Annotated in this window: 104 protein-coding genes and 3 pseudogenes (1 of these 107 cut by a window edge); 46 read left to right on the top strand and 61 right to left on the bottom strand. The window is 71.3% G+C overall.

What is annotated here, in order from left to right; translation table 11 throughout:
• Positions 1-29 precede the first annotated feature (29 nt).
• Positions 30-584, bottom strand: a complete 555-nt coding sequence (locus ACFWVV_RS10305; protein WP_384345266.1) for a YciI family protein — start codon at positions 582-584, stop codon at positions 30-32.
• A 138-nt stretch (positions 585-722) separates the two neighbouring features.
• Between ACFWVV_RS10305 and ACFWVV_RS10310 the strand changes: the two genes are divergently transcribed.
• The 4 genes from ACFWVV_RS10310 to ACFWVV_RS10325 all read left to right on the top strand — a co-directional run bounded on the left by ACFWVV_RS10310 (position 723) and on the right by ACFWVV_RS10325 (position 4,610).
• Positions 723-1,829 (top strand): dihydrodipicolinate reductase, encoded by a 1,107-nt coding sequence (locus tag ACFWVV_RS10310; protein ID WP_384345268.1) that lies wholly within the window; start codon positions 723-725, stop codon positions 1,827-1,829.
• The gene (locus ACFWVV_RS10315) at positions 1,829-2,308 is read left to right on the top strand and encodes a carboxymuconolactone decarboxylase family protein (RefSeq protein ID WP_384345271.1); all 480 of its coding nucleotides are present in this window, start codon (positions 1,829-1,831) and stop codon (positions 2,306-2,308) included. Before ACFWVV_RS10310 ends, ACFWVV_RS10315 begins: the two co-directional genes overlap by 1 nt.
• 88 nt (positions 2,309-2,396) lie before the next feature.
• The gene (locus tag ACFWVV_RS10320) at positions 2,397-3,605 is read left to right on the top strand and encodes an RNA ligase (RefSeq protein WP_384345274.1); all 1,209 of its coding nucleotides are present in this window, start codon (positions 2,397-2,399) and stop codon (positions 3,603-3,605) included.
• 3 nt (positions 3,606-3,608) lie between these two features.
• Entirely contained in the window at positions 3,609-4,610 is a 1,002-nt protein-coding gene (locus ACFWVV_RS10325; RefSeq protein WP_384345277.1) for an AAA family ATPase, read from the top strand.
• 85 nt (positions 4,611-4,695) lie between these two features.
• Here ACFWVV_RS10325 and ACFWVV_RS10330 read toward each other — a convergent pair whose 3' ends face one another.
• Both ACFWVV_RS10330 and ACFWVV_RS10335 read right to left on the bottom strand, forming a co-directional pair.
• On the bottom strand, positions 4,696-5,238 hold the full coding sequence (locus tag ACFWVV_RS10330; RefSeq protein WP_384345280.1) for a cysteine hydrolase family protein: 543 nt from the start codon (positions 5,236-5,238) through the stop codon (positions 4,696-4,698).
• Positions 5,239-5,266: 28 nt separating this feature from the next.
• Positions 5,267-5,833 (bottom strand): PadR family transcriptional regulator, encoded by a 567-nt coding sequence (locus tag ACFWVV_RS10335; RefSeq protein ID WP_384345282.1) that lies wholly within the window; start codon positions 5,831-5,833, stop codon positions 5,267-5,269.
• 173 nt (positions 5,834-6,006) lie between these two features.
• On the opposite strand from ACFWVV_RS10335, the gene ACFWVV_RS10340 reads away from it, so the two are divergent.
• The gene (locus ACFWVV_RS10340) at positions 6,007-6,417 is read left to right on the top strand and encodes a nuclear transport factor 2 family protein (protein WP_384345285.1); all 411 of its coding nucleotides are present in this window, start codon (positions 6,007-6,009) and stop codon (positions 6,415-6,417) included.
• A 134-nt stretch (positions 6,418-6,551) separates the two neighbouring features.
• Here the strand turns inward: ACFWVV_RS10340 and ACFWVV_RS10345 are convergent, their stop codons facing one another.
• The 5 genes from ACFWVV_RS10345 to ACFWVV_RS10365 form a co-directional block, all read right to left on the bottom strand.
• Positions 6,552-8,273 carry an acyl-CoA dehydrogenase family protein gene (locus ACFWVV_RS10345; RefSeq protein WP_384345288.1) on the bottom strand — a complete coding sequence of 574 codons (1,722 nt, stop codon included), beginning with the start codon at positions 8,271-8,273 and terminating at the stop codon, positions 6,552-6,554.
• Positions 8,274-8,430: 157 nt separating this feature from the next.
• A complete protein-coding gene (locus ACFWVV_RS10350) occupies positions 8,431-8,994 on the bottom strand; it encodes a PadR family transcriptional regulator (RefSeq protein WP_384345291.1) in 564 nt (187 codons plus the stop codon).
• Positions 8,995-9,414: 420 nt separating this feature from the next.
• Positions 9,415-10,377 carry a threonine/serine dehydratase gene (locus tag ACFWVV_RS10355; protein ID WP_384345294.1) on the bottom strand — a complete coding sequence of 321 codons (963 nt, stop codon included), beginning with the start codon at positions 10,375-10,377 and terminating at the stop codon, positions 9,415-9,417.
• 215 nt (positions 10,378-10,592) lie between these two features.
• A complete protein-coding gene (locus tag ACFWVV_RS10360; protein WP_384345296.1) occupies positions 10,593-11,132 on the bottom strand; it encodes a DUF1203 domain-containing protein in 540 nt (179 codons plus the stop codon).
• A gap of 90 nt (positions 11,133-11,222) precedes the next feature.
• A complete protein-coding gene (locus tag ACFWVV_RS10365; protein ID WP_384345299.1) occupies positions 11,223-12,284 on the bottom strand; it encodes a helix-turn-helix domain-containing protein in 1,062 nt (353 codons plus the stop codon).
• Positions 12,285-12,534: 250 nt separating this feature from the next.
• On the opposite strand from ACFWVV_RS10365, the gene ACFWVV_RS10370 reads away from it, so the two are divergent.
• Together ACFWVV_RS10370 and ACFWVV_RS10375 are read left to right on the top strand one after the other, a co-directional pair.
• Positions 12,535-13,713: an alpha/beta fold hydrolase gene (locus ACFWVV_RS10370; RefSeq protein WP_384345300.1), complete on the top strand. Its 1,179-nt coding sequence runs from the start codon at positions 12,535-12,537 to the stop codon at positions 13,711-13,713.
• A 178-nt stretch (positions 13,714-13,891) separates the two neighbouring features.
• Positions 13,892-15,100 (top strand): cytochrome P450, encoded by a 1,209-nt coding sequence (locus ACFWVV_RS10375; RefSeq protein ID WP_384345303.1) that lies wholly within the window; start codon positions 13,892-13,894, stop codon positions 15,098-15,100.
• An 88-nt stretch (positions 15,101-15,188) separates the two neighbouring features.
• On the opposite strand, the gene ACFWVV_RS10380 is transcribed toward ACFWVV_RS10375, so the two are convergent.
• Positions 15,189-17,291, bottom strand: coding sequence for a prolyl oligopeptidase family protein (locus tag ACFWVV_RS10380; RefSeq protein ID WP_384345306.1), 2,103 nt, complete (start codon positions 17,289-17,291; stop codon positions 15,189-15,191).
• Positions 17,292-17,370: 79 nt separating this feature from the next.
• On the opposite strand from ACFWVV_RS10380, the gene ACFWVV_RS10385 reads away from it, so the two are divergent.
• The 3 genes from ACFWVV_RS10385 (at position 17,371) to ACFWVV_RS10395 (ending at position 21,187) form a co-directional block, all read left to right on the top strand.
• The gene (locus ACFWVV_RS10385) at positions 17,371-17,835 is read left to right on the top strand and encodes a GNAT family N-acetyltransferase (RefSeq protein ID WP_384345309.1); all 465 of its coding nucleotides are present in this window, start codon (positions 17,371-17,373) and stop codon (positions 17,833-17,835) included.
• A 148-nt stretch (positions 17,836-17,983) separates the two neighbouring features.
• Positions 17,984-20,407, top strand: a complete 2,424-nt coding sequence (locus ACFWVV_RS10390; protein ID WP_384345312.1) for an ATP-binding cassette domain-containing protein — start codon at positions 17,984-17,986, stop codon at positions 20,405-20,407.
• Between the two features lie 126 nt (positions 20,408-20,533).
• Entirely contained in the window at positions 20,534-21,187 is a 654-nt protein-coding gene (locus ACFWVV_RS10395) for a DinB family protein (protein WP_384345314.1), read from the top strand.
• Positions 21,188-21,249: 62 nt separating this feature from the next.
• On the opposite strand, the gene ACFWVV_RS10400 is transcribed toward ACFWVV_RS10395, so the two are convergent.
• Together ACFWVV_RS10400 and ACFWVV_RS10405 are read right to left on the bottom strand one after the other, a co-directional pair.
• Entirely contained in the window at positions 21,250-22,104 is an 855-nt protein-coding gene (locus ACFWVV_RS10400) for a MerR family transcriptional regulator (RefSeq protein ID WP_384345317.1), read from the bottom strand.
• 249 nt (positions 22,105-22,353) lie between these two features.
• Positions 22,354-23,250: a DUF2268 domain-containing protein gene (locus ACFWVV_RS10405; protein WP_384345319.1), complete on the bottom strand. Its 897-nt coding sequence runs from the start codon at positions 23,248-23,250 to the stop codon at positions 22,354-22,356.
• 166 nt (positions 23,251-23,416) lie between these two features.
• Here ACFWVV_RS10405 and ACFWVV_RS10410 point away from each other — a divergent pair, with 166 nt between their 5' ends.
• Positions 23,417-24,745, top strand: a complete 1,329-nt coding sequence (locus tag ACFWVV_RS10410; protein WP_384345322.1) for a phytase — start codon at positions 23,417-23,419, stop codon at positions 24,743-24,745.
• Between the two features lie 108 nt (positions 24,746-24,853).
• Here ACFWVV_RS10410 and ACFWVV_RS10415 read toward each other — a convergent pair whose 3' ends face one another.
• Entirely contained in the window at positions 24,854-25,732 is an 879-nt protein-coding gene (locus ACFWVV_RS10415) for a hypothetical protein (protein ID WP_384345325.1), read from the bottom strand.
• A 150-nt stretch (positions 25,733-25,882) separates the two neighbouring features.
• Here ACFWVV_RS10415 and ACFWVV_RS10420 point away from each other — a divergent pair, with 150 nt between their 5' ends.
• From ACFWVV_RS10420 to ACFWVV_RS10435, 4 genes are all read left to right on the top strand, one after another.
• Entirely contained in the window at positions 25,883-26,497 is a 615-nt protein-coding gene (locus ACFWVV_RS10420; RefSeq protein ID WP_384345328.1) for a TetR/AcrR family transcriptional regulator, read from the top strand.
• A gap of 145 nt (positions 26,498-26,642) precedes the next feature.
• Positions 26,643-27,287 carry a dihydrofolate reductase family protein gene (locus ACFWVV_RS10425; RefSeq protein WP_384345330.1) on the top strand — a complete coding sequence of 215 codons (645 nt, stop codon included), beginning with the start codon at positions 26,643-26,645 and terminating at the stop codon, positions 27,285-27,287.
• Positions 27,288-27,465: 178 nt separating this feature from the next.
• Positions 27,466-28,227, top strand: a complete 762-nt coding sequence (locus ACFWVV_RS10430; RefSeq protein WP_384345332.1) for an SDR family NAD(P)-dependent oxidoreductase — start codon at positions 27,466-27,468, stop codon at positions 28,225-28,227.
• Between the two features lie 179 nt (positions 28,228-28,406).
• Complete coding sequence (locus ACFWVV_RS10435; protein ID WP_384345335.1) at positions 28,407-29,246, top strand: helix-turn-helix transcriptional regulator; 840 nt, start codon at positions 28,407-28,409, stop codon at positions 29,244-29,246.
• Positions 29,247-29,326: 80 nt separating this feature from the next.
• Here the strand turns inward: ACFWVV_RS10435 and ACFWVV_RS10440 are convergent, their stop codons facing one another.
• Positions 29,327-29,806 (bottom strand): VOC family protein, encoded by a 480-nt coding sequence (locus tag ACFWVV_RS10440; protein WP_384345555.1) that lies wholly within the window; start codon positions 29,804-29,806, stop codon positions 29,327-29,329.
• A gap of 212 nt (positions 29,807-30,018) precedes the next feature.
• Here ACFWVV_RS10440 and ACFWVV_RS10445 point away from each other — a divergent pair, with 212 nt between their 5' ends.
• Positions 30,019-30,615: a TetR/AcrR family transcriptional regulator gene (locus ACFWVV_RS10445; protein WP_384345338.1), complete on the top strand. Its 597-nt coding sequence runs from the start codon at positions 30,019-30,021 to the stop codon at positions 30,613-30,615.
• A gap of 336 nt (positions 30,616-30,951) precedes the next feature.
• Here ACFWVV_RS10445 and ACFWVV_RS10450 read toward each other — a convergent pair whose 3' ends face one another.
• From ACFWVV_RS10450 to ACFWVV_RS10500, 11 genes are all read right to left on the bottom strand, one after another.
• Positions 30,952-31,962, bottom strand: coding sequence for an LCP family protein (locus tag ACFWVV_RS10450; RefSeq protein WP_384345341.1), 1,011 nt, complete (start codon positions 31,960-31,962; stop codon positions 30,952-30,954).
• A 406-nt stretch (positions 31,963-32,368) separates the two neighbouring features.
• On the bottom strand, positions 32,369-33,586 hold the full coding sequence (locus ACFWVV_RS10455) for a VWA-like domain-containing protein (protein WP_384345344.1): 1,218 nt from the start codon (positions 33,584-33,586) through the stop codon (positions 32,369-32,371).
• Between the two features lie 179 nt (positions 33,587-33,765).
• Entirely contained in the window at positions 33,766-35,061 is a 1,296-nt protein-coding gene (locus ACFWVV_RS10460; RefSeq protein ID WP_384345347.1) for an AAA family ATPase, read from the bottom strand.
• Positions 35,062-35,208: 147 nt separating this feature from the next.
• Positions 35,209-36,723, bottom strand: coding sequence for a hypothetical protein (locus ACFWVV_RS10465; RefSeq protein WP_384345350.1), 1,515 nt, complete (start codon positions 36,721-36,723; stop codon positions 35,209-35,211).
• Between the two features lie 231 nt (positions 36,724-36,954).
• Positions 36,955-37,533, bottom strand: coding sequence for a Type-2Aa cytolytic delta-endotoxin (locus ACFWVV_RS10470; protein WP_384345352.1), 579 nt, complete (start codon positions 37,531-37,533; stop codon positions 36,955-36,957).
• A 127-nt stretch (positions 37,534-37,660) separates the two neighbouring features.
• Positions 37,661-38,884 carry an APC family permease gene (locus ACFWVV_RS10475; RefSeq protein ID WP_384345558.1) on the bottom strand — a complete coding sequence of 408 codons (1,224 nt, stop codon included), beginning with the start codon at positions 38,882-38,884 and terminating at the stop codon, positions 37,661-37,663.
• 283 nt (positions 38,885-39,167) lie between these two features.
• Positions 39,168-39,875, bottom strand: coding sequence for a hypothetical protein (locus ACFWVV_RS10480; RefSeq protein ID WP_384345355.1), 708 nt, complete (start codon positions 39,873-39,875; stop codon positions 39,168-39,170).
• 237 nt (positions 39,876-40,112) lie between these two features.
• The gene (locus ACFWVV_RS10485; RefSeq protein ID WP_384345357.1) at positions 40,113-41,687 is read right to left on the bottom strand and encodes a patatin-like phospholipase family protein; all 1,575 of its coding nucleotides are present in this window, start codon (positions 41,685-41,687) and stop codon (positions 40,113-40,115) included.
• A gap of 33 nt (positions 41,688-41,720) precedes the next feature.
• Positions 41,721-42,758 carry a hypothetical protein gene (locus ACFWVV_RS10490; protein ID WP_384345360.1) on the bottom strand — a complete coding sequence of 346 codons (1,038 nt, stop codon included), beginning with the start codon at positions 42,756-42,758 and terminating at the stop codon, positions 41,721-41,723.
• Entirely contained in the window at positions 42,755-44,068 is a 1,314-nt protein-coding gene (locus tag ACFWVV_RS10495) for a beta-ketoacyl-[acyl-carrier-protein] synthase family protein (protein ID WP_384345363.1), read from the bottom strand. Before ACFWVV_RS10495 ends, ACFWVV_RS10490 begins: the two co-directional genes overlap by 4 nt.
• Before the next feature lie 122 nt (positions 44,069-44,190).
• Positions 44,191-44,418: an acyl carrier protein gene (locus ACFWVV_RS10500; protein WP_384345365.1), complete on the bottom strand. Its 228-nt coding sequence runs from the start codon at positions 44,416-44,418 to the stop codon at positions 44,191-44,193.
• Between the two features lie 189 nt (positions 44,419-44,607).
• Between ACFWVV_RS10500 and ACFWVV_RS10505 the strand changes: the two genes are divergently transcribed.
• Positions 44,608-45,189 (top strand): 2'-5' RNA ligase family protein, encoded by a 582-nt coding sequence (locus ACFWVV_RS10505; RefSeq protein ID WP_384345368.1) that lies wholly within the window; start codon positions 44,608-44,610, stop codon positions 45,187-45,189.
• Here the strand turns inward: ACFWVV_RS10505 and ACFWVV_RS10510 are convergent.
• Together ACFWVV_RS10510 and ACFWVV_RS10515 are read right to left on the bottom strand one after the other, a co-directional pair.
• Positions 45,173-46,993 carry a choice-of-anchor A family protein gene (locus ACFWVV_RS10510; protein WP_384345371.1) on the bottom strand — a complete coding sequence of 607 codons (1,821 nt, stop codon included), beginning with the start codon at positions 46,991-46,993 and terminating at the stop codon, positions 45,173-45,175. The genes ACFWVV_RS10505 and ACFWVV_RS10510 overlap by 17 nt on opposite strands.
• A gap of 202 nt (positions 46,994-47,195) precedes the next feature.
• Positions 47,196-48,944: a tetratricopeptide repeat protein gene (locus ACFWVV_RS10515; RefSeq protein ID WP_384345374.1), complete on the bottom strand. Its 1,749-nt coding sequence runs from the start codon at positions 48,942-48,944 to the stop codon at positions 47,196-47,198.
• Positions 48,945-49,092: 148 nt separating this feature from the next.
• Here ACFWVV_RS10515 and ACFWVV_RS10520 point away from each other — a divergent pair, with 148 nt between their 5' ends.
• Positions 49,093-50,535 (top strand): erythromycin esterase family protein, encoded by a 1,443-nt coding sequence (locus ACFWVV_RS10520; protein ID WP_384345377.1) that lies wholly within the window; start codon positions 49,093-49,095, stop codon positions 50,533-50,535.
• Positions 50,536-50,595: 60 nt separating this feature from the next.
• Here ACFWVV_RS10520 and ACFWVV_RS10525 read toward each other — a convergent pair whose 3' ends face one another.
• Entirely contained in the window at positions 50,596-52,233 is a 1,638-nt protein-coding gene (locus tag ACFWVV_RS10525; RefSeq protein ID WP_384345380.1) for a peptide chain release factor 3, read from the bottom strand.
• 145 nt (positions 52,234-52,378) lie between these two features.
• Between ACFWVV_RS10525 and ACFWVV_RS10530 the strand changes: the two genes are divergently transcribed.
• Complete coding sequence (locus ACFWVV_RS10530) at positions 52,379-54,064, top strand: ribonuclease J (RefSeq protein ID WP_384345383.1); 1,686 nt, start codon at positions 52,379-52,381, stop codon at positions 54,062-54,064.
• Positions 54,065-54,639: 575 nt separating this feature from the next.
• On the opposite strand, the gene rlmB is transcribed toward ACFWVV_RS10530, so the two are convergent.
• The 10 genes from rlmB to ACFWVV_RS10580 form a co-directional block, all read right to left on the bottom strand.
• Positions 54,640-55,596, bottom strand: a complete 957-nt coding sequence (rlmB, locus tag ACFWVV_RS10535) for a 23S rRNA (guanosine(2251)-2'-O)-methyltransferase RlmB (RefSeq protein WP_384345712.1) — start codon at positions 55,594-55,596, stop codon at positions 54,640-54,642.
• 131 nt (positions 55,597-55,727) lie between these two features.
• Positions 55,728-57,125 (bottom strand): cysteine--tRNA ligase, encoded by a 1,398-nt coding sequence (cysS, locus tag ACFWVV_RS10540; RefSeq protein ID WP_384345715.1) that lies wholly within the window; start codon positions 57,123-57,125, stop codon positions 55,728-55,730.
• Between the two features lie 203 nt (positions 57,126-57,328).
• The gene (locus ACFWVV_RS10545; RefSeq protein WP_384345718.1) at positions 57,329-57,754 is read right to left on the bottom strand and encodes a PPOX class F420-dependent oxidoreductase; all 426 of its coding nucleotides are present in this window, start codon (positions 57,752-57,754) and stop codon (positions 57,329-57,331) included.
• 43 nt (positions 57,755-57,797) lie between these two features.
• Entirely contained in the window at positions 57,798-58,991 is a 1,194-nt protein-coding gene (locus tag ACFWVV_RS10550; RefSeq protein ID WP_384346037.1) for an MDR family MFS transporter, read from the bottom strand.
• A gap of 173 nt (positions 58,992-59,164) precedes the next feature.
• Positions 59,165-60,940 carry an ABC transporter permease subunit gene (locus ACFWVV_RS10555; protein WP_384345720.1) on the bottom strand — a complete coding sequence of 592 codons (1,776 nt, stop codon included), beginning with the start codon at positions 60,938-60,940 and terminating at the stop codon, positions 59,165-59,167.
• Positions 60,937-62,448 carry an ABC transporter substrate-binding protein gene (locus ACFWVV_RS10560; RefSeq protein ID WP_384345723.1) on the bottom strand — a complete coding sequence of 504 codons (1,512 nt, stop codon included), beginning with the start codon at positions 62,446-62,448 and terminating at the stop codon, positions 60,937-60,939. Before ACFWVV_RS10560 ends, ACFWVV_RS10555 begins: the two co-directional genes overlap by 4 nt.
• A gap of 55 nt (positions 62,449-62,503) precedes the next feature.
• Positions 62,504-63,088 carry a GNAT family N-acetyltransferase gene (locus ACFWVV_RS10565; RefSeq protein WP_384345726.1) on the bottom strand — a complete coding sequence of 195 codons (585 nt, stop codon included), beginning with the start codon at positions 63,086-63,088 and terminating at the stop codon, positions 62,504-62,506.
• 188 nt (positions 63,089-63,276) lie between these two features.
• A complete protein-coding gene (gene ispF, locus ACFWVV_RS10570) occupies positions 63,277-63,783 on the bottom strand; it encodes a 2-C-methyl-D-erythritol 2,4-cyclodiphosphate synthase (protein WP_384346040.1) in 507 nt (168 codons plus the stop codon).
• A gap of 37 nt (positions 63,784-63,820) precedes the next feature.
• Complete coding sequence (gene ispD / locus ACFWVV_RS10575; RefSeq protein ID WP_384346043.1) at positions 63,821-64,537, bottom strand: 2-C-methyl-D-erythritol 4-phosphate cytidylyltransferase; 717 nt, start codon at positions 64,535-64,537, stop codon at positions 63,821-63,823.
• A 445-nt stretch (positions 64,538-64,982) separates the two neighbouring features.
• A complete protein-coding gene (locus ACFWVV_RS10580; protein ID WP_003953493.1) occupies positions 64,983-65,465 on the bottom strand; it encodes a CarD family transcriptional regulator in 483 nt (160 codons plus the stop codon).
• A gap of 618 nt (positions 65,466-66,083) precedes the next feature.
• On the opposite strand from ACFWVV_RS10580, the gene ACFWVV_RS10585 reads away from it, so the two are divergent.
• A complete protein-coding gene (locus ACFWVV_RS10585; protein WP_384345727.1) occupies positions 66,084-66,779 on the top strand; it encodes a DUF461 domain-containing protein in 696 nt (231 codons plus the stop codon).
• 220 nt (positions 66,780-66,999) lie between these two features.
• On the opposite strand, the gene ACFWVV_RS10590 is transcribed toward ACFWVV_RS10585, so the two are convergent.
• Both ACFWVV_RS10590 and ACFWVV_RS10595 read right to left on the bottom strand, forming a co-directional pair.
• A complete protein-coding gene (locus ACFWVV_RS10590) occupies positions 67,000-67,680 on the bottom strand; it encodes a response regulator (RefSeq protein ID WP_384345729.1) in 681 nt (226 codons plus the stop codon).
• A complete protein-coding gene (locus ACFWVV_RS10595) occupies positions 67,677-68,996 on the bottom strand; it encodes a sensor histidine kinase (protein WP_384345732.1) in 1,320 nt (439 codons plus the stop codon). Before ACFWVV_RS10595 ends, ACFWVV_RS10590 begins: the two co-directional genes overlap by 4 nt.
• Positions 68,997-69,209: 213 nt before the next feature.
• Here ACFWVV_RS10595 and phoU point away from each other — a divergent pair, with 213 nt between their 5' ends.
• On the top strand, positions 69,210-69,890 hold the full coding sequence (gene phoU, locus ACFWVV_RS10600; protein WP_384345735.1) for a phosphate signaling complex protein PhoU: 681 nt from the start codon (positions 69,210-69,212) through the stop codon (positions 69,888-69,890).
• Between the two features lie 219 nt (positions 69,891-70,109).
• Positions 70,110-70,244 (top strand): hypothetical protein, encoded by a 135-nt coding sequence (locus ACFWVV_RS10605; RefSeq protein ID WP_384345738.1) that lies wholly within the window; start codon positions 70,110-70,112, stop codon positions 70,242-70,244.
• Positions 70,245-70,568: 324 nt separating this feature from the next.
• On the opposite strand, the gene ACFWVV_RS10610 is transcribed toward ACFWVV_RS10605, so the two are convergent.
• Both ACFWVV_RS10610 and ACFWVV_RS10615 read right to left on the bottom strand, forming a co-directional pair.
• On the bottom strand, positions 70,569-72,170 hold the full coding sequence (locus tag ACFWVV_RS10610; RefSeq protein ID WP_384345741.1) for a restriction endonuclease: 1,602 nt from the start codon (positions 72,168-72,170) through the stop codon (positions 70,569-70,571).
• 161 nt (positions 72,171-72,331) lie between these two features.
• Positions 72,332-73,090 carry a GntR family transcriptional regulator gene (locus ACFWVV_RS10615; RefSeq protein ID WP_384345744.1) on the bottom strand — a complete coding sequence of 253 codons (759 nt, stop codon included), beginning with the start codon at positions 73,088-73,090 and terminating at the stop codon, positions 72,332-72,334.
• A gap of 79 nt (positions 73,091-73,169) precedes the next feature.
• On the opposite strand from ACFWVV_RS10615, the gene ACFWVV_RS10620 reads away from it, so the two are divergent.
• From ACFWVV_RS10620 to ACFWVV_RS10635, 4 genes are all read left to right on the top strand, one after another.
• A complete protein-coding gene (locus ACFWVV_RS10620) occupies positions 73,170-73,448 on the top strand; it encodes a hypothetical protein (protein ID WP_384345747.1) in 279 nt (92 codons plus the stop codon).
• 555 nt (positions 73,449-74,003) lie between these two features.
• The gene (locus ACFWVV_RS10625; RefSeq protein WP_384346046.1) at positions 74,004-74,735 is read left to right on the top strand and encodes a GntR family transcriptional regulator; all 732 of its coding nucleotides are present in this window, start codon (positions 74,004-74,006) and stop codon (positions 74,733-74,735) included.
• Positions 74,732-75,073 carry a hypothetical protein gene (locus tag ACFWVV_RS10630; RefSeq protein WP_384345749.1) on the top strand — a complete coding sequence of 114 codons (342 nt, stop codon included), beginning with the start codon at positions 74,732-74,734 and terminating at the stop codon, positions 75,071-75,073. Before ACFWVV_RS10625 ends, ACFWVV_RS10630 begins: the two co-directional genes overlap by 4 nt.
• A 694-nt stretch (positions 75,074-75,767) precedes the next feature.
• A complete protein-coding gene (locus tag ACFWVV_RS10635; protein ID WP_384345750.1) occupies positions 75,768-76,754 on the top strand; it encodes a hypothetical protein in 987 nt (328 codons plus the stop codon).
• A 321-nt stretch (positions 76,755-77,075) separates the two neighbouring features.
• Here ACFWVV_RS10635 and ACFWVV_RS10640 read toward each other — a convergent pair whose 3' ends face one another.
• Positions 77,076-77,543 carry an NUDIX hydrolase gene (locus ACFWVV_RS10640; RefSeq protein ID WP_384345753.1) on the bottom strand — a complete coding sequence of 156 codons (468 nt, stop codon included), beginning with the start codon at positions 77,541-77,543 and terminating at the stop codon, positions 77,076-77,078.
• An 18-nt stretch (positions 77,544-77,561) separates the two neighbouring features.
• Here ACFWVV_RS10640 and ACFWVV_RS10645 point away from each other — a divergent pair, with 18 nt between their 5' ends.
• The 10 genes from ACFWVV_RS10645 (at position 77,562) to ACFWVV_RS10690 (ending at position 84,607) form a co-directional block, all read left to right on the top strand.
• Complete coding sequence (locus ACFWVV_RS10645; RefSeq protein ID WP_384345756.1) at positions 77,562-78,341, top strand: GntR family transcriptional regulator; 780 nt, start codon at positions 77,562-77,564, stop codon at positions 78,339-78,341.
• A gap of 139 nt (positions 78,342-78,480) precedes the next feature.
• Entirely contained in the window at positions 78,481-78,837 is a 357-nt protein-coding gene (locus ACFWVV_RS10650) for a hypothetical protein (protein ID WP_384345759.1), read from the top strand.
• A 2-nt stretch (positions 78,838-78,839) separates the two neighbouring features.
• Complete coding sequence (locus ACFWVV_RS10655; RefSeq protein WP_384345762.1) at positions 78,840-80,195, top strand: FtsK/SpoIIIE domain-containing protein; 1,356 nt, start codon at positions 78,840-78,842, stop codon at positions 80,193-80,195.
• 86 nt (positions 80,196-80,281) lie between these two features.
• Positions 80,282-80,947, top strand: a complete 666-nt coding sequence (locus tag ACFWVV_RS10660) for a DUF2637 domain-containing protein (RefSeq protein WP_384345765.1) — start codon at positions 80,282-80,284, stop codon at positions 80,945-80,947.
• 18 nt (positions 80,948-80,965) lie between these two features.
• Positions 80,966-81,157 carry a mobile element transfer protein gene (locus tag ACFWVV_RS10665; RefSeq protein WP_384345768.1) on the top strand — a complete coding sequence of 64 codons (192 nt, stop codon included), beginning with the start codon at positions 80,966-80,968 and terminating at the stop codon, positions 81,155-81,157.
• Positions 81,158-81,173: 16 nt separating this feature from the next.
• On the top strand, positions 81,174-81,329 hold the full coding sequence (locus ACFWVV_RS10670) for a hypothetical protein (RefSeq protein ID WP_344497880.1): 156 nt from the start codon (positions 81,174-81,176) through the stop codon (positions 81,327-81,329).
• Positions 81,330-81,361: 32 nt separating this feature from the next.
• Positions 81,362-81,670 (top strand): SpdD-like protein, encoded by a 309-nt coding sequence (locus ACFWVV_RS10675; protein WP_384345772.1) that lies wholly within the window; start codon positions 81,362-81,364, stop codon positions 81,668-81,670.
• A gap of 128 nt (positions 81,671-81,798) precedes the next feature.
• The gene (repSA, locus tag ACFWVV_RS10680; protein WP_384345775.1) at positions 81,799-83,172 is read left to right on the top strand and encodes a replication initiator protein RepSA; all 1,374 of its coding nucleotides are present in this window, start codon (positions 81,799-81,801) and stop codon (positions 83,170-83,172) included.
• Positions 83,173-83,174: 2 nt separating this feature from the next.
• On the top strand, positions 83,175-83,375 hold the full coding sequence (locus ACFWVV_RS10685) for a helix-turn-helix transcriptional regulator (RefSeq protein ID WP_384345778.1): 201 nt from the start codon (positions 83,175-83,177) through the stop codon (positions 83,373-83,375).
• Positions 83,375-84,607 (top strand): tyrosine-type recombinase/integrase, encoded by a 1,233-nt coding sequence (locus ACFWVV_RS10690; protein ID WP_384345781.1) that lies wholly within the window; start codon positions 83,375-83,377, stop codon positions 84,605-84,607. The genes ACFWVV_RS10685 and ACFWVV_RS10690 overlap by 1 nt, the downstream gene beginning before the upstream one ends.
• 737 nt (positions 84,608-85,344) lie before the next feature.
• Here ACFWVV_RS10690 and ACFWVV_RS10695 read toward each other — a convergent pair.
• Complete coding sequence (locus ACFWVV_RS10695) at positions 85,345-86,106, bottom strand: phosphoglyceromutase (protein ID WP_384345783.1); 762 nt, start codon at positions 86,104-86,106, stop codon at positions 85,345-85,347.
• 165 nt (positions 86,107-86,271) lie between these two features.
• Here ACFWVV_RS10695 and ACFWVV_RS10700 point away from each other — a divergent pair, with 165 nt between their 5' ends.
• On the top strand, positions 86,272-87,600 hold the full coding sequence (locus ACFWVV_RS10700) for an MDR family MFS transporter (RefSeq protein ID WP_384345786.1): 1,329 nt from the start codon (positions 86,272-86,274) through the stop codon (positions 87,598-87,600).
• 304 nt (positions 87,601-87,904) lie between these two features.
• Here ACFWVV_RS10700 and ACFWVV_RS10705 read toward each other — a convergent pair.
• The 6 genes and pseudogenes from ACFWVV_RS10705 to ACFWVV_RS10730 form a co-directional block, all read right to left on the bottom strand.
• Positions 87,905-88,144, bottom strand: a pseudogene (locus tag ACFWVV_RS10705) (AraC family transcriptional regulator); the annotation flags it as partial.
• A 58-nt stretch (positions 88,145-88,202) separates the two neighbouring features.
• Entirely contained in the window at positions 88,203-88,613 is a 411-nt protein-coding gene (locus tag ACFWVV_RS10710) for a VOC family protein (RefSeq protein ID WP_384345789.1), read from the bottom strand.
• 60 nt (positions 88,614-88,673) lie between these two features.
• Positions 88,674-89,309, bottom strand: a complete 636-nt coding sequence (locus ACFWVV_RS10715; RefSeq protein ID WP_384345792.1) for a hypothetical protein — start codon at positions 89,307-89,309, stop codon at positions 88,674-88,676.
• Positions 89,310-89,575: 266 nt separating this feature from the next.
• Positions 89,576-90,290 (bottom strand): annotated as a pseudogene (locus ACFWVV_RS10720) (hypothetical protein); the annotation flags it as partial.
• A gap of 55 nt (positions 90,291-90,345) precedes the next feature.
• The gene (locus tag ACFWVV_RS10725; protein WP_384345795.1) at positions 90,346-90,960 is read right to left on the bottom strand and encodes an SMI1/KNR4 family protein; all 615 of its coding nucleotides are present in this window, start codon (positions 90,958-90,960) and stop codon (positions 90,346-90,348) included.
• A 490-nt stretch (positions 90,961-91,450) separates the two neighbouring features.
• Positions 91,451-91,942: a hypothetical protein gene (locus ACFWVV_RS10730; protein WP_384345797.1), complete on the bottom strand. Its 492-nt coding sequence runs from the start codon at positions 91,940-91,942 to the stop codon at positions 91,451-91,453.
• Positions 91,943-92,163: 221 nt separating this feature from the next.
• Here ACFWVV_RS10730 and ACFWVV_RS10735 point away from each other — a divergent pair, with 221 nt between their 5' ends.
• The 3 genes from ACFWVV_RS10735 to ACFWVV_RS10745 all read left to right on the top strand — a co-directional run bounded on the left by ACFWVV_RS10735 (position 92,164) and on the right by ACFWVV_RS10745 (position 93,829).
• A complete protein-coding gene (locus ACFWVV_RS10735) occupies positions 92,164-92,646 on the top strand; it encodes a helix-turn-helix domain-containing protein (protein ID WP_384345800.1) in 483 nt (160 codons plus the stop codon).
• Between the two features lie 23 nt (positions 92,647-92,669).
• Entirely contained in the window at positions 92,670-93,236 is a 567-nt protein-coding gene (locus ACFWVV_RS10740; protein ID WP_384345802.1) for a hypothetical protein, read from the top strand.
• 254 nt (positions 93,237-93,490) lie between these two features.
• Positions 93,491-93,829, top strand: a complete 339-nt coding sequence (locus ACFWVV_RS10745; RefSeq protein WP_384345805.1) for a DUF2516 family protein — start codon at positions 93,491-93,493, stop codon at positions 93,827-93,829.
• A gap of 263 nt (positions 93,830-94,092) precedes the next feature.
• Here ACFWVV_RS10745 and ACFWVV_RS10750 read toward each other — a convergent pair whose 3' ends face one another.
• From ACFWVV_RS10750 to ACFWVV_RS10760, 3 genes are all read right to left on the bottom strand, one after another.
• Positions 94,093-95,493, bottom strand: coding sequence for a PP2C family protein-serine/threonine phosphatase (locus ACFWVV_RS10750; RefSeq protein ID WP_384345808.1), 1,401 nt, complete (start codon positions 95,491-95,493; stop codon positions 94,093-94,095).
• 309 nt (positions 95,494-95,802) lie between these two features.
• On the bottom strand, positions 95,803-96,855 hold the full coding sequence (locus ACFWVV_RS10755; RefSeq protein WP_384345811.1) for an NlpC/P60 family protein: 1,053 nt from the start codon (positions 96,853-96,855) through the stop codon (positions 95,803-95,805).
• 443 nt (positions 96,856-97,298) lie between these two features.
• A complete protein-coding gene (locus ACFWVV_RS10760; protein ID WP_384345814.1) occupies positions 97,299-98,147 on the bottom strand; it encodes a class I SAM-dependent methyltransferase in 849 nt (282 codons plus the stop codon).
• Between the two features lie 245 nt (positions 98,148-98,392).
• Between ACFWVV_RS10760 and mshA the strand changes: the two genes are divergently transcribed.
• The 3 genes from mshA to ACFWVV_RS10775 all read left to right on the top strand — a co-directional run bounded on the left by mshA (position 98,393) and on the right by ACFWVV_RS10775 (position 100,731).
• Positions 98,393-99,742 carry a D-inositol-3-phosphate glycosyltransferase gene (mshA, locus tag ACFWVV_RS10765; RefSeq protein WP_384345817.1) on the top strand — a complete coding sequence of 450 codons (1,350 nt, stop codon included), beginning with the start codon at positions 98,393-98,395 and terminating at the stop codon, positions 99,740-99,742.
• On the top strand, positions 99,735-100,268 hold the full coding sequence (locus tag ACFWVV_RS10770) for a YbjN domain-containing protein (protein WP_384345820.1): 534 nt from the start codon (positions 99,735-99,737) through the stop codon (positions 100,266-100,268). Before mshA ends, ACFWVV_RS10770 begins: the two co-directional genes overlap by 8 nt.
• Before the next feature lie 115 nt (positions 100,269-100,383).
• A complete protein-coding gene (locus tag ACFWVV_RS10775) occupies positions 100,384-100,731 on the top strand; it encodes a helix-turn-helix transcriptional regulator (RefSeq protein WP_384346049.1) in 348 nt (115 codons plus the stop codon).
• A 115-nt stretch (positions 100,732-100,846) separates the two neighbouring features.
• Here the strand turns inward: ACFWVV_RS10775 and ACFWVV_RS10780 are convergent.
• Positions 100,847-101,320: pseudogene (locus ACFWVV_RS10780) on the bottom strand (cupin domain-containing protein); the annotation flags it as partial.
• Between the two features lie 279 nt (positions 101,321-101,599).
• Positions 101,600-101,977 (bottom strand): MerR family transcriptional regulator, encoded by a 378-nt coding sequence (locus tag ACFWVV_RS10785; protein ID WP_384345823.1) that lies wholly within the window; start codon positions 101,975-101,977, stop codon positions 101,600-101,602.
• Between the two features lie 64 nt (positions 101,978-102,041).
• Here ACFWVV_RS10785 and ACFWVV_RS10790 point away from each other — a divergent pair, with 64 nt between their 5' ends.
• Positions 102,042-103,361: an MFS transporter gene (locus ACFWVV_RS10790; protein WP_384345826.1), complete on the top strand. Its 1,320-nt coding sequence runs from the start codon at positions 102,042-102,044 to the stop codon at positions 103,359-103,361.
• 25 nt (positions 103,362-103,386) lie between these two features.
• Here the strand turns inward: ACFWVV_RS10790 and ACFWVV_RS10795 are convergent, their stop codons facing one another.
• The 5 genes from ACFWVV_RS10795 to ACFWVV_RS10815 all read right to left on the bottom strand — a co-directional run bounded on the left by ACFWVV_RS10795 (position 103,387) and on the right by ACFWVV_RS10815 (position 108,434).
• Positions 103,387-104,019, bottom strand: a complete 633-nt coding sequence (locus tag ACFWVV_RS10795; protein ID WP_384345828.1) for a TetR family transcriptional regulator — start codon at positions 104,017-104,019, stop codon at positions 103,387-103,389.
• A gap of 68 nt (positions 104,020-104,087) precedes the next feature.
• Positions 104,088-106,259 (bottom strand): phosphotransferase family protein, encoded by a 2,172-nt coding sequence (locus tag ACFWVV_RS10800; protein WP_384345831.1) that lies wholly within the window; start codon positions 106,257-106,259, stop codon positions 104,088-104,090.
• A 281-nt stretch (positions 106,260-106,540) separates the two neighbouring features.
• Positions 106,541-106,741 carry a hypothetical protein gene (locus ACFWVV_RS10805; protein WP_384345834.1) on the bottom strand — a complete coding sequence of 67 codons (201 nt, stop codon included), beginning with the start codon at positions 106,739-106,741 and terminating at the stop codon, positions 106,541-106,543.
• 65 nt (positions 106,742-106,806) lie between these two features.
• Complete coding sequence (locus ACFWVV_RS10810; RefSeq protein WP_384345837.1) at positions 106,807-107,562, bottom strand: HAD family hydrolase; 756 nt, start codon at positions 107,560-107,562, stop codon at positions 106,807-106,809.
• Positions 107,562-108,434, bottom strand: a complete 873-nt coding sequence (locus tag ACFWVV_RS10815; RefSeq protein WP_384346052.1) for a winged helix-turn-helix domain-containing protein — start codon at positions 108,432-108,434, stop codon at positions 107,562-107,564. The genes ACFWVV_RS10810 and ACFWVV_RS10815 overlap by 1 nt, the downstream gene beginning before the upstream one ends.
• Before the next feature lie 253 nt (positions 108,435-108,687).
• On the opposite strand from ACFWVV_RS10815, the gene ACFWVV_RS10820 reads away from it, so the two are divergent.
• The gene (locus ACFWVV_RS10820; protein ID WP_384345840.1) at positions 108,688-108,885 is read left to right on the top strand and encodes a hypothetical protein; all 198 of its coding nucleotides are present in this window, start codon (positions 108,688-108,690) and stop codon (positions 108,883-108,885) included.
• A gap of 62 nt (positions 108,886-108,947) precedes the next feature.
• Here the strand turns inward: ACFWVV_RS10820 and ACFWVV_RS10825 are convergent, their stop codons facing one another.
• Positions 108,948-109,844 carry a winged helix-turn-helix domain-containing protein gene (locus ACFWVV_RS10825; RefSeq protein WP_384345843.1) on the bottom strand — a complete coding sequence of 299 codons (897 nt, stop codon included), beginning with the start codon at positions 109,842-109,844 and terminating at the stop codon, positions 108,948-108,950.
• Positions 109,845-110,028: 184 nt separating this feature from the next.
• Between ACFWVV_RS10825 and ACFWVV_RS10830 the strand changes: the two genes are divergently transcribed.
• Positions 110,029-110,214 carry a hypothetical protein gene (locus ACFWVV_RS10830; RefSeq protein ID WP_384345846.1) on the top strand — a complete coding sequence of 62 codons (186 nt, stop codon included), beginning with the start codon at positions 110,029-110,031 and terminating at the stop codon, positions 110,212-110,214.
• Positions 110,215-110,235: 21 nt separating this feature from the next.
• Here the strand turns inward: ACFWVV_RS10830 and ACFWVV_RS10835 are convergent, their stop codons facing one another.
• A protein-coding gene (locus ACFWVV_RS10835) for a GNAT family N-acetyltransferase (RefSeq protein ID WP_384345849.1) crosses the window boundary here: on the bottom strand, positions 110,236-110,967 show its 3' portion. Its footprint extends 711 nt past the window's final position; only the last 732 of its 1,443 coding nucleotides appear in the window; its start codon lies off the right edge, out of view — the gene reads right to left on this strand; its stop codon occupies positions 110,236-110,238.

Here is a 110,967-nt window from a genome sequence, read left to right on the forward strand (position 1 = left end):
GCACGGGGGCGCCGCCGTCGGCTCCACCGTCAACTCCTGCGTCCGCCGAACTCCCAGTCGTGCACCTCGATGGCGTCGTACCCGTGCGGGGTGAGGACGGCGCGCGCGGCTGCCGGATCCGTGGCCCGGACCAGCGCCGCCGTGCCGAGCCAGGTGGCACCGTCGTCGGAGAGCAGCGGCCCGTACGCGATCAGGTCGTCCCGTACGCCGTCGGGTATGCCGTCATCGGTGACCTCGCCCGGGCCGAGGCCGAGCACCAGATAGCGGTTGCCGCCGGACGCGCCGCCGGGGAACTCCCACATGGTGCGCCCCAGCAGGTTGCGCCAGCGGCGCACCAGGACGTCCCGGTACACGCCCGCCTGGTGGTTGGGCTCGTCGAAGGCGAACGCACGGGCGGCCGCGGGGTCCGGGAGGTCGACGATGTGCACGCTTCCGGAGGGCGTCTCGCCGTCGGCCGCGAAGGTGGGGCCGCGCGCGATCAGCTCCTTCGCGTAGCGGTCCATGTAGGACCAGTGCGCTTCCAGCAGGTCGCCGCGCAGCGGGAGGGAGCCGGGACGGTCGCGGTGATGGACGAAGAATTCCATGCACCGGAGCCTGCCTCGGGCGCACCACGGGAACAACCCTCACCATGTACCTCAGGCTTACACCCCGCCCGTGAACGGGCTCCGCACATGACGTCACCGCTCTGGGAAACGCACACCCTGCGCGCTACCCTCCGCCGCATGATTTCCACGGTTGTCTGGGGAACAGGCAATGTGGGACGCGCGGCGATCCGTGCCGTCGACTCCCATCCGGAGCTCGATCTGACGTCCGTACTGGTGCACAGTCCCGCCAAGGTGGGCCGTGACGCCGCCGCACTCGCCGGGCTCGAAGGCGAACTGGGGGTGAGCGCCACCGACGACATCGACGCGGTGCTCGGCGCCGGGCCGCGCGCGGTGGTGTACGCCGCTTCCGGGGACACCCGGCCCGACGAGGCACTCGCCGATGTCGCGCGGGCACTGCGGGCGGGGGCGGTGGTGGTCACCCCCGCGCTGTACGCCCTCTACGACCGGCGCGGCGCCCCGCCCGAGCTGCGCGAACCACTGGTGGCGGCGGCCACCGAGGGCGGCGGTGCGCTCTTCGTGTCCGGCATCGACCCCGGCTGGGGCAACGACGCGCTGCCCCTGCTGCTCAGCGGGCTCGGCAGCGTGGTCGACGCGATCCGCTGCCAGGAGGTCTTCGACTACTCGACGTACGACCAGCAGGACTCGGTGCGCCATCTCATCGGCATGGGGCACCCCTTGGAGTACCAGCCCCTGATGCTCGCCGAGTCCGTCCCGACGATGGTGTGGGGCGGTCAGCTGCGGCTGATGGCGCGGGCGCTGGGGGTGGAGCTGGACGAGATCCGCGAGACGCTTCAGCGCCGCCCGCTGGAGAGCACGGTGCGCACCCGCACCATGGGCGAGTTCGAGGCGGGCACGCAGGGCGCGGTCCGCTTCGAGGTGCAGGGGATCGTCGGGGGCGTGCCGCGCCTGGTGATCGAGCACGTCACCCGCATCCATCCGTCCTGCGCACCGGACTGGCCGCAGCCGCCGGACGGCGCGGGGGCGCACCGGGTGATCGTCGAGGGGCGGCCGCGGATCGAGCTCACGCTCACCGCCGACGACGAGGACGAGAACCGTTCGGCGGGCGGCAACGCGGTCGCCGTCGGCCGGCTGGTCAACGCGATCGACTGGCTGGTGGAGGCGAAGCCCGGGTTGTACGACGCACTGGACGTGCCCGTGCGGCCGGCTTTCGGCAGGCTGGGCGCGGGCCGCGGGGTCCGCTCAGGAGAAGGCGGAGGCGCGTGATGCACATCGACATTCCCGAGGGCAAGGAGCCGCTGGGCTACGTGTGGGGCGAGTTGGTGCCCGGCATCGGCCCCGCCGCCGCCGATCTCTCGCTCGCCGTGTACGCACACACCACCCTGGGACTGCGCGAGTTCGAGGCGGCCAGGCTGCGGATCGCGCAGATCAACGGGTGCCAGTTCTGCCTGGACTGGCGCACCGACAGGGACGGCGAGAAGGTCGAGGACGGCTTCGCCGACGCGGTGGCCCAGTGGCGCACGACGGAGGCCTTCGACGTACGCACCCGGCTGGCGGCGGAGTACGCGGAGCGGTTCGCGCTCGACCACCACCACATCGACGAGGAGTTCTGGACGCGGATGCACCACGCCTACAAGCAGGCGGAAGTGGTCGAACTGACCATGTGTCTGGGGTCGTGGCTGGCGTTCGGCAGGCTCAACCGGGTGCTCGGGCTGGACACCGTCTGCGTACTGCCCGGGCATTGAAGGCACCAGGCCGCCCCTGCGCACAAATTCGCTGTCCCGAACTCCCGTTCCCGACAAGAATGGAGGTACTGAAACCAGGAGTAAACCCATGAACCCGCCCCGCATTGCCCTCGACACCCTCTTCTCTCCCGCCGACCTCACGAAGGCGGTCGAAACCGGTCACCTCACGCGCAGGACGCATCCCACGCTGCCGCTGTCGCTCTACGCGTACTCCCGCTCCTGCCAGTTCGAGCAGGCGTGGTCGGAAGTGACCCTGCGGTGCCGGGGGCTGGTGGTCGACGACGAGCGCGGGGACGTGGTGGCGCTGCCGCTGCCGAAGTTCTTCAACGTGGCCGAGCACGCCACGGGCCGCCCCTACGCGCCCGCGCTGCCCAACGAGCCGTTCGAGGTGTACGACAAGGTCGACGGCAGCCTCGGCATCGTCTTCCACTACGCGGGCCGCTGGCACGCGGCGTCGAAGGGCTCCTTCACCAGCGAGCAGGCGACCTGGGCGCAGCGGCACCTGGACGCCCGCGACACCACCGCGCTGGTTCCGGGGACGACGTACCTGGCGGAGATCCTCTACCCGGAGAACCGGATCGTCGTGGACTACGGCGACCGGCGCGACCTGGTGCTGCTCGCCGCGTTCGGGGCCGACGGGGCGGAAGTGCCGCTGGAGACGGCGGCGCAGGCGTGGGCTCCGATCGGGTCCGTGGTGCGGCTGTGGCCCGCCATGCCGCTGGACGAACTGCTCGCGCTGACCGGCTCGAACACCTTGATCGGGGGTGCGCCCGCGACGGGCACGGACGCCGAGGGCTTCGTGCTGCGGTTCGCCTCCGGGGTGCGGGCGAAGGCGAAGATCGCCGAGTACGTACGGCTGCACAAGGTGCTGACCGGCGTCACCGAGCGGGACATCTGGACCCGGTACGGCATCCAGCGGTTCGCCGACGCCGGCCTGCCCGCCAAGCAGATCGCCCAGGCGGTCGGCTGCTCCCCCACCGAAGCCGCCACCGGCCGTCCGCTGGACGACCTGCTGGAACAGGTGCCGGACGAGTTCGACGCGTGGGTACGGGGCGTGGTGACGGCCCTGGAGGAGGCCGCGGCGGACCGGGAGCGGGCGATCGACGCGGCGTATGCGACGATCGCCCCACTCGCGGGCGACCGGGCCGCGTTCGCCAGGGCCGTGCAGGGATGGCAGGACCGGGAGCTGCGGTCCGCGATGTTCCTGCGGCTCGAAGGGCGGCCGACCGACCTTCTGGTGTGGCGGTCGCTGAAGCCGGTGGCCGCCGACCCGTTCAAGACCAATGAGGACAGCTGAACCATGTCTGTATCCGACACCACCACAGATGCCCGTACTGACACCGACAGCGGCACTGACGCCGGGGGCGGCCCCGCTCCCCTGCCCACCGTGCACGTGATGACCGGTCTGCCCGCGTCCGGCAAGACCACCGCGGCCCGCCGGCTCCAGGCCGGGTCCGGCGGGCGGATGCGCCGGGTGAACCTCGACGACCTGCGGGCGATGCTCGACATCCCGGCGGCAGAGGGCGAGGAGCGCACCCGTTCGTACGCCCACGAGCAGACCGTGCTGGCCGTGCAGGACGCGGCAGTCCGGGCCGCCGTGGACGGCGGGTTCGACGTGGTCGTCGACAACACCCACCTCACCTCGCACATCCCCAAGCGCCTCAAGGCGGCGGTCGCGGGACAGGCGGTGTTCGAGGTGCACGACTTCACCGACGTGGACGTGGAGGAGTGTCTGCGCCGGGACGCGGCGCGGGAACGGCCGGTCGGTGAGGAGATCATCCGTATCCTCGCCGACAAGCACGCGAAGGCCCGGCGGGGCGGCTGGCGGCTGACCGCCGAGTGGCTCAACGACGAGCCGCAGGTGACGCCCTACGTCGCCGACCCGGCGCTGCCCTCGGCGGTGATGTGCGACATCGACGGCACGCTGGCGCTGACCGGTGACCGGGGCCCGTACGACTTCTCGCGCTGCGGCACCGACGTGCTCAACCCGTCGGTGCGCGACGCCCTGCACGCGTTCCGGGGCACGCACGGCGACGTGCTGGTCCTGCTCTCGGGCCGCAGCGAGGACTTCCGGGAGCAGACGGAGGAGTGGCTCACCCGCCACGAGGTGCCGTACGACGAGCTCTGGATGCGCCCCTCGCGCGACCAGAGGCGCGACGACCTCGTCAAGGCCGAGCTGTTCGACAGCTACGTCCGCGACCGCTTCGCCGTCCGTGTCTCGCTGGACGACCGGGACCGGGTGGTGCAGCTGTGGCGCCGGATGGGGCTGCCGACGTGGCAGGTGAACTACGGGGCGTTCTGAGGGGTTCGTACGTCACCGGGGGCGGAGTGCGGCTCCCGGTGGCGTACGGCCGTCGCGGCTTCCGGTGACCCGCGGCCCGGTGCGCTCACAGGGGCAGCGTGCCGGATTCGCCGATCTCGGCGGACATGTTGCGCTCCATCATGGTCAGCGCCGCATCGGCGAGATCCTGGTGGATGTGCGCGACGGCGTCCTCGGGCACCGCGACCCGGAAATGCCGGATGTGCGCGTCCAGGGCTGAGTAGAGCACGCACTGCTCGGTGACCTGACCGCTCAGCACTACCCGGTCGACGTCGAGCTGACGGAGCAGATAGGTCAGCGGGGTCTCATAGAAGATCGAGTGCCTGGCCTTGACCACGAAGAGGGACTCGTCGTCCGGGCGCAGCGGTTCGACGAGTGCGGCGTGCGGTCCGGCGAGCGCGGTCTCGAGGATCTCTCCGTGGTGCGAGCGCCACTGCCCGAAGTTGTCGTTCACATAGATGACGGGGACGTCCCCGCCGGTGGCTCTGGCCCGCTCCAGCAGCCGTGCGATGGCGGGAACGGCCTTGCCCGCCGACGGAAGCAGCAGATCCGCGTCCTCGTGCTCGTAGGTGTTGATCATGTCGATGACCACCAGCGCGCTCTTTGCCATGCGCTCCATCGTGGCCGATGTGCCCCTGTCAGCGGCGCAGCGCCGCGCGCCGGTCGAGGACGCGCAGGGCGGTTCTGCCCCAGCGGATGTTCTCCCGCTCGAATGCCATGCCGCGCTGAAGAGTGAGGTAGGGCCCGATGCGGTCGGACTCGTCGAGGTACTGGTCCTCGTCGCGGCCGTCCAGCAGGGTGGCCCGCAGCCGTTCGTAGCGGGCGAGTTTGGCCTTGGCCCAGTCGATCCGTTCGGCGATCGCCGCGCGCACCGCGGGGGCGTCGCCCGCGTCCACGGACTGGACCTTGACCAGGAGTTCGTCGCGGATGGTGCTCGGCCTGCCGGGCGGCTCGGCGGTGTACGCGTGCACGGCCGCGAGACCCGCGTCGGTCAGCGAGAACAGCCGCTTGTCCGGGCGCCGCTCCTGCCGCACCACCCGGGCGGCGAGCAGCCCGTCGGCCTCCATGCGCTCCAGCTCGCGGTAGAGCTGCTGCGGGGTGGCCGTCCAGAAGTTGGCAACCGAGGCGTCGAAGCTCTTGGCGAGGTCGTACCCCGATGCCTCGCCCTCGAGGAGGGCCGCCATCACGGCGTTGCGCAGTGCCATGGGGGCACGCTAGCACTCGACCCCCTAGTCAAAAAGGTGACTACCGGGGGAGGCCGGGCCCGGCGGCGGCCCCGGCCCTGCCCACCGCGCGCACAGCCCCTGGACAACCCTCCCCCGACCCTCGATACTCACCGGCACACCTACTCAACTAATTGACTATCCGGGAGTGCGCAGTGAATCCCTTCCGCAAGGCTGTCGAGGACCGCGACGAGGCGGCGATCGCCGCACTGCTCGCCGACGATGTCGTCTTCACCAGCCCCGTCGCATTCAAGCCGTACCCGGGCAAGGCGATCACTGCCGCGGTCCTGCGCGGAGTGATGCGGGTCTTCGAGGACTTCGTGTACGTCCGTGAGATCGCCGACGCAAAGGGCCGGGACCACGCCCTGGTCTTCACCGCGAAGGTCGCGGGCAAGCAGATCGAGGGCTGCGACTTCCTGCACTTCGACGAGAACGGCAAGATCGACAGCCTGACGGTCATGGTCCGCCCGCTGACCGCCGCCCAGGCGCTGTCGGAGGCGATGGGTGCCCAGTTCGACCGGATCGCCGCGGAGGCGGCTGCCGAGGGGACGCCGGAGGCGGGCTGAAAAGTCCCGGTCGCGAGGCGGAGGCCCGCCTGCCGGAGCCAGGCTGAAAACCCCGGTCGCGAGGCGGAGGTCCGCCCCGCGACCGGGGTGCCGTGGGCCGGGCCCGTGGGGAGCCCGGGTCGCCCGAATCGCGGTTACGGGGCCATCTCGTACGACCCGGAGAGCGCTTCGACCCGCTCCCAGACGCGGGCCGAGCGGGCCTCGTCCACCGCCGGGCGGCGGATGGCGCCCAGCGCCCAGCTCTGCTGCTGCTCGGTGGCGGAGTCCTTGCCGTGCAGTTCCACCGCGTGCGCGGAGAAGTCCCGTACGAGCACGGCGAACAGCTCGTCCAGGACGTCCGCGTCGAGACCGGTCAGGCGGGCCTGCTCCAGGATGAGCTGGCCGTGCACGACGAGCGCGAAGAGCTGCCCGACGGCGAGGAGCAGGTCGAGGTCCTTGCTCTGCTCCTCGTCGGGGGCGGCGGTGGTGACGAACTCGCAGAGCGCGTCGGCCTGTTCGCGCAGGAGGGCCACGTTGGGGAGGGTGGCGTACGCGTCGTAGGCGGGCCGCCAGTCGTGGAAGCGGACCGAGCCGAGACCGCGCGCCGGGCCCTGGCGGAAGAGGAAGTCGTCGTCGGCCGCGTCCAGCCGGGTCGGGACGGGCTCGTACGGGGCGGGGGCGAGCAGGTGGTTGCCCATGAACTTGAGGATCAGCGCGAGGTTGACGTGGACGGTGCCCTCCAGCTTGGGCAGTCCCCGGATCTCGATGGCCGCCTGGGCGAAGTAGTTGTCCTTCTCGAAGCCCTTGGCGGCGATGACGTCCCACATCAGGTCGATGACCTTCTCGCCCTCGGTGGTCACCTTCATCTTCGTCATCGGGTTGAAGAGGAGGTAGCGGCGGTCGTCCGGGCCCGCGGTGCGGAAGTAGTCGACGGCGCGGTCGCTGAAGAGCTTCATGCCGACGAGACGTACGTACGCGTCGGTCAGCTCACGGCGCACGTGCGGGAAGGCGGTGACGGGGCGCCCGTAGAGGATGCGGTGGGTGGCGTGCGTGACGGCCTCGTACATCGCGTGCTCGCAGATGCCGATGGAGGCGGTGCAGAGGTTGAACTTGCCGACGTTGACGGTGTTGAGCGCGGCGTCGAAGGCGGCTCGGCCGGTGTGCAGGACGTCGGCGGCGGTGACCGGATAGTCCTCCAGGCGGAACTCGCTGACGTACTTGGAGGAGTCGACGACGTTCTTGACGAGGTGGTATGCGGGGTGGCGGCTGTCGGCGGCGAAGAAGACGTAGCCGTCGGGGCCCTCGATGTCGGTGCGGCGGCCGAAGACGGAGACCAGACCGGCCGCGTTGCCGTTGCCGATGTAGTACTTGGAGCCGGTGGCGCGGAAGCCGCCGTCGGCCTCGGGGGTGAGGAGCATGTCGGTGGAGTAGATGTCGGCGCCGTGCGCCTTCTCGGAGAGGCCGAACGCGAACACCTCACCCTGGTCGAGGAGTTCGGCGGCACGGGCGCGCGCGGCGGCGTTGTCGCTCTGCCAGACCGGGCCGAGCCCGAGGATGGTGACCTGCCAGGCGTACCAGTAGTCGAGCCCGTAGAAGCCGAAGATCTCGTTGAGGGCGGCGATGCGGGCGGTGTCCCAGCGCTTGTCGGTGCTGTCGCCTGCGGCGGCGGCCGGCGTCAGGAACGTCGCGAACAGGCCCTCCTTGGCGGAGAAGGCGAGGAAGTCCCCCAGCCAGGCACGGGTGCGGTAGTCCTCGATGAGCCGTCGCTTGCCACGTGCCTCGAACCAGTCGACGGTGGCGCGCAGCAGCCGGTGGGTCTCCGCGTCGAAGCCCTGCGGGTCGTAGGTGCGCGGGTTGAAGAGGAGCGAGTCGGCCATGGAGGTCCGCCTTCCGGGGGTGAGGGATTTCCGGGGTGAGGGTGTTGCGGGGTGAGGGTGTTACGGAGTGAGGGTGTTGCGGGGTGAGCGTGCTGCGGGGTGAAAGTTCAGCGGCGTGAGAGTGCAGCGGGGAGCGGGCTCGGTGCGGGGCGCGGGTTCAGCGGGGGCCGGCCGCGGCCAGGCGCCGTACCGTGGCCAGCACGTCGTCGAGCCAGGCGATCGTCATCCGTTCGTACGCGATCCCGCCGCGCAGGACCACGTGCTGGAGCTCCTGCCCGGCGTCGTGCGGCACCGGGGCGTCGGGTCCTGTGAAGTCGCGCTCCTGCCCGGCGAGGTAGTGGGCCAGCCGGTCCTGGTGCGCCCGGTGGTGGCGCTCGACCTCGCGGAGCAGGGCGGCGGGGTCGTCGAAGGCTGCACCGCGGATCTTCACGGCGAGGTCGTGCCGCAGGCTCTCTGGCTCGCTCGGCCGGTGCAGCCACTCGGACAGCACGGCCCGCCCCGGCACGGCGACGGAGTACTCCCGTTTGTCGGGCCGCCCCTGCTGCACCACGTCCCGCACGTCGAGCAGGCCCTCGCTCTCCATCCGTTTGAGCACGCGGTATATCTGCTGGTGGGTGGCGGTCCAGAAATAGCCGATGGACCGCTCGAAGCGCCGGGCCAGCTCATAACCGGAGCCCGGCTGCTCCAGCAGGGAGACGAGAATCGCGTGTTCGAGTGCCACACCGCGATCCTGCTATGCAACTTGTTGCATAGACAAGGTGCGCCGCGCGGGTGAGACACGGCTCACCCCGTCGGGCCCCCGGAAGAGGCCTGAAGGCCGGTGCACCTCGGCCCTGCTCGCTCTGACCCTCGTGGGCCCGTGGGACCTGCGGTGAAGGCGTCGGCGAGCGCGCGGCGGAGCACGGTGAGGACCATCTGACCGCGTTGCCGGGGCCGGGGCCGGGGGGGGCTGGCGCCGCGGGGCACGAAGCCAGAGGCCAGGGGGCGGGGGGCGGCGCCGTGGGGCACGAAGCCAGGGGCCGGGGGCGGGGGCGGCGCCGCGGGGCACGAAGCCAGGGGCCGGGGGCGGCGGCCCGGCAACGGGGCCGGGCCAAGGGCCGTGACGCGTCGCGCGGTCGTCGGCCCGGCACCCGTACGGCGGTCAGCGCAGTCCGAAGCGCTCGGCCCAGCCGGCCACGTCGGCGGTCGTCGCGTTGCCGCCGCAGACCACCAGTCCGAGCCTGGCCCCCTCCCCGACGCGTTCCAGCACCCGGCGTGCCGCGGGCAGCAGACATCCGGCGGCGGGCTCGGCCCACACCTTGGCATGTTCCGCCAGGTCGAGGGTGCCCTGCACGGCCTCGGCGTCGGTCACCGTGACGACATCCGTGACCAGCGCCGAGACGTGCTCGTAGGTGAGCGGTGAGGCACTGGGGGCGCTCAGCGTCGAGACGATCGACGACAGCTCGACGGGGACCGGCCCGCCGGAGGCCAGGGCCTGCGACATGGCGCGCGCGCCTTCGGTCTCCACGCCCCAGACCCGTACTCCGGGACGGCGCGCGTGCAGCGCGGCGGCGACCCCGGAGATCAGCCCCCCGCCTCCGATGCTGACGAGTACGTCGGTGAGCTCGCCGGCGTCCTCCGCCAGCTCCAGGCCGACCGTGCCCTGGGCAGCGATGACCACGGGGTCGTCGAAGGGGTGGACGAGGGCAAGCCCCTTCGTCCGGAGTTCGTCCACGACGGCGAACGCGCCGTCCATGGTGTCGGCGAGGACGACGCTCGCCCCGGCGGCCTCCGCGATGTCGACGGCGCGGCCGGGGGCGGCCCGTGGCATGACGACGGTCGCCCTGATGTCCAGCGCCCCGGCCATGACGGCGACCGCGATGGCGTGATTGCCGCCGCTCACCGCCACCACCCCTGCGGCGCGTTCGGCCTCACTGAGGGCGAGCAGCTTCGCCGTCGCTCCGCGCGCCTTGAAAGAGCCGGTGCGCTGCAGCAGTTCGAGTTTCGCGGTGACCTGCGCGCCCAGGAGGTCGGACAGTCCGGGGCTCGGCACGGTCGGGGTCCGCAGGACGTGTCCGGCGATCCGCTCGGCTGCGGCTTCCACGTCCTCGACAGTGATCAGCATGCTCGTACCTGACCCTCGCCGGGTCCCGGTGCGGGCACGGGTCCTTCGACCTGTTCCCGCGCCCGGGAGGTGCCAACGGCTCTCTGCGCACGTGCTCTGGACATCGTCATACGACTCATTCTGAATGATCTTGACCGGCAAGCACACCCCCTCCTCGCCGGCGCCGACGCACGACGGAGCCGGGTGTGCGTCCGGCAGTGACCGGGCCGATCACCTCACAGCAGACCCTGGCCCCGGCGTACTTCGAACTGGAAGCAGCCGTACTCCACCGCCCGTACGTGCACCAGCACCACCTCCGGTTCGGCGAAGGCCTCGGCGAGGGCGCCGTCGAAGCCGGCCGCGGCGTTCTGCGGGATCTCGAAGAGGCGGCCGCCGGCGATGCGGCCCGCGGCGTCGTAGCGCCGGAGGGTGCGCAGGGCTCCGGGCCGTGCGAAGGGGTAGGCCCCGTCCGTCGGGTCCGGCCCGCCGCACGCGTCCGCGTGGACGAACACCGGGCCGACCTCGTCGTACGCACCCGGCACGGCGCCGGATGCGCGGGCCCAGCGGCGCAGTGGTGCATAGGAGACGAGCGCCACCCGCTCACCCTCCTCGACGGCGCGCAGACAGCAGCGCAGCGGACTGCCCACGCAGTCGACGGGCGCACCGTCCCGGCGTGCGGTGAAGGGAGACGGCCTGTGGCCCGCGTCGTCGGCACTGCGGAGTTCGTCGAGCGCTTCCGGGGAAATGGGCAGCGGGGTGTACGTGGTGTTCGGCATGGCCCCAGTCTCGGGCGCGGGTGGCCGGCGCACCGGCGGAATTCGGACGTCGCGGTGCGGGTGGGAGGCGGGCGGCTCCTGCACGGGCTCTCAGGACCGCTCGCTCTCGCGTCGTCCAGGACCGTCGCCGTCTCCGCCGGTCAGCAGGAGGTCCGCCAGCGGCGTGCGGTGGTGCTGGACCGAGCGCCCCGCGCGGACAGTGGTGACGAATCCGGCGGCGCGCAGAGCGGCGGCGTGGGCCGAGGCGGTGGCGTTGCTGACGCCGATGCGGCGGGCCAGGCCGGTGGTCGTGGCAGCTTGGTCGAGCGAGCGCAGCAGGGCGAGCCGGGTGCGGCCGAGAATCCCTGCGAGCGGCTCGCCCGACACCCCCGCGGCTCCGTCCGGGGTCAGGGGCAGCCCATGTCCCGCCGGATACGCGAGGGAAACGGGGCGGCCCCGGGAGCAGGAGCGGCCCTGGGAGCCCGGCCGGCCCTGGTGGCCGCTTCGGCTCTGCGGGTCCTGGACGAGGGGGCCGCGTCGCCAGTGGAAGGTCGGCAGCAGGAGCAGGCCCCGCCCGTCGAGCAGTACGTCCCGCCGGCGGGGCGACCCGGGGCAGGGGAGCTCCCAAACACCGTCTGACAGGCGGGAGTTGGGGACCAAGGCAGTCAGGGCGGCGCCGAGACCCTGTTCGGCGAGCAGCAGGGCGTGGCGGGTGAACTCCGCCCGGTGCAGGTCCTGAACGAGGTTCCACACCGGGGCGAGCACCGTCTCGTACGCCGCCCGGTGCGCCCGTCCGAAGGTCCGCCAGGCGTCGGCGTCCCCGTCGTGCAGGGCGCGGATCCACGGCGGCGCGGCGCGTCCGGCGTAGGTCCGCGCGAGTTCCGCCCGTACGAACTCCGGGCTGTGCTCCCCGATCAGAGCGAACCCTTCGGCCGGGGTGTCCCCGAGTACGTCGAGGAAGGCGGGCGGATTCCCGTCCGGCACGAGAGCCGCGAGCGGCTCGACGGCACGCGGCAGGGTCCGCAGCAGCCCGTGCCGCCAACGCCCGAACAACACGCCTTCGTCGGGTACGCCCCACATCAGGAGTGCCGCGTGCAGTTCGGGCACGGGCGAGGGCCGCGGAGCGAAATGGACGCGGGCGAAGTCGTCCGCGCTGAAGTGGATCCGGATCACGCACAACCTCGCCGTCGTTCCTGCCCGGGTTCCCGGGACGCCTGCCCGCCGTGCCCTCCCCCACTGTCCCGCACCCCCACCCGCACGAGTCACCCGCGCTGCCAGCCACCCGGCACCAGTCACCCTGCCCACCTCCCCGGCTGCGCCCGCCCGCCCACTCCCGGCACCCGCGCCCTCCGGCACCCACGCGGCCTGCAACCCGCAACCCGCAACCATGTGCCCCGGGCCCGTCTCGCGCCAGCCTTTCGGCGTGAGCCTCAACCTTCGTGCGGGTGCGTGGGCCGCGGCCAGGATGCCGGGCATGACCTTCTTCTCGGATCCCAGCCGCCGTACTCTGCTCCACGGCGCCCTCGTAGGGGCCGGCGCGTTGCTGCCCGGGGCCTCTCCCGCCCTCGCCGCCGGGCACACCACCGGAGCACCGCCGCTCCGCCTTCCGGCGCCCCACGGGCCGCACCCCGTGGCTGCCTCGGTGCGTCACCTCGTCGACGCCTCCCGCAACGACCCGTGGGCCCCCGCCATCGGCGTCCGTGAACTCATGGTCACGGTCCTGCGTCCGGCCGCCCCCGGCCACCGCCGCTTTCCTCGTGCACCGCACATGACCCCGGCGGCCGCCACGCACTTCGGCGAGGTGGCGCCCTGGATCCACCCGCTCCCTGCGGCCGGGGTCGACTGGGCCGCCACCCTCACCCATGCCAGAGCCGGCGCCCCTGCCCTGCCCGGCCGCCGGCCCGTGCTGATCCACTCCCCGGGCGGCGGCGACCCGCGTGCCCTGGGCAGCTCCCTCGCCGTCGATCTCGCCTCGTACGGCTGGACGGTCGTCACTGTCGACCACCCCGGGGAGGCCGTCGTGGTCGAGTTCCCCGACGCCCGTCCGGGCCGCGCACGGGTCCGGCCCACCGTGCTGCTCGGCCCGCCCGACCCGGCCACCTTCCGCACCATGATCGACACTCGGGTCGCCGACCTCCGCTTCGTCATCGACGCCCTCGGTCTCGACCGGGTCGGCGTGTACGGGCACTCGGCAGGCGGCACCGCGGCCGCACAGGCTCTCCACGAGGACCCGCGGATCGCTGCCGCGGTCAACCTGGAGGGATACCTCGACTGGATGGACGGCGAACTCCTGCCGGTCGCACGGCGCACGACGGACCGCCCCCTGCTGCTGGCCGGCACCGACGGTTTTCGCGATGCCCGGCTGGACCGCGGCTGGGGCGCCCTGCTGGCCCACGGCGGCCCTGTCGCCCGCCGGCAGCTCGCCCGCACCCACCACTGGGCCTTCACCGACTACGCAGCCCTCGTCCCCCAGCTCGAGCAGGCCGGTCTGGTGTCCGCCGAGGCGCGCGCCGCCATGGTCGGCCCGGGGGAGCCGCGGGTCACCGTGCCCGCCGTACGGCATCTCGTACGGTCGTTCTTCGCGCGGCATCTACCCGTGTGAGCCCTGGCTGCGGTCCCGGTCGGGCACCCGGTACGCCGGCCCCCTCGGGCGGCGGGGCCGAACAACGCACCACCGCCCGCCCCCGGCGGATCCGCACAACCCGTCCCCGCCCCAGGGCACCTCACCACCCACTCCCACGGCCCTGGCCCAACCGCCCCCCACCCGCTAGCGTCCCCCCATGAACGCCCCCTTCTCCCCCTGGTCACCCGACTTCCTCACCGACCCCCTCCCCGCATACACCGAACTCCGCTCCCGCGGCCGGGCCCACTGGTTCGAGCCCACGAACCAGTGGCTCGTGCCGCACCACGCCGACGTGTCCGCGCTGCTGCGCGACCGCCGGCTGGGCCGCTCGTACCAGCACCGGTTCCCGCACGAGGAGTTCGGCCGCACCGCCCCGCCACCCGAGCACGAGCCCTTCCACACCCTGAACGACCACGGCATGCTCGACCTGGAACCGCCGGACCACACCCGCATCCGCCGCCTGGTCGCCAAGGCGTTCACCCCGCGTACGGTCACGCAACTACAGCCGTACGTCGATAAGTTGGCGGCAGAGCTCGTGGCGGAGCTGGTGGCGGAGGGGGGCGGCGACCTGCTGCGGGCGGTCGCCGAACCGCTGCCGGTGGCCGTGATCGCGGAGATGCTCGGCATCCCCGGCCCCGACCGGGCACCGCTGCGCCCCTGGTCGGCGGACATCTGCGGCATGTACGAGCTGAACCCGTCACAGGAGACCGCGGAACGCGCCGTCCGTGCCTCGCTCGAATTCTCCGCGTACCTGCGGGACTTGATCGCCCACCGCCGCGAGCACCCCGGCAGCGACCTGATCTCCGGACTCATCGCCGCGCACGAGGACGGCGAGCGTCTCACCGAGCAGGAAATGATCTCCACCTGCGTCCTGCTGCTGAACGCAGGACACGAGGCGACGGTGAACGCCACCACGAACGGCTGGTACGCCCTGTTCCGCAATCCGGACCAGTTGGCGGCCCTGCGCGCCGATCCGGACGGGCTGCTCCCCACGGCGGTGGAGGAGCTGATGCGTTACGACACCCCGCTCCAGCTCTTCGAACGCTGGGTGCTCGACGACATCGAGATCGGCGACGTCAGGATCGAGCGGGGAGCCGAAGTGGCCCTGCTCTTCGGGTCCGCCAATCACGACCCCGCGGTGTTCGCCCATCCGGACCGGCTGGACCTCGCCAGGGCGCACAACCCGCACATCTCCTTCAGCGCGGGAATCCACTACTGCATCGGCGCACCCCTGGCCCGGATGGAACTCGCGGCTTCCCTGCGGGCGCTCCTCACCCAGGCGCCAGAACTCCGCCTGGCCGCGGAGCCGGAGCGCACGCCGAACTTCGTGATGCGCGGATTCAAGGAACTGGCCGTCCTGGTCTGAGCCCCCCCCAGCGGCCCCGCCGAGCCACCTCGGAGCGACGCCACGCAGATCACGGCCGCCACCACCCGGCCGCGGCCTCGACCACCCCTCAGTCGCGCCGGATCCCGGCCCCCAGGGTGCGGTGCAGGAAGGTGTACTTCAGCGCCTCCAGCTTCGCGGCCTGCGCGTTGTCCGCCGCGCTGCTGTGGCCGCCGCTGGTGGTTTCGTGGAAGAGGACCTCGTGGCCCTGGGCGCGCAGGAGGGCGGCGGTCTTCCTGGCGTGGCCGGGGTGGACCCGGTCGTCGCTGGTGGCGGTGTAGAGGAGCGTCGGCGGGTAGCTGCGGTCGGCGCGGAAGTGGTGGTACGGGGAGATCGCGTCGAGGTGCGGGCGGTCGGCGGGGTCGTCCGGGTCGCCGTACTCGGCGGTCCAGGAGGCACCGGCCAGCAGCAGGTGGAAGCGGCGGAGGTCGAGGATCGGCGCCCCGATGATCGCGGCGCCGAAGAGTTCGGGGCAGCGGGTGAGCATGGCCCCGACGAGCAGGCCTCCGTTGCTGCGGCCCTCGATGCCGAGCCGTTCGGGAGTGGTGAGGCCCCTGGCGACCAGGTCGCGGGCGACGGCGGCGAAGTCCTCGAAGGCGCGGGGGCGGTCGGCCTTGAGTGCGGCGCGGTGCCAGGCAGGTCCGTACTCCCCGCCGCCGCGGATGCCCGCGACCACGTACGTACCGCCGAGGGCCAGCCAGCCACGGCCCTCCAGTGCGCTGTAGCCGGGGGTGAGGGAGTGCTCGAAGCCGCCGTATCCGTAGAGGAGCGCCGGGCCGGGGGCGGTGGGATGGGCGGGGCCGACGACGAAGTACGGGACACGGGTGCCGTCGTCGGAGGTGGCGAAGTGCTGGGCGACGTCGAGGCCCGTGGTGTCGAAGAGGGCGGGCGACTCCTTGAGCTGTTCCCTCGCGCTGCCGGGACGGCCCGTGGCCTCGCCCCGGTAGAGGGTCGGGGGCTGGAGGAAGCCGTCGACGGCCAGGAAGTACTCGTCGGAGTCCGGGTCGACGCCGGTGATCGCGGCGGAGGCCAGCGGAGGAACGTCGGCCAGCAGGTGGCGGGTCCACGGCGCGGCGGCGGCGCCCTCTCCTGACCCCGTACCGCCCGCCCCTCCCGGGGTGAGGATCTCGATGCTGGTGGCGACGTCCGTCAGGATGTCCAGGATCAGGTGGTGCCGGGTCCAGCAGTGCCCTTCGAGTGCGGTGCGGGCACTCGGGGTGAACAGCACCGTCGCCTCGCGCGCGCCCGCCAGGAACGCCTCGAAGCCGAACGCGAGCAGGGAGCCCGCCGGGTGCCCCAGCCACTCGCTCTTCGGGCTGACGATCAGCCATTCGCGGTGCGCGTACGCGCTCGCGTCGGCCGGCACGTCGATCCGGATCCGGCGGCCGTCCTCGGCCAGGAGGTAGAGGTCGCCGTGCCAGAAGTCCCTGTGTACGGAGAGGAAGTCGCGTGCGTACCCCGGGGTGGGGTCGTGCCACGCCGTGACGGACAGGTCCTCCCGGTCGGCCTCGAAGACGGTCTCGGCCTCGGTGCGCGGGGTACCGCGCCGCCAGCGGCGCACGGTGCGCGGATAGCCGGACGTGGTGAGTGATCCGGGGCCGAAGTCCGCGCCGAGATAGACGGTGTCCTCGTCGATCCAGCCGATCACGGTCTTGCCCTCGGGGACGCAAAAACCGACCCCCTCGCCTGCGCCGGCCCCCTCGCCCTCGCCGCTCCCCGGTACGAACTCCCCCGACTCCAGATCGAATTCGCGCACCACGACGGCATCCGTACCGGACGGGGACAGGCTCACCAGGGCCCGCCGGCGGTCGGGGTAGCGCACCTGGGCACCGCCCCAGACCCAGTCGACCCCCTCGGCGGCGGCCAGCGCGTCGATGTCCAGCACCGTCTCCCACTCCGGGGCCTCCTTGCGGTACTCCGCCAGGGTCGTGCGCCGCCAGACGCCCCGGACATGGATGGCGTCCCGCCGGAAGTCGTAGAGCAGGTCGCCGCGGCGGCGGACGTACGGGATGCGCCGGGCGTCGTCCAGCACCTCCCGGAGGTCGGCCGCCAGCTTCCTGAACTCGGGACCGTCCAGGGCCCGTTCGCACTCCTCGGTGCGCTCCCGCACCCAGGCGAGCGCCTCCGGTCCTTCGATGTCCTCGAGCCACAGGTACGGGTCGTCAGCGATCATGGCTCCGAGTATGGCCCGCCGGGCGGGCGGGCGGTAGCGGCCTGTCACCCGCGGGCGCACACCCCGTAGCATGTAAGGCATGAATGTCACGAGTGACTCTTACGAGCTGCGTGCAGGCGTTCCCTCGGTCGAGGTCTTCCGGCGGCTGCGCACGGAGTCCGGGCTCTCCGACAAGGCGCCCGAGGCCGTCGCCCTCGCCCTGCCGAACACCTGGTTCGGCGTGGTCCTGGAGCACCAGGGGGAGGCGATCGGGATGGGGCGGGTCATCGGCGACGGCGGGACCGCGTTCCAGGTCGTGGACATCTGTGTGCTGCCGGCCCACCAGGGGCTCGGCCTCGGCAGGCGCATCATGGCCGCGCTCACCGCGGAGCTGGAGCGGCGGGCGCCGGCCACGGCGAACGTGACGCTGATCGCGGACGGGCCCGCGCGCTTCCTCTACGAGAAGTTCGGCTTCGCCGATTCCGCCGAGCAGGGGTCGATCGGCATGTGCCGCATGATGGGTCCGGTCAGGAATGGAGAAGCGCTGGTCACGGGCCGGTCCTAGTCTGATCCCCAGGAGCCCCGCCCCGCCCGCCGGCCGTGGGCGGGGCGGGCAGGTCCACCGGCCCGGGATCCGTGCGCGCCATGCGCACGGATCCGGGCGGATCGCCGGCACCGGGCGCACACCGGTCCGCACACCCACGGGAGACACGATGAGCAGGGCCAGGAAGACACCGGACGCGCAGCCGACCGCGCAGCGCGCCGCCGACCGCCACGACCTGATCCGGGTGCACGGCGCGCGTGTGAACAACCTCAGGGACGTCAGCATCGAGATCCCCAAGCGCCATCTGACGGTGTTCACCGGTGTCTCCGGCTCCGGCAAGAGCTCGTTGGTCTTCGATACGATCGCCGCCGAGTCGCAGCGGCTGATCAACGAGACGTACAGCTCCTTCGTGCAGGGCTTCATGCCGTCGCAGGCGCGGCCCGAGGTCGACGTCATGGACGGGCTGACGACGGCGATCGTCGTCGACCAGCAGCGGATGGGGTCGGACCCGCGCTCCACGGTCGGCACCGCCACCGACGCCAACGCGATGCTGCGCATCCTCTTCAGCCGGCTCGGCAAGCCGCACATCGGCCCGCCCGGCGCGTACGCCTTCAACGTGCCCTCGGTCCGGGCGAGCGGGGCGATCACCGTCGAGCGCGGCAACAAGAAGACGGTGAAGGCGGCCTTCCAGCGCACCGGCGGCATGTGCACGCGCTGCGAGGGCCGCGGCTCGGTCTCCGACATCGATCTGACCCAGCTGTACGACGCCTCGAAGTCGCTCGCCGAGGGCGCGTTCACCATCCCGGGCTGGAAGTCGGACAGCTTCTTCACGGTGCGGGTCTACGCGGAGTCGGGTCTGCTCGACCCGCACAAGCCGATCGAGAAGTTCACCAAGCGGGAGCTGCAGGACTTCCTCTACCGGGAGCCGACCAAGGTGAAGGTCGAGGGGGTGAACCTGACCTTCGAGGGACTGATCCCCAAGATCCACAAGTCGTTCCTCTCAAAGGACCGCGAGTCGATGCAACCGCACATCCGTGAATTCGTGGACCGTGCGGTCACCTTCACCACCTGCCCCGAGTGCGAAGGCACCCGGCTCACCGCGGAGGCCCGCTCCTCGAAGATCGAGAAGGTGAGCATCGCCGATGCCTGCGCGATGCAGATCAGCGATCTGGCCCAGTGGGTGGGCACCCTGTGCGAGCCGTCCCCGCGCTCGTCCGGCAAGGGGTACGAGGCGGTCGCCCCGCTGCTCGCCGCGCTGCGGCAGACCCTCGACTCCTTCGTGGAGATCGGCCTCGGCTACCTCTCGCTCGACCGCGCGTCCGGCACGCTGTCCGGCGGCGAGGCGCAGCGGGTGAAGATGGTCCGCCACCTCGGCTCCGCGCTCACCGACGTCACCTACGTCTTCGACGAGCCCACCACGGGCCTGCACCCGCACGACATCCAGCGGATGAACAACCTCCTGCTGCGCCTGCGGGACAAGGGCAACACGGTGCTCGTCGTGGAGCACAAACCAGAGACGATCGCCATCGCCGAGCATGTCGTCGACCTCGGCCCCGGGGCCGGAGCGGCGGGCGGCACCGTCTGTTTCGAGGGCACCGTCGAGGAGCTGCGGGCCGCAGACACCGTCACGGGACGCCACTTCGACGACCGGGCCAAGCTGAAGGACGAGGTGCGCGAGCCCACCGGAGCGCTGAAGGTCCGCGGCGCGTCGACGCACAACCTCCAGAACGTCGACGTCGACATCCCGCTCGGCGTGCTCACGGTCGTCACCGGGGTCGCGGGGTCGGGCAAGAGCTCGCTGATCCAGGGTTCGGTGGCGCACCTGGAGGGGGTCGTCCCGGTCGACCAGGGCGCGATCCGCGGCTCGCGGCGCAGCAATCCTGCGACGTACACCGGACTCCTCGACCCGATCCGCAAGGCGTTCGCGAAGGCGAACGATGTCAAGCCGGCGCTCTTCAGTGCCAACTCGGAGGGCGCCTGCCCGAACTGCAACGGCGCGGGCGTCGTCTTCACCGACCTGGGCATGATGGCGGGGGTGTCGACCACCTGCGAGGAGTGCGAGGGCAAGCGGTTCCAGGCGGCGGTACTGGAGTACCGCCTCGGCGGCCTCGACATCAGCGAGGTGCTCGCGATGCCGGTGTCCGAGGCGGCGGAGTTCTTCGGCGAGGGTCCGGCGCGCACTCCGGCCGCGCACCGGATCCTGGAGCGGCTCGCCGACGTCGGACTCGGCTACCTCACCCTCGGACAGCCCCTCACCACGTTGTCCGGCGGCGAACGGCAGCGGCTCAAGCTGGCGACACGCATGGCGGAGAAGGGCGGCGTGTACGTACTCGACGAGCCGACCGCCGGTCTGCACCTCGCCGATGTGGAGCAACTCCTCGGCCTGCTGGACCGGTTGGTCGACTCCGGCAAGTCGGTCGTCGTCATCGAGCACCACCAGGCGGTGATGGCGCACGCGGACTGGATCATCGACCTCGGTCCCGGCGCGGGCCGCGACGGCGGCCTGGTCGTCTTCGAGGGCACGCCCACCGCACTGGTGGCCGACCGCTCGACCCTGACGGGTCAGCACCTGGCGGAGTACGTGGGCGGCTGAAAAACGGGCAACGGGCGGGGGCCCGTACGAGCCGCGGCGGCCGGGTCGGGTCCGCGGCGTGTGCCCCCGCTCGGAGACCTCTCCGCGGTCTGTGCCCCCGCCTCCCGGGGACATAGGCTGCGCTGCATGCCACAGTCAGGAGAAGCCCGCACACCCGTCGGCGGCCGGCACGTCCGTGAGGCCGTCACCCACTGCCTCACCACCCTCGCCGGCGTTCCCGCACCCCAATGGCAGGTGCAGGCGGACGACTTGGAGTGGTCGTGCTGGGAGACCCTGGAACATCTCGCGGACTCCCTTCTCACCTACGCCCTGCGCTTCGGCCTCGCCGGCCCGATGAGCGCGCCGCGAGTTCCCCTGCGGCTCACCCGTGACCGGCCCGCCGGTCCGGCGAACGTCGTCTTCACCGACCCGGAGGCCGGCCCTGAGGGGCTGCTGACGACTGTGGAGGCGTGCGGCGGACTGCTCGCCACGGTCGTCGACACCGCCGACCCCGCCACCCTGGCCCCCCATGTGTTCGGCGCCTCGGATCCGGAGGGGTTCGCGGCCATGGGCATCGTCGAGACCCTCGTCCACACGCACGACGCCGCCCAGGGGCTCGGCCTCGCCCATGAGCCCCCGCGGCACCTTCCCGAACTGGCCCTCGTCCGCCTGTTCCCGGACGTTCCGCTCACCGGCGATCCGTGGCAGGCCCTGTTGTGGGCCACGGGGCGCACCGGCACCGCCGAGCGCCCGCGGCGGGAGAACTGGCGCTGGTACGGGGCCCCGCGCGACGCCGGCTGACCGTGCGCGGGGGCCCGTTCACTTGGAGCCGGTCACTCGAAGTCCGGTCACTCGGAGTCCGGTCACTCCCACTTCGCGGTCCGGGGGTCGATGCCCAGGGACTCGGCGTTCGCGAAGATGACATCGCGCAGCCAGTAGGTCAGGCCCGGTTCCATGGCGTCGAAGTGTTCCGTGTAGCCGGGTTCGGTGACGTACGTGCGCGCGATGCAGACGTGCATGGTGTGCGTGCAGTCGAAGTACCGGGAGATCGAGGCACGGTGGCGTTCGGCGAGGGCGTTCGCCGCTGCGGAGCCGGGGGTGACGCCGGTGCGTTTCGCGGTGGCGAGGTCGCTGTGGACGGCCTCGGTCTCGGCGGTGGTCCGCCGCCAGTCCTCCGGCGTCATCGCTGCGGCCCGCCGCTCGTACTGCGCCCACTGCGCGCTGTCGCCCCAGCGGGCCTCGGCCTCGTCCACCCAGGCGGGCTGCCAGTCGGCGCCGAAGATGTCGACCTGCTCCTGCGGGGTGAGCCGCATGCCGGGCTTCGAGGCCGCCATCATGCGGTCGACGGCGGAGACCATGTCCTGGAGGCGGGCGATGCGGTCGAGCAGCTGGGTGCGCTGGCGGCGCAGGTGCCCGCGCGCGTCGACGTCGGGGGCGTCCAGGACCCGGACGATGTCGGCGAGCGGGAGGCCGATCTCCTTGTAGACGAGGGCCCGGTGGAGCCGGGCGACGTCGTCGCCCGAGTAGACCCGGTGGCCCGCCCAGGTGCGGCCGCTGGGGCGCACCAGGCCGATGGCGTCCCAGTGGTGCAGGGTCTTCACGGTCACGCCGACGAGGGAGGCCGTACGGCCGACGGTGAGGCCGTCCCGGGACGGATCCGCTGCCCCGGAAGACGGGCTGGCGGGGGACGGTTCCTGCGCGGCGGGGCGGTGCGTCATCCCCCCAGTGTCGCAGCCGGGCCAGTGTCGCAGCCGGGCCGCGCCGGGCAGGTACGGTCCTGGCACGTCGGGGGCGGGCCGCGCGCACCCGGGCAGGCGCAGGCCCAGGGCAGGCCGGGCAGGCGCACGCCCGGGGCAGGCCGGGCAGGCGCACGCCGGGCAGGCCCAGGCCCGGCATCGGTGCAGGGTAGGCACGCACGCCGGGCAGGTACGGAACCGGCGCCGGCCGGGCACGCGCAGGCCCAGGGGCTACCTGGGGTTGCGGACGCCTGCGTTCACCAGTACCTCTTCGGCCGGCAGCGCCACGCTGGCCGCCGCGGTCAGTCCGGTGGCCGCCAGGTGGGCGTCGGCGATGCGCAGTCCGGCGGCGTACCCCGCGAAGTCCGGGAGCCCGACGCGCTGTTGGCCGAACATCTCGGCGGTGGCGTCACCGTGGACGTACGCGGTCAGGTTCTGCATGCCGGCCACGTCGATGCCCGCGACGACCTTGTCGTACACCTCGTCGAGTTCCCGCCCCTGGAGCCCGGTCGCCCAGGGACCGAGCGCTCCCTCGCCGAGGAGTTCGCGTACGAACGCCTCGGCGAGGCCCTCGGCGACGACCTGTTCGCCGACCGTGACGGCCTGGGGGTCCCAACGGACGTTGGAATAGCGGACGTTGTGGTGGAGTTCGTGGGCGGCGGCGTGGCCGATGCGGGCCAGGCTCATCTCGTTCGGCCACATCGTGAGGTGGATCGCACCGGGGAAGCCGCCCAGGCCGAAGTAGCCGCCGCTGCGCACCGTCAGGTGGTGGTCGTCGGGGTTGCCGAGCACCAGCACGACGTGCACGGTGTCCGCGGTGCGGGTACCGGCCGGCATCTGCTCGCCCAGCCGCTGGGCCGCAGCGGCGAGGGTGCTCTCGATCTGCTCCCACACCCCCGCCTCCCGCATCTGCCGTACGGCGGCCGCCAATCGCGGGTCCTCCCCGTCGAGCGGGAACCCGCTTCCCGACCGGTGCCCCTCGATCACGTCCATGCCTCCCGCGCCGACGGCGCTCAGGGCTTCCTGGAACGGGGCGAGGATGTCCCGCAGGGCGTCGGGCCTTTCTGCGGGAGGGAGTTGGAGGAGATCGAGCATGGCGGTGGCGGTGTCGTGCACAACAATCTTCATGACCCGGACCGTAGGACCTCCCGTTACGGGAGGAGCAAGCCCGGCGTCCCGGATTCCGGGGAACGGCGCCGAACCGAGCGGCCATCCGGCGTTCACGGCCCCGTACGCCCCGCGTCGCCGACGCCCCCTAACGTCTCGCCCGACCGCAAACCTACCGAGGAGTATCGTGAGCGCTTCCGCTCTGTCCGCGCTGGCCGTCGCCGTCCTCACGGTGACCGGCACCTCCGCCGCTGCCCCTCCCCCTCCCCCGGTGTCCGTCACCGCCCGGGCGGAGACGCCCGCGGTGTACGACGACGAGGCGGGCGGCAACGCCGACGCCGACGACCCGGCCGTCTGGGTCGACCCCTCGGACCCGGGCCGCAGCATCGTCCTCGGCACTCTCAAGGAGGCCGGCCTCGACGTCTACGGTCTCGACGGCCGCCGGCTCCAGCACATCGCCGCCCCGAAGGCACCGGGCACGGACGCCGCCCCGGGCCGCTTCAACAACGTCGACGTGATCTACGGCTTCGAACTCGGCGGCAGGAAGACCGACTTGGCGCTGGTGAGCGACCGCGGACGGGACCGCATACGCGCCTACGCCATCGACCCGAAGGCCGTCGCGGCGGGCCGCCCGCCGCTCAGGGACGTGACGGCGCCCGGCGTCACGCCCGTCTTCGCGGCCGACGAGACGCAGGTGGACGACCAGCGCACGGCGTACGGGCTGAGCGCGTTCACCGACGACGACCGCGCCTACGTGGTCGCCTCGCAGCGGGAGGAAACCCGCATGCGCCTCCTGGAGCTGGAGGACCGGGACGGCCGCGTCGGCTACCGCACGAAGGACACCCTCGACCTCCCCGGCAGCTTCACCCTCCCCAACGGTACGAAGTGGCAGCCGTGCGCCGACCCCGGTGAGCGCCCGCAGGTCGAGGGCATGGCCGTCGACCAGGAGGAGCAGGTGCTGTACGCGGCCCAGGAGGCCGTCGGCCTGTGGCGGGTACGGGTCGAGGACGCGAAGTTCGCCACGCCGAAGCTGCTGGACCGGGTCCGGGAGTACGGGGTGCCGTGGACGTACGACGCGGCCGAGGAGGAGTGCGTGCTCGACAAGGCGAACGACCCCGGCTTCGGCGGCAAGAACCTGTCCGCCGACGCGGAGGGCGTCACCGTCTACCACGCCAAGGACGGCAAGGGCTATGTGCTCGCCTCCAGCCAGGGTGACAACAGCTTCGCCGTGTACGGGCGTGAGGGCCGCAACCCCTACCTCGGCTCCTTCGCCGTCAACGACGGCCCGGCCGCCGACGGCGTACAGCACTCCGACGGCTCCACCGTGGTCAACGTCCCGCTGGGCCGCGCCTTCCCCCAGGGCCTGCTGGTCACCCACGACGGGGAGGCGACTCCGGCCGACGGCGAGCGCGAGGGCACGAACTTCAAGTTCACCCGCTGGGACGAGGTGGCCAAGGCCTTCCCGGCGCCGCTCCTGGTGGACACCAAGTCGTTCGACCCGCGCGACGCGGACTGAGCAACTGACTTGCGCGACCCGGACTGAGTAATCGACCTGCGCGACGCGGACCGGGGGTCGTCGCGGGCCGGGCCCGCGTCCTTCGGCTGTCGGTGAGCGGGTCCGTGCTCACAGGTGGTCGTACGTCATGCCGATGCCCAGGGTGCTCTGCATCGGGAGGATGCCGGTGCCGACGATGTCGAGCACCGGGGGCAGGAGCAGGTCGGCGAGCCTGGCCGTCTCCTCGGGGGTGAGCGCGTCCCAGGGGGCGGCGGCCAGTTCGTCGGTGAGCTTCTCGACGGAGTTGCGGGTGCGCAGCCCCTCGTCCGTGGCCTTGCCGTCGGCCGCCAGCAGGCCGCGGGTGCCCAGGCGTGCGCGGGCCGCCGCCCACTGCTCGCCGCTCCACCGGCGGCTGCTGAAGACCTCCTCCGGTGCCGCTCCGGCGGCGGCGTGCGAGACCAGGGATTCGAGGGGGCCGAGCCCGTGGGCCTGCAGGGCGACGAGGTGTCCGTCGCCGCGGTGTTCGCGCAGGACCGTGGCGGCGTGCCACAGGACCGCGTGGGGGGCGTCGGGCCAGGGCAGTGCGGCGTTCGCGGCAGCCATGGGGCGGCCGGCGGTGTCCGCCGCGAGTGCGGCGCGCCGGGCGAGCCGGGCTGCCTCGTCCAGTTCCGGCGAGGCGATGCGGTCGCCGAGCATCCTGCGCAGGGCGCGGTCCATCGCCGTGCTCCGCGCGGTCAGCACCCGCTCCGGTGCGGCGGTCCGCCAGGCCGGGCCCGCGAAACGCTCCACCATGCGGGGCTCGAAGCTGTGGAAGAGGGAGTTCACCAGCTGGTGCCCCACCGGTCCGAGGGGTGCGGCGCGGTAGGCGAAGTAGGAGGGCCAGCGTTCTTCGGTGGAGTACCCGAGGGCCGCGGCCTCCTCGGCGGCCTCGGGGGCGTAGTAGAGCGTGGCGTGCACCGGCTCCAGCAGCTGCCACAACTGCCGGACCGTGCTCAAGCTGTGCGTCATGACGCTTCCTTCTCTCCGGTGCCGCGCATCGATACGTAACTTGACGATGCCTAGATTGCGCGACGGCGAGTATCTTGTCAATGCCTACTTGTCGGCGACAACTTTCCACTGACTACTTGTCGGCGACTAGACGTCGGCTAGCCTGCTGTCATGGCTTCCACGGGCACCTACCACCACGGCGATCTGCGCCGCTCGCTCCTCTCCACGGCAGTGGAGGTCATCCGGAGCGACGGTGTCGCCGCGATCAGCCTCCGCGACCTGGCCCGCCGTGCCGAGGTCTCGCACGCGGCCCCCGCGCACCACTTCAAGGACAAGGCCGGGCTGCTCACGGCGATCGCCGCCGAGGGCTTCGACCTGCTGGCCGCCGACCTGGCCGAGGCGCCCGCGCAGGGGATGCACCGGCTGCGCGAAATGGGCGTGCGCTACGTGGAGTTCGCGCTCGGCCACCCGGCACACTTCGAGGTGATGTTCCAGCCCCGGCTGCTGCACACCGACGACCCGGAGTTCACCGCCGCCAAGGAGCGCGCCTCCCGCGCGTTGCGCTCGGGCATCGAGGACCTCCCCGCCGCCGGGCACCACTCCGACGACCGCCGTGCGGGACTGGCCGCCTGGTCCCTGGCCCACGGCTTCGCCACTCTCCAGCTCGCCGGGAGCCTCCCGGCCCTGGACGACGACCCCGCCGAAACCTTCCGCACGCTCGTCGGCCGGCTCCCCGCCACGGGCGCACCCACCGACGACCGCGCGGACGCGCTCAGCGACGAATGAGGGCGGGGCCACCGATGACTTCCGCCGTTCCCCGGAGTCTTCCCACTGGTCCCAACGGATCACCACTCCGATCGCACTGACCACGCGTGATCACCACTGATGTTCACGTTGCCGCCCGCCGCTGCCGCACCTTCAGGAGGAACACATGACCCAATTGCTCAAGGTCCAGAACTTCAGCGTTTCCAGTGACGGCATCGGGGCGGGTGAGGACCAGACCCTGGAGCGCCCGTTCGGCCATGTCTCACCCGAGGCGATGTTCGCCTGGGCCGGCGCCACGGCGAGCTGGCCGGGACGCACCGACCCGGGAGGCAGCCGGGGCCTGGACGACTACCTCACCCGGGACTTCTCCCACCACATCGGGGCCGAGATCATGGGCCGCAACAAGTTCGGGCCGCAGCGCGGACCCTGGACCGACCACGAGTGGCAGGGCTGGTGGGGAGACGAACCCCCCTTCCACACCCCGGTGTTCGTCATGACCCACCACCCGCGCCCCTCGTTCACGCTCTCCGACACCACGTTCCACTTCGTGGACGGCGACCCGGCCACGGTCCTTGCGCGGGCGCGGGAGGCCGCGGAGGGCAAGGACGTACGGCTCGGCGGCGGGGTCAGCACCATTCGGCAGTTCCTCGACGCCGATCTGGTCGACACGATGCACGTGGCGGTCTCACCGGTGAAGCTCGGGACCGGGCTGCGGCTCTGGGAGTCACCCGACGAGCTGCGCGACCGTTTCCACCTCGATGTCGTGCCCAGCCCCAGCGGTGTGACGCACCACCTGTTCTGGCGCAAGTGACGCTTTACGGCACTCGGGCGTCGTGATCCGCGGCAGGTCGCTGAAGGGGGGACACACTGTCCCCGGATGAGCTGTGCCTTCCCCCCGTTGGTCCGCCTGCGCAGTCTGGAGACGGCGGTTTTCCCGCTGCGCAGGCGCACAGCACCCGCGCGCCGTGAACCACGACGAGGAGCACAGAATGACTCAGCAGCCGATCGCACTGATCACCGGTGGCAACCGAGGACTGGGCCGGTCCACCGCCCTCAAGCTGGCCGAGGCCGGTACGGACGTCGTCCTGACCTACCGGTCGAACGAGGCCGAGGCCGCCGAGGTCGTGGACGCGGTCGGCGCGCTGGACCGCAAGGCGGTCGCCCTCCAGCTGGACACCACTTCCTTCGAGTCCTTCCCCGCCTTCGCCGAGAACCTGCGCGAGGCGCTGGCCACCACGTGGGGCCGCGACACCTTCGACCACCTGGTCAACAACGCCGGGGTCGCGGCGTTCACCCCGGTCGGTCAGACCACCGTCGAGGCGTTCGACCTCCTGGTGAACGTGCACTTCAAGGGCGTGGTCTTCCTGACCCAGGAGCTGCTGCCCCTGCTTGCCGACGGCGGACGCATCGTGAACCTGTCCACCGGCCTGGCCCGTTTCGCGGGCGAGGGCTTCAGCGTGTACGGCTCGGTCAAGAGCGCGGTCGACACCTACAGCAGGTACCTGGCCAAGGAGCTGGGCGGACGCGGCATCAGCGTGAACACCCTCGCCCCGGGGCCGATCGCCACCGACTTCGGCGGCGGCGCGGTCCGGGACAACGAGGAGATCAACGAATTCTGGGCCGGGAACACCGCGCTCGGCCGCGTCGGCCTGCCCGACGACATCGGCGGCGCGATCGCCGCCCTGCTCTCCCCCGGCACCGGCTGGATCACCGGCCAGCGCATCGAAGCCTCCGGCGGAACCCTGATCTGACCCTCCCGGCGGGTCGCGGTGCGGACCACCACGGCGGCTGCTGGAGTTGGTCCGCACCCGTCACCTCCGCACGGCCGGCACGGGCGCCCGTCACCGCCGTACGGCCGACGTAGCCGCACCCGCCGCTTCCCCCTCACCTCATCCCACGACTACCACGACCCCCACGAAAGGTACGGCTCATGGACCGGGCCCAGCTCGCCGACTTCCTGCGCACCCGGCGCGAGGCCCTGCAGCCCGAGGACGTAGGTCTGCCGCGCGGTCCGCGCCGCCGCTCCCAGGGACTGCGCCGCGAGGAAGTCGCCCTGCTGGCCGGAATGTCCGCCGACTACTACGCACGCATCGAGCAGCAGCGCGGCCCGACCCCCTCCGAGCCGATCCTCGCCTCGGTCGCCCGCGCCCTGCACCTGACGCAGGACGAACGCAACCACCTGTTCGAGGTCGCCGGACACCAGCCCCCCGGCCCTGCCCCTCTGACCGACCACGTCTCGCCGGGAATGATGCGCATCCTGGACCGACTGGCCGACACCCCCGCCCAAGTGATCACCGCACTCGCGGAGGCACTGGTCCAGACCCGGCCGGCGATCGCCCTCGTCGGGGACGACACCCTCCACACCGGACTGGCCCGCAGTCTGATCTACCGCTGGTTCACCGATCCCCTGGCCAGGCGGATCCATCCGGAGGCAGATCACCCGCAGCACAGCCGCGCCTTCACCTCCGATCTGCGCGCCGCCTACACCCGCCAGGGACCGGCCTCCCGGGCGGGCGAGATCACCGACGCGCTGCTGGCCGTCAGCGAAGAGTTCAGCACGCTGTGGGACAAGCACGAGATCGGTGTCCGGCGCCCCGAAAGCAAGCGCTTCACCCACCCCGACCTCGGCCTCCTCGAACTGCAATGCCAGTCCCTGCTCGATCCGGGGCAGGACCAGACCCTCCTGGTCTACACCGCCACCCCCGGCACCGACAGCTACGACAAACTCCAGCTGCTCTCCGTCACCGGGGACCGGCAACCCCACCTGTGACGTACGCCCGCAGCCAGTGACGTAACCCCGCGGCGCCGCAGCGCCCGGAGGCGGGGCAGGGCTAGGACTGCGGGGCGTGGCTAGGACTGCGGGGCGTGGCCGTCGGTGTACTGGGCGCTGTAGTCGCCGGTAGCCGGGACCGGGGTGATCACGTCGATCAGGACGCCGTCCGGGGCCGCGACGATGAAGTGGCGCTGCCCGAACTCCTCCGTCCGCAGGGGGAGGAGCTCCGGCAGACCTGCCCGGCCGACCAGTCTGTCGTGTTCGGCGTCGGCGTCGTCCACCTCGAAGTTCAGCAGGAGGCCGCCCCGGAGCGCGGTGCGGTGGCCCTCGGGGAGGGTCGGATGGGTGTGGTCGAGCAGGGCGAGTTCGTACTGGGGGGCGTCCGGCCGGTGGAGGCTCACGTACCAGTCGGCCTCGAAGGTGACCTCGAAGCCGAAGTGACGGACGTAGAAGTCCCGTGACGCGGCGACGTCACGGGTGGCGATCACCGGGTAGAAGCCGGTGAGCCGGGTGGCCTGTTCCCCCGTCGCCCGCTGCTGGCCCGCTTGCTCCGTCACCGCCGGCTCCGTCACCGACCGCTCCGTCACCGACCGCTCCTTCACCGGCTGCTCCCGTATCGACTGCTCCCGTATCGACTGCTGCCGCATGGCTTGCTCCTGCATCGCTTGCCCTTCTGTCCGCTCGCCTTCGGATTCACATACCCCGGGTATGTGAAGATGGCGCTAGCATACCTGGGGTATGTGAAATGGGAAGGGCGGTGCGGGAGCGCATGGCAGTGACGAGGGCCGCACAACGGGCGGCGACACGGCGGGCGTTGCTGGCGGAGGGGCGTACACGCTTCGCCGCCGAGGGCTATCACGACGTGGTTCTCGCCGAGGTTGCCCGGGGGGCGGGGGTCACCAAGGGAGCGGCGTACCACCACTTCGAGAGCAAAGCGGGGCTCTTCAGGGCCGTGGTCGGCGAAGTGCAGGAGGAGTTGGGCGAGCGGGTCGCGGCCGCCGCCGAGCGGCACGCCGACCCGTGGGAGCAACTACGGGCCGGATGCCGCGCGTTCCTGTCGGCCGGCTCCGATCCGACGGTGCGGCGGATCGTACTCATCGACGCCCCGACCGTACTGGGGTGGGACGAGTGGCGCGCCATGGACGAGGGCTCCTCCGCCCGCCACCTCACCGAGGCACTGGAGTCCCTCGTGGCGGCCGGGATCATCGACGAGCAGCCGGTGGAGCCGCTGGCCCACCTGCTGTCGGGCGCGATGAACGAGGCCGCGCTGTGGCTGGCCCGCTCGGCGCACGGGCAGGAACTGGCGGACACGGAGAGGGCGTTGGACCGGCTGCTCAGCGGCCTGCGGGCCGGGCGCGACGGCTGAGGACGTACGGCGCGGCGACTGGCGGAAACGGTGGCCGACGGGAGTGGCGTGCGGCGGTTTGGCGGGAGCGGCGGCCGGCGGGAATGGCAACCGGCGGGAACAGCGCATGGTGGCCGGCGCGTACGTCGTGCACGGCGCGGCGAGCAGTCGAGGCGTTGCTGCGGCCTGCGCGCCCGGTGTGCGCGGTGCGTCAACCTCGTTCCGGATTCCGGTCCCTTCAGTCCCTTCGGTCCCTGGGCCGGTCCCTCGGCCGGTCCCTCGGTGGAGACGAGGAGGGGGCGGCCCCCGCCCGGGCCGCCCCCTCCTTCTTCGTACCTTTCACCCGTTTCCGGGTGCTCAGCCGCCCTGAGCCTGGACGATCTTGCCGGCGTCGACCTTGTCGCCCGCCGAGTCCTTGGTGACCGAGTCCGGTATCGGCTTGTCCATGCGGAGCGAGAGCCAGAGCAGTTCGGACTGGTCCTTGAGGGGGACGACCCGGTAGGGGTCGATCCTGTCGTAATCGATGGGGAGGGTGATCACCTTCATGTCGTTGGCGCCTATGCCGCTGAGGCTGCTGCCGAAGGACGCCAGGGAGCCGACCGAGTTCAGCTTGGAGTCGGTGGTCAGGGTCTTGGTCGACGCGTCCGCCAGGTCGAACAGCTTCTTCGGGCTGCTGAAGAGGCCGAGTTCCTTGACCTGTTCCATCAGGGCCTTCATGAAGGCCTGCTGGAGTTGGATACGCCCGAGGTCACTGCCGTCGCCCACGGTCTTGCGGGTACGGACCAGACCGAGGGACTGCTCGCCGTTGAGGCGGTGGGTGCCGGGCGGGAGATCGAGGTGGCTCTTGGGGTCCTTGATCGCCTTGTTGGTGGTCATGCTGACCCCGCCGAGGGAGTCGATGATCTCCTTGAAGCCGGAGAAGTCGACCTCCAGGTAGTGGTCCATGCGGATGCCGGACAGCTTCTCCGCCGTCTTCACCGCACAGGCCGGCCCGCCGATCTCGTAGGCGGTGTTGAAGACCTGCCGCTTGGCCTCGGGCCTGATCTTCGTTTGGCCCATGCACTCGGGGCGGGTGACCAGGGTGTCCCGGGGTATCGAGACGACGCTGGCCTTCTCCCCGCCCTTGTGGACGTGCACGATCATCGCGACGTCGGAGCGGGCACTGCCCACGTCCTCGCCGTACTTCTTGTTCTCACCACCACGCGAGTCGGAGCCCAGGACGAGGACGTCCAGCGAGCCGTTGTCCGTCTCCGGCGGCCGGTCGCCGCCCAGCGCCGCGTCGATGTCGACGCTCTTGAGATTGCCGTCGAGCTTGAAGTACATCCAGGTGGCACCGATGCCGCCCACCAGCAGCACCGGGAGCAGCACCCACAGCAGTTTGCCGAACCTGCTGCGCGGTTTGCGCTGTCTGCGCCGGTTTGCGGCCCGCCCGCCGCCTGTCGTCTGTTCCCGTCCGGGATCGGCACGCGCCCTTGAGGGCTGCGCCCGGCGCCCGGAGCCCTGTTTCCTTCTGCTGCCGCCCGATCGCGAACGCCCGCCCCTGCCATGGTCGCCCATGTCCTTCTCAGCTCCTCGTAAATCCCCGTGTACCCCCTGCCGCGGATCGGGGATGGATATTTGTCGACAATTTGTACGCGCCCATTATGGGACGTTGCACGGTCAGACGTTCGAAGGGGGGGAAGGGTTGTACGAGAATTTGTTGCAGTCATGTGTCGCGCGCCACCCCACTGGGCCCCGGCCACCGGCGGGCTCTCCCCGAGGGGCGGCGGGGGCCTCAGCCCAGTTCCACCACCCGCGCCCACTCCGGCGGCCTGTCCGGTACGTAGTCGGGGTCGGACTCGTCCCAGGTCGGGCTGTGGCCGGGCCGGGGGAACAGGCCGACCACCGTCCGGCACGGCGGACGTGAGGAGGGCCACGGCGTCTGGCCGTCGGTGAGGACCACGATCACATCGGGGCGCACCGGGGCCCTGAGCGCCCGTACGAAGCCGGAGCGCAGGTCCGTGCCGCCGCCGCCCATCAGGGGAATTCCCTCCGCCCGGCACAGCGGGTGCGCGATCCCGGCCGCCGCGTCGCACGACACCACCGTGACCAGGTCGCGGCGTCCGCCCACGGCCTTGGCGATCGCGGCGACCTCCAGCAGCGCGCTGCCCAGTTCGGTGTCGCTGACGGAGCCCGAGGTGTCGATGACGACCGTCACCCGGGGCGGTGTACGCAGCAGGCTGGGCAGGACCACCCCGGGCAGTCCGGCCGAGCGGCGGGCGGGCCGCCCGTAGGTGTAGTCGTCGCCGGACCCGGAGCCTGACGCGGCTGCCCTGATCGCCGCGCCCAGCAGCTCACGCCAGGGCTGCGGCGGGTGGAAAGCCTCCTTGGCCCAGCGCCGCCACCCCTCGGGGGTGTCCCCGGGGCGGCCCTTGATGCCCTGCGCCACCCGGAAGCGGACGGCGTCCCGCTGCTGCCGGCTGAGGGCGCGCGCCCCATCCGGGCCGAGGTCCCACTCCCGTGCCCGGCCGTCCGCGCCGCTTCCGCAGTCCAGCCAGGCCAGCCCCTGCGTGCGCGGGCCGAGCCGGAACTGGTGCAGATAGTCCTCCATGAGCTCTCCCGCCGGGAGCCCCAGCATCGCCGGATGGACCGCTCCCTCCGGCTTGACCAGTCCGTCTCCGAACGCGTCGTCGTTGATCTCGCAGTCCGCGGCGATGTTCATCCGCAGCCGCTCCCCGGGACCCCTCAGACCACGTTGCGCGGCGACCCGTTCGCCGCGCCCGTGGTGGTCGCGGAGCAGGTGCGACACCTCGTGCACCCACACACTGGCGAGTTCCTCCTCCGGCGTGGACCGCACGAACCCCGGCGAGACGTACATCCGCCAGTGCGCGTCGACCGCCATCGTCGGCACCGCCCGGTCTTCGACGACGTGCAGGGCGAAGAGCGCCGTCGCCAGATAGGGCCGTGCTCGGGCTGCCTGCAGCCGGGCCGCGTACAGCTTGTCGTGGTCCATCGCGAGGGGTACGGGGCGGGGCCGCCCGACGGGGGCCGGACGGGGAGCGGGGGCGTGGCGGGCTCCGGGAGTTGGGCGGCCGACGGGGGCCGGGCAAGGAGCGGGAGCCTGACGGGCTCCGGGTGCCGGGCGCCCGGCGGAGGCCGGCCCGGGCCGGGCGGTGCCTCCTGAAGGACTGGTCATCGGCCCGCCCTCGCCCCGGCCGTCGCCGCCCGTGCCCCGGCGCGGTCCGCCGCCCGGTCAGCCCGCTGCGACAGCCCCACCACGCCCGCCAGTCGCTCGATGCTGGGCGGAACGTCCCAGTCCTCCTCCCGCAGGGACGCCAGGGTCGTCGCCGGTACGACGATCAGGTCCGGCGCGCCGGTCTCCATCGCCCGTACCAGCAGCTGCCAGGCCGCGTCCCAGCGGGCCTTGTCCGCGCGGTTGCGGACCGCGGCGACGACACCCTCCAGCGTGGCCTGGCGCAGGTCCCCGCGTGCGGGGAGCTCGGCGGTGGAGGGGTCGGCGAGGAGGAGTTCGGGGTCCGGCAGGTCCATCCGGTCCAGGTGGGCCAGCAGCTCCAGCCCGGGGCCGTCCCCCACCGTGCCCCTGACCAGCTCGGACAGTACTTCCCTCGCCGAACCCGCCGCAGTCCCGAAGGCGATCAGGCACAGCGCCATGTCCCAGCTCCGCGGGGACGGCCAGGCCCCGCCCCTGCGGGTCTCACTGCTGGGCAGGCGGTGCACCAGCTTGGGCCGGGCGGCGAGCAGCCCGCACACCGCGCGGCGGGCGAAGGCCACGGCTTCCGGCAGCCTGTGCGGATCGAGGCTGGGCAGCGTCGCGCGGGGCCAGGTCCCGCCGAGGCCGCGCACCACCACCTCGTGGTCGTGTGTCCACTGCAGATGGACGAACCGGTTGGCGAGCGGCGGGCTCAGTTCCCAGCCGTCGGCCGCCGAGGAACGGGGGTTGGCGGCGGCCACGATCCGCACGCCGGGCGGGAGCTTGAGCGCGCCGATCCGCCGTTCCAGTACGAGCCGGAGCAGGGCGGCCTGCACCGCGGGCGGCGCGGTGGAGAGCTCGTCCAGGAAGAGCAGTCCCCGCCCGGCCCGCACCAGGCGTACCGCCCAGTCCGGCGGCGCCATCGGCACGCCCTGCTCCGCCGGGTCGTCGCCGACGATCGGCAGCCCGGAGAAGTCGGACGGCTCGTGCACGCTGGCGATCACGGTGGTCAGCGGCAGTTCCAGGGACTCGGCGAGCTGGGTCAGCGCGGCGGTCTTGCCGATGCCGGGCTCACCCCACAGCAGTACGGGCAGGTCGGCGGCGACTGCCAGGGTGAGGGCCTCCAACTGGTGGTCGGGGCGCGGTTCGGTCGTGGTGTCGCGCAACAGGTTCAGCAGTGCACCGGCGACGTCGAGCTCGGAGGTGGCGGCCGGAGGAAGGGGACTTGTTGTGGCAAGAGGGACGGAAGGGGCAGTGGAGCGGGCACTCGTAGTCATGTGTGATCACCTTGGGTGTGAGGTGGGGCAGGGGTGAAGTACGGTGCGGCGGCGGTCCGGCGACCCGCCGCTGAGACACCTGCGGCAGGTCAATGAACCCCGGTGCGGCGGCGGGTCAGCCGCAGACCGTGTGGCGTGGGCGGCGGGTCAACTGCGCCCGGTGTCGCGTCGCTGACGGCCGCCCGTGTCCCGTACGACCCAGTCGGGTTTGCCGCGACGTGGCACTCCGGGCTTCGGCCCCGAAAGCCCCGCCCGGAACAGCCCGTACGCGACCTTGCGCCGCGCGACAGCCGCCAGTTCGTCCCGCAGCGCTCCGTCGCGCAGTACCGCTTGCGGTCCGAGGAGCCCTTCGACGACGGCCAGTGCTCCGGTGATGTCGCCGTGGGCGAGGCGTTCGCGCACGCCGTTGAGGCATTCGGGACTGCGGTGTGCCTCGTCGATGACGCGCAGGCAGGGCAGTGGGGGGCCGTTCAGGGCGACGAGGAGTTCCTCGCGGCGGAGTTCGGCCGGGTCGTGGTCGAGCGCGGCGAGCACCCCGTCGACCAGAGCGATCCGGTGCCTGGCTCCCCGGCACTCCACCAGGTGCGGTGCGCCCGCCCGAGGCGGGACCGGCGCCCCCGCACCCCGTACACCGGCAACAGCGGCGTCCGGGACGAGGGCGGAGGCGACCAACGGATGCAGCTGCCCCGCCACCACCGCACCCGTACGCAGCAGTTCGAGGTCGGGCAGCACCCAGGTCGCCGCATCAGGAAGGACGGGCAGGGCGGCGGACTTGTTGTCCGCGGACAACGCCGACAGCCGCAAGCCCGCGTCGTGCTCCGGCAGTTCCAGCAGCAGCCGGTGCCGATGCGAGAGCCGTACGGTGACGGAGCCCGAGGTCCGTCCCTCGGCCAGCAGCACCAGCCGCGCCTCTGCCGCCCACCGGCCGACGGCACACGGATGGCCCTCCGGCACGACTGCGAAGAGGTCCGCTGTCGACGGGGCCGCGTGCGGGGCGACCGGCTCCGGGCCGGATCCGCCACTGGAGGCGGGGAGTTCGGCTCCGGATCTGATCCTCAGCTCGCCCGCGCGCCGGGCATCCCACAGATGCCGGTGCACATCGAGCCGGAAGCGCCGGTCGGGGTGCGGGTGCGGGTAGCGGGAGGAGGAAGGGCCCGGCGCACCGGCATCCCCGCCCGTTCCGTCCCACAGTGCCAGGCTGACCCGTTGGCCGGCATCCGCCCGGGCGGGCGGTGTCCGGACCACGAGGTGCACCACGTGACCGCCGCCGCCTCCCGCTGCCCCGTAGGACGCGAGAGCCATCGTCAGGCCGGGACGCAGCAGTCCGTCGGGGGCGATCCTGGGCAGGTGCCAGCGCAGCAGGTCGGGTGCCAGATGGCGGAGGTCGTCGCGGACCAGGGCGGCCAGCTCGGCTCCCCATGTGCGTTCCGCCGTACGGAGGTTGAGGTCGACGTCGAAGCGGGCGGCGGCGCAGGCCCCCGCCCAGTCACCGGCCAGGCGACGGGCGGTCGCCGCTTCGATCATGGCGGGCGGCACGGCGAACTCCCGCACGCGCGGCCAGAAGGAGGGGCGCCGGAAAGCGGGGCTCCGGAGATCGGGGCTCCGCAGAGCCGGGCGCCGCAGAAAAGCGGGAAAGTCTTCGTGCGCGGTCTCGGTGAGCATCAGCACTCACCTTGCGCGGACGAGACCCCCGATCCGTGTACAGGAGAAGTAGTCATTGCCGGGAGCATAGGCCCATCGCCTGCGGGCGCGCCAGGGAATTACGAAGGGGCCCCGACGGGCCAGCCCCTCCTGCCCCCGACGGCCCCGGCCGCACCCCGGTCAACCCCCTCCCCGCCCCCGGTCCGGGACGGCGGACCGGTGTGACGGGGCTGCGGGATCCCGGGTCGGCCGTCAGGCCGCGAGCCGCAACTCCTGCCGTACGACGATGGCGTTGAGCCGGATCCGGTACGGAGCGACGTCCGTGAGCTCCAGCGCGTCGGCGCGCTCCCGGCCGAGCCCGACGCTCACGTCGATGCAGAAGGCGATCGCGTACATGTGCCCGCCGGTCTCCGCACCCTGGAGGGCGAAGAACAGATCGCGGTAGTAGCTGGTGCGGTCCGGGCCCTCCTCGTAGTACGCGAGTCCTGGCCCGCCACGCTGGGCGCCGAGCCCGGTGAACGCGTCGACGAGTTCCCGCTCGACGGTCTCCCAGAAGGAGGCCTCCGCGAACTCACTTGGCAGGGCCTGCCGTACGGCTTCCTTGAGCGACAGGGCCATGACGGCGACCGGCGCGGTCTCCTGGAGCCCCCAGCCGCGCACCAGCTTGACGACGGCACTGTCGGGGATGGCCGCGGCTGCCTCCCGGATGTTCCCGAAGTCGAAGTTGACGGTCGCCGGGGCGATCGCCTCCTGGAACACCCGGTCCATGGCCCGTGCCTGGTCGAGGTGGTCGGGGTGCACTTCCATGACGGTTTTGAAGGTGGCGGACATGGCTCCTCCTACGGTGGTGCGGTGGCCGTTGGCCGATGGGCGGTTCGGTCGCCGATCCGGACGGAGATCGCGCGGCCCCAGTATGCCGACCCGCCCGGAGCCGGAAGCAGGCGCATCCCCCTGCCCCTCAGCGGCGCATCCGTCGCGCCCCGTAGAGCGCCGCGCCCAGTGCCAGCACTGCCGCGCCCCAGCCCACCGACGCGGCCGGCAGGGTGAAGGCCAGGGTCAGACAACCCACCAGCCCCAGTACCGGGACCACGCGCGGCGGTCGGCCCTCGGGGCGGGTCAGGGTGAGGGCCGAGGCGTTGGCGACGGCGTAGTAGACGAGCACGCCGAAGGACGAGAAGCCGATCGCGCTGCGTACGTCCACCGTCGCGGCGAGCACCGCGACGACCGCGCCCACGGCGAGCTCGGCCCGGTGCGGGACCTGGAAACGGGGGTGCACGGCGGCCAGTTGGTGCGGCAGGTGGCGGTCGCGGGCCATCGCGAGGGTGGTGCGGGAGACGCCGAGGATCAGGGCGAGCAGCGAGCCGAGAGCGGCGACCGCGGCTCCCGCGCGGACCACGGGGGCCAGGGTGTCGGCGCCGACGGCTTGCGCCGCTTCCGTCAGCGGTGCGGCCGAGTGCGCCAGGCGTTCGGGGCCCAGCACCGCGAGGACTGCCACGGCCACCGCCACGTAGACGAACAGCGTGATGCCGAGGGCGAGCGGGACCGCACGCGGGATGGTGCGGGCCGGGTCGCGGACCTCCTCCCCGAGGGTGGTGATGCGGGCGTATCCGGCGAACGCGAAGAACAGCAGGCCGGCCGCCTGGAGCACTCCGCTCCAGCTGGCGTCGGTGCCCCATTCCAACCGGGTCGCCTGGGCGTCCCCGCTGCTCAGACAGGCGACGACGACGGTGGCGAGAACCGCGAGCACGACGGCGACGATCGCCCGGGTGAGCCATACGGCCTTCTGGATTCCGGCGTAGTTGACGGCGGTCAGCGCCACCACGGCGCCGACCGCGACGGCATGCGCCTGGCTCGGCCAGACGTACGTACCGACGGTCAGCGCCATCGCCGCACAGGAGGCGGTCTTGCCGACGACGAACGACCAGCCCGCCAAGTACCCCCAGAACGGGCCGAGTTGCCTGCTCCCGTAGACGTACGTACCGCCGGAGGCCGGGTGGCGGGCGGCGAGCCTGGCGGAGGAGGTGGCGTTGCAGTAGGCGACGACGGCTGCGATCCCGAGAGCGATCAGCAGCCCGGACCCGGCAGCCCCGGCGGCCGGGGCGAGTGCGGCGAAGATGCCGGCGCCGATCATCGAGCCGAGGCCGATGACCACCGCGTCGGCCACGCCCAGATGCCGCCGCAGCTCACCCGTGGCCCCTTCGGGCCGCTGCTGAGCGGCCGGAGTTCCGGCGGCGTTGTCGCTGCTGCGGTCGGGGCTGTCGGAGCTGCCTGGACCTGGGGGGCTGTCGGGGCTGTCGGAGCTGCCTGGGCCTGCGGGGCTGCCGGAGCTGCCTGGACCTGCGGGGCTGTCGGGGCTGTCGGGGCTGTCGGGGCTGTCGGGGCTGTCGGGGCTGTCGGGGCTGTCGGGGCTGTCGGGGCCGATGCTCCCGCTGTCCCCCGGCGACCTGTTCACGATCCGCTGCCCCTCATCCGCCGAGGAGCCCGGCCCTGCGGGCTACTTCCACCGCGAGCGGGATCTCCGCCTCGGCGCGCCCCGCGCCGGAGAGGTAGCCGCGCAGGGTCTCCTCGGTCAGGGTGCCGTCGGCAGCTTCGCTGAGCAGCCGTGCCCAACGCGCGGTGGTGAGCACGACATCGGGGCCGGGCGGCTCCTCGCCCAGCCAGGGCTCCACCTCCCGGGCGGCCTCTTCGACGCTGATGAGCCGGCTCATGCCGCAGTCCAGGCCGTCGTCCTGGAGGTCGTCCGGGTAGGGCGCGCGGGCCCAGGTGCCGTTCTCGTACCAGTAGACGCAGCCGATCTCGTACGAGGCGATCAGGTCGCGCAGCTCTTGCACCGGCAGCCACTCGGGGCCGCCCGCGAGCACGTCGATCTTGTCGGCATGCCATTTGACCTGGCTCGACTCGTCCTCGCCGTACAGCACGCAACGTCCGCCCGGTGCCCTGCGCAGCGCCCACCAGGAGCAGCCCGCATCGTCGAAGCGGAGGCAGTCGTCCCCGTCGGAAGCCAGCCAGAAGCCGGTCCGGTGCGCCTCGGAGGTCCGCTCGCGCGCCGAGGTGGCGAGCAGCGTGGCGAGCACCGCCCAGCGGGCCCACAGGATTTCGGCGGGCGGGAGGTCCGCCGGGCGTCCGGGGCGGTGGACGGCGGCGGGCGGGGTGGAGCTGTCGGTGGCGGGCATGCCGTGTACCTGTCCCGGGGGTCGTTTCGACGGAGCGGCACGCGGGGTCGCGGTGCCGACCAGGACTATAGGCGCACGACGTGGACGGCCGGGGACGGCCGGGGGTTCGCGGCGGGCCCGACGGCACCGCGCTCAGGGTCGGCCGCGTCGCGCGCTGCCCCGGTTTCTGTACCGCCCGCCCCCGGCTTCCGTGCCGCCTGCCCTCCCCGGCTCACGTGCCGCCAGCCCTCCCCCGGCTCACGTGCCGCCCGCCCTTCCGCCGGGCGCCGTGCTTCCGAACAGCAGGTTGCCCACGCAGCCCGGTTCGCTGCTGGTGAAGTAGTCGTGGAACGCCTCGCCGAGTTCGTCGAGGCTGGTGACGCCGTCGCCGTTGGTGTCCAGCCGCCCGGCCACCCGGACACTGTCCGCTTCCGCGACGCCGAGGGCGTGCAGCAGACGGCGGGTCTCGGAGGGGTTGAGGAAGCCGTCGTTGTCGTGGTCGGCGGCGCCCAGGATCGCCGTGACGACGGGCAGCAGGTGCCGGGTGTACGCGGCGGGGCCGGTGACGAGCGCGGCCAGCGCCTCGCCGAACGCCTCCCGGTCCAGCGTCACCGCGCCCGCCCCTGCCGCTGCTCCTGCCCCCACCCCTGGCATCGTCTCCGACTCCGTATCCGTACCAGCCAGATTCCGCCAGTACGTACCGAACGCCTCGTCCAGCCGGTCCGCACGCGCGCTGCCTTCCGGCAGCCCGAAGGCGTCCGCGATCCGCCGGGCGGTGCGGCGGAAGTCCTCGGCCCCGACGGCGGAGCCGCCGTCCGCCGCGAAGATGTCGAAGTGCGCGCGGAGCTTGTCCCGCACGAAGGGGGTCAGCGGTCTCGGCGAGGGAGGGGTGGGGGCGGGGGTGCTGCGGCGCGGGCCGGCCGGCCGGCGCTCGGTGTGGCCGTCGAGGTAGCGGACGGTCGCCCGGTACCCGCTCTCCACGCGCGCGTGGATGGTGGCGAGCTCCTCGCGCGGGGAGGTCCGCAGCCCGTTGTCCGGTGGCTCCATCAGGTCCTCGCCACTGGGCAGGACGTGCACGGTCACCCCGTCCGGCCTGCAGTTCAGGGCCTGGTGGAGGTGGTGGCGGCGGGACAGCTCAAGGACGCCGGCGGCGACCTGCCAGGGGAAGCGGGCCGGCTTGAGCGCCCGCTCCTTCTGGCGCATCCGCAGCACGTACACGGTCGTCGCACCACTGCGGATGGCACGGGTGATCGGCACGGACTCGACGACGCCGCCGTCGACGTAGTGCTCCCCGCCGATCCGGACCGGCGGCCAGAGCCCCGGGATCGCGGCGGACGCCAGGACTGCGGGGAGCAGCGGTCCCGAGTCGAAGTAGCGGACGGTGGCCCGCTCGACGGAGGCAGCGGTGGCCTGGTAGGGGACGGCGAGGTCCTCGATGCGGGTGGTGGCGCCGAGGTGGTCGGTGAGGAGCCTGCGGACGGCGTCGTGGGTGTTGAGGGCCGGCCGCAGGAGGAGGGCGTTGAGGACGCTGCGCCCGTTGAGCCGCATGGCCTTGCTGGAGACGAAGTCCCGCCAGAAGCCCTCCATCTCCTCGCAGACGGAAGCGGTGGGGTTCCGGGCGACCATGGCGCCCTGCACGGAGCCGATGGAGGTGCCGATGACCAGCTGGGGAGTGATGCCGCGCTCGAACAGGGCGCGCACCATCCCGGCCTGGTAGCCGCCGAGTGCACCACCCCCGCCCAGCACGAAGGCGACACGGGAGGGCGGCGGCCCGGCGGCGTCGGTGGCGCCTTCGGCCGGGTGATGCGGGGTGGGGTGGGGCTGGTCGGTCATGACGGGCGGCTCCCACGGGGTGAGGTTTCGGGATTACGGTGCGGTGGAACGCGACGGCGGGGCCGGTGCACTGCCTGTGCGGAAGGCCCCGGGCTCGCCGCACCGGGACCAACTGGTCTCCCCCGCACCCCGCTTGGTGGCGATCCACTCGTCCATCTCCGCCCACCGCGCGTCGAGCCACGCGGCGGCGGCCGCCGGCTCACGGGGTACGTCGGCGGCGTGCGAGTACCACCACGTCAGGTGGACCCGGTGGTCCCGCCGGTCGGCGCGCGGCGGATAGCCCGGGTCGACGGCGCCGCCGAGGAGGTCCTCCAGGCCGGTGTGCCCGACGACGAGGACATCGGCGTCCCCGGCCTCCGCCAGCACCCGCGCCGCGCCCGCCGGCACCGGGGGCAGGACGTACCGCAACCCTGTTGCCCAGCGGGCCCGTTCGGGGTCGGTGCGGGCCAGTTCGGCGAGTCTGCGGCGGCGTCCGGCGGCCGTCATGTTCACGCCCTCGGGGAAGTAAGCGAGGACCTCGCGCGGCGTCAGGCCGCGGGAGTGCCGGATCAGCAGCCGCATGGCCCGGACGGGGCCGCTGTCCGCCCAGGGGATCAGCTCCACCTTCAGGGGACGGACGAGGATCCCGACGGCCGGGTCCCGGCCGGGCAGCGAACGCCCCACGCTGAGCATGCTGCGTTCCAGGGTGCGGCAGACGAGCATCGCCACGAGGTGGAAGTTGAGCGGCCCCGAGTGCCGCACGAACATCACCACCGGCCGGTCCGCCGGGGGCAGCGGCAGCCCGTCGGAGGTGTCCAGGCGGAGCCCGGCCCGCCGGAACCCGTCCGTGAACAGCCGGTGCGTGAGCCGCGTCAGCAACTGTTCGCACTCCCCCGCGCCGGAGGTCCGCCCGCGCAGTGCCGCCACCAGCGCGGGCACCTCGAACCCGGCGGCGTACACCCCCAGCAGCCGCAGTCCCCGGGCGGCGGCACGCGGTCTGATCCGGCGCAGGCGGGCGTGGACCGACCGGGCCGTGCCGGGACGGGACGTTCCCGGGCGCGGGTACCGGCGGACCGGCCGGGCGCCGTTCACGGTGCGGTCACCGCCAGGGCCGCGTTCTGTCCGCCGAAACCGACGGAGGTGGTGAGGGCCACGTCCACCTTCCGCCGTACGACACTGCGGGCGATGTCGAGCTCGTTGCCGGGGTCCGCCGTACCGAGGTTGGCGGTGGGCGGGACCGTGCCGCGGGCGACGGACAGCACCGAGCACACCGCTTCGATGGCGCCTGCCGCGCCCAGGGTGTGGCCGGTCACGCCCTTGACTGAGGTGACCAGCGGCCGGTGCGGCAGGAGCCGGGCGAGGGTGGCGGCCTCGACCTCGTCGCCCCGGGGGGTGCCGGTGGCGTGCGCGTTGACGTGATCCACGTCCGAGGCGCCGAGTCCGGCGTCGGCGAGCGCCGCGCGGATCGCCGCCGCGAGACCGGCTCCCTCGGGGTGCGGGGCGACCGGGTGGTGGGCGTCGGCGGCGGCACCGTAACCGGCCAGCCGGGCGTGGACGCGGGCACGGCGGGCGCGGGCGTGCTCCTCGCGCTCCAGGACGAGGATGCCCGCACCCTCGGCGATCACGAAGCCGTCGCGCGCGGTGTCGAACGGCCGGGAGGCGGCGGCCGGTTCGCCTCCGGCCGCGGCGAGTGCCCCGAGCTGGGCGAAGCCGGACAGCACCACGGGCGTCAGCGCGGCCTCGGTCCCGCCGGTGACGACGATGTCGCAGCGCCCCGAGAGCAGCAGGTCGCGGGCGGTGCCGATGGCGGTGGCGCCCGAGGCGCAGGCGGTATTGACCACCAGGCAGGGCCCGGTCGCGCCGAAGGCGATGGCGACCTGCCCGGCGACCATGTTCGACAGGAACTGCGGCAGCAGCAGCGCCGAGACGGAGTGCGGGCCCGTGCTGTCGAGGGTCCGGTGGGCGAGCGAGTACGCGGGGACCCCGCCCATCGAGTTGCCGATGACCACGCCGACCCGGGTGCCGTCCCAGTCGCCTGTGTCGAGCCCGGCGTCGGCGAGCGCCTCCATGGCGGCGACCAGTGCGAACTGGCTGAACCTCTCCAGCCGGTGCGCCCGCTGGGCCCCCAGCAGCGCGTCGGCGTCGAACCCGGGCACCCGGCAGGTCACATAGGCGCGCGGCCGCCGGGAGGGGGAGCCGGGTGCGGGTGCGTCCGCCGCGAGGGGGCCGGTGGGCGGGGCCGCACGGGATCCGTCGCCCACGTGCGGCTCGGCCGTGAGCCCCGAGCCGTCGCCCGGGTCGTGCTCCCGTCTCCCGGTGCCCAGCCCCCGGCAGATCGCCTCCCAGCCGGCCGTCACCCCGACGCCTGCCGGGGACACCATTCCCAGGCCGGTGACGACCACACCCGCGCCCCTCCCGGCCCCGGCCCTCGCCCCGGCCCCGGACCTCGACCCGCGCCTCGCCCCGGCCCCGTTCATCGACCCGCGCCTCGCCCCGGCTCCGTTCCTCGGCCCGGCCCCGTGGTTCACCGGCGGAGCCCCGCCTCGACGAGTTTCACCAACTCGTCGACGGTCCTGGCCCGGGCGAGCTGGTCGCCGTTCACCTCGCCGCCGTACTTGTTCTCCAGGACGACGCAGAGTTCCGCCCTGGCGAGCGAATCCAGCTCCAGGTCGTCCAGCGATCCCTGGGGATGGATGTCGGCTGCCGGGATCCGCAGCGTTTCCGCCATCAGCAGCTGGACTTCAGCGAACACGGCCGTCTCCTTGCATTCCGCACATCCGGAATCACGGACATTAGCTGATTCATATGACTAGTCGTGAGATATCGGTCATGGGTTTCCGAGTGTCCCCCCGCAGCCGCCGCCCGCGGGCCCGGATGCGAGCATGGCGCGCGGTGGGGCGGCGGACACGGGCCGCCGCCGGCGGCGCGGAAGGGTGGGGGAATGGCGGACGGCTGGCCGGACGTACCGGGGGACACGGCGCTCAGCCTCAAGGTCCCCGAGGCCGATCACCTGGTGCGCACCGGGTTTCCGGCGCATGTGTCGGTGCTCTACCCCTTCGTGCACGAGAGCCGCGTCGACGGCGCGTTCCGGCGTGAGCTGGCCGGGCTCCTCGCCGCCCACGACGCCTTCACCCTGACCTTCGCGGAATTCCAACGCCACCCGGGCGTGCTCTGCCTCGATCCGTGGCCGCACGCCCCGGTCCTGGCCCTCACCAAGGACCTCACCCGGCGCTGGCCCGAGGCCGTACCGTACCGGGGCGTCTTCGACCCGCCGCCCGCCCCGCACCTGACACTCGCCCATCACGAGGGTCCGGCCGCGCAGGATGCCGGGTTCGACACCCTGCGGGCCGAGCTCGCCCCTTCACTCCCGCTGACCCGCCTGTTCCGTACCGTCCACCTGGTCGTCTGGGACGGTACGCGGTGGCAGGACCGGTGGGCCTTTCCACTGGGGAGCGGCGGGGAAGGAGGTGGTCACCCGACCGGCCACCCCCTTCCCCCCTGTTCGGTCAGCCCTTCGGCTTGATCTGCTGCTCGTTGGTCATCCGTACGACGACGCCACGGGACGCGTTGTCCTTGGTCACGGCGTGCGGGCCGGACACGGGGTTGGCCGGCAGCCGGTAGCCCTCCGGGGCGACAGTCTCCCTGACGTAGTACGAACCGAGCCGCAGGCCGCCGAAGTCGCAACGCCCCTGGGCGTCGGTGGCGCAGCCCGAGCCGATCTCGCGGTCGCGGTCGGGGCCCGAGGTCTGCAGGCCGGGCCTGCGGCCGTTCTCCTGCCAGAGTTCGACGACGGCGCGGGCGAGGCCCTGTCCGGTGCGGGCGTCCACCTTGCGCACCTGGATCCGGCCCCGTACGTCCGGCTGGACCGTCTTCGAGTCGCGGACGGTCACGGTGACGCCGTCCACCCGGCGGGCCTCGGTGAGCGCATAGGGGCCGAAGACGCTGGGGTTCGGCAGGTCGTAGCCGGCCGGGGCCTTGGTCTCCTGCCAGTAGTAGGAGTGGCCGACCTCGGACGTCGTACGGCATTCGCCCCGCGCGTCGGTGGTGCACGGTGCGCCCTGGCGCCGGTCGGGGCGCGCGCCGGTGGTCTGGAGACCGGGGGTGCCGTTGGTCTCGCGCCAGAGCTGGAAGACGGCGCCTGCCAGCACCGCGCCCGTGGCGGCGTCCTTCTTGACGACCTTCAGCGGGCCTTCCACCGGTGCCGGCCGGCCGCAGCCGGGCAGATCGCCGTTGAAGGGGTACGCGTGGAACTCCTGCCCGCCACCGCCGGACGCCGCGCTCCGGTGGGTGATCGAACCGGTGCTGAAGAAGCGCCCGTTGATCCCGGGCAGGGTCACGGTCGTCTCGGAGGCCTGGTTGCCGATGAGGACACTGCCCTGGAACTGGCCGGTCCCCTTGAAGTCGACAGTGGCGGCGTCGGGGAAGTTCCACAGCAGCCGGTCGCGGAGCTTGTTCAGCGGGTCCGTGGCGTCGTCGATGCCCCCGCTGTAGGTGTTGACCGTGCGGTTCGCCCCGAGGACGTTGACCAGGACGGTCGCCCCGGCGGGGATGTTCGCAAGCACGATGCCCTGCTGGCCGCCGTTTGCGCCGGTGAGGTCGAAGTCGACGTTGAAGACCTGGAGGGCCGAGGTGCCGTCGCCGGTGAAGAGGGTCTGCCCGCCCTGGTTGACGGCGGTGCCGGTGGCCGGGCGCGTACCGGTGTCTCCGTCGGCGTAGCACTGGCTGGCGTCGGAGAGCTGCCCGCGCAGCGCGGCGTACGGGGTGGCGGCGGCCGGGTCGAGGGTCGCGGTGCCGACGACGGTGCCGGTGAGCGGGCCCGCATGCCGGACCACACCGTCCTCGGCGAGCAGGCGCTGACCTGCGGCGATGGTGACGGAGCCGCCGGTGGTGAGGTAGTCGGAGCCCTTGGGCGGCGAGACCCGCGAGCCGACGCCCGCGACCCCCACGTTGTAGATCTGGCTGCCCCCGGCGTCCTTGTCCATGGCGAACGAGCCGAGTACGACGACCCGCCCCTCGGCCTCGGCGGCCTTGCCGCGGACCCGGAAGTCGCCGCCCGCGAAGACGTTGATGGCGTTGTCGTAGCCCGCGGTCGTCCCGTTGTTGATCGGCGGGAACGGGTCGGGGCAGGTGCCCGGCACACAGGGGCCGAGCCCGCCGGGCAGGGGGTCGGCGGCGACGGCCGCCACCCGCGTCTCGGGCGTACGGCCCGGTGGGGCGCTCGCCGCGGCGGGCGCCGCCAGGGGCAGGAACACCGCGCCGGCGGCCAGCCAGCAGGCGCCCGCCGACCTGATACGGGGGGAGCCCCGTCCTGCAAGAACCGTTCGCACCTGTCTCACCACTCCTCGCACTGTTCAGCCGCGCCTGTGTGGCGCGCGGGGCTGCACGTCGATGTGCGGGCCGGCCGCGCCTGTGTGCCGCGCGGGACTGCACGTCGATGTGCGGGCGAATTGTCGCAATATGCACGACATTGCATTTGCTGACGCGCCGCCATTCCCCCGCTGAACACAAAATCAGTCCGGCCCCGCCCGCTCACCGCGCCCGGCGCCGGAGGTCCTTCGCTGCCCGCAGGACGGTGCGGCCCTCACTGCGGTGTCCATGCCGGGCGAGGTGGTCACCCAGCCAGGTCAGGGTTTCCAGGAGGCCGGGGATGTCGTTGCCCGGAGGGAAGGCGGTCAGGTCGGGCAGCAGGTCGACGGCCTCCAGGGCCGGCGCGAGCACCTCTTGGTCCCGGCCGACCCTGGCCAGCCGGAGCGCGAGGTTGGTCAGGGCGTGGAGGAACCCCGGCAGGTGCGGGTCGGGGTCGGCCGCGCCGTCCGCCCGTACGGTTCCCGCCGTCCGGTCCGCGGCCTCCGCGCGCAGCCCACGGTAGATGGCGACCACTTCCCGCACCGCGGTCAGTGAATCCTCATGCCGGCCGTTGTCGGTGAGCCGGATGCTGAGGTTGTTCAACACCCTTGCGAGGGAGGAAAGTTGTTCGGTCGGGTCGGCGTGGGCGAGTTGGCGGCGGAGCGCCACGCACTCCTGTGCGGCGGCCAGCGCGTCCGCCGGGCGCCCGAGGGCGGACAGCTTGCCCCCGAGGGTGTCGAGCGCGTCCGCGAGCAGGGGACGCACCAGGTGCGGGGCGGCGGCAAGCGTGCGCCGGCACAGGTGGACGGCTTCGTCGGCGGCGGCGAGGGCCTCGGACTGCCGGCCGTTCCAGGAGAGTGCGAGGCTCAGGTTGTGCAGGCAGCGCGCCAGGGCGAGCGTCATGCCGGGCGTCGTACGGGCAGCCTGCCGGGCGAGTTCCACGGCGTCGCGGGCGGTGCTGACGGCGAGGTCGTGGCTGCCGCTCGCGGAGAGGCGCAGGGCCTGGTCGTTGAGCTGCTGGATGCGGGAGAGGACGGCGGGGTCGACGGCCGCGGGCCGGGCACGGCCCTCGGGAGCGGACCGCTCGATCCGGCCGTCCTCGGTGATCGTGAAGCCGTGCCGCCCGGCCATGTCGACCAGGAAGGCCAGGAACTGCGGTGAGCTACGCACGAGTTGGCGGTGGGCCACGGTCGCTTCGTCGAGGTAGGACCGGGCTTCGTCGGCACGGCCCAGCTGGGCCAGCTCCCGGGCCAGGGCGAAGGGGGCGACCCAGCGCTCGGCCGGGGAGTCGGCGGTGAGGCCCGCGGCCGTGAGTCCGCGGTAGCGGTCGGTCGCGTCGCGCAGCGCGTCGGCCGCCTCCTCGTGGCGCCCCATCTCCCCCAGCATGACCCCCAACTCCACGAGCGCTGATGCCAGTTCGGGCTCTCCCTCGGCCGGATCACGGGCGACGAGGCGCCGGCACGCCGCCACGGATTCCCGGATCCTCCGCAACGCCTCGTCGTGCAGGCCGAGTTCCGCGAGCTGGTTGCCGAGGTTGGCCAGAGCGCCCGCCAGCGTGGACAGGAAGAGGGCCGGATCGCCGTCCGCCAGGTCCTGGAACAGTCGCACGCCCTCCTCAGCGAGCTCCCGCGCCTCGGCCCTGCGCCCCAGCAGCCCCACCACCCGGGCCCGCTGGTCCACCGCCAGCGCCAGCCCCGGCAGCCACGACCGCTCCCCTGTTCCGGCGAGCCGCCGGTACACCTCGGCGGCCTCGCCCAGTACGCCGTCCAACTCCTGGTGCAGCTCCGGCTGTTCGGTCAGCAGCTCGGCGAGCTCGAACAGGCTCTCCCCCAGGTCGGCGAGCTGCGGGCCGGGGTCACCTCCGGCCCTCCTCCGGCACCGCTCGACCCGTGCCCGGCACTCCTCGATCCGCGTGCGCGCCTCGTCGGTCATCCCGTCTCCCCCCCGCGGCTCCTCTGCCCCCACCGTCACACCGCCCCCAGCATGACCCGCTCCCGCGCTCGGCGGTAGGGGTAGTCCCACCCCCACCAGGGGTGGTGACCGGATGGTCCGCTTCCGTACCACCGGACAGGCTGGGGGCATGAAGAATCACAGGTCAACAGCCGCTGTAGCCCTCCTCATTGCCCTCGGTACGGTGGCCGCCGCCGCTCCCGTTTCCTCGGCACAGCCCCTCTCGCCGCCCCCCTCGGCCTCGTCGTCGGCCACACCCGCAACACCCTCCCTTTCCCAGGTGATATCCGCCCTGGAGCGCGGCGCGCACCCGCTGCGTACCACCAGCCCGGCCGGCAGCCTCGACGACCTGCGTCCGCTGGGGCGCATGGTGCGCGATGCGCGGGTGGTGGGGCTGGGCGAAGCCACCCACGGTTCGCACGAGTTCTTCGCGCTGAAGCACCGGGTCTTCCGTTACCTCGTGGAGGAAAAGGGCTTCCGCAGCTTCTCGCTGGAGGCGAGCTGGGGCGCCGGGCTGCGGCTCAACGACTACGTGCTGCACGGGAAGGGCGACCTGCGGAGCATCATGAACGAGGAGTTCCAGGGCCTCTACTCCTGGTGGAACAACCCCGACTACCGCGAGCTGCTGCGCTGGATGCGTGCGTACAACCAGCAGCACCCGAAGGACCCGGTGCAGTTCACCGGCAACGACTTCGGCTACTCGGGCCCCCAGCTCTACGACCGGGTGACCTCGTACGTGGCCGCGCACCACCCGTCGCTGCTGCCGCGCTTCACCGAGCTCTACCGCGGCCTGCGGCCCACCACCCCGGCGGCCGAGCACACCGGGAAGTACATGGAACAGCCGCCGTCCGTACGGCAGTCGATCGCCGGGCGGACCGCGAGCGCGCTGGCCCTGCTGAAGCAGCAGAAGCCGGCGGAGGGCGCGGGCGAAAAGGCGCGCGAGGCGTACGACTGGGCCGTGCAGCACGCCACCGCCCTCGACCAGACGGCCCGGGGGTACTCCTTCGACATGGACGACCCGGCGCAGGGCCCGGCGGCCATGCGCTACCGCGACCAGGTGATGGCGGACAACGTGGCCTGGTGGCAGCGGCGGACCGGCGACAAGGTGCTGCTGTCGGCGCACAACGGGCACGTCGGCCTGTACAGCCACTCGCCGCAGATGTACCCCAAGATCCAGGGCGCCTTCCTGCGCGACCGGCTGGGCAAGGACTACCTGAGCATCGGCACCACCTTCGACCGGGGCTCGTTCCGCGCCGCCGACGCCGAGGAGAAGGTGCGGACCTTCACCCTGGGCTCCGCGAAGCCCGGCAGCAACGAGCACACCCTGGACAAAGTGCGCCACCGCGACTACGTCGTGGACCTGCGCGACGTGCCCGCCCCGGCCCGGAGCTGGCTGGCCACGCCCCGTACCACCAGGAGCGTCGCCGCGGCGTTCCCGGGGCCGGGTGCGGAGTTCCCGATCGCGCTGTCCCGCTCGCACGACATCGTCGTACATCTGCAAAAGGTGTCGGCCGCACAGCTTCTGACGGGCCGTCAGGCCGAGACGGACCGCAGCGGCACCTCGGGGAGGTAGCCGGGCGGGGCATCCGGCAGGCGGTGCGCTTCCGGGGGCGGGTCCGCCCCCGGAAGGCGGCTATTCGTGTGCGGCCAGGAGCGGGTCGAGGCGGGCGTCGGGGAAGGCCCGCTCGAAGGCCCCGGCCTGCCACTTGTCGGGGAACAGGGCGAGCAGTGCCTTGTCCCGGACGCGGGTCAGGGCCTCGCCGGTGACGCGGCTGGAGACGTTGAGCGCCTCGGCCCCCGCCGGGTCGGTGGCCCGTGCGATGCGGTACGGCAGCATCTCCAGGTGTACGGGGGTGGAGAACTCGCCCGACATCCGGGCCTGCACCACGTCGAACTGCATCGGGCCCACCGCTGCCAGCACCGGTGACGCGTCGCCCCGGGTGTCGGAGACCAGGACCTGCACCACGCCTTCCTCGTCCAGCTGGGCGATGCCCTTGCGGAACTGCTTCGAGCGGGAGAGGTCGATGGGGCGGACGACCGCGAAGTGCTCGGGGGCGAAGGTCGGCATCGGCGGGAACAGCGCCGCCGGACCGTCGTACAGGGTGTCGCCGACGCGCAGGGCGGTGGCGTTGCCCACGCCGACCACGTCGCCGGGATAGGCGATGTCCACCATCGAACGGTCCTGCCCGAAGACGCTGTGCGCGTACTTGGTGGCGAACGGCTTGCCGGAGGTGGCCCGGGTGACGGTCGCACCGCGTTCGAAGACGCCGGAGCACACCCGCAGGAACGCGATCCGGTCGCGGTGCGCACGGTCCATGTTGGCCTGCACCTTGAACACCAGACCGGAGAACGGCGCGTCCACCGGCCGGGTGCCGCCGCCCTCCAGCTCCCGCGCGGCGGGCGGGGGCGCCAGGTCGACGACGGCGTCGAGCAGGAGCCGTACGCCGATGTTGGAGACTCCGGCGCCGAAGAACACCGGGGTGGAGCGGCCCGCCAGGAACGACTCGCGGTCGTACACCGCGTCGTCCGCCTGGAGCAGTTCCAGCTCGTCGGCCGCCTGCTCCCAGTCGGCGCCCTCCTCCTCGGCGGCGCGGGCCGCGGGGATCTGCTCCTCGGTGGCCGCGTGCGTGCCGCCGGGGGTGCGGGTGTAGCGGAGCATGTGGCCGGGGTCGCGTGCGTCGACCAGGCCGCGCAGGTGCCCGGCGGTGCCGACGGGCCAGGTCACGGGGGTCGGCTTGAGCCGGAACTCGCGCTCGATCTCGTCCAGCAGCTCCAGCGCCTCGCGCCCCGGACGGTCCCACTTGTTGATGAAGGTGATGACCGGTATGCCGCGGTGGCGGCAGACGTCGAAGAGCTTGCGGGTCTGCTCCTCCAGGCCCTTGGCGGCGTCGATGAGCATCACCGCGCAGTCCACCGCGGCCAGGACGCGGTAGGTGTCCTCGGAGAAGTCGGCGTGACCGGGGGTGTCCAGGAGGTTGAGGACGCAGTCGCGGTAGGCGAACTGGAGCACTGCCGAGGTCACCGAGATGCCGCGGGCCTTCTCGATGTCCATCCAGTCCGAGGCCACCCCGCGCCTGCCGGACTTGCCGTGCACGGCGCCCGCCGACGTGATCGCCCGCGCGTGCAGGGCCAGGGCCTCCGTCAGTGTCGACTTGCCCGCGTCCGGGTGGCTGATCACCGCGAAGGTCCGCCGCCGGGCGGCCTCCGCGGCGACCCCTTCCCGGCTCTTCGGATCGGTTCCCGGGCGGTGTTCCTCGTATGCGGTGTTCACCGGTCCAGCTTCGCATCCCCGGCGGGTACATTTGGCCGCCGGGTGCGGCGGCGGGGTGGGAAGCGGGCGGAGTCCTGCGCCGACGCAGGGCCCCGACGGCCGCCCCGTACACTCGGACACCGCACCTCTCCGGTAGTTTCACGGTATGAGTCATCCGCACCCCGAGCTGAAGCCTGCCCCGCCGCTCCCCAAGGGAGGGCTGAGGATCGTCGCCCTGGGCGGTCTGGGCGAGATCGGCCGCAACATGACCGTCTTCGAGTACGGCGGCAAGCTGCTCGTCGTCGACTGCGGCGTCCTGTTCCCCGAGGAGAACCAGCCGGGCGTGGACGTGATCCTGCCCGACTTCACCTCCATCAGGGACCGCCTCGACGACATCGTGGCCATCGTCCTCACCCACGGCCACGAGGACCACATCGGCGGCGTGCCCTACCTGCTGCGCGAGCGGCGCGACATTCCGGTCGTCGGCTCGAAGCTGACCCTGGCGTTCCTCGACGCCAAGCTGAAGGAGCACCGCATCCGCCCGCAGGCCGTGCGGGTGCGCGAGGGCGAGCGGCGTTCGTTCGGGCCCTTCGAGTGCGAGTTCGTGGCGGTCAACCACTCCATCCCCGACGGGCTCGCGGTCGCGATCCGCACCGGTGCGGGCCTGGTCCTGCACACCGGCGACTTCAAGATGGACCAGTTCCCGCTGGACGAGCGGATCACCGACCTGCGGGCCTTCGCCCGGCTCGGCGAGGAGGGCGTCGACCTCTTCCTGACCGACTCCACCAACGCCGAGGTCCCCGGCTTCACCACCTCCGAGCGGGAGCTGAACCCGGCGATCGAGCAGGTCATGCGGACCGCCCCGCGCCGGGTCATCGTCTCCAGCTTCGCCAGCCACGTGCACCGCATCCAGCAGGTGCTGGACGCCGCGCACGAGAACGGCCGCAAGGTCGCCTTCGTCGGCCGCTCGATGGTCCGCAACATGGGCATCGCACGCGAGCTGGGCTACCTCAAGGTGCCGGCCGGCCTGGTGGTGAGCCTCCAGGAGCTGGAGAAGCTGCCGGAGAACAAGATCGCCCTGGTCTGCACGGGCTCCCAGGGCGAGCCGATGGCCGCCCTGTCGCGGATGGCCAACCGCGACCATGTGATCCGGATCGGCAAGGGCGACACCGTCCTGCTCGCCAGCTCCCTCATCCCCGGCAACGAGAACGCCATCTACCGCGTCATCAACGGCCTCACCCGCTGGGGTGCGAACGTCGTCCACAAGGGCAACGCCAAGGTGCACGTCTCCGGGCACGCCAGCGCCGGTGAACTCGTCTACTGCTACAACATCGTCAAGCCCCGCAACGTGCTGCCCGTCCACGGCGAGTGGAAGCACATGCGGGCCAACGCCGATCTGGCCATCCGCACCGGGGTCGACCCGGAGAACGTGGTCATCGCCGAGGACGGCGTCGTCGTCGACCTCGTCGGCGGGCGCGCCCGCATCACCGGCAAGGTGCCCGCGGGCTACGTGTACGTGGACGGAATGACCGTCGGCGGCGCCAACGAGGCGTCCCTGAAAGACCGCGTCACCCTCGCAGAGGAGGGCGTGGTCACCGTGGTCGCCATCGTCGACGCCAACACCGGCGCGCTCGCCGAGGCCCCGGACTTCCTGGCCCGCGGCTTCGTCCACGACGAGACCACCTTCGCGTCGGTGATCCCCGTGATCGAGAAGACCCTGGCGACCGCGGCCGAGGAAGGCGTCGGCGACGCCCACCAGCTGGAACAGCTCATCGCCCGCGCCGTCGGGAACTGGGCGTTCAGGACCTACCGCCGCAAGCCGCTGATCATCCCCGTCATCATCGACGCCTGACGGTCCCGGGGTGGGGGGGGGGGCCGCCCCGCCCCCCCCCCGCCCCTTAACCTCGGGGTCCCCCCCCGGGCGGCCGGGGCCGCTGGGGCGCCCCCCGGCGCTGGGGGCGAGCTGCACGCGGAAACTGGCGTGGTTGACGATGACCTGCGCCGGGTCGCAGGGCACCTTGACCATGCTCAGTGCGGGCTGATCGTCGAACCCGGGTGTTCTGGTGTCCACACTCATCTAACCGAGTGATGTGTGGTTAGGACACTGCCTTGACGGCGTCGATCTGTCCGAGACCCGTCAAATCGGCATGTTCTTCCCGACCGTGCAGGTCAACGCAGGTGGACGAAAAGGGCCCCGGTTCGTGTCCGGGGCCCTTTGGTGCGGAAGTGAAGCCGCGTGGCTGCTTCCTGCGGCGCGCCGTCTCGTCCGTGCCGCCGGTTACTTCCCGCGGCGCGCCGTCTCGTCCGTGCCACCGGTTACTTCCTGCGGCGCGCCGTCTCGTCCGTGCCACCGGTTACTTCCTGCGACGCGCCGTCTCGTCCGTGCCGCCGGTTACTTCCTGCGACGCGCCGTCCCGTCCGTGCCGGTTACTTCCTGCGGCGCGCCGTCTCGTACAGGACGATGCCCGCCGCGACGCCGGCGTTCAGCGACTCGGCGCCGCCCGGCATCGAGATGCGGACGCGGTAGTCGCAGGTCTCGCCGACGAGCCGGCCCAGGCCCTTGCCCTCGCCGCCGATGACGATGACGACAGGACCGCCGAGCTGCTCCAGGTCCTCGACCTTGTGCTCGCCGTCGGCGGCCAGGCCGACGACGGTGACGCCGGCCTTCTTGTACTCCTCCAGCGCGCGGGTGAGGTTGGTGACGCGCGAGACGGGGGTGCGGGCGGCGGTGCCGGCCGAGGACTTCCACGCGCCGGCGGTCATGCCGGCCGCACGCCGCTCGGGCACGACCACGCCGTGGCCGCCGAAGGCGTTCACGGAGCGGATGATGGCGCCGAGGTTGCGCGGGTCCGTGACGCCGTCGAGCGCGACGATCATCGGGGTCTCGTGGTTGTCGTACGCGCCGTCCAGCAGGTCCTGCGGGTGGGCGTACTCGTACGGCGGGACCTGGAGGACGACGCCCTGGTGGTTGAGGCCGTTGGTCATCCGGTCCAGCTCGGGGCGCGGGGCCTCCATCAGGTTGATCTTGCCGCGCTCGCCGGCGAGCTGGAGGATCTCGCGGACCCGCTCGTCGTTGTCGATGTACTGCTGCACGTAGAGGGTGATGGCGGGGACGCCGTCGCGCAGGGCCTCGTAGACCGGGTTGCGGCCGACGACCATCTCGGAGGTGCCCTTGACGCCGCCGCGGCGCGGGGCGGGGCGGCGCGCCTGGGCGTGCTTGGCCTTGACGGTGGCGAGGCGGTTCGCCTTGTGCTTCTTGCGGTCCTCGGCCTTCGGGGTCGGGCCCCTGCCTTCGAGGCCCTTGCGGCGCTGTCCGCCGCTGCCGACCTGCATGCCCTTCTTGTTGGACGTGCGTCGGTTCCTGCGTTGGCTGTTGCCGGCCATGACTACCTGTTTCCTGTGGATCCGGCGATCCACATGGTGATGCAGATCGTCTCGTTGCGTAAATGAAGTGTGCCGCCCGGGGTCCCGGGCGGCACATCGGAAGGCCCGTGGAAGGCCCGGCGCTCAAGCCCCTAGCGGGGCCCGAGCGTCCACCTCGGTCCGGACGGGCTGTCCTCGATGACCAGTCCGGACTGCTGGAGCTGGTCGCGGATGGCGTCGGCCGCCGCCCAGTCCTTGCGCTCTCGCGCGGACTGACGCTGGTCGAGTACGAGGCGTACGAGGGTGTCGACGACGCCGTGCAGGTCTTCGCCGCGGTCCGACTCGCCGGCCCAGTGCGGGTCGAGCGGGTCGAGACCCAGTACCCCGAGCATCGCACGGACCTCGGCGAGCCTGGCCACCGCGGCTTCCTTGTCGTCTGCGGCGAGGGCGGAGTTCCCCTGCCGGACGGTGGTGTGGATGATCGCGAGGGCCTGCGGGACGCCGAGGTCGTCGTCCATGGCGTCGGCGAAGGCGGGCGGTACTTCGGCGGCGGGCTCGACGGGTCCCGCCTTCTCGACCACGCGCTGTACGAAGCCCTCGATGCGGGCGAAGGCTGACTCCGCTTCGCGCAGGGCCTCCTCGCTGTACTCGATGGCGGAGCGGTAGTGCGGGGTGCCGAGGTAGTAGCGCAGCACGATGGGGCGCCAGGTCTTGAGCATCTCGCTGACGAGGACGGAGTTGCCGAGGGATTTCGACATCTTCTCGTCGGCCATGGTGACCCAGTGGTTGTGCACCCAGAAGTTGGCGAAGTCGTCGCCGTACGCCTTGGCCTGGGCGATCTCGTTCTCGTGGTGCGGGAAGATCAGGTCGATGCCGCCGCCGTGGATGTCGAAGGCGCTGCCGAGGTACTTGTGCGCCATGGCGGAGCACTCCAGGTGCCAGCCGGGGCGGCCGCGGCCCCACGGGGACTCCCAGCTGGGCTCGCCGGGCTTGACGGCCTTCCACATGGCGAAGTCGCGGGGGTCGCGCTTGCCGGTGATGCCTTCTTCGGCGGGCTGGCGCAGGCCGTCGAGCTCCTGGTTGGAGAGTGCCAGGTAGCCGTCGTAGGAGCGGACGTCGAAGTAGACGCTGCCGTCGGCCTCGTAGGCGTGGCCGCGCGCGATGAGGCCCTGCATCATCTCGACCATCTCGGTGATGTGGCCGGTGGCGCGGGGCTCGTAGGTGGGCGGCAGGCAGCCGAGGGCGGTGTAGCCGTCGTTGAAGACGCGCTCGTTCTCGTATCCGATGGACCACCACGGGCGGCCCTGCTCGGCCGACTTCGTGATGATCTTGTCGTCGATGTCGGTGACGTTGCGGATGAAGGTCACGTCGTAGCCGCGGTGGGTGAACCACCGCTGCATGATGTCGAAGTTGAGTCCCGACCTGATGTGCCCGATGTGCGGTGCTGCCTGCACGGTCGCGCCACACAGGTAGATCGAGACACAGCCCGGGACGAGCGGGGTGAAGTCACGCGTCTGCCGGGCGCTGGTGTCGTACAGGCGAATAGTCACGCCACAAGGGTACTGAGTGTTTCGGGCGGCGCGGGCCGGTCCCCGGGACGGTTCCCACCCGGGTTACCGGCCCGGTTCCAGCCCTGGTCGCCGCCCCGGTTCCCGCCGCCTCCCGGCCGGTCACCGTCCCCGCCGCGCGGCGGGATGCGCGGGGCGGGGACCGGGCGTGCAGAGGGGAGGGGCGTCCGGGGCCGGCCGGAACCTCAGATGCTGCCGACGATCTTGCGGGCGCGGACCCGGACCACGACGCGGGGGGCGTCGTGGGCGGAGGCCGGGTTGAACTCGGCGTACTTCTTGCCGGTGTACTTCACCGACAGTTCGTCGATCAGTTCCTGGCCGCCCTCGGTGGTGAGCTCGGCGGTGCCGCGGATCTCGGCGTAGCTGTACGGGGCGTCGGAGGGCTGGACCAGCACGGTGACGCGGGGGTCGCGCCGCAGGTTCTTCTCCTTGCGGCGGCCGAGGGTGGTGGAGAACAGCACATCGTCGCCGTCGCGCTTCACCCAAACCGGGGAAACCTGGGGGCTGCCGTCGGGCTGGATGGTGGCGACGTTGATGAAGACGGGGGAGTCGAGGAGGGCCTTGAGGTCGTCGCTGGGGGTGGCGGAGCGGTCGTCGGGGGTGGCAGACATGGACTTCGTCCTTCCGGAGGAGATTCCGCGGTCCCTCCTACGTCTATCCCGTCGCGTCCCCGCCGACGCGCAGGCACCGCCCGAGAAGTGCCCCCGCGAGAGGTACGGCGGCAAGAACACTCCACAGGAGCACACCCCCACCGTCGAGCAGCGCCCCGGTCGCCGAGCTGCCGGCCAGGACGAGCACCCCGGACACCGACGACAGCGCTCCCATGGCCAGGCCGAGGTGCCGGTCGTCCACCAGGTCCGGTACGAGGGCCCTGGCCGCGGGCACCAGCAGCATCTGCCCGAGAGTGAGCAGTACGACGAGCACGGCGCCCGGCACCAGACCGGCGGGCCCGCGCAGCTGGAGCGGTGCGGTGGCGGCCACCGCGGCGAACCCCAGCGCCACCAGCAGCAGGCCGCCCGTCAGCGCGGTCCGCAGTCCGAGGCGCCGCCCGGCCCACCGGGTGAGAGGCAGCTGTACGCACACCACGAGCAGCGAGGACAGGGCGAACAGCCAGCCGAGGGCGGCCTGGGAGCTGGTTGCCCGTTCCACCTCGGCGGGCAGCGAGAGGTAGAGCTGGTTGTAGGAGACGAGGTAGCAGCTGTACGCCAGGCACACGACGGCGAATCCGGGGCTGCGCATCAGCGCCCGCGCCCCTCCGCGCCGGTGCTCCCCCGCCGGTGCCTTCTTCCGTACGGGCATCAGCCGCCAGTGCCCGAGAGTGACGGCCACGAAGACCAGGGCCCCGGCGAGGCAGGCGGCCCGGAACCCGATCACCAGCAGCAGCGACCCGAGCAGCGGCCCGACGAACGCCCCGGCCTGTCCGGCCGCCGAGAACACGGCCAGTACCTGGGTCCGGGGTGTGCCCGTCGCGGTTTCGAACCGGACGGCCTCCCTGGCCGTCTCCGACTCCACGGCCGGTGAGAAGAGCGCTGCCGCGAACCCGATCAGCAGTACGGCGCCGACGACCGTGCCGGTGCTCCCGGCGAACGCCAGCCAGACGAACCCGGCGATCCGCAGCACACACCCCACGAGCACCACGGGCCGTGGCCCGAACCGGTCGGTGAGCGCTCCCCCGACGACGAACAGCCCTTGCTGGCTGAAGGTCCGCAACCCCAGCACGAACCCCACCACCCACCCGGCCATGCCGAGTGCGCCGCCGAGGTGCTGGGCGAGGTAGGGCAGTACGGCGAAGAACCCGACGTTGAAGGCGAGCTGAGTGCCGACGAGGAGCCGGAGGTACGGGGGCAGCGCGCGGACCTCGGCGAGTGCGGTCCAGCGGGAGGGGGTGGTGCCGGCTCGGGGAGAGCTGTGCTCCGGTGCCTTGTCGTACGCGCGGGGGGTGTCACCCGTGCCTGTGCACGCATGGCCTGTACCCGTACCGGGGGCGGTGCCGTCCCTGCCCGCTCCCTTCGTCGCCCCGTTCACACCCGTACCTCCGTCCGGTCCGCTTTCTCGTCCACAGCTGTGGACAGTCGGCGGCGGCGGCCGCCTGCTGTGGTGGACCACAGCACGGCGGTCACCGCCAGGGCCACCAGTGCTGCCGCCGGGGCAAGGACCGCCCAGGGGGCTCGTTCGGCGTAGGGCATGTTCTCGGCGAGCATCCGGCCCCACTCCGGGGCCGGCGGGGCCGCGCCGAGGCCCAGGAAGCTCAGGGAGGCGAGGGCCAGGGCGAGGGCGGGGACGCGCAGTACCGCGTGGCGCACCACTGCGGGCAGTACTTCCGGCAGCACGTGCCGTCTCAGTACCCAGGCCGGTCCCGCGCCCAGCGAGGCGGCCGCGGCGACGTGCGGAGCTGCTCGTTCCTGTTCGTACAGTGCGTGGGTGTGGGCGGCGAGCGGGGCCCAGGCCACCGCCGTCACGGCGATCGCGGCGGCCGCGGCACCGGGTCCGGCGACGCCCGCCACGAGCAGGCCGGCGACGATCGCGGGCAGGGCGTTCACCATCTCGGTGAAGCCTCCGGCCGCTCCCCCGGGCAGCAGTCCCACGAGAATCCCCAGTACCAGCGTCACCGCGGACACCACCACCGCCGTCAGGACCGTCCGTCCGGCTCCGTGGCCGAGGCGGGCCAGGGTGTCGCGCCCGAGCGAGTCGGTGCCCAGCGGGTGGGCGGGGCCGGGGCCGGACAGTCTGGCTGCCACGTCGACCGCGTACGGGTCCCGCAGCAGGCCCGCCACGACGACGCCGACGCACACCACCGTCAGCAGTACGGCCGTCCACCGCACCGTCCGGCCCGCCGTCAGCCGTGGCGCGACCAGTGCGGGCAGCGCACGGTCGCTCAGCGCGGGCCCGAGCAGCGTCCGTCCCGTGGCCCGCACCAGGAGCCCCGCGATTACCCCGAGGACGAGCAGTACCAGTACGGATGCCTGAAGCACCGGCAGGTCCTGGGCCAGCGCGGCGGACAGCGCGGTGCCGCCGAGGCCGGGGACGGCGAACAGTGTCTCGACCGCGACGGCGCCGCCGGTCACCCCGACCACCACGAACCCGAACTGCGGCAGTACCCCGGGCAGTGTCCGGCGCAGGGCGTGCCGCGCCACGCGCGTACCCGGGATCCCGCCGGCCGCGGCGGACTTCGCCCAGGGCTCGGCGAACGCTGCCGGCAGCGCGTCGTCGACCAGCCGCCCGAGCAGCGCCCCGGCCGGGATTCCCATGGCCAGGGCGGGCAGCACGACGGCTGCGAAGGTCCCCCACCCGATCGCCGGGAACCATCCCAGCTGCACCGCGAACACCGTCGCCAGGACCGCCGCGATCAGGAATTCCGGCAGTGCGGCCACCGAGGCCGCCGGCACCCCCGCCCTGGCCCGTACGAGTTGTCGCCGCGCCCCGAGCCGCAGCGTGCGCAGGCACAGCAGTCCCGCGAGCACCACGGCTACCAGCAGGGAGCAGCCCATGAGCGTCAGCGACACCCCGAGTGCGGCGAGCACGTCGGGGCCCACCGCCGCACCTGACACCCATGACGTTCCGAAGTCGCCGCGCAGCACCCCGCCGAGCCAGCCGCCGAGCACGTGCAGCGGGCCGCCGTCGAGGCCGGTCTCGGCGCGGATGGCGGCGAGCGTCTGCGGTGTCGGCGGCCGGTCGGCGTAGCGCGCGTGCAGGATCGTCAGGGCGGGGTCCGTCCTGGTCAGCCAGGGCAGCAGCGCCACGGCCAGGGCCACGGTGGCGAAGGCGGCGGCCCTGCCCGCGAAACCTCCCGGCCTCATCCGATGCGGGTGGCGGCGGTGATCAGCGTTCGCTCCATCGGGTCGAGCGACACGCCGTCGACGCCCTGGGCGACCCCTTGCACGAATCGTTCGTGGACCAGCGGAATCACCGCGTCGGTTGCCAGGATCGCCGCTTCGGCCCGCATCTCGGCGCTCTGCCGCGCCTTGGTGTCCACCGCGCCGACCGTGCCGGCGACCGCCGCGTCCACCTTCTTGTCGCAGAGCTGGGCGATGTTGAAGGTGCCGGCGCAGGTGAAGTCGCTGGTCAGGTAGGAGGAGGGGTCACCGGTGTCGAGCAGGGTGTTGCGCGGCAGGAGGAACGCGTCGAACTTGCCGCCCAGCGCGTCCGCCTCCATCTGCGCGTAGTCCCGTACGACCTGACGGACCGTGAAGCCCGCCTTCTCCAGCTGCTGCTGGACGGTGCTGGCGACCTCCGGCAGCTCGGGCCGGTTGGTGTAGGTGGCGAGGACGATCTCGCCGGCCTGCGCGGCCTTCTCCTTCGGGGCTGCCGCGGCCCGCCCCTGGACCGGCACCCGCTGCCCTGCCGCCCAGGCGACGCCGGGACCGAACAGGCCCTGTGCGGTGTCGGCCCGGCCCTCGTACACGCCCTCGGCCAGCGTCCTGCTGTCGATGGCGGTACGTACGGAGGCCCGCAGTCCGGCGTCGGCGAAGGCACCCTTGCGGGTGTTCAGGTAGAGGCTGTTGGTGCGCGCGGTCGGTACCTCGCGGGCCTGGCCCTTCGTGAGCAGGGAAGCCTGTGAGACGGGTACGGACTCGGCGATGTCGGTCTGTCCGGCGCGCAGGGCGTTGGCGCGCGCCTTGCCGTCGGCGACGAACGTGACGTCGATGCCGGGCGTTTGGGCCTTGGTGCCCCAGTAGGAATCGTTCCTGGTCAGGGTGGCGCTGACGGCTCCGTTGAGCTTGCCGAGGGTGTACGGGCCGGTGGCGTGCCCGGCGGGGTTGACCTTGCCGCCCTGGTACGCGCCCGCCGAGAGGATCGCCAGCGAGGGGTTGGCCAGGCGCTGGGGCAGCAGCGGGTCGGCGTTCTTCGTGGTGACGCGGACGCGCCGGGGGCCGTCGGCCGTGGCGGCGATGTCGGTGTCGCTGAGCACGCGGGGCTTGGGCGACGCCTTCTGGGCGGCGGTCAGGGAGCGCACGACGGACTCGGCGTCCACGGGCCTGCCGTCCTGGAAGACGGCCTTGCGGAGGGTGAACGTCCAGGCCTTGTTGCCGTCCTGCTTCCACTCGGTGGCCAGCGCGGGCAGCGCTTCTCCGTTCCTGCCGAGCGCGGTCAGCCCTTCGACGACCGCGAGCCGGCTGAGGGTCACGGCGTCGTCGCCGTGCGGGGACATGGCCTGCACGGGAGGGAAGGCGAGCGCGACCCGCAGCCTGCCGTCGCCCGCTCCCGCCGCCGAGCCGGCACCACCGCCTCCGCAGGCCGTGACGGTCAGGGCGAGCGTGGCGGTGGCCGCTGCGAGGGGCAGCGCACGGCGGCGTATGGAGGACATGCCGGAACCCTACATGAAAACGATTGTCACTTTAAGCGGGGGGGTCGGCCGGGGCTCAGGAGCGGGGACCGGTCCGGAGCGCTGCCACCGGCAGCTCGAAGTGGACGATGCCCTGCCCGCCACCGGGCAGCTTCCGCTCGTCGCAGACCTCGCTCGCCAGCGCACGCCAGAACGGCTCGGCGCCCGGCACGGCCGGATCGGTGTGCAGGTAGACCGCCTCGTACCCGCCGGCCTCGACGACGAAGGCGCACAGTTCGCGCACGAGCGCCCGCGCGAGGCCGTGCCGCCGGTGCTCGGGGCGTACGTAGATCCGGCACAGCTGGGCGGTGGTGCCGGAGGGGAAGCGCGCGGCGACCCACTCCGGATTGGGCGGGGACTGCGGGCCCCGGTCGCGGACCGCACCCGTGGCGACGACCTCGCCGTCCTTTTCGACGACGAGCAGCGTGCGCCGCTCGGGGCGCAGATACGTGCCGTCGAGGTCGATGATGTCCGCGTGCCAGCGCGGCACGTACCCGGACTTCAGATCGCGGTAGACGGTGTCGAGCATGACGGCGCGGGCGCCGCCGACGTCCTCGGCGGTCGCGGGCCGCAGCAGATAGCCGGCGGGGACGTGGGCCCGGACCTCGGTCGTCACCGTCACGACTGCCTCCACACCACTGCCTCCACTCGTGCCGCACGGATTGCCGTATCAGCGTACGTGCAAGCCATGTGCAGGAGCGGAGGGCGTGCAGGTTATGCAGCGAAGGGCGGGCAGGCCGGGTGCAGGAGCGGAGGCCGGGCTCACCCTGGGCAGTCCCCTGGGGCAGCGAATCCCCCGGGGCAGCGGTCTCAGACGCGGTAGACCAGGGCCGTCGCCAGCGCCGCGAGGCCTTCCGCCCGGCCGGTGAGGCCGAGGCCGTCACTCGTCGTGCCGGAGACGGAGACCGGCGCGCCGACCGCCGCGGTCAGTACCTTCTGCGCTTCTTCGCGCCGCTTGCCGACCTTCGGGCGTACGCCGACGACCTGCACGGCCACGTTCCCGATCTCGAAGCCCTCGGCCCGGACGATCCGGGCGGCCTCGGTCAGCAGCGTGACCCCGGACGCACCGGCCCACTCGGGCCGGCCGGTCCCGAAGTGCGCGCCGAGGTCACCGACCCCGGCCGCGGAGAAGAGCGCGTCGCACGCCGCGTGGGCGACCACATCGGCGTCCGAGTGCCCGGCGAGACCGAACTCCTCGTCCGGCCAGTGCAGCCCCGCGCACCACAGCTCGCGTCCGCGCTCGAAGGCGTGGATGTCCGTCCCGATCCCGACCAGGGGAATGACGGGCCCGGGGCGCTGCCCGGGAGCGGGGCTCATCTCCGGCGCGGCGGCGGCTGCCGCCACGGGGGTCGTCTCAGAAGCCATCGTTGGCCCTCCTCCTCGCGAGTACCGCCTCGGCCAGCACCAGGTCCAGCGGCCGGGTCACCTTGAACGCCTCTTCGTGCCCGGGCACCACCACGACCGGCACCCCCATCCGCTCGACCATGCCCGCGCAGTCCGTGGCACCTTCGCCCTGCGCCGGTACGGTCTCGTGCGCCTGCACCAGCGTCGCGCGGTCGAAGCCCTGCGGTGTCTGCACGGCACGCAGCAGGGCGCGCTCGGGGGTGGCGACGACCGGCTCGGGCGCTCCGCCGGTACGCGGTTCGACCTGCTTGACGGTGTCGGAGAGCGGCAGCGCGGGCACCACCGCCGGTGCTCCGCCCCGTACCGCCTCGATCACCGCGTCGACGGTGTCCACCGGGACCAGCGGGCGTGCCGCGTCGTGCACCAGTACGGCGGTGATGTCGTCGGGCAGTACGTCGAGTCCGAGTCGCACCGACTCCTGGCGGGTGGCGCCGCCGGGCACCACCAGGAAACCGGTGCGCTCGGGCAGCGCGTGCTCGTACTCGTCGAGCATGGCCTTGACCTCGCCCGCCCCGTCCGAGGGGGCCACCACGACCACCAGGGACACGTACCGGGAGGCCGCCATCGCGCGGACGGCGTGGACCAGCATCGGGGTGCCGCTGAGGGTGCGCAGCGCCTTGGGCGCGCCGGGGCCCAGCCGTATGCCGCGGCCCGCGGCGGGGATCACGACGGCGGTGCGCCCGCCGGGGCCCCTCACCCCTGCCCCCTGGGTCCCACCTGTCCCGCCCGCCCCACCGGGACGGTCCGGATCACGCGGATCACCGGGTTCACCCGGGGAAGCGCTTGCTGGGAAGTCTTCGACTGTCATCGGCTGCTCCGGAGGTTTGTCGCCTCGTCCGACATGGGTATGGCCTCAGCGTGCCGCGCGCTGCGCCCTGACCGGCCCCTTCCGTGACAGCCGTCCGGGGAACCGCACCGGCACTGCAACAGCGCCGCAACTCATCGCCGCGGCAGCGCATGGGAACACCACATGCGGAAACGATCTTTGAAGAGTCTTCGATAAAAAGATGCCGCGGTCTCCGCCGGCGGACTGCGGACACAGTCAGCCGACGGACACCGCGGCATCTCAACAAATCAAACGTGCGCACACCTCTCGGCGTGGCCCGTATGAGTTACGACGCGAGGACCTCGTCCAGCAGGGCCTCGGCCTTGTCCTCATTGGTGTTCTCCGCGAGGGCCAGCTCGCTCACCAGAATCTGGCGCGCCTTGGCGAGCATGCGCTTCTCGCCGGCGGAGAGACCGCGCTCGCGCTCACGACGCCACAGGTCACGCACTACTTCGGCGACCTTGATGACATCGCCCGAAGCGAGCTTCTCCAGATTTGCCTTGTAACGACGGGACCAGTTCGTCGGCTCTTCTGCGTACGGTGCGCGCAGCACCTCGAAGACCCGGTCAAGACCGTCCTGCCCAACCACATCGCGTACGCCGACGAACTCCGCATTGTCCGCCGGTACACGAACCGTCAAGTCGCCCTGGGCGACCTTGAGCACCAAGTAGGTCTTGTCCACGCCTTTGATCTGGCGAGTCTCAATGGCCTCGATCAGCGCGGCCCCGTGATGGGGATAGACCACGGTGTCGCCAACCTTGAACGTCATGTGACAGGTACCCCTTCCGTGGCTATCCAGAGTAACACGGAAACTGCTTGTTCTGAATGGCGTTTCCGCAGGTCAGGGCATATCTCGGGGCTTGACAACTGCGCCAGGATCGTGCTGCGACAGGGTTCCGGAAGGCGGTATTCGCAGGTGGGAGCGGCTCTGCGGGCGAAGAGAAACGCGTACGTTACACGCACCACAGAGCAGCGGAGAGGGGCGAGACGTCCCGGTTTGCCGGGTTCCACTAGGTGAACTTCGTCTACTCCGTTCGGAGATCGATCACCCGTACGGCGGCAATCCCGAATTGATCAACGGGCGGGCTGACCAAGCGGCTGATCAACCGTCTGATCAACCGACCGATCAACCAGCTGATCAATTCTCGCCCTCGCGCATTCCCTCGAATTCAAGCCATTGAACCCTGCACGAAATGCCGCCACTCGCGGCGCGGACCTGCGCCGCGCGCGGCAGCACTCGCGGTGCGGACGCGCCCCCGTCGTGTGCCGCCACGCGGCGGGGGCCGGGGTGAGGGGGCGGGTCGGGTGCGCCGGCCAGGGACCGGCTCGGTAACCTAAGCGCGCATCACGTCCCCCCGCCCGTACCGTCCAAGGAGTTGCCGCCGCCGTGAGCCGCAGCCTTCGACGCGGCGCTCTCGCCGCTACCGCCCTCGCGTTCTCGATCGCCTCGCTCGCCGCATGCGGTGCCGGCAACGACGCCCAGACGCTGACCATCAAGCCGGACAACGCGGCGATCTCCGTCGACAACGGCAAGATCAAGATCCAGAACGTCACGGTGATCACCCAGCCCCGCGAGAAGGGCAAGGGGAACGCCGTCGGCGAGGGCCCCGCGGTCGTCTCCGCGACGGTCTTCAACAACGGCGACGAGCCGCAGACCCTGGACACCGTCAAGCTCGGCGGCAGCAACGCAGAGGTGAAGCTGACCCCCGCCAAGGGCAGCACCGGCAAGATCACCGTGCCGGCCGGCGGCTCCGTCATCCTCGGCGGCAAGGACAACGCGTCCGCCGTCGTCGAGAACGGCCGCGAGGCCGCGCAGAACGGCAACGCCCAGCCCGTCACCTTCTCCTTCAGCGAGACCGGCAACGTGACGCTGCGCGCGTTCGTCGTCCCGGCCGTCGGCCACTTCGAGGGCTTCGGCCCCGACCAGGTCCCGGCCGCCCCCTCGGGCAAGCCGAGCGCGTCGGCGAGCGGCACGCCGACCGCCTCCGCCTCCGGCACCCCGGGCGCCACCGCGTCGGGCTCGCCCTCCGGCACCCCGGCCAAGAACTCTCCCTCGGGCACCCCGACCGGCGCCGCACGCTGACACGGGTGACGAGCAGCACGCCGTACGCAGCACGCTGACGCAAGCAGCACGCTGTACGTACGGGAAGGGCCCCGCCGGATCGCTCCGGCGGGGCCCTTCCCGTACTGCGCACCTCGGCGCGTACTGCGTACCTCGGCGCGTACTGCGTACCTCGGCGCGTACTGCGTACCTCGGCGCGTACTGCGTACCTCGGCGCGTACTGCGTACTGGTTCTCCTGGTTTACGGCTCGAACTTGTAGCCCAGGCCGCGCACCGTGACCAGGTAGCGCGGGGCGCCCGGGTCCGGCTCGATCTTGGCGCGCAGGCGCTTGACGTGGACGTCGAGGGTCTTGGTGTCGCCCACGTAGTCCGCGCCCCAGACACGGTCGATGAGCTGCATGCGGGTCAGCACGCGGCCCGCGTTGCGCAGCAGCATCTCCAGGAGGTCGAACTCCTTGAGCGGAAGGTCGATCTTGGCGCCGGCGACCGTGACGACGTGGCGGTCCACGTCCATCCGGACCGGGCCGGCCTCCAGGGCCGCCGGGGTGACCTCCTCCGGCTCGCCGCGGCGGCGCAGCACCGCCCGGATGCGGGCAATCAGCTCGCGGGAGGAGAAGGGCTTGGTGACGTAGTCGTCGGCGCCTATCTCCAGGCCCACGACCTTGTCGATCTCGCTGTCCTTGGCGGTGACCATGATGACGGGCACGTTGGAACGGACGCGCAGCTGGCGGCAGACCTCCGTGCCGGGCAGGCCGGGCAGCATCAGGTCGAGGAGGACGAGGTCGGCGCCGTTGCGCTCGAACTCGTCGAGGCCGTCGGGGCCGGTGGCCGCGACGGCGACTTCAAAGCCCTCCTTGCGGAGCATGTAGGACAGGGCGTCGCTGAAGGATTCCTCGTCCTCGACGACAAGCACTCGGGTCACGGAAGGACCTCCGGGGCAGGGGTGTTCTCTCGGATGGGGGTCTCGTAGGTGCCGCTGCCGGCGGCGATGCCGCCGGCGGTTTCGTCATCGAACTCGTCGACGTCGCCGGGGCCGACGAGGGGGCGGCCGGGTGTGTGTTCCACCCTGGCCTCCCTGACGGAGCCCGCTTCGGGCAGCCGCAGGGTGAAGGTGGAGCCCTGTCCCTCGGAGCTCCACACGGTGACCTCCCCGCCGTGCGAGGCGGCCACGTGTTTGACGATGGCCAGGCCCAGGCCCGTACCTCCGGTGGCTCGGGAGCGGGCCGGGTCGACCCGGTAGAACCGCTCGAAGACCCGCTCGCGGTCGCGCTCGGAAATGCCGATGCCCTGGTCGGTGACGGCTATCTCTATGAGGTCGCCGCCGGGGGCGGGCACCCGGCGGGCGGCGATGCCGACGCGGGTGCGGGCGGAGCTGTAGTTCACCGCGTTCTCGACGAGGTTGCCGAGGGCGGCGGCGAGCTGGCCGCGGTTGCCCCAGACGTGGAGTCCCGAGGTGCCGCCCGCCTGCATGGTGATCTGTTTGGTCGAGGCGGTGTGCCGGCTGCGGTCGATGGCCTCGGCGACCAGTTCGTCGACGCGGACCGGCTCGGAGTCCTCCAGCGGGTGGTCGTTCTGCACCCGGGAGAGGTCGATGAGCTCTTGGACCAGTGAGGTGAGCCGGGTCGCCTCGATCTGCATCCGCCCCGCGAAGCGGGTGACCGCCTCGGGGTCGTCCGAGGCGTCCATGACGGCCTCGGAAAGCAGGGAGAGCGCGCCGACCGGGGTCTTCAGCTCGTGGCTGACGTTGGCGACGAAGTCGCGCCGTACCGCTTCGATGCGACGGGCCTCGGTGAGGTCCTCGACCAGCAGCAGTACGAGCCGGGAGCCGAGCGGGGCGACCCGCGCGGACACCGCCAGGGCCTCGCCCCGGCCGGTCCCCCTGCGGGGCAGATCCAGTTCGACCTGGCGTATCTCCCCGTCCCTGCGGGTGTCGCGGGCCATGTGCATCATGGGCTCGACCGCCAGCTTCCCGCCGCGGACCAGGCCCAGCGCGTACGCCGCCGAGCTGGCCTTCACCACGTTGTCGCTCTCGTCGAGTACGACCGCGGAGGAGCGGAGCACCGAGAGGACGGTGTCCACCCCGGGGGGCAGCGCGCCGCTCGCCTCGGGGCGCAGGGCGGAGGAGCGGGTGGGCCTCTTCTGCTCGCGCTCGCTCCAGCGGAACGCGAGCATGGCGATGATGCCGGTGCACAGTCCGGCTATCGCTGCTGCTGCGGCCACCGCCGCGTTCACGTCCATGTGCACAAGGTTATGCCTGGTCACTGACACCGCCCCAAGCGAAAGGGGGCGGGCTCGAACGTTCGTCGCCCAGAGTTCACCGAGGGGACGGTGCTGGTTCACTTGGTCGGCCGAATCCGGACGCGTACCGGCCGGATGGTGGGAACGTGGGGGCCGGAGCCCCGCCAGACCCCGGAAACACCACTGCAGAAGAAGTCAGGAAGTAGGGACACCATGCGGGACGCGTACCACGAGGAACTGGACTCCATCGGCGAGGACCTGGTCGAGATGGCCCGCCTCGTCGGGTCCGCGATAGGGCGGGCCACCACGGCCATGCTCGACGCGGACCTGAAGCTCGCGGAGAGCGTCATCGCCGCCGACCAGAGGGTGGACGACCTCCAGCACGACCTGGAGGCGCGGGCGATCGCACTCCTCGCCCGCCAGCAGCCGGTCGCCACCGACCTGCGCATCGTCGTCACCTCGCTGCGCATGAGCGCCGACCTGGAGCGCTCCGGCGACCTCGCGCAGCACGTGGCGAAGCTGGCCCGGCTGCGGTTCCCGGCCAAGGCGGTGCCGAGCGACCTGCACGCGACCATCCTGGAGATGGGGCAGCTGGCGCAGCGCCTGATGGCGAAGGCGGCGGAGGTCATCATCACCAAGGACGTCGACCTGGCGCTCCAGCTGGAGCAGGACGACGACGAGATGGATCTGCTGCACCGCACGCTCTTCACCCACCTGATGGACGACCGCTGGAAGCACGGCATCGAGACCGCCGTCGACGTCACCCTGCTCGGCCGCTACTACGAGCGCTTCGCGGACCACGCGGTCTCCGTCGCCAAGCGGGTGGTGTACCTGGTGACGGGCGAGCACGCGGACGAGATCCAGGCCGCTCAGGAGTCCCCGGCGGGGGCGTAGGCGGCGCGGACCCCCCTGCCGGGGCCGCGGACCTCCCTGCCGGGCGCCGGGGTCTCCTTGCAGGGCGCATCAACTCCCGTGCTTCCGCGCGCTGTTGATGCGCCCACCGGATGGGCATGCAATGGGTGGGGGCGGCCACACGGCTTCGCCCCCGCGGCCGGCCTGCCGCACTCCGCGGCCCGCACGGCCGCGTACCTGCCGTGCCTTCGAGGAGGACCCATGGCTCTGCACCTTCCCACCGCCACCGCGGTGACGGCCCCCACGGGGGGAACGCTCTCCTGCGGCTGCGGCTCCGGCTGCAGTTGCGGCTGCCAGTCCGGCGGCTCCTGCCAGTGCGGCGGCGGCTGCGGCTGACCGCCGTAGAGCTGCTGCGAAGCGAACGTCGAGGGGCCCGGTCCGCACTGCGGACCGGGCCCCTCGACGCGTACGGGTGCCGGTGCGGGGACGCGTACGGGTGCCGGTGCGGGACGGGTGGCGGTGCGGGACGGGTGGCGGTGCGGGCTACTTCTTCTTGCCCTGGGTGTTGTCGGGGATCTTGGTGAGCTGGGCTTTTGCTGGTCAGGGGCAGTGGGATCGTGCGCCTGGTGGTTGTCGTTGGTCGTCATTGGCCACCGTTGAGCGACGTCGGACGGCCCAGGGACGGCCCAGCTTCTTGGGCTTAGTGGGCGGCCCGAGGCCTCAACGCGAGGGGCGCCTCTTCGGCGGGATCGGGCCCGGGATCACATCTTTGCCAAGGTGCTCCTTGATCAGGTACTTGAGTTCCGGCCCTTCGATGAGCTGGAGCCGACCATGTTGGCGGGCAAAGTCGTGGCTGGCCCTGCCGAACCACGATGTGGTGATCAGGACCCCCTTGGCAGCACGCTTGTGCTCGACCACGCCGGCGAGCGCCTGGACGGACTCAACACCCACGAGCTTGCTGTAGCGCTTCGCCTGAATGATGCACTCACCGTTGAAGACGGGGTCCTTGCTGACAGCCACCGCGTCCACGCCCTCGTCTTTGGACGCCTGGGTGTTCCAGGCCTCCATTCCGATCGCCTCGAACAGTTGACGAATCAGGTGCTCGAACTCGGTGGGCGTCAGCTTCACCAGCACGGGCCTGCTGTCCAAGCCAGCGACTACATCCATGCTGTCCATGAGCCGGTACTTCGACAGGTCGAACTCGACGATGGGGCGAATCGGTTCGAGATCGTAGGGGTTGGGAGACACCAGAGCGTTGAGTCCCCTGAGGCACTGCGCTGGATCAACCTGACTGAGACGAAGCTTCCCGAACTGCTCCCTGCTGGCGCTGAGCGTCACCAGACAGGGTGAGACCTCCTGACCGGTAGCCCGGTCGATGGTTCTCACATGGCCGTTCAGGATCACACCATTGACGACCCGGTCTGGATCACTCGTCAGGACCTCATGCACTGTCCTCAGAGCGACTTGCGCCAGGACGGAGGCATAGATCTCCTTACGCTCCTTCTCCGGACGAGGCAGTACGGTCGTCTCGTCTCGGTTCTTCACGTACCGGTAGCCCCGCGCGGCGGGAACGATCGCCTCAGGCGGCAAGTGGATCTCAACGAGTACGTCACCGGTGGCTGGTCGAAAAGCGATCCGATGCTCGTGGGGGAAGCCCAACGGATACTCCGACGCATCCAGAACAGCCCCTAGATGAGCCTCGACCGCCGCAGGCTCCCCGGCCCTATACGCCTCGCGCTCCTCGTCCAGCTTCTCGTTGAAGGCCGCCACCTCATCAAGAGCTTGCGCTTCGGCTTGGCGGTGCTCGGCACGCTTCCGCTCCAGTGTTGCCAGCCGCTTCTCTTCAGCTCGACTGTGGCGTTCTTGCGCTGCGCCGAACCGAACACGTGCCTCGGCTACAGCAACTTCATAGCGCTTCCTGCCAAGTCCCAGAACAGCAGACAGCCCTCCGGGTTCCGGTGGTGCGAACTCCTCCCAGCGCCGGGAAGGTTCCGGACGCGACCAAGGACGCTCGTCCAACTTTCCTGGCGTGTGGGTCTTCCGCCGGCGCTCAAAGGTTGTCGGCGGATCACCGACCAACGAGTCCCGGAGCAACTGCCCGAGCTGCTCGACCTCGTGCTCGACTCCGATCGTGCGCACCTGCGCCTGTTCGGCCTGCCGTTCCTGATACGCGGCCTTCCGCTCGCGCTCCTGCCGCTTGCTGGCCGTCTCAGCGGCCTTGCGTTCCCGCTCCGCTTGGCGTGCCTGTTGCTCCTGGGCACGTCGTAAAGCTTGGTGCTGCCGCTGGTGATCGTTACCACGACTGCTGCCCCGTTGCGCCACCTGTCTGCCCCTCCCATGGCCTTACTTCGCCACAGGGCTGCATTCCCCTTTCGCCCCGCAGAATCACGCAGGACAGAGACGCCACCGCAGCCGGACCGCACGGTGCACCGTGGTCTCAAGCCACCTGCACCTCAACCGTCAGCAGTAAGCCATGATGGCGGTCACTGCCGACCGATTGAGATCTCATAAACGATCTCGCACCGTGCTGCGGGGATCACAATGTCCGCCGTCTCCACCGGTCGGCCCTGGTCGCTGTAGTAGGTCCGCTTGATGTGCGTGATGAGGGCGGCTTTCTGGATACCCAGAAGCGACGCCTCCTCGGCGGTTGCCAACCGCGGCTCCGGCTGTTCCACCGCGTGGCTGACCGTGATGCCGATCTCCGCCATGCGATTGACCACGCCCGCTCCGGCATACGGCCCACCCTCGGGAAGGACAACAAGGGTGCCGGCGGTGAGGTCGTACGGCTCCCAACTCGTGGAGAGCTGCACCGGCCTGCCGTCGGCGAGGAACTCGTACACAGTGCGGACGCACAGGTCGCCTTCGCTGATGCCCAGGCGCGATGCGACGTCGGCCGGCGCCGGTACCTTCGCCTCGGTTCGACTCTCCCAATCCCCCTGCTTGCCCACGGCCTTCATGTCCGCGCGAAACGGAGGACCGTCGGGCTGTTCTCGGGCGGAAGAGCGAACCACGCGCACCCGCTTCCGGGGAGCAGCGACGTACGTGCCTGATCCCGCGCGGCCTTCCAGCGCTCCCTGGGAGATCAGTAGCTCCTGAGCTCGCCGCACCACGTTCTCCCCGACGCCGCACTCCTGGGCGATCTGGGCGCGCGAGGGAAGCCGATCCCCCGGCGTCCACTCATGCTCCGCGATGCGACGCCGGAGCTCATCGGCGATGCGGAGATAAGGCGGCTGCTCAGACATATGGAAAATCTAGTCCACTAGCTCTAATCTGGTTAACTAGCTTCACTCAAAGTGATCGACGGGTGACGGGGGCTGTGCTGTGCCTGCTTTTGAAGCAAAGGCCAGAGGCATCGCAGCGCGGTTGTCCGCCGTCGGACTCGCTCCTCGCGTGGAGCGGCACGCCCACTTCATCGCGATCGAGGCGGAGGTGCCGGAATCGCTCACCGCAGAGTCATGGCGGGAGCTTTTGGCAGCGATGGCGGAGGCCGACCGATTCGGGCTCCTCGCCAACAGCGTGAACGGCCGCACGTTATGGGCCGCCGTACGAACCGCGACCCCCGCGACGGGTGACGTCCGGGGGCCTGGCCATCAGCGATAGGAGCTGGTCTACGTGTTCAACCGCATCCGTTGTCACCCCTCGGCGCTTGCTCCACCGGCATTGGCGCCTCACGACCACTTCGGGCACAAGCGGCTCACAATTGCGGAGGTCGGCTGATGCCATCTCGTCAGCAGCCGCGCGTCACGCGTACCCAGGTCGCCCGTTACCGGTCGATTTCTTGTCTGATCGGTACGCACCGCGAGTGCACGCAGTCGGCCCAACTAGCAGCACCGGTCGGCATCCCCGTGGTCTACGAATCGTGCAGCTGCACCTGCCACCCCCTGACGACCGCCGATAGCACCGACGGGACGGAGTCGCCGCGGTGAAGAGTTGGGCACCAGGTGGTGCGGCGGCCAGCCCCGTCGAGATCACCTCTGCGAGCGTGCGGCGCGGCGATGTTGTCCAGATCGGGGGCCTCCCGTGCCGCGTGATCGACCTCATCCAACTCCCAGGCGGAGCAAAGCGCCTGCGCTTCGAGTCGGGCGAGACGCTCACCATGCACTCGCGGTCCCGGTTCGTAGCGCTTCGAGTGATGAAGCGCTGGTGATGAGACCAATGCCCTCTCGCCGCCACGTCATCGCCGCCGACCTTCGAAATCAGATCTTGACCGGCCGCATCAAGGCTGACGAATGCCTCCCCTCTGAGGCTCGCCTCGCGTCCCACTACAGAGTCAGCACACCAACGCTGAGGAACGCTCTCGCGGTCCTGGAGAGCGAAGGACTCGTAGAGAAGATCCACGGCAAGGGCAACTTCGTCCGCTACCCGCGCCGAAGGATCACGTACCTCGGCGGCGGCCGACCACTCCAGATGAGCTCGTCGGACGAGTCGACGTTGCGCGTCAGCATCCGCGCCTCCAGCGTCCTGGCTCATGGGCAACTCGTCGGCCTCCTGGAGGTGCCGGAGAATAGCCCGCTCACCGAGTTCCTCTGCCTCGGCTACGAGGGCGATTCGCCGCACAGTTTGGCTCGTGTCTATGTCCCTGGCGACCTCGCTCCAGCCGGCCTGCCCGACAGTCCGCTCTGTTGTGCAGGCGGCGAAGCGAGGTTGACGGCGCTCCGACCACCGCTGGCCGAGATCCGCGAACGGGTCAACGCCCGCCCTCCCACACCCGAAGAGGCGGCGACCCTCCGGATTGGCCCGTCCTTGGCAGTGCTCGCGATCACCCGCGTCGGGGCTGACCACACAGGACGCGTCGTGGAGGCAGCGCTCCTGGTGCTCCCCGGCGATCGTGCCGACGTCCTCTTCACCACCCACCCCATAACCAGAGAGAAAGAGGCGGAGCGATGACCACCCAAAATGAGCTGAGGCTGCTCCCGTGGACAGGCCCTGAAGGGAAACCCTGCTACCTGAGCACCGACGGCAGCGGGGGTTACCTGTCCCGCCTGGCCGACACCACCGAAGCGGTGCAATTGGGTCTGGCAGCCGAGCTCCTGGCGCACGCGGCCGATGTGCTCGCCGGCGGAGAGACGGAGCTGAACGAGCTGCATCAACTCGCAGTGAACATGAGCGGAGCTCTCCAGGACGCGCTGCGGGTGGCGATCAGCCGCGGCAACCGCCTTTCAGCAACGGTTGCATCAGATCGAGTGCAGAGCGAGGCTCCACTACGGCAGACGCCCTTTGAATAGCATCTGGTCAGCAAACGGCGGAGGAGCCCCAGAGCCAAGCTGGGGCTCCTCCGCCGGCGCGCCAGCCGGTGACGCCCATGCACCCAGCCACATGAAGCAAACGGCTCCGGAAGGCATCACTCTTCGCAAGCCATGAACTCCTCTGACCTGTGGTAACGCTCGGCCAGGATTAGGCCGGAGGCAATCCCACTCACCGCTAACTCGTGGCTGGGGGGTAAAGCCACTCGGCCGCTTCGTCCCGAAGCAACTTCATACGGATGCTGCCTGAGAGGGTGTGCCATCCACCTGCGCCGATGGTCCGCAGACGTCCGCGCTCGTCCGCCATTGTTCGTCGGCGCTGTCACGCAGTTTTCGCCCGTTGCGGCGCCCGGTGCGATCAGTGCACGTCAGCTCAGTTCTCCGGGTGCAGGCATGACCTCTTCCAGTGCGGCAGATCAACTCTGGGTGCCCAGGCCAGAGCGGGGTGGGGGTGGTCACCAGTGGGTGCTGACTGCCAGCGTTGGTGGGCCTCGCACGGCCCAGGGAAGGCCCAGAATGCTCAGCCACCCGGGCTTCTGACACTGACATGACAGACGTCGTAGGGAGTTAGATCCAGCGAAAACCGGGACATCTGCGCCAAGTTGGGTGTTCAATCTCGCCTGTGGCGGCTACACCGCCGGAGCCGTACGAAAAGGATCCCGTACCAGGAGAGCCAATGATTCTTCGTGAATTCCTCTACGTTGACACCGACAAAGTGCGCGCCCTACTCGCTCAACTCGATGGCGGAATTGTGGAGGAATCGCGTAAGACAGAGCGGTCAGAGAAAAGGACGACCATCGGCCCACGCTCGGCAGCTCAACATCTACACGGAACGGGCAGCGAGAGCTACACCAACAAATCTCTCGGCGACGCTCTATTTCCGATGCTGGAGGACGCACTGGAATCGGAACTTCTATTGCATGACATCTCAGAGGAAGCGTCCGAGGTGGATCTTTGGGAATCTGGCGAACTGAAGACCAAATATCCCCCGGGTTCGCTCGTCAGAATCACGGCTCCTGGCTCGCTATTCGATACCAGGTATACGGCTTCAGCATTCGCGGCCTTCGGGCATGTGAATGTTGGACTCCAAGGAATCGGTGCATCGCCGTCGAACGAGCCGCAGCGACCAGGAAAGGGAAAGCAAGGCCAGCAGCGCCCGAGGCCTGTGAAGAAGGACGAGAGTCACGTCGACCAACTGGAGGACTCAATCCCCGACTTCCCAGCGATTGACGGGATGGACGGGAACACTCTGAGATCATTCGTGCGAATTGCGAAAGGCGTCTTCAGTCCGGGCTTGCACATGAACTTGACTCCCGCCAAGGGCTCCCTAGTGAGTGCCCGATTGCAGGAAGGACGCCAGTATCTCGACACTGAAGCAGAGATTCTTTTCGCTCGCTACGGCACAGAGCGTCACGAGTGGACATTGGTCGGCAGCATCGGGAGCTACGGGACTGAAGAAACCGAACTGCCAGATATGGATTTCTACAATTCGAACGGAAGCATCAATCGCGGCGAATTCGCCGAGGCGATGAATGCCCAGATGCGAAATTTGGGTAGGATTGGATTTATCGATCTGCCTCAGCATCCAGGCTTCTCGCTAATTCCATTCGCCGCCTATAGGACCATTCCTCGCCGCACCGAGTTGGTGCAGATGCGGCCGTAGGTCGGCGGAACGGCTTTGGGCTGGAGCTGCTTTGGGGCGAGTGATCATGGCCCCGTAAGCTTGCGGCGAGTCGGGCAGCCTGTGGACCTGCCCGTTAAAGCACGACGTTGGGGCCATGATTTTAGAGGCTCGCCCCAAAGTGGCTGCCTAAAGCCGTGGAGCCGACCGCCCCAGCCACAGAGGGGTTTCCCACCTTCTGCCCGCAGCACGCAGCGCGCCGCCGGGCGCGGCCAGCCGGGGCGCAGACAGGAGGCAGGCCGCGCCGCAGAGGCGGCGCGCGCCCGCGCCGTGCGCGGGCCTCTTGATGAAGTAGGGAAAGTTCTATCGGACCGGCGTCAGGTGCTTGCCGTCATGGCTTCGCACGTGAGGTCCGTTCCCGTCGAGTGCGTCCAGCAGCCGGACCGCGTAGACCTCGGACATCCACTCGGCGACCTCTTCGGGCGTGAGCCATCCGACCGCGGTCGATTCGCTGGACGTCCGCTCGCTTCCGCCGGCGGGCTTGCAGCGGAAGACCAGGGCCACAATGCCCCGAGTGGTGTTCTTGTAGACCCCGGTGAGCTCATCCACTTCGACGTGGATGCCCGTCTCCTCCAGGACCTCACGCCGGACGCCCGTCTCCGGGGCCTCGTCGAGTTCGAGTACGCCGCCGGGGAGCTCCCAAGTGCCGTTGTCGGCACGGCGGATCGCCAGCAGTCGCCCGTCCTCGCGCACGACCACTCCGGCTACGGACACGGAGTGGAGCGGCGTTGACGTGCTCTCCTGCGCACTGTTACTCATGTACAGGAGCATAGGAGGAAGAGAAGGACTATGGAAACAGCGGTAGGAGGTGGGAAGTCCGTACCTCGGTACGTACAGATCGCCGAGGAGATCGTTCAGCAGATTCGCGCCGGCATCCTCAAGCCCGGCGACATGGTGCCCAGCGAATCGGAGCTCGTGGAGCGCTACGGCGTCTCGGGCGGCACCATCCGAAAGGCCATGGTGGAGGTCCGCGCGAGTGACCTCGTGGAGACCCGCCAGGGCAAGGGGTCCATCGTCAAGGCCCGGCCGCCGGTACGGCACCGGTCCTCGGACCGGTTCAAGCGCTCGCACCGGCAAGGTGGCAAGGCCGCGTACCTCGCCGAGTCGGAACAGTCCGGGGCGAAGGCGGGCGTCAGCGTTCTCTACATCGGCCCGATGGAGGCTCCGAAGGACATCGCGGAGCGGCTCGGCGTCCCGACCGGCACCCAGGTTCTCGCTCGGCGCCGCCTCTATTTCCGGAACGAGACTCCCGTGGAGACGGCCACCTCGTACCTCCCGTGGGACGTCGCGAAGGACATTCCCGAGCTGTTCGCGAAGAACCCCGGCGGTGGTGGCATCTACGCCCGACTCGAAGACCACGGACACGAGTTCGCGGAGTTCGTCGAGACGCTGCAAGCCCGACTGGCGACCAAGGCGGAAGCGTCCGAACTGGCCCTGAGCCCCGGCGCTTCGGTGGTTCACCTGATCCGTGAGGCGAGGACGACCGAGGACCGCGTCGTGGAGGTCTGCGACACCCTCATGGCCGCTGACCAGTTCGTTTTCAGCTACCGGATCCCTGCCACCGACTGACGTCGGCTCAACTCCCGCCAGCCCGCCGCGACTTATTTGTTTCGGCGTGTTGACTCATATACAGGAGTGATGCACTCTTCCTCATGTCACTCATATACATGAGTGGTTGAGTCAAGCACCTCTAGAGGAGTGATCTTCCGTGCGTACGATCCCCGTCGACACCTCCGCCGCCTCCGTGATGGTCGCCAAGCCTCCGCAGATCAAGGTCAAGGACCGCCGTACCGGCGAGATCGCCATGGACACCGAGAGCGGCGCGAAGCTCATGACCGTGGACGTGATGTTCGCGGCGAACGACGAAGTGGAGATCCTGTCGGTCACCGTCCCCGAGCCGGGCATCTCCGGTGAGCTGATGATGGGCACGCCCGTCGCCGTCACCGGTCTGATCGCCCGCCCGTGGGAGAACGAGTTCAACGGACAGAAGCGGCACGGCATCGCCTTCCGCGCGGTGGCGGTCACCTCGCTCGCCCCCAGTGCCGAGAAGCCCAAGGCGGCTTGATCATGACCGGTCTCCTGGTCTCGCTGCTGTTGGTCGCCGTCATCGCAGTGATCCTGCGGTGGCGGCGTCCCGCCTGGTACTGGTTGACCTTCGGTGTCACCTTCGCCGCGCTGCGGGTCGCCGTCCGGTACACGTCGGTCATGGATGCCTGCGGGCTGACCGTTCCGCCCGCCCGCTGGCGTCTCTCCCTCGCCCGGATGGCGAACCGACCCGTTCCCGAGTCGCGGGCCCCGCGCATCCTCCGTCTCCGGCCGACCCGTACGGGGCTGGTGCTGCGTCTCAAGCTCCGCCCCGGTCAGGATGCCTTCGACGTCGCTTCGGCCACCGACCGCCTCCGGCACTCCTTCGGGATGTACGGAGTCACCTCCCGCGAACTCCACTCGGGGGTCGTCGAGTTACGGATGACCGGGTACGACGTCCTTCGGCGGGTGCAGATGCCCGCCAAGACCGACCACGCGCCGATGCGCATCCCTGTCGCGCTGCGCGAAGACGGGTCCGTCCACTACCGCGACTACCGGGCCGTGCCCCACGGGCTGACGCTCGGTGCGACCGAGTCGGGCAAGTCCGTTTACCAGCGCAACCTGGTCGCCGGCCTCGCATCACACCACGTCGCTCTCGTCGGGATCGACTGCAAACAGGGCGTCGAGCTCTTCCCGCTGGCCCGGCGCTTCTCCGCCCTCGCCGACAACCCGGACACTGCCCTCGAACTCCTCGAAACACTTGTGCAGCACATGGAGGACGTCTACCAGTTCATCCGTGCCGCCCAGCGCATCACCGTCGACGTTCCGGACGCCGACATAGCCGCCGACATCTGGGACCTGCCCGCCGACATGCGTCCTACTCCCGTCGTGGTCCTGGTCGACGAGGTCGCTGAGCTGGCGCTCTTCGCCACCAAGGACGAGGAGAAGCGCCGGGACCGAATCGTCACCGCCCTGGTCCGCCTCGCCCAGCTCGGCCGCGCCGCGGGCGTCTACCTGGAAATCTGCGGCCAGCGCTTCGGTTCCGAACTCGGCAAGGGCATCACGATGCTCCGCGCCCAGCTCACCGGCCGTACCGCCCACCGCGTCAACGACGAGTCCAGCGCCAACATGGCCTTCGGAGACATCGCCCCGGACGCCGTACTCGCCGCGATCCAGATTCCCACCGACGTCCCCGGCATCGCCGTCTCGGGCGACTCGACCGGCGGATGGACCCGCATCCGCGCACCGCACACCTCCCTGCGCCAAGCCGTGAACATCTGCAACCGGCACGCCGACCGCACCCCGGACGTGCCCGCACTCGCGGCCTTCCGGCCCGCCGTCGCCCCGTTGGCCTCGGCCACTGCGCCGCTCGTCAAGACCGCGCCCGCCACCGCCTGACCTCTCCGCACACCGGTCGGCGCGACCGTCCCCGCGCCAGGTCCCTACCCCCGCCATGCCGAAAAGACCGAAAGGAGAAGTCCGCGATGGCCCGTCCCAAAGTCCGCGTGGACGCCGTACTCGTCCAAGCCGTGATCGCCGGAGCGCTGTCCTTCGCCCACCTCCACGACCTTGCCGCCGCCGCGGGCCAGGACGGCTGGAAGGCATGGGCCTACCCGATCAGTGTCGATCTGCTCCTCGTCGCCGCCTGGCGTCGGCTGCGCAAGGACGGCCCGTCCCGGCTCGCCTGGTGCTGGTTCCTGATCGCACTCGTCGCCTCGCTCGGTGCCAACGTCGCCACCGCCGGGTTCCTCGATCTCCAGGATCCTCCGGCCTGGCTCCGCTTCGGCGTCGCCGGATGGCCTGCGCTCGCCTTCCTCGGCGGGACACTCCTCGCCCACACATCGCCCCCGGCCGAAGACCCGGTGCCTGTTCCGCCGACACCCACGGCTGCTCCCCCGGCGCCGGAGCTCGTCACCGACGAACAGGGGCCGGAGCTGGAACCCGTACCGGTTCCTGCGGCTGAGGAGTTTCCGGTCCGGCCTCCCGCCGACACGACTCCGCCCGTACCGGCCGCGCTCATCGACCACGCCCGGAAGGTCGCTGACGACCACCGCACCCGTACCGGTTCACCGATCGACACCGACACCCTCCGCGCCCGCCTCGGCGTCCCGCCTCAGCTCGCCGCCGCCATCGCCGCCCAGCTCGCCTGAACCGAGAGGAGATCCACCATGCCCGCCCGCGACCACTTCCACTCCGTGATGCGGATCGGACCGGTGCAGATCGGCACCCACCGCGACCGGAACGGCCGCACCAAACACGCCGCCGTGTGCACCGCCGACCGCTGCGGCTGGTCGTCCGACTTCAGCAGTCGGTCCGCCGCCCAGCTCGCCGCCCGCACCCACCGCTGCAAGGTCCGCTGAAGGAGGCAAGAACGCTATGGACGTCCCGCTCTGGCTCGCCCTGATCGTCGTCGGCTGGCTCGGCGTCAAGCTGATCCGTCCGCCCTGGTGGCTCGTGCTCGTGCTGCTGCTCGGCGGCTACCTCCTCGCCGACAGCCTCCTGTCCCCCGTGATCGACACCGCCGTCAAGTGACCCCGCACGACCCGACCGAAGGGAGAACCGCCATGCTCCGCCCGAAGATCCCCACCAACCCGATGCCGACCGGAATCGTCACGGGCCCCGCCCGGACCGACGTTCCCGCCGTACTCCACCAGGCCCCGGCCCCCGTGCCGACCGGCGCGGCTCCCGCCCGGCCCACGGTCCAGCTCACGCCCGGTGCCGTCGTAGCCGTCATCGGTGGCGGCACGGCCGTGGTCCTGGTCGTCGGAGCGGTCTTGGTCTCCCTGCTCCTCGCGGTCGCCGTCACCGCCGCGTCGCTCGCCGTCAGTGCCCTGGTCGTGCGCTCGCTCGTGGCGTCGCAGAACCACCGCTGACCGGCTTCCGGGCGGCCTCGATACCGCCAAGCATCCGCCGCCCGGAAGCCGTGCTCCTGCCCGAACCACAGATCCGGAAGGAAGCACCATCATGACCGACCGCACCGCCCGCCGCCGGGAGAGTGCACATGCCTGAGGCGCCGTTTGATCGGATCACCCTCGGCGACCTGCTGCGGGTGGCCTCGGCCCCCGACTTCCACCGCTGGGAGGACCAGGTCCGCCGTACCGGCGGCTGCTCCGACCCGATCCACCTGACCGGCTGGACCCTCACCAAGGACAGGACCACCGGCGAGACCCTGCACCACTACTCGACCGAGACCGAACCCGGTGGACGTCTCCGTCTCGCCTGCGGAAACCGCCGCGCCTCCCGCTGCCCCTCCTGCGCCTGGACGTACGCCGGAGACACCTACCACCTGATCCGAGCGGGCCTGGCCGGAGACGACCGCCGCGACGTACCCGCCACCGTGCGGGATCACCCCCGCGTCTTCGCCACCCTCACCGCACCGTCTTTCGGCCCGGTCCACAACCGGCCCGACCACGGCACCTGCCGCTGCGGTAGTCGGCACCCCGCCGACGCACCCGAGCTCGGCACCGCCCTGGACCCGGAGACGTACGACTACGCCGGATCCGTCCTGTTCAACAACCACGCGGGCGACCTCTGGATGCGGTTCACGACCCGTCTCCGGCGGGAGATCGCCGCCCGCGCCGGAGTCGCACAGGCCGAACTGAAGGAATCCGCCCGGCTCTCGTACGGCAAGGTCGCGGAGTTCCAGAAGCGCGGGGCGATCCACTTCCACACCGTGATGCGGATCGACGGGCCGGACGGACCGGACACCCCTCCCCCGTCCTGGGCCACCGTTGACCTGCTCACCGACGCGATATGCGCCGCCGCCCGTCACAGCTACACCTCGGTGTCCGCTCCGGCAGTCGACGACCACCCCGCCCGTACCTTCCGCTGGGGCACACAGCTCGACGTCCGCCCGGTCACCGCCTTCGGCGACGGCTCCGACCTCACCGAACAGGCCGTGGCGTCCTACGTCGCGAAGTACGCCACCAAAGCCGCGGAGAACACCGGCACCCTGGACCGGCGTATCGGCGAACTCTCCGAACTCGACCGCCACGGCGTCCCGGACCACGCACGCCGCCTCATCGCCGCGTGCCGCCTCCTCGATCCGCTCTACCCCGAGCGCCGGTTGTGGGCCTGGGCGCACATGCTCGGGTTCCGCGGCCACTTCTCCTCGAAGTCCCGCCGCTACTCGACCACGCTCGGCGAACTCCGTCAGGCCCGCGCCGACTTCCGCGCTGCGCAGGAACAGCAGGCGCTCGGCCTGGAGGACCGCGCCCCGGACACCGTGCTCGTCCTCACCGACTGGCAGTACGCCGGGCACGGTCATTCCCCCGGCGAATCCGTCCTCGCCGCGACCATCGCCCGGGACCTCCAGCTCAACCGCGAGACAGCCCGTGAAGCCATGGCGGAGCTGGTCGACGAGAGGGAGTGGTGACCATGGCGCTCCCCCTGCCGAGCCGTTATCTGACGCCTGACGACCTGGTCGAGATGTTCGAGCTGCCCAGCGTCGAGACGGTCTACCAGTGGCGCCGGAAGCGGACCGGTCCCCGCGGCTTCCGTGTCGGCCGGCACCTCCGCTTCGATCCGGACGACGTACGGGTCTGGGTCGATTCCCGCCGGGGCGAGGTGGCCGCCTGATGGCCGGGCACATCCAGGACCGCTGGTTCACGACCGAGATCGGACCGGACGGCAAGCCGCGCAAGGTGAAGTCGGAACGCTACGGGTCCGGGCTGCGCTACCGCGCTCGTTACATCGGCCCGGACGGTAAGGAGAAGTCCAAGAGCTTCCAGGATCGGCAGAAGCGGCTCGCCGAACAGTGGCTGACCCACATCGAGGCGGACATGGCGCGGGGTCAGTACATCGATCCTCGCGCCGCCCGGACCACCTTCCAGCAGTACGCGGAGGGCTGGGTGAGCACGCAGGGGGCCGACCCCAACACGCAAGCCTCGATGGAGTCGCAACTCCGGCTGCACGCGTTCCCGTACCTCGGCACGCGTCCGCTCGGTTCGTTCCAGCCGGCGCACATCCGCGACTGGGTGCAGCAGCTCCAGGCGAACGGTGTCCGTGGCTCGTACGCCCGGACGATCTACTCCAACGTGCGGGCGGCGCTGAGCGCGGCCGTGGACGACGGGCACCTTCCTCGGAACCCTTGCGCCGCCCGCTCGGTCCGGCCGCCGACGGTGGACACGAAGCGCGTCACGCCCTGGACGCCGGAACGGCTCTTCGCCGTGCGCGCGGGCATGCCCGACCGGTATCAGGCGATGGTCGACCTCGGCGGCGGCTGCGGCCTCCGGCAAGGCGAGATCCTGGGCGTCGCGGTGGACGCGATCGACTTCCGCTCGGACACGCTGCACGTCGTCCAGCAGCTCAAGCTGAGCCGCAGCAAGCCCGTCTTCGCTCCACCCAAGGGCGGCAAGCTACGGGACGTGCCGCTCCCCGGTCCGGTAGCCGACGCACTGAGGGCACACATGAAGCAGTTCCCGCCGGTCGAGATCACGTTGCCGTGGAAGGTCGCGGGCGGGCCCCCGGTGACCAAGCGACTCATCTTCACGGCACCGCGCGGCGGTCACGTATGGCGAACCTCGCTCAACGAGGAGGCGTGGAAACCCGCGCTCGCCTCGGCCGGAGTCATCCCGGTCCCAGCGGCCGGCGCTCCGCACATCGAGTCACGCGAGAACGGCATGCACGCCATGCGGCACTTCTACGCCTCGGTCCTCCTGGACGCTGGCGAGAACATCAAGGCGCTCGCCGAGTACCTCGGCCACTCGGACCCCGGCCTGACGCTGCGGGTGTACGCGCACCTGATGCCGTCGAGTCAGGAGCGGACGCGCAACGCGGTGGCCCAGCTCTTCTCCCGAACTGCACATTGAGGTCGGAAGACGTTACGGGGCCGGTGAAGTTCATCCCCGCCAGAGTTCGCCGATAGGTCTCGGCGATGACAGCGGCGAAGAAGCGACGGAAAAAGATGAGCTACAAGCTCGCGCACAAGTTCACGATGTTGATAGAGCCGCATCTCCGTGAGAGATTGGCTTCCAGAAACTTCTACGAGCATCCAGAAGATTCTGCGAAGGCGTAGAAAATTCTGGAAGCGTCTAGAAACGTATGAGGGCCTGGATCCGGCGGCAACCAGATCCAGGCCCAACAGCAGTCAACGAGCCCGGTCGCCTACCAGCAGACCGGGCTCGCTGCATCCACAGCTCCCGGTCGCGACCGTCCTCGCACGTGACCCGCTCATCGAGCGAACTGCATCACGCTGGTAGCGACGGCTACGAGCAGACCGCCACCCGCAAGCCAGACCTGCCACTTCTCGGCTCCGGTCCACCTGCGGGGCTTGTCCTTTGCGAAGCTCACCCCTACCACCTCCCCTCTCCTCCATCCGGCCCGCTTGTCGAGCCGGAGCCTTCGAACTCACGCTCTCTCGGGCGGAGTTCAGGGGAGGATCAGGTGAAGCGCGATAAGCATACCTGTCGCCCCGACAGACACAGGGGTGCGCACCACAACACTGAGTGGCCCGAGAAGCAGCCTGACGGCCCACAGACGGCCCAACCCACCAAAAAGCCCCCCACCACGCGGAAAACCCGCAGGTGGGGGGCTTCTTCAGCTCTGCTTACTTCTTCTTGCCCTGGTTCTTGACCGCCTCGATGGCTGCGGCGGCCGCGTCCGGGTCGAGGTACTTGCCGCCCTTGGTGACGGGGTGGAAGTCGGCGTCGAGCTCGTAGTAGAGCGGGATGCCGGTCGGGATGTTCAGGCCGGAGATGTCCTCGTCGGAGATGCCGTCGAGGTGCTTGACCAGGCCGCGGAGGCTGTTGCCGTGGGCGGCGACCAGGACGGTCTTGCCGTCGAGGAGGTCCGGGACGATGCCGTCGTACCAGTACGGCAGCATGCGCTCCACGACGTCCTTGAGGCACTCGGTGCGCGGGCGCAGCTCCGAGGGGATCGTGGCGTAGCGCGGGTCGTCCGACTGGGAGAACTCGGTGCCGTCTTCCAGGACCGGCGGCGGGGTGTCGTACGAGCGGCGCCAGAGCATGAACTGCTCCTCGCCGAACTCCGCGAGCGTCTGCGCCTTGTCCTTGCCCTGGAGGGCGCCGTAGTGGCGCTCGTTCAGGCGCCAGCTGCGGTGGACCGGGATCCAGTGGCGGTCCGCGGACTCCAGCGCGAGCTGGGCGGTGCGGATGGCGCGCTTCTGGAGCGAGGTGTGCAGCACGTCGGGGAGCAGACCGGCTGCGGTGAGCAGCTCACCGCCCCGTACGGCCTCCTTCTCGCCCTTCTCGGTGAGGTTGACGTCCACCCAGCCGGTGAACAGGTTCTTCGCGTTCCATTCGCTCTCGCCGTGGCGGAGGAGGATCAGCTTGTACGGTGCGTCGGCCATGCGTACGAGCGTAATGGACATTCGGGGTGCCTCGCGCGCGCACGCGTAAGGGTGAGACGGAGCGGAGTCGGATTGACGGTGGGCGTCAATTGAGTGGCGGTCCTGGCGAGCAGCTACGTAACTTGCGCTTGTTCGCAGAGCCACTTACATCCCTGGGGGGAACCGATGTCCGCGACAGGGATGTCCGAAGCCGGCCGGAAGCGTCCGCCGCGTCCGTTGCGTGCGCTGCGGACAAGCGTCTCGGGGCTGCCCCCGGCGTTCTGGTGGCTGTGGACGAGCACGCTGGTGAACCGGCTGGGGGCGTTCGTCGCCACCTTCATGGCGCTCTATCTGACGCTGGAGCGCGGCTACTCGGCGACGTACGCGGGGCTGGTGGCCGCGCTCCACGGGCTCGGCGGTGTCGTTTCCTCCCTGGGTGCCGGAGTGATGGCGGACCGGCTCGGGCGGCGGCCCACGATGCTGATCGCGCAGTTGTCGACCGCGTTCTCCGTCGCCCTGCTCGGCTTTGTGCAGCACCCGTTGGCGATCGCGGCGGTGGCCTTCCTGGTGGGCATGGCGTCCAACGCCTCGCGGCCCGCCGTGCAGGCGATGATGGCCGACATCGTGAAGCCCGAGGACCGGGTGCGGGCGTTCTCGTTGAACTACTGGGCGATCAACCTGGGGTTCGCGATCTCCTCGGCGGGCGCAGGATTCCTCGCTGAGCACAGCTATCTCGCGGGCTTCCTCATCGAGGCGGCCATGACACTGGTCTGCGCGGTCGTCGTCTTCGTGAAGCTGCCGGAGTCGCGCCCCGAACGGACGGTCGCCGAACGGGCCGCCGAACCGGAGGCCGGGCTCGGCACGGTGCTGCGGGACGGGCGGTTCATGAGTGTGGTGGGGCTGTCGTTCCTGGTCGCCCTGATCTTCCAGCAGGGGTACGTCGCCCTGCCCGTCGCCATGGGCGCGGACGGCTTCAGCAGCGCCGACTTCGGCCTGGCCATCGCCGTCAACGGCGTACTGATCGTGGCACTCCAGATTCCCGTCACCCGCTTCATCGAACACCGCGATCCGCGCCGCCTGATGGTGCTCTCCTCGCTGCTCGCGGGGTACGGCTTCGGGCTCACGGTCTTCGCCGGATCGCTCGGGGTGTACGTCTTGACGGTGTGCGTGTGGACGCTGGCGGAAATCATCAACTCCCCCACGCAGATGGGCCTGGTGGTCCGCCTCTCCCCGGTGCACGGCCGCGGCCGCTACCAGGGCATGTACACGCTGTCCTGGTCGGTGGCCGCGCTGACCGCGCCCCTGATGGGCGGTTACGTCATCGACCGGCTGGGCTCCGGGTGGCTGTGGGGGGCGTGCGCGGTGATCGGCATGGTGGCGGCGGCCGGGTACGGGCTGCTGATGCGGGGGCTGCCGGAGCAGGGCGGGGACGACGGAGCGGGGCGGGTCTCCGTACCGGAGGGGCCGGGGGCGGTGCGTGAGGAGAGGGCGGCGGGGGGTGCCCGGGCGGGGTGAGGGGTGCGGGAGGGGGCCGTCGGAGCCGCCCCCGGGCGGACGGACCACCCAGGGGGTGGCCCCGGCGGCACGCAGGGCGGCGGGGCGCAGGGCAGCAGGCCGCAGGGCAGCGGGCCGCAGGCCACCGGGGACAGCAGGCCCGCCGGGGCCACAGGTCACCGGGACGGCAACCCCGCCGGGATCGCGGGACGGCGGCGGGGACAGCAGCCCCGCCAGGATCGCGGGAGCAGATCACCGGGACGGCCGGTCACCGGGGCCCCGTCGCCACCGCCTCACCCCGTCGGCACCGTCACACCTCGCTCGGCACCGCCACCCCCCGCTCGGCGCGCCGCCGTTGCACGAACGCGTACGGGGACTCGCCGTACGCCCGCCGGAACTCCCGGCCGAGCGACCCGGCGGGCATCCCCGCCTCCCTGGCGAGCGCCTCGACGTCCAGTGGTCGCGCGTACTCCCGGTCGATCCGGTCGCGGACCCGGCGCAGTCGCGCGAGGTCGTGCAGGCGCTGCGCGGCGATGCGTGCGCGCGCCCAGGCGGGATTGCACATGGCTGGGCTCCCTCCCCTGGTGATAACGGGTGGCACCGAGTGATGCGGGCCGGTGCGTTCAGCGCACTTCCTGGATGCGGATGAGGTTGCCCGCCGGGTCCCGGAAGGCGCAGTCGCGGATGCCGTAGGGCTGGTCCGTCGGCTCCTGGACGACCTCGGCCCCGGTGGCCTGCACCTTCTCGAAGGTGCCGGTGAGGTCGGGGGTGGCCAGCAGGATCCAGCCGTACGTGCCCTTGGCCATCATCTCGGTGATGGTGCGGCGCTCGTCGTCGGTGATGCCGGGGTCGACGGCGGGCGGTGCCAGCAGGATGGAGGTGCCGGGCTGCCCGGCCGGTCCGACGGTGATCCAGCGCATCTTGCCCTGGCCGACGTCGTTGCGGACCTCGAAGCCGAGGGCCTCGCGGTAGAAGGCGACGGAGGCGTCCGGGTCGTCGTGGGGCAGGGCGCTGGTGTGAATGGTGATGTCCATGTCCGCAAGGCTATGGAGGCTCTGCGGTCCGCGCTTCTCGATTCCTGATCGATGGGGGTGTCACCTGGTGGCCGGGACGGCCCCGCCGGAAACTTCACCGTTGCTCGGCCCGGCACCGCCCCCGGTCCGTCGGCGGTAGTAGGCGACCGCGAGGGCGATGACGGCAGGGCCCCAGAAGGTGGTGGGGATGCCGACCGCCACGGCCGCGAGCCAGTACCAGCCGTCGTGGGCGTACGCCACGCCCTCGGCCATCCCGTACAGCATCAGGCTGCGCCCACCGCCGAGCGGAATACCGGTCAGCGCCACGGTCAGGACCAGCCCGCCTGCGACGCCGGGAACGACGGCCGCCAGCGGCCGGACGCGCCGGCCGCCGATGAACGGCATCCACGCGGGCGCGACCTCCCCCCACCCCCGGACCAGTCCGACGGTCAGCCATGCGACCACCTCGGTGAGCACGCTGAGCCCGAACACGTACGGAACGCCCACCCAGTACGACGGCATGGAGGCCTCCTGGAGCTGCCCCATCTCGAAGTGGAAGGCGAAGGGCAGCCGCCACAGGCAGGACGGCAGCAGGACCAGCGGAAGCGCGTACGCGAGGCGCATCGCCCAACGGGGCACCGGGCGTGCGGTGTCGCTGACAGGCGGCGGCGCGCGCAGGATGAACTGGAGGGGTGCGCGCAGGATCTTGGGGGCCATCCCCCCACTCTGGTGAAACCCACCGCCCGCGACGTCCGCCGTGAGTGCGGCCCGCCTCCGCCGCGCGGGGGAGGGTGGCGTACGCCGGGGGGTGCTGTGCGGGGAAGGTGGCGTACGCCGGGGGTTCGCGGGGGGGGGGTGCGGCGCTCCCGGGGCCGCGCGGGTGCAAGCTCACGCCAGGGTGACGTCCATGCCGCCCTCAACAAGGGCTTCCAGGACTGTGGCGAACAGGTCGTAGGGCCGACCCCGCGGGGTCAGGGCGCGGCATCCGGCGGTCCGGTGAACCAACGCTCCCAGAGGGGCCGGGCGTATGCGGGAACGGGTACGGAGTCGCCCGCCGCATCGAGTTGCAGGTCGATCAGGTCCGCACCGCTGGAGCACGGGCGCCAGTCCCTGACCGTGGGCCGCAACCGCCGGTCGGTGAGCAGCTCGCCCCGGCGTCCCGTATCTCCAGAGCGGCTTCTGCCAGGTCCAGTGCCCGCCGGGTGCCTTTCTCCAGCGCCGCCATCAGCCGGTCGCTCGGCGCGAGCCCCCGCAGAACGAGAGGCGGTGGCACCTGTTCGGGCGGCAGAACGCGGGTGATCTCGCGGCAGGAACCCAGCCGGCGGTGCTCCCGTCGTGCACCCGGACACCACCCCCGTAACCCTCTGGCGGACCCTCGTGGTCGTCCAGACCGGTGAGCACCAGACTGCCCGACCCCGGCCGCTGCCCCCAGCTCTCCGCGTCCTCCAGCAGCCAGGCATCGAGTGCCTCGTCGTCCGGCACCAGCCACACCCGGGAACCGACCCACGCCGGAACGCCGGCCCCCTCCGCAACCCAGGCGAACAGCTCGTACGTCCCGCGCTCGGGCTCTCCGAACTACCCTTCCACGCCGGCGCAGGCACCCCGGGCCCGGCGGTGCTTCGTGTCGGCCAACCTGAATCGCGTGCTCGCGCACGTCTTCGCGGCGTCGTCCTCGTCCCCGTGCACAGCGGGAATCATCCACCGCCGGGGTGGGTCGGCACAGGGGGTTTTCGTCGGACCCCGAGGGGCGCTCTCAGCGGTCTGCTGCCTCCCAGACCAGGTCACCGGCGTCGTCCACGAGAGCGACGCGCGCCTTCTCGGTACCGCCCAGGGCGGCATGGCGGAGCAGGGCGGGCGATCCTGATTCGAGAGCGGCAGCGGTGTCCTGGAGCATGGAGGTCACCGAATCCCACAGCGGCACCCCGAGTACCCACATCTCGTGGTCCCACAGGAGAACCGCGCCACAGGAGTCACCGGGCCGCAGGTCGACGATCAGTCCGTCGCCGCCGGGGCTCATCGCGATCGGCAGGAACGAGGGCAGGAAGCGCGGTTCCGGGTCACCGTTCGCGTCGAACGAGACCCCTTCCTCTTCCGCGACCTGCCACCAGATCTCTCGCGTTTCCAGGGCTTCCTCCAGGCCCACCGGAGCGAACGTTCCAGGGATCCAGTAGTCGGCGCTGACGCCCTCCAGGATCCACCAGTCGCGCACGTCGGAGGGGAGTGCTGCCCCGAGCTCCGCTTCGAGCGCGCGGAGCCGCTCCTGGTCCTCGGCCGCGGAAGCCCTTACCGGCGTCCGGTAGCAGCGGTCTCTGAGCCAAGCGTCTATGCGCTCCCACGACGCCCGCACTCCTTGATCAATCGAGGTCATGGGCGGAAGTCTCTCAAGGACCTCTGACATTGTTCCGAGGTTCTTGTTCGCAGCCGGGCTCCGGTTCAGTCCCTCACGGACAGCTACCGATCGACGTCGACGGGAACTCCACACGTCTGCAGCCGAGCCTTCAGGAACTCCATCTCCGCCAACGTCCCCACCAGACCATCGCGGCTCAGTTCCCCAACCAGCTGACGAGCCCGCGACAACGAGGCCGCCGACACCTCCCGGAAGACCTTCAAAGCTGGGACGAGACTGGGAACCGAACCGACCAGCCGCAGTCTGACCGACCCGTGCGCTGCAAGGAGAGTCTCCCGAACATCATGAGGTGCTGGTCCCGGACCAGCGTGTTCGCACAGGTAGGTGCCACAGGACCCGCAGGAGAACTCCGAGTCCCACCACAACTCATCGTGAAGGATGAACTGGTTCACCTGCCGCGTCGCCATGCTGCCGCACTCGCAAAGCGATGCGATCTTCGCGGTCTGCCCAGTCACCCGGGCTCACCGACGTTCCACTCCCGCGGCAGGTCCTCGCCGCAGAAGACGCATACGAAGTCCTTCTCCCGCACGATGTTGAGCTCCCGGCAGGAGTGGCATCGGCGAAAGACGACCTCGTGCGTGAATCCGGGCGGTCGGTGGATCCCGATCCGATCCAGAGCCTCGGCCACGGCGGGCCATGAGCTGATGTCCGGGCAGTAGCCGGTCGACTGGTTGCTGACCTCCTCGACCACCCACCGCCCGGACTCCTCGCGGAAGCTCATCTCACCGGCGCTCAGGACCTCTCCGCCGCCGGCACACACCACGTGCTCACTGCGGCGCGGAGCCAGTCGCAGCACTCTGCCGCCATCGACGACGAATGTGAACGGCTCGGCCAACTCGTCCAGGGTCAGCGTCGAGACCCACTCGCCGAAGTCCGCCGCCGAGCGGATGCTCCACCCTTCACCACCCGCCGGGACGAGCACCTTCAGCTCAGCCGGACCCACATACCGATACCTCTGCCCCCGTGTCTCCACGCACACCAACGTAGTGGCTCACACAGCCAGGGCCTGGGGGATTACCGCTCGGCGACGACGGCTGACTGGGGGCAGGAATCCCTGCAAAGTGACAGTTGTCGCTGCGAGTCACGTCGGGAGGCGCTGTGCCCTGGAACACTTTTGCAAGCGGGCGCTTGCAAAAGTTAGCAAGGCGGGTGCACCATCGGGGCATGGCATCACTGAACGTCGGCAACCTCGGGGAGTACCTGCGCGAGCAGCGGCGCACCGCGCAGCTGTCGTTGCGGCAGCTCGCCGATGCCGCCGGGGTGTCCAATCCGTACCTCAGCCAGATCGAACGCGGCCTGCGCAAGCCGAGCGCGGACATCCTGCAGCAGCTCGCCAAGGCACTGCGGATCTCCGCGGAGACGCTCTACGTCCAGGCCGGCATCCTCGACGAGAAGGACCGGGAGGAGCTGGAGACGCGGGCCGTCATCCTGGCCGATCCCTCGATCAGCGAGCGGCAGAAGCAGGTGCTGCTCCAGATCTACGAGTCCTTCCGCAAGGAGAACGCCGCGGAAGCGGCCACGGCAACCGCGGGGGACGCGGACGACGTGGCCGGTGCGACGAGCGATACGGATCACGAGGACACCCCCGGCGCCAGGAGACGCGCCGACGGTGACGACGACAGTGCTGCCGCCCCACCCTCACACTGATGCGATCCGGGAGGACCACAGTTATGGCCATCAGCGATGACCTGCGCAAGACCCTCGCCGACCCGACCCCCCTCTACTTCGTTGCCGGCACCGCCGACCTCGCCGTGCAGCAGGCCAAGAAGCTCGCCGACGAGGCGCCCGAGCGCTTCGAGAAGGTGCGGCAGGCCGACCCCAAGTCCGTTCAGGAGAAGGTGACTTCGCAGGCCAAGGAGGCGCAGGCCACCCTGCAGGCGAAGTTCACCGAGGTGATCGGCTCGTTCGACACCGACCTGAAGAAGCTGGGCGAGACCGCCCAGGACCTCGCGCTGCGGAGCGTGGGCGTGGCCGCCGAGTACGCGGTCAAGGCCCGTGAGACGTACGAGAAGGTCGCCGAGCACGGCGAGCAGGCCGTGAAGCAGTGGCGCGGTGAAGCCGCCGAGGAGATCAACGAGATCGCCGTCGCGGTCGAGCCCGACCCCGAGCCGAAGGCTCCGGCGAGTGCCTCCGCGACCGACGGGGACGTGAGCGCCCCCGAGGCGAAGAAGGGCCCGGCGCGCAAGGCCGGCGCCGCGAAGAAGGCGGCCCCGGCCGCCGCCGAGGACAAGGCCTAGACAAGGCCGGGCCAGGGTCTGCTGCGTGGCCAGGCCTTCGGCTGGGCCAGGGCTTGCGGTCGGTCCAGGCCTGCGGCTGGGCCAGGCCTGCGGCTGGGCTTCGTAGGACAAGGCCGCGAGAGTGGTTCGGCTTTGGTTGTGCTCGTCCGGTGTGACACGGCGGGCCGGGTCGCCCCAGGGTGTCCGGTCCGTCGTTTCGGTACCTTGGGCGGGACGGTCGAGCGGCTGTCAAACCGGATGAGGCGGTGCTCCACATGTTGCGTGATGGATTCGATATCGGGCTGTGGTTCGTGGTCGGCCTGGTCTTCACCGTGACCGCGGTGGCCGCGCTGGTCCTGGCAGCCGTGGCCCGCGCCGACGCCTACCGCGCGGCCGACAAGCAGTCCAAGAACTTCTGGCTGATCATGCTGGCCATCACCGTGCTGGTGAACTTCCTGGGGATCTTCTTCCTGCAGGTCGCGGGGCTGGTCGCGTCGATCGTCTTCCTGGTGGACGTACGGCCCGCGCTGCGGCAGGTCTCCGGCGGTGGCGGCGGCCGCCGTGGCGGCAGCAGCAGCGACGGACCTTACGGCCCCTACAACGGCGGGCGTTGACCCGACCGGAGTCGGGGCCGGACGGGTGGCGCGGGCCGGACGGGTGTCGCAGGCCGGACGGGTGGCGTCACGACGGGCATGGCAGGCATCGTGAGCCGGACCGCGCCGGGCCCAGTGGCCGTCCGGGCCGCGCCGGGCTCGGCGGGCCCAGTGGCCCGTCCCGTCCCGTCCCGTCCCGACGGACCGCGGCGGGCCCAGTGGCCCGTCCCGTCCCGACGGACCGCGGCGGGCCCAGTGGCCCGTCCGGTCCCCGGGCCTGCCGCCTACCGACGTCGTCGGCCCTTGGCCGGGTGCCCCACGGTGGGTGCCCGGCCGCCGTCGTGTGCGGTGACCGCGCCGAGTCCACCGCTGTCGTGCGCGGTGGCCGGGGCGGCTCGGTCGCGGTCCAGCAGCAGGACCGCCACGTCGTCCGTGAGTTCGCCGCCGTTCAGCTCGCGGACCCGGGTGACGGCCGCGTCCAGCAGCTCCTCGCCGCGCAGTCCCTCGGCGAGCTGGCGGTTGATCATCTCCACCATGCCCTCCTGGCCGAGCCGGCCGCTCCCGCTGCCCGCGACCCGGCCCTCGATCAGGCCGTCCGTGTACATCAACAGGCTCCAGGCACCGCCCAGTTCCACCTGCTGCCGGGGCCAGCGGGCACGCGGCAGCAGACCGAGGGCCGGGCCGCCGTCCTCGAACGGCATGAGCTGGGCGGGGCGGCCGTGGCGGGTGATCAGGGGTGCCGGGTGGCCGGCCAGGCACAAGCCGGCCCTGCGGCCGTCCGGCGCGATGTCGACGGTGCAGAGCGTCGCGAAGATCTCCTCGCTCTCCCGCTCGTGCTCCAGGACCCGCTGAAGGGTGGAGAGCAGTTCGTCCCCGCACAGCCCGGCGAAGGTCAGTGCCCGCCAGGCGATGCGCAGTTCGACGCCGAGCGCGGCCTCGTCGGGGCCGTGGCCGCAGACGTCGCCGATCATCGCGTGCACGGTGCCGTCCGGCGTGCGGACGGTGTCGTAGAAGTCACCGCCGAGCAGGGCGCGGGAGCGGCCTGGCCGGTAGCGGGCGGCGAAGCGCAGGTCGGAGCCCTCGAGGAGCGGTGTCGGCAGCAGGCCGCGCTCCAGCCTGGCGTTCTCCTGGGCGTGCAGCCGCGACTCCGCCAGCTTGTAGGAGGCCGTGTCGGCGCGCTTGCGTTCCACGGCGTACCGGATGGCACGGGTCAGCAGCCGGGCGTCCAGCTCGTCGCGGAACAGGTAGTCCTGCGCACCGGCCCGCACCGCGGCGGCCGCGTGCTCCGCCCGGTCCGGCGGCGTCAGCGCCAGTACGGCGTGGCCGGGGGCCATCCGCAGTACGTCGCCGAGCGCGCCCAGCACGGGCCCGTCGGGCGCCGCGGCGTCCTCGACGCACTCGGGGCAGTGGCCGCAGCCGGGCAGGTCCAGGTCGAGCAGTACGCAGTGCACGTCGTCGGTGAGCAGCCGCTCGGCCTCGGTGAGGTTGCGGGCGGTGCGGACGCGCACCCTGGTGCCGTTCGCCGCGTCGAGCAGAGCGGGTACGGCGAAGCCGTCCGCCGGGTCGTTCTCGATCACCAGCAGCGTGAGGTCGGTCGGCTGCGGAGCGGATGCGTGATGGTGCCGGCCGCCCTGACCGCTTTCCACGGCGGGCACTGCTCGCTGCCGCGGTATGGGTACGGGCATCGGTTCGGTTCCTTTCCCTCCCCCCGAGGGCACGGGGGGACGCCGAGCGACGTCCCGCCAAACGGGGACCATAGCGCTAGCCGGGCGCACAACGGAATGCCGTTCACGAGTCCGCCCCGGACATATGCCGGACCGTTCACCCGCCGATGGCCAGGCAAAAGCCGCGTCCCGCCACGCATCCGGCGGCCGTGCCGGGGCCCGGCGTCCATGACAAAGATCACCCCGAGGCCCCGGTCGACGGAGCCGGGTCCCGGCACCCCGGGCCACGCCCCGTCGAGCCGGGTCCTGCCCCCGGCCCCGCCCCCGTGGTCAGCCCGGGCGGACCACGCCGAGTATGGGCATCGAGCCCGCTCCCGCGAGCGTGATGTCGCGCCCCGGCCGCGGGGCGTGGACGATCGTCCCGTCCCCCACGTACATCCCGATGTGGCTCGCGTCGGCGAAGTACACGATCAGGTCACCGGGCCGCATCTGCGCGACGGAGACCTTGGGCAGCAGCCGCCACTGCTCCTGCGACGTGCGCGGTATGCCGCGCCCGGCGGCCGCCCACGCCTGCTGGGTGAGCCCGGAGCAGTCGAAGCCGCCGGGGCCTTCCGCACCCCAGATGTACGGCTTGCCGATCTGCTGCGTGGCGTACCCGATGGCCAGCCGGCCCTGTGCCGTCGCCGCCCCGCCCTTGCCGCCCTCGAGCGCACCCGAGTCCAGCCAGGCCGACTGCGCCCGGTACTGATCGTCCCGTTCCAGCTGGCGCAGCCGGTCCCGCTCCTTCGCCTCCAGCCGGGACTCGATCTTCTCGGCTGCGTCGATCTGCTTCTTTATCTCCTTCTGCGCCTCTTCCTTGCGCTTGCGGTTGGCCTCCAGCTTCGCCCACTGGCTGCTCGCGTCCTGGGAGTACGTCCGCAGGTCCTCCTGGGTGCGGGTCACCTCGTCCAGCATCCGCTTGACCGCCTGCTGCCCCTGCTTCAGCTGGCCGGCGCCCCGCAGGAAAAGATCCGGGTTCCCGCTCATCATCAGCTGGGCGCTCCTGGGCACCCCGCCGGTCCGGTACTGGGCGCGGGCCTGCGCGCCCAGGCGGTCCTTGAGCTTCTCGATGCGCTGCTCGCCCACCACGATCGAGCGGGCCAGCTTCACGATCTCGCCGGACTGGTCCTGGGCCTGGTCCTCGGCCAGGTTGTACGAGTCGGTGGCGACCGCCGCCTTCCGGTACAGCTCGTCGATCTCCTTGCGCACCTGCTCCAGGCTCTTGTCCTGCGCGCCCCCGGCGGCCGGCGGCACCGGATCGGCGGACGCCTGCCCCGGCAGTACGAGCACACTCAGGGCGCAGACCAGCGCGAGGGCGGTCGTGGCACGGTGGCGTCTTTTCATGAGCTCCCCCCGGAACAAGTCGAAGTCACAGCCGGACCGAAGTCGCAGCCGAAGTCACAGCCGGACCGAAGTCGCAGCCGAGGTCACAGCTGGACCGCGGTCGCAGCCGAGCCGAATCTGATTTACCGTCAGTAACCTGGTGATGCTCCGGCGATGCTGCCACGCCGCCCGCAAAAGCGACAGCGTCGGCAACAACATCCCCTCACAACCACCGGGAACCTTCCGGCCCTTCCCTCCACACCCGTCCGACGAACGAGATCGATTTCCCGTTCCCGGAATTCCGCCCCCACCCCGAAAGTCCCGAGTTATTCACCGGTACGTGGCCTTCCGCCCCCAGGGGCCGCGAGCCCGGCCTCACCGGTACGTGGCCTTCCGCCCCCAGGGGCCGTGAGCCCGGCCTCACCGGTACGTGGCCTTCCGCCCCCCGAGGAGCCGCAAGCCCCTCACCCGTACACCCCGCCCCGCGGCGCCAGCGCCTCCCAGCGCACCGTCACCTCCCCCTGCCGCCACCGCCGCTCCCCGTCCGCCGCCGCGTGCCCCGCGGGCGAGTGCGGTCCGGTCACCGGCCAGTCCGCCGACAGGTCCCGTACCGCCCTGATCCACCGCTGCCGCGCCCCCAGCGAAGCGAACGGGGCCGCCGCGGCCCACGCCCGGTCGAAGTCCCGCAGGAACGCGTGCACCGGCTCCCCCGGCACGTTCCGGTGGATCAGCGCCTTCGGCAGCCGCTCCGCCAGGTCGGAGGGCCTGTCCAGGGAGCCGAGCCGGGTCGCGAACGTCACCGTGCGCGGCCCCTCGGCCCCCAGCGCCACCCACACGTGCCGCCGCCCGATCTCGTCGCAGGTCCCCTCCACCAGCAGCCCGCCCGGGGCCAGCCGGGTGCGCAGCCGCTCCCAGACGGCGGCCACCTGCTCCTCGTCGTACTGCCGCAGCACGTTGGCCGCGCGGATCAGCGCCGGGCGCCGGGCCCCGTCCAGCGGCACCTCGAAGCCGCCGTGCCGGAAGGTCAGACCGTCCCGTTCGTACGGCTTCGCCCCGGACACCCGGGCGGGCTCGATCTCGATGCCGACCACCTCGACGGCCGGCGCCGCCCCGCGCAGCCGCCCCAGCAGTTCGACGGCGGTCCACGGCGCCGCCCCGTACCCGAGGTCCACCGCCACCGCTCCCGGCGTACGCCGCAGCTCGCCGCCGTGCACGGCGGCGATCCAGCGGTCCATCCGGCGCAGCCGGTTCGGGTTCGTGGTCCCGCGGGTGACGGCGCCGACCGGGCGCGAGGGGGACGTGCGGGAAGCCATGGAACGAGCGTAAGCGGGCCACGAGGGCCGGGAGCGCAACGTAATGATTTGGCAAAACGGAAATGGAACAGGGAATTCCGCTGTTCACCCCGTTGGAAAGGGCCGCGCCGCCCGGCCGCGCCCTGCCCGATCAGCTCCGCACCCTGCCCGGATCAGCTCGGCGACCGGCCCGGAGCAGCTGTTCCGCGTACGACCGTCCGACCCCTGACCGCCCCGTGAAAGCCCAGTCGAGGAGGAACGTCGACGTGAGCCAGTACGTCTCCCGACTCACCGGCACACTGGCCGCGGCGGCCCCGCCCCGCCTGCGCCTCCCGGGCGCCCCGCGCAAGCCGCGCCGTATCGCCATGCTCAGCGTGCACACCTCACCGCTGCACCAGCCCGGCACCGGCGACGCGGGCGGCATGAACGTCTACATCGTCGAGCTCGCCAAGCGCCTGGCGGCGATCAACATCGAGGTCGAGATCTTCACCAGGGCAACCACCGGCGGCCTGCCCGCGCGCGTGGAGCTGGCGCCCGGCGTCCTCGTACGGCACGTAGACGCCGGCCCCTACGAAGGTCTCGCCAAGGAGGAGCTGCCCGCCCAGCTCTGTGCCTTCACCCACGGGGTGATGCAGGCCTGGGCGGGCCAGCGACCCGGCTACTACGACCTGGTCCACTCCCACTACTGGCTCTCCGGCCACGTCGGCTGGCTCGCCGCCCAGCGCTGGGGCGTCCCCCTCGTGCACGCCATGCACACCATGGCCAAGGTCAAGAACGCCGCACTCGCCGAGGGCGACACCCCCGAGCCCGCCGCCCGGGTGATCGGCGAGACGCAGATCGTCCGGGCCGCCGACCGCCTCATCGCGAACACCGCCGAGGAGGCCGACGAGCTGGTCCGCTTCTACGAGGCGGATCCCGGCCGGGTCGCCGTCGTCCACCCGGGCGTGAACCTGGAACGGTTCCGTCCGGCCGACGGGCAGGCCGCCGCCCGGGACCGCCTCGGCCTCCCGCAGGACGCGTTCATTCCGCTCTTCGCCGGCCGCATACAGCCCCTGAAGGCCCCGGACGTGCTGCTGCGCGCGGTCGCCGTGCTGCTCGCCGAGGACCCCTCGCTCCGTACGAAGCTGGTCGTGCCGGTCGTCGGCGGGCCCAGCGGCAGCGGCATGGCCAAGCCGGAGAAGCTCCAGAAGCTGGCGGCCAGGCTCGGCATCGCGGACGTGGTGCGCTTCCGCCCGCCGGTCGGGCAGGACCGGCTCGCGGAGTGGTTCCGGGCCGCTTCCGTCCTGGTCATGCCCTCCTACAGCGAGTCCTTCGGCCTGGTCGCCATCGAGGCGCAGGCAGCCGGCACCCCGGTGGTGGCCGCTGCGGTCGGCGGCCTGCCCGTCGCCGTGCGGGACGAGGCGACCGGCTTCCTCGTCGAGGGCCACGACCCGGCGTCGTACGCCCGCGCCCTGCGCCGGCTCATCGACCACCCGGAACTCACCGCCCGGATGGGCGAGGCCGCCGCCCACCACGCCCAGGCCTTCGGCTGGGACACCGCGGCCTCGGCCACCGCCGACGTCTACACCGCCGCCATGCACGAACACCGGCGTCACGTACGCTCGCACCATGGCTGAGGCACGGGACATCCTCGAAGCGACCCTGAAGGACGCCGAACTGGAGTGGGAGAGCCCACAGCCGGGCTCGTACGTCGTGAAGCTACCCGGCACCCGCAAGCTCTCCACCACGGTCTCGCTGATCATCGGCAGGCACTCGCTCTCGCTGAACGCCTTCGTGATCCGCCACCCCGACGAGAACCACGAGGCCGTCCACCGCTGGCTCCTGGAGCGCAACCTGCGCCTGTACGGGGTGAGTTACGCGATCGACTCCCTGGGGGACGTCTACCTCGCGGGCAAGCTCCCGCTCTCCGCCGTCACGCCCGAGGAGATCGACAGGCTCCTCGGCTCGGTCCTCGAAGCGGCCGACGGCGGCTTCAACACCCTCCTGGAACTGGGTTTCGCCACGGCCATCCGCAAGGAGTACGCCTGGCGGGTCTCGCGCGGCGAATCCACCAGGAACCTGGACGCCTTCACGCACCTGACCCGGCCGGGCGCCACTGACGCCGGCACCGGCAGCGACGACGGCAGCGGCCCCGTCACCTGACCGGCCCGGTCCGCGGAATCGGGCTGCCCCGGGCGGAGCCCGCTGTTACGTTCGTACCGTGGCAGCAGCCCTCCCCCTCGCCGACCTGGTCCGTCTGCGGCGCGCCCGCGACCGCATGGACCGCGACTACGCCCAGCCGCTGGACGTCCCCGCCCTGGCGCGGGACGCCCTCATGTCCGTCGGGCACTTCCAGCGCAGTTTCCGCACCGCGTTCGGCGAGACCCCGTACAGCTATCTCATGACCCGCCGGATCGAGCGCGCCAAGGCGCTCCTGCGGCTCGGGGAGATGTCCGTGACGGACGTCTGCATGGCGGTGGGCTGTACCTCGCTCGGCTCCTTCAGCTCCCGTTTCACCGAGCTCGTCGGCGAGAGCCCGAGCGCGTACCGGGCCAGGGACCACCAGGACGGCGCGTCCGTCCCGGCCTGTGTGGCCAAGGTGCACACCCGGCCCCGGAAGCGCTGACTCCGAGCGCAGGATCCGGGCTCGCAGGATCCAAGCCGGCAGGATCCAAGCTCGCAGGATCCGGGCTCGCAGGATCCGGGCTCGCCGACTCCGAGCGCCGACTCCGAGCGCCGGCTCAGCGCGCGGCGAGGGCCTCGCGCCACACCGGGCTGTCGACGTAGTGGTTGTCGTACAGCTCCGAGGAGTCCTTGATCTCCTGGGGGCTCGCCTCGCCGCGCATCACCCGGCCGAGCAGCCGCAGGTAGTCGAAGCGCGGCATGCCGGGCGTGAAGACGAAGAACACGTCGGCCGTGGCGCCGGGGGCGGCGGCGAAGGCGTGCGGGGTGTGCGGCGGGACGAGGAGGAAGTCGCCCTTGTGCAGGGTCTGGAGCTCGTCGTCGATGAGGACCTGGAGGGAGCCGTCGATGACGAAGAACAGTTCGGAGGCCCGGGTGTGGAAGTGCGCGGGTGCGCCGACCGCGCCGGCCGCGAAGGTGGAACGGTAGCTGGTGACGGTGCTGCCGTCGGTGCCGCAGTCGGCGAGCAGGGTCATCACGCTGCTGGGGTCGCTGGTGGTCTCGGCGGTGGCAGCGCGGGTGAGGACGGGCTTCGGGGTGAAGGCCGCGTTGTCGGTGGCGACCGCGTTGTCAGTGGCGACCGCGGTGTCAGTGGCGACCGCGTTGTCAGTGGCGACCGCGTTGTCGGTGGCGACCGCGTTGTCGGTGGCGACCGCGGTGTCAGTGGTGGCGGTGAGGGCTGCGTTGGTGCCGTTCATGGGGTAACTCCCTGCTGGTGGAGGCGGTTCTGCCTGCTGCCGTTGCCTTGTGAGATCAACTCTAGGCAGTGGATAGACCTCGCGCAGGGTGCATTTACCATCCGGATCGATGGGTCAATTTCCGGCTGTCGACAGCTCGGGCCGCACCGCTTCCAGGTACTCCGCGATCGCGTCCCGGTTCCGTCGCAGGCACTCCACCCGTGCCGTCATCCGCTCCAGTTCCGCCTCCAGCGTGGCGAGCATCTCGGGGGTCGCGTCGGGGAAGTGGATGGTGCGGGGGCGGTCGAGGCAGGGCAGGATCTGCTTGATGATGCGGGTGGGCAGACCCGCGTCGAGCAGTCCACGGATCTGGGCGACGCGGTCGACGAAGCGTTCGTCGTACTCGCGGTAGCCGTTGGCGGCGCGCTCGGCGGCGATGAGCCCCTGCTCCTCGTAGTAACGCAGCAGCCTGCGGGACGTGTTGGTCCGCTCCGACAGCTCACCGATTCGCATGTGACCCACCTCACACTCGCCCGCGTTGACCCTCACACCGATGTGAGGCTTCGACGATACCGGCATGTCCAGCACACACGCCGCGAAGAGCGTCCAGCAGCCCCGGCCCACGCCCTCACCGTCAGCTGAGCCCTCACCGTCGACCCAGCCCTCACCGGCAGCCGAGCCCTCAACTCCCGCACCACGCACCTCACTTCCCCTCGGCGCACTCCTCGCCCTCGCCACCGCCGTCTTCCTCACCAGCCTCACCGAGACCCTGCCCGCCGGGCTGCTGCCCGCGATGAGCGCCGACCTCGGCGTCAGCGAGTCCGCCACCGGCCAGACCGTCACCGTCTACGCCGTCGGCACCGCCCTCACCGCGATCCCGCTGACCGCCGCCACCGCCGCCTGGCGCCGTAAGCACCTGCTGCTGACCTCGATGGCCGGCTTCGCCGCCGCCAACACGGTCACCGCGCTGTCCACCGACTACACACTGACCATGGGCGCCCGCTTCGTCGCCGGTGTCGCCGCGGGCCTCGCCTGGGCGCTGCTCGCCGGGTACGCACGCCGGATGGCCCCCGTACACCTCCAGGGCAAGGCCCTCGCGATCGCCATGGCGGGCATCCCCGTCGCCCTGTCGCTGGGCGTCCCCGCGGGCACGTTCCTCGGGAAGGCGACCGACTGGCAGACGGCGTTCCTCGCGATGACGGCGCTCACACTCGGCCTGCTGGGCTGGATCGCGGCGGTGGTCCCGGACTTCCCCGGCCGCCCGCGCCGCGGGAACACCCCGGCACGGGACACGCAGCCGAAGGCGCCGAGCCTGTTGAGCGCCCTGCGCGTTCCCGGGGTGGCCCCCGTGCTGGCCGTCACTCTGGTCTTCGTCCTCGCGCACACCATCCTCTACACGTTCATCGCCACCTTCCTCACCGAGCTGGGCATGGGCGACTCCACCGACCTCGTCCTGCTCGTCTTCGGCGGTGCCTCGCTGCTGAGCATCTGGATCGTCGGCGCCCACATCCACCGCCGGCTGCGCACCCTGATGATCGGCGCCACCCTGCTGATCGCGGCCGCCGCGACCCTGCTGGCGCTGCTCTCCGGCAGCACGGCGACGGTGTACGCCGCGGTGGTCCTCTGGGGCCTCGGCTGGGGCGGCGCCCCCACCCTGCTCCAGACGGCGGCGGGCGACGCGGGCGGCGCACACGCCGACGCCGCCCAGGCCATGCTGGTCACCCTCTGGAACGCGGCCATGGCGGGCGGCGGAGTCGCGGGCGGCATCCTGCTCGGGGCGCTGGGCCCGACGTCCTTCCCGTGGAGCGTGCTGGCCCTGCTGGTCCCGGTCCTCCTCCTGGTCCTGGCCGCCCGCACCCACGGCTTCCCCAAGCGGCGTACGGAGTCGGCCGGTTGAAGGCGCGGCGGGCGGGAGCGGCCCGCTACAGGTCCAGCCCCGCCCTCAGCTGTCCGAAGGCCAGCTCCGCCGCTGCCACGGCGCCCGGCGCCACCTCGTCGGCGCTCTCGCCGGACTCGATCCGGCGCCAGTTCTCCTCGGCGAGGGTGCGCAGCACGACCACCAGCTGGCCGGCGGCGAGCCGCGCGCGCAGGTCGCCGCCGAGCGCGGTGGCCAGTGCGGCCTCCGAGCGCCGGGTGTACACGAACAGCCGGGCCAGCAGGCTCGGCGTCCCGTAGAGCAGCCGCTGATAGGCCAGCACCGCCGGGTCGTCGCACAGACCGGTGACGGGGTCCCGCCGCTCCAGTGCGGCCAGCAGGTGCCGCTCCAGCGCGTCCAGCGGCCCCAGGCCCGCCTCCCGCCCGCCGGCCACCACCCGCGCCGACTCGTCCTCGTGGTCGGCGAACCGGTGCAGCGCCAGGTCCTCCTTGGCGGGGAAGTACCGGAAGAGCGTCGGCTTCGACACCTCTGCCGCCGCCGCCACCTCGGCCACCGACACCGCGTCGAAGCCCCGCTCCAGGAAGAGCCCGATGGCGGCGTCGGAGATCGCGGCATACGTGCGCCGCTTCTTCAGCTCCCGCAGGCCGGGGGCCTGCCCCGCCTCCCCGGACTCACTCACGACTTCACTCCCTGCCCGCCTGGGACGTACCGGACGGCCATCCTAGGCAGGCCGGGCCGGCCGGCCGCTCAGCCGGAGGGGGCGGACAGCGGGAGTGCGCCGGAGGCCGGGGCCACGGCCGCACCCTCCTGGTCGCGCCGGATGAGCGCCACCGCCAGGTACGGGTTCGCCACGCGCGGATGGCGCAGGTCGAACTGCGCGGTGACCGCGCTCAGCGTCGCCGCGTACGAATCGACGGCGCGCTGCACGTTCGGGGCGTCCAGCTCCGTTCCCGTGACGAGCCGGTCGAGGTCGATGTACGAGGAACGGAAGAGCTCGAGCCGACGGTAGGTACGGACGTCCCGCTCCCAGCCCACGGTGTACGGCGTGCCCAGGAGCCTCCTCCATCGCTTCAGCATGCGCCCCCGGGTCTGCGCGCTGTGGGGCGTAAGGTGGAGGTGGCGCACCAGGTCGTAGAGCGGATCACCGACCAGCGCCATCTCCCAGTCGATGAGCGTGAGTTGACCGGGGGCCACCGCACGGACCAGATTCCAGGGGTTCAGATCGCCGTGCAGCAGCGCGGGGGTGCGCGGAGTGACCGAACGCCGGCCCAGGATCTCCCGGAGCCGGGCCGCAGCGGGGAGGCCCAGCTCGCGGGCGAGCCGCAGCGACTTGTCGGGGAGCCGGTCGACGAGGGCCACCAGTTGTTCGCTGAGCCAGTGGTAGAAGCCTCCTGGCTCGAGTCGCGGCAGCAGGTGTCCCACGTCGACCCGGGTCAGCGCGGCGAGCTGGTCCACCAGGTCGTCCGCCTCCCGCGGCAGCAGTCCGTCCACCGGGTGCTCGGGAGCCCGGCCCTCCGGACCCCCGTAGGTGTGCACGATGAACGGGCCCGCCGGGGAGCTCTCTCCCCGCGCCAGTACCCGGGGCGCGCGGACTCCCTCCGCCTGTGCCAGCGCCGCCAGCACGATGGACTCGTCGTTGAAGCAGTGTTCCCTGCGGGCGGCGCAGGGCAGCCGTCGGCGCACGACGACGGATCGTCCCCCCTCCCGCACGACGGTGTTGCGGTGCCCGGTGCCCGTCAGGACCTGCTCCCCGGCAGCCGCCTGCTCGGCCATGAGCACGTCGTTGATCCCCTGCTCCGACAGCGTCCCGGGACTCGCCCAGAGGACCGCCGGCAGCCCTTGTCCCGTCCGGCCGCTGCGGCGGCACCGCGCCGCGTGCCACCGGCGGAGATGTCCCTCGATCTCGGGAAGGGGCGCCACCTTCTCCAGGCGCAGTGGGGTGCGCGCCGCGAGCAGTGCGCCGCGCACCGACTTCGCCGCGTCCTTGAGCCGCACGGGCTCGCGCTCGGCGCCGAGCGAGCGCGCGGCGCGCATGACGTCCGGGTAGACGGACTGGGCGCGTTCGAACTCGACGTAGTGACGCAGGTCGTCGTCCATCCCGGTCACGGCCTCGGGCCGGAACCGGCGCATCGCCCGGAGCCACGCCTCGCGCACCTCGGGTACCTGGTCGGCCGGATACTTCATCCGTACGAGGTGGGTGGCGAGGTCGTGCAGCGGATCGCCGTATCCGGCGAGTTCCCAGTCGACGCAGATGAGCGGCGGAGCACCGTGGTACGAGAAGATCACATTGTCGCGGTGCAGATCGGTGTGGATCAGGCCGAACGGACGCCGGGCCATGCGCGGCACCCGTCCCGCGAACGCCAGTATCGCGTCGTCCGCAATGCCCAGCGCCATGAACAGAGCGCCGAACTCCGTCCGGTTGGCCTGCCGGACATCCCGGTCGGTGAGCACGGCGAGGTGCCGCAGGAAGGCCCTGCTGTCTCCGTCCGCCGGCCAGTCGCCGGGCAGCGGGGGCAAGGCCTCCCGGGGTACGACGGCCATCTCCGCCAGCAGCGTGGCGAGGCCCTCGATCAGCAGCGGGTCGACGGGCTTCCCGTTCTGGCAGACGCTGGAGAGGGGGACGCCCTCGACGTAGCTGAGCACGGCGGAGTCCGCACTCCTGGCGAGGCACTTTGGAACGTTGAGCAGCGCGCCCTTGAGGCTGTCGAGCACCTGCGCCTCGTCCTGCCAGGTCCTGATGACCACCGGCAGTACGTCCGGTGCCCGCAGCCGGACGGTGACCGGGGTATCGGGCGGCCGGCCCACCAGGCGGGCCATGGGCTCGGTGAGTGGGACCAGGAAGTTGTGGTGGTGGAATCCCCGGGTCATCTCGCCGTGCAGGGTCGCCGCCGATACGAAGGCGTCGTAGACGGAAGCCATGTCCGTCTCCGGCGTGAGCGGCCGCGACCCGCCCGGCTCGCGCACGGCGCACACGGACGTCGGGAAACCATCCACAAACCGCTCCCGCAGATTGCACAGTGACATCAGCGATGACATCAGGGGCGGCCAGATTAGTGGCAGAGCGGAGCTCGAACGCGCCGGCCCCTCGTGCGGGTGCGGGACTGTACGCCGTGAAGGTGAGAGGGAGCGCCGCACCTGGCACGCACATCCGTGATTCATCCGTGCGTACGGGAGTTCCGGAGCGGATCGGCGAAGGGACGCTACTGGGCGAGCAGGTCCCGGACGCAGTCGAACCACTCCTGCGTCGCCTGGACGAACCGCGAGCCCATCGAGTGCGGGTCCTGGTCGCTCACGTGCCGGAACAGGGGTGCGCCGAGGCCGAGGACGTCGACGGTGTTCAGCTCCGACCCGTCCTCCAGCTCGATCAGCCGCTCCGCCGCCGGGTAGTGGCCCTGGAGCACGGTGCCAGGGGCCTTCCGTACCGGCCCGTCGGCGCCCTGCGGCGGGCCGCCCGCGCGGGACCCGCTCAGCCCCGTTCCACCACCTCCAGCACCCGGCCCAGCGAGTCCACCACTGCTTCCGCACCCGCCTCCCGCAGTCGCGCCAGCCGGAGTCCGTCCTTCGCGTAGCCGAGGAAGGCGACGCCGGCCCGCTGCGCGGCGTAGAGGTCCGACGGGGTGTCTCCGATCATCAGGGACTTCGCGGGGGCCGCGCCCAGCGCCCGCAGCGCACGGTTGAGGCAGTCCGGGTCGGGCTTGAGTCGTTCCAGGTCCGCGGTGCGGCCGTATATGTGGCGGTCGAAGCAGGGGGCGAGGCCGTGCGCCTCAACGTAACGGGCGGCCGCGAGCGCGGAGTTGTTGGTGACGATGGCAAGCGGCACACCTCGCTCGGACCACATCCGGATCAGCTTGTCGACGTGGGGAGTGGGGGTCGCGCTGCCAGTGGCGTGCAGCTCCTCTTCGGTGAGTGCCTGTTCCAGCGCACGTACGAGCGCGCTGTCCCCGCGATGCATGGCGCCCACCCGTCGCAGTACGGCGTGCGGATCCCGCCGGTCCTCGGCGGAAAGCGGCACACCGATCCCCTGCTCGCCCAGCCAGTCGATCAGCCTGTTCGCTATGTGCGGCGCGCGGTGGCCGGCGAAGAGGCCGCAGATGGGTCCGTCGAAGTCGAAGAGCACGCAGGTGGCGCCGGCGATGGCTTGGTCGGCCCACTCGGGCACCGGCGCCACCCGTCCCGCACCGGTGGTCGATTGCGAGGCCAGGTCACTGGATTTGGGGGTCACTAGCCGAGTGTGAGCGGTGACGTGATGGTGTTCCAGAGCGCGTCGAACCATTGTGCTGATTGCTCGACGAATGCCTCGTCGCGCGGTCCCGCCTTGCTGTCGAACCTGAAGAGCACCGCCTCCGTGCCCAGGGCGTCGTACATCTCCAGGTTGGTGTCCTCGATCTCCTCGTGCCGCTTGGCGACCGCGTAGTACGCGAAGAGGGCCTCGGCCCGGTTGAGTACGTAGAGCTTCACGGGCGGGGTGAAGGGCAGGGCGCGGAACTGCACCTGGACGTCGATGCCGTGCGAGCGGCGGAGGTTGCGGAGATTGTGCTGGAGTACCTGGCCCTGGGCGTTGCGCTGCTGCAGCCAGCGTTCGTGGACCAGTCTCTCCTCGTCGGCGCCCTCGTCCAGGCCCTTGGGGAAGGCAAGCTCGATGTTCCTGGCGGGCAGCAGGATCCGGGCGGTGATGCTCCTCGGCCCGACGCGGTTCTCGTGGATCAGCCGCATCGGCTGGGCGAGGGCCAGCATCAGTGACTCCGCCGTCAGGCTGAGGGCGTCGATGTGCACGTCCTGGGCGGTGAACGCCTCGGCGAGCCGCGCGCCCAGCGCACTGAGGGTCGGCTGCGGCTGGCCCGTCTCGGGGTTCCCGGCCGCCGCCAGCGGGGAGTTCTCCGCGACGCGGGCCGGGGCACCCCGTCTCGCCTCGGTGAGCAGCCCCTCGCCGTGCAGGATGCGCAGCGCCTGCCGGACGACCCCCCGCTCGACGCAGAACTCCTCGGCCAGTCTCGACTGGGTCGGCATGTGGACACCGGCCTTCAGCTCTCCCCTGCGGATGCGTTCGCGCAGGGTGTCGGCCACCTCCTGGTGCGAGCGCCTTCTGCCGTCCATCGCGTTGCTCTCCTGACTCACGTCCCAACGCTACAACTCGCGGCCATCTGACGGGAGTTGTTTGTAAGTTGTTTATGGATCGCGACCAAGTGGGGACAACTTGGGTGTAGTTGGTTGGCAGTTGGCCAACCTGGTCGAGGCAGCGTCGCCTCCCTGTCGCGCACGGCTCCCGTGCCGCGCCACCCACACCACCCGCGTCGCGGCACACGCGCCACCACGCCCCGTGCCGCCACCGTTCCCGAGGGAGGGACCCGTGCCTGTCCTGCTGCTGCTCTCCACCGCCTTCGTGCTGGGCTTCGAGAAGTTCGTCGAATGGCGGTACGGGACCCCCGGCGCCATCGGCGTCCTGCTGATCGCCATCGGGATCAAGTCGCGGCACCCCGCCTGCGCGGCCGTCGGGGTCACCGTGCTCGCCCTCCAGGTCCTCGGGCCGTACGGCGTGCACACCTGAGCCGGATATGGCCCCGGCCCCGGGGCCCCACCCCTCGGGCCCGCCCCCTCAGGCCCCGCCCCTCAGGATTCGGCGGCCAGCGTCAGGTCCTGGCTGATCGTGTTCCAGATCGAGTCGAACCACAGCTGGGACTGCTCGACGAACGTCGCGTCGCGCCGGCCGCCGGACTCCTGGGCGAAGGGGAAGAGCATCGACCGGGTGCCCACCGTGTCGTACATCTCCAGCGGTTCGTGGTCGTCGAACTGCTCCTGCTGCTTGGTGATCATGTAGTACGCGAAAAGCGCCTCGGAGCCGTTCAGGAGGTACAGCTTCACCGGCGGGGTGAACGGCAGGGCGCGGAAGACCACCTCCACGTCGATGCCGTGCGTACGGCGCAGATTGCGGAGGTTGTGCCGCAGGACCTGGCCCTGGGCGTTGCGCTGTGCCAGCCAGCGCCGGTGCAGCCGCTCGTCGCTCCCGTCGGCCACCGGCGTCGGGAACGCCAGGTCGATGCTCCGGCTCGGCAGCAGCACCCGCACGGACACCTTGGCCGGGCTCACCTGCCCCTCGTGGACCAGCCGCAACGCGTCCCCGAACGCCAGCGTCAGCGACACCGCCGTCAGGCACAACGCGTCGATCCGCACGTGCGGGGCCTTGAAGGCCTCCGTGACGCGCGAGCCCAGCGCGACCATCGTCGGCTGCGGCCCGGCGGCGGGCCGGGCGAGGGCCGCGGGCGCGTCATCGGCGATCGTCGCGGGCGAGCCCTTGGTGACGTTCACCAGCAGCCGCTCCTCCTGGAGGATGCGCAGCGCCTGCCGGATCGCACCCCGCTCGACCCCGAACTCCTCGGCAAGCTGGGCCTGGGTGGGCATCCGGTCACCCGGGCGCAGCTGCCTGGCCCTGATCCGGGCCCGCAGCTCGTCGGCCACTTCTCGGTGCGACCTTTTCCTGCCGTTCACGGCAGCGCCAGCAGTGCTCACAACCAGAACACTACAACTTCACGCCATCCAACGGGAGTTGTTGGCGAACCTGGTTAAAAGTTCTTGGGTGATGGGGACAACCCTGGTGAGTTGGTTGCCAAGTTTCGACAGATGGCCCAACTTCGCGTCCAGTAAAGCTTGTTGGCAACAAACTCACCATCCTCATCTCCAGGGAGTGATCCCCATGCCACTCGTCGCACTCCTCCTCCTCGGCGCCTACTTCATCGGCGAAGTGATCGAGGGCCGCTTCGGCATCCTCGGCGTCGCCGCCGTCGGCTTCCTCACCGTGGGAGTCAAGACCAGGAACACCGCCTGCCTCGGCATCGGCTCCGTCGCCCTCGTCATCCTCGGCCAGTCCGCCTTCAGCTGAGGCACGCCACCGCCCCAGGGCTCAGAAGATGTCCGGACACCACGGCTGGCGGGCCGTCCGGAACAGCCCGTCCACCCGGGCAGCCACCCCGCCCGAAGCCTCGGACACCTCGCCCAGCGCCAGCATCCGCACCGCAGACCGGCCCCCCAGATACAGGGCGCTCAACTCCCGTACATCCAGCGTGAGTTCAGCATCCTCGGCAGTCGGCTCGCACGTCGCTGCGCCCGACTCCGCCACGGAGAGCCGGAAGCGTCCCTGGGCCGGTCCCAGCCGGTCCACCACCTCCAGCACCACCGACCCGCTCCTCTCGTACGTCCGCGCCTCCAGCGCCCGTACGACGTCCAGCACCCGCACCCACAGCCAGTCCGCCACCGTGACCGCTCTCGCCGCCCTCGGGTCGGGCAGCAGTTCCGGCAGCAGGTCGTCGGGCGCCCGGTAGCCGGTCCGCACCTTCGCCACCCAGTCGATCGAGCACAGGAACCGCCACAGCGCGCGCTGGGCGGCGGGCGTGGTCGCGATCAGGTCGCCCACGCTCACCGTGTTCAGCGGCTGCTTGCCGTCCCCCCACTTGTCGTCGGCCCGGTAGACGGCCAGGCCCTCCACCTCGCCGCCCGCCGAGTCCGGCGCACGGTAGACCGCGAAGAAGGACGGCTTGTACGGGTCGTAGGCGTACTGGGTGGCACCCGTCCTGTTCTCCCACCAGGCGTCGTTCCGGTCGATCGCGCCGGGCTGTGCGGCCCGCAGCTTCTCGTG

It is taken from the genome of Streptomyces sp. NPDC058663 (assembly GCF_042716745.1).
Lineage (GTDB): Bacteria > Actinomycetota > Actinomycetes > Streptomycetales > Streptomycetaceae > Streptomyces.

Excerpts from the sequence above, each read along its gene's own strand:
- ACFWVV_RS10305 (WP_384345266.1), bottom strand. The coding sequence starts at position 584 with ATGGAATTCTTCGTCCATCACCGCGACCGTCCCGGCTCCCTCCCGCTG.
- ACFWVV_RS10310 (WP_384345268.1), top strand. The coding sequence starts at position 723 with ATGATTTCCACGGTTGTCTGGGGAACAGGCAATGTGGGACGCGCGGCG.
- ACFWVV_RS10315 (WP_384345271.1), top strand. The coding sequence starts at position 1,829 with ATGCACATCGACATTCCCGAGGGCAAGGAGCCGCTGGGCTACGTGTGG.
- ACFWVV_RS10320 (WP_384345274.1), top strand. The coding sequence starts at position 2,397 with ATGAACCCGCCCCGCATTGCCCTCGACACCCTCTTCTCTCCCGCCGAC.
- ACFWVV_RS10325 (WP_384345277.1), top strand. The coding sequence starts at position 3,609 with ATGTCTGTATCCGACACCACCACAGATGCCCGTACTGACACCGACAGC.
- ACFWVV_RS10330 (WP_384345280.1), bottom strand. The coding sequence starts at position 5,238 with ATGGCAAAGAGCGCGCTGGTGGTCATCGACATGATCAACACCTACGAG.
- ACFWVV_RS10335 (WP_384345282.1), bottom strand. The coding sequence starts at position 5,833 with ATGGCACTGCGCAACGCCGTGATGGCGGCCCTCCTCGAGGGCGAGGCA.
- ACFWVV_RS10345 (WP_384345288.1), bottom strand. The coding sequence starts at position 8,273 with ATGGCCGACTCGCTCCTCTTCAACCCGCGCACCTACGACCCGCAGGGC.
- ACFWVV_RS10355 (WP_384345294.1), bottom strand. The coding sequence starts at position 10,377 with ATGCTGATCACTGTCGAGGACGTGGAAGCCGCAGCCGAGCGGATCGCC.
- ACFWVV_RS10360 (WP_384345296.1), bottom strand. The coding sequence starts at position 11,132 with ATGCCGAACACCACGTACACCCCGCTGCCCATTTCCCCGGAAGCGCTC.
- ACFWVV_RS10375 (WP_384345303.1), top strand. The coding sequence starts at position 13,892 with ATGAACGCCCCCTTCTCCCCCTGGTCACCCGACTTCCTCACCGACCCC.
- ACFWVV_RS10380 (WP_384345306.1), bottom strand. The coding sequence starts at position 17,291 with ATGATCGCTGACGACCCGTACCTGTGGCTCGAGGACATCGAAGGACCG.
- ACFWVV_RS10385 (WP_384345309.1), top strand. The coding sequence starts at position 17,371 with ATGAATGTCACGAGTGACTCTTACGAGCTGCGTGCAGGCGTTCCCTCG.
- ACFWVV_RS10390 (WP_384345312.1), top strand. The coding sequence starts at position 17,984 with ATGAGCAGGGCCAGGAAGACACCGGACGCGCAGCCGACCGCGCAGCGC.
- ACFWVV_RS10395 (WP_384345314.1), top strand. The coding sequence starts at position 20,534 with ATGCCACAGTCAGGAGAAGCCCGCACACCCGTCGGCGGCCGGCACGTC.
- ACFWVV_RS10400 (WP_384345317.1), bottom strand. The coding sequence starts at position 22,104 with ATGACGCACCGCCCCGCCGCGCAGGAACCGTCCCCCGCCAGCCCGTCT.
- ACFWVV_RS10405 (WP_384345319.1), bottom strand. The coding sequence starts at position 23,250 with ATGAAGATTGTTGTGCACGACACCGCCACCGCCATGCTCGATCTCCTC.
- ACFWVV_RS10415 (WP_384345325.1), bottom strand. The coding sequence starts at position 25,732 with ATGACGCACAGCTTGAGCACGGTCCGGCAGTTGTGGCAGCTGCTGGAG.
- ACFWVV_RS10420 (WP_384345328.1), top strand. The coding sequence starts at position 25,883 with ATGGCTTCCACGGGCACCTACCACCACGGCGATCTGCGCCGCTCGCTC.
- ACFWVV_RS10425 (WP_384345330.1), top strand. The coding sequence starts at position 26,643 with ATGACCCAATTGCTCAAGGTCCAGAACTTCAGCGTTTCCAGTGACGGC.
- ACFWVV_RS10430 (WP_384345332.1), top strand. The coding sequence starts at position 27,466 with ATGACTCAGCAGCCGATCGCACTGATCACCGGTGGCAACCGAGGACTG.
- ACFWVV_RS10435 (WP_384345335.1), top strand. The coding sequence starts at position 28,407 with ATGGACCGGGCCCAGCTCGCCGACTTCCTGCGCACCCGGCGCGAGGCC.
- ACFWVV_RS10445 (WP_384345338.1), top strand. The coding sequence starts at position 30,019 with ATGGCAGTGACGAGGGCCGCACAACGGGCGGCGACACGGCGGGCGTTG.
- ACFWVV_RS10455 (WP_384345344.1), bottom strand. The coding sequence starts at position 33,586 with ATGGACCACGACAAGCTGTACGCGGCCCGGCTGCAGGCAGCCCGAGCA.
- ACFWVV_RS10460 (WP_384345347.1), bottom strand. The coding sequence starts at position 35,061 with ATGACTACGAGTGCCCGCTCCACTGCCCCTTCCGTCCCTCTTGCCACA.
- ACFWVV_RS10465 (WP_384345350.1), bottom strand. The coding sequence starts at position 36,723 with ATGCTCACCGAGACCGCGCACGAAGACTTTCCCGCTTTTCTGCGGCGC.
- ACFWVV_RS10470 (WP_384345352.1), bottom strand. The coding sequence starts at position 37,533 with ATGTCCGCCACCTTCAAAACCGTCATGGAAGTGCACCCCGACCACCTC.
- ACFWVV_RS10480 (WP_384345355.1), bottom strand. The coding sequence starts at position 39,875 with ATGCCCGCCACCGACAGCTCCACCCCGCCCGCCGCCGTCCACCGCCCC.
- ACFWVV_RS10485 (WP_384345357.1), bottom strand. The coding sequence starts at position 41,687 with ATGACCGACCAGCCCCACCCCACCCCGCATCACCCGGCCGAAGGCGCC.
- ACFWVV_RS10505 (WP_384345368.1), top strand. The coding sequence starts at position 44,608 with ATGGCGGACGGCTGGCCGGACGTACCGGGGGACACGGCGCTCAGCCTC.
- ACFWVV_RS10515 (WP_384345374.1), bottom strand. The coding sequence starts at position 48,944 with ATGACCGACGAGGCGCGCACGCGGATCGAGGAGTGCCGGGCACGGGTC.
- ACFWVV_RS10520 (WP_384345377.1), top strand. The coding sequence starts at position 49,093 with ATGAAGAATCACAGGTCAACAGCCGCTGTAGCCCTCCTCATTGCCCTC.
- ACFWVV_RS10530 (WP_384345383.1), top strand. The coding sequence starts at position 52,379 with ATGAGTCATCCGCACCCCGAGCTGAAGCCTGCCCCGCCGCTCCCCAAG.
- rlmB (WP_384345712.1), bottom strand. The coding sequence starts at position 55,596 with ATGGCCGGCAACAGCCAACGCAGGAACCGACGCACGTCCAACAAGAAG.
- ACFWVV_RS10545 (WP_384345718.1), bottom strand. The coding sequence starts at position 57,754 with ATGTCTGCCACCCCCGACGACCGCTCCGCCACCCCCAGCGACGACCTC.
- ACFWVV_RS10555 (WP_384345720.1), bottom strand. The coding sequence starts at position 60,940 with ATGAGGCCGGGAGGTTTCGCGGGCAGGGCCGCCGCCTTCGCCACCGTG.
- ACFWVV_RS10560 (WP_384345723.1), bottom strand. The coding sequence starts at position 62,448 with ATGTCCTCCATACGCCGCCGTGCGCTGCCCCTCGCAGCGGCCACCGCC.
- ispF (WP_384346040.1), bottom strand. The coding sequence starts at position 63,783 with ATGAGCCCCGCTCCCGGGCAGCGCCCCGGGCCCGTCATTCCCCTGGTC.
- ACFWVV_RS10580 (WP_003953493.1), bottom strand. The coding sequence starts at position 65,465 with ATGACGTTCAAGGTTGGCGACACCGTGGTCTATCCCCATCACGGGGCC.
- ACFWVV_RS10595 (WP_384345732.1), bottom strand. The coding sequence starts at position 68,996 with ATGGACGTGAACGCGGCGGTGGCCGCAGCAGCAGCGATAGCCGGACTG.
- phoU (WP_384345735.1), top strand. The coding sequence starts at position 69,210 with ATGCGGGACGCGTACCACGAGGAACTGGACTCCATCGGCGAGGACCTG.
- ACFWVV_RS10605 (WP_384345738.1), top strand. The coding sequence starts at position 70,110 with ATGGCTCTGCACCTTCCCACCGCCACCGCGGTGACGGCCCCCACGGGG.
- ACFWVV_RS10615 (WP_384345744.1), bottom strand. The coding sequence starts at position 73,090 with ATGTCTGAGCAGCCGCCTTATCTCCGCATCGCCGATGAGCTCCGGCGT.
- ACFWVV_RS10625 (WP_384346046.1), top strand. The coding sequence starts at position 74,004 with ATGCCCTCTCGCCGCCACGTCATCGCCGCCGACCTTCGAAATCAGATC.
- ACFWVV_RS10630 (WP_384345749.1), top strand. The coding sequence starts at position 74,732 with ATGACCACCCAAAATGAGCTGAGGCTGCTCCCGTGGACAGGCCCTGAA.
- ACFWVV_RS10635 (WP_384345750.1), top strand. The coding sequence starts at position 75,768 with ATGATTCTTCGTGAATTCCTCTACGTTGACACCGACAAAGTGCGCGCC.
- ACFWVV_RS10640 (WP_384345753.1), bottom strand. The coding sequence starts at position 77,543 with ATGCTCCTGTACATGAGTAACAGTGCGCAGGAGAGCACGTCAACGCCG.
- ACFWVV_RS10645 (WP_384345756.1), top strand. The coding sequence starts at position 77,562 with ATGGAAACAGCGGTAGGAGGTGGGAAGTCCGTACCTCGGTACGTACAG.
- ACFWVV_RS10655 (WP_384345762.1), top strand. The coding sequence starts at position 78,840 with ATGACCGGTCTCCTGGTCTCGCTGCTGTTGGTCGCCGTCATCGCAGTG.
- ACFWVV_RS10660 (WP_384345765.1), top strand. The coding sequence starts at position 80,282 with ATGGCCCGTCCCAAAGTCCGCGTGGACGCCGTACTCGTCCAAGCCGTG.
- ACFWVV_RS10665 (WP_384345768.1), top strand. The coding sequence starts at position 80,966 with ATGCCCGCCCGCGACCACTTCCACTCCGTGATGCGGATCGGACCGGTG.
- ACFWVV_RS10670 (WP_344497880.1), top strand. The coding sequence starts at position 81,174 with ATGGACGTCCCGCTCTGGCTCGCCCTGATCGTCGTCGGCTGGCTCGGC.
- ACFWVV_RS10675 (WP_384345772.1), top strand. The coding sequence starts at position 81,362 with ATGCTCCGCCCGAAGATCCCCACCAACCCGATGCCGACCGGAATCGTC.
- repSA (WP_384345775.1), top strand. The coding sequence starts at position 81,799 with ATGCCTGAGGCGCCGTTTGATCGGATCACCCTCGGCGACCTGCTGCGG.
- ACFWVV_RS10685 (WP_384345778.1), top strand. The coding sequence starts at position 83,175 with ATGGCGCTCCCCCTGCCGAGCCGTTATCTGACGCCTGACGACCTGGTC.
- ACFWVV_RS10690 (WP_384345781.1), top strand. The coding sequence starts at position 83,375 with ATGGCCGGGCACATCCAGGACCGCTGGTTCACGACCGAGATCGGACCG.
- ACFWVV_RS10695 (WP_384345783.1), bottom strand. The coding sequence starts at position 86,106 with ATGGCCGACGCACCGTACAAGCTGATCCTCCTCCGCCACGGCGAGAGC.
- ACFWVV_RS10700 (WP_384345786.1), top strand. The coding sequence starts at position 86,272 with ATGTCCGCGACAGGGATGTCCGAAGCCGGCCGGAAGCGTCCGCCGCGT.
- ACFWVV_RS10710 (WP_384345789.1), bottom strand. The coding sequence starts at position 88,613 with ATGGACATCACCATTCACACCAGCGCCCTGCCCCACGACGACCCGGAC.
- ACFWVV_RS10715 (WP_384345792.1), bottom strand. The coding sequence starts at position 89,309 with ATGGCCCCCAAGATCCTGCGCGCACCCCTCCAGTTCATCCTGCGCGCG.
- ACFWVV_RS10725 (WP_384345795.1), bottom strand. The coding sequence starts at position 90,960 with ATGACCTCGATTGATCAAGGAGTGCGGGCGTCGTGGGAGCGCATAGAC.
- ACFWVV_RS10735 (WP_384345800.1), top strand. The coding sequence starts at position 92,164 with ATGGCATCACTGAACGTCGGCAACCTCGGGGAGTACCTGCGCGAGCAG.
- ACFWVV_RS10740 (WP_384345802.1), top strand. The coding sequence starts at position 92,670 with ATGGCCATCAGCGATGACCTGCGCAAGACCCTCGCCGACCCGACCCCC.
- ACFWVV_RS10745 (WP_384345805.1), top strand. The coding sequence starts at position 93,491 with ATGTTGCGTGATGGATTCGATATCGGGCTGTGGTTCGTGGTCGGCCTG.
- ACFWVV_RS10750 (WP_384345808.1), bottom strand. The coding sequence starts at position 95,493 with ATGCCCGTACCCATACCGCGGCAGCGAGCAGTGCCCGCCGTGGAAAGC.
- ACFWVV_RS10755 (WP_384345811.1), bottom strand. The coding sequence starts at position 96,855 with ATGAAAAGACGCCACCGTGCCACGACCGCCCTCGCGCTGGTCTGCGCC.
- ACFWVV_RS10760 (WP_384345814.1), bottom strand. The coding sequence starts at position 98,147 with ATGGCTTCCCGCACGTCCCCCTCGCGCCCGGTCGGCGCCGTCACCCGC.
- ACFWVV_RS10770 (WP_384345820.1), top strand. The coding sequence starts at position 99,735 with ATGGCTGAGGCACGGGACATCCTCGAAGCGACCCTGAAGGACGCCGAA.
- ACFWVV_RS10775 (WP_384346049.1), top strand. The coding sequence starts at position 100,384 with ATGGACCGCGACTACGCCCAGCCGCTGGACGTCCCCGCCCTGGCGCGG.
- ACFWVV_RS10785 (WP_384345823.1), bottom strand. The coding sequence starts at position 101,977 with ATGCGAATCGGTGAGCTGTCGGAGCGGACCAACACGTCCCGCAGGCTG.
- ACFWVV_RS10790 (WP_384345826.1), top strand. The coding sequence starts at position 102,042 with ATGTCCAGCACACACGCCGCGAAGAGCGTCCAGCAGCCCCGGCCCACG.
- ACFWVV_RS10800 (WP_384345831.1), bottom strand. The coding sequence starts at position 106,259 with ATGGCTTCCGTCTACGACGCCTTCGTATCGGCGGCGACCCTGCACGGC.
- ACFWVV_RS10815 (WP_384346052.1), bottom strand. The coding sequence starts at position 108,434 with ATGGACGGCAGAAGGCGCTCGCACCAGGAGGTGGCCGACACCCTGCGC.
- ACFWVV_RS10830 (WP_384345846.1), top strand. The coding sequence starts at position 110,029 with ATGCCACTCGTCGCACTCCTCCTCCTCGGCGCCTACTTCATCGGCGAA.